General features: G+C 44.8%; 105 protein-coding genes and 4 pseudogenes (2 of these 109 only partly in view). 50 read left to right on the top strand and 59 right to left on the bottom strand.

What is annotated here, in order from left to right; all coding sequences use genetic code 11:
• The 7 genes from E2K93_RS09350 to E2K93_RS09320 all read right to left on the bottom strand — a co-directional run.
• Positions 1–466, bottom strand: the 5' portion of a protein-coding gene (locus E2K93_RS09350) for an SDR family NAD(P)-dependent oxidoreductase (protein ID WP_135438842.1). Its footprint begins 377 nt before the window's first position; the window shows 466 of its 843 coding nt (coding positions 1–466); the start codon lies at positions 464–466; its stop codon lies beyond the left edge, outside the window.
• A gap of 9 nt (positions 467–475) precedes the next feature.
• On the bottom strand, positions 476–784 hold the full coding sequence (locus tag E2K93_RS09345; protein ID WP_135438841.1) for an REDY-like protein HapK: 309 nt from the start codon (positions 782–784) through the stop codon (positions 476–478).
• Between the two features lie 171 nt (positions 785–955).
• The gene (locus E2K93_RS09340; RefSeq protein ID WP_135438840.1) at positions 956–1,309 is read right to left on the bottom strand and encodes a hypothetical protein; all 354 of its coding nucleotides are present in this window, start codon (positions 1,307–1,309) and stop codon (positions 956–958) included.
• 26 nt (positions 1,310–1,335) lie between these two features.
• Positions 1,336–2,526 carry a class I SAM-dependent methyltransferase gene (locus E2K93_RS09335; RefSeq protein WP_189637737.1) on the bottom strand — a complete coding sequence of 397 codons (1,191 nt, stop codon included), beginning with the start codon at positions 2,524–2,526 and terminating at the stop codon, positions 1,336–1,338.
• Positions 2,519–3,256 (bottom strand): hypothetical protein, encoded by a 738-nt coding sequence (locus tag E2K93_RS09330; RefSeq protein ID WP_135438838.1) that lies wholly within the window; start codon positions 3,254–3,256, stop codon positions 2,519–2,521. Before E2K93_RS09330 ends, E2K93_RS09335 begins: the two co-directional genes overlap by 8 nt.
• A gap of 244 nt (positions 3,257–3,500) precedes the next feature.
• Entirely contained in the window at positions 3,501–4,406 is a 906-nt protein-coding gene (locus E2K93_RS09325) for a DUF1838 family protein (protein ID WP_135438837.1), read from the bottom strand.
• Between the two features lie 333 nt (positions 4,407–4,739).
• Positions 4,740–5,432, bottom strand: coding sequence for a hypothetical protein (locus E2K93_RS09320; RefSeq protein WP_135438836.1), 693 nt, complete (start codon positions 5,430–5,432; stop codon positions 4,740–4,742).
• 236 nt (positions 5,433–5,668) lie between these two features.
• On the opposite strand from E2K93_RS09320, the gene E2K93_RS09315 reads away from it, so the two are divergent.
• Genes E2K93_RS09315 through E2K93_RS09305 form a run of 3 tightly spaced genes read left to right on the top strand, consistent with a single transcriptional unit; the run spans position 5,669 to position 8,744 of the window.
• Positions 5,669–5,989, top strand: coding sequence for a YciI family protein (locus E2K93_RS09315; protein WP_135438835.1), 321 nt, complete (start codon positions 5,669–5,671; stop codon positions 5,987–5,989).
• 52 nt (positions 5,990–6,041) lie between these two features.
• Positions 6,042–7,292, top strand: a complete 1,251-nt coding sequence (locus E2K93_RS09310; protein WP_135438834.1) for an MFS transporter — start codon at positions 6,042–6,044, stop codon at positions 7,290–7,292.
• 60 nt (positions 7,293–7,352) lie between these two features.
• Positions 7,353–8,744 carry a flavin monoamine oxidase family protein gene (locus E2K93_RS09305; RefSeq protein WP_135438833.1) on the top strand — a complete coding sequence of 464 codons (1,392 nt, stop codon included), beginning with the start codon at positions 7,353–7,355 and terminating at the stop codon, positions 8,742–8,744.
• A gap of 50 nt (positions 8,745–8,794) precedes the next feature.
• Here E2K93_RS09305 and E2K93_RS09300 read toward each other — a convergent pair whose 3' ends face one another.
• From E2K93_RS09300 to E2K93_RS09280, 5 genes are all read right to left on the bottom strand, one after another.
• A complete protein-coding gene (locus tag E2K93_RS09300; protein WP_135438832.1) occupies positions 8,795–10,201 on the bottom strand; it encodes an aldehyde dehydrogenase family protein in 1,407 nt (468 codons plus the stop codon).
• A 1-nt stretch (position 10,202) separates the two neighbouring features.
• Positions 10,203–11,246: a nitrilase-related carbon-nitrogen hydrolase gene (locus E2K93_RS09295; protein ID WP_135438831.1), complete on the bottom strand. Its 1,044-nt coding sequence runs from the start codon at positions 11,244–11,246 to the stop codon at positions 10,203–10,205.
• A 25-nt stretch (positions 11,247–11,271) separates the two neighbouring features.
• Positions 11,272–11,580, bottom strand: a complete 309-nt coding sequence (locus E2K93_RS09290; protein WP_135438830.1) for a DUF1330 domain-containing protein — start codon at positions 11,578–11,580, stop codon at positions 11,272–11,274.
• A gap of 144 nt (positions 11,581–11,724) precedes the next feature.
• Entirely contained in the window at positions 11,725–12,159 is a 435-nt protein-coding gene (locus E2K93_RS09285) for a PaaI family thioesterase (RefSeq protein ID WP_228445247.1), read from the bottom strand.
• Positions 12,160–12,182: 23 nt separating this feature from the next.
• Positions 12,183–12,959, bottom strand: coding sequence for an enoyl-CoA hydratase/isomerase family protein (locus E2K93_RS09280; protein ID WP_228445246.1), 777 nt, complete (start codon positions 12,957–12,959; stop codon positions 12,183–12,185).
• 184 nt (positions 12,960–13,143) lie between these two features.
• Between E2K93_RS09280 and E2K93_RS09275 the strand changes: the two genes are divergently transcribed.
• The 7 genes and pseudogenes from E2K93_RS09275 (at position 13,144) to E2K93_RS09245 (ending at position 20,103) form a co-directional block, all read left to right on the top strand.
• Entirely contained in the window at positions 13,144–14,415 is a 1,272-nt protein-coding gene (locus E2K93_RS09275) for a 3-isopropylmalate dehydratase large subunit (protein ID WP_135438828.1), read from the top strand.
• Between the two features lie 22 nt (positions 14,416–14,437).
• Entirely contained in the window at positions 14,438–14,971 is a 534-nt protein-coding gene (locus tag E2K93_RS09270) for a 3-isopropylmalate dehydratase (RefSeq protein WP_135438827.1), read from the top strand.
• Positions 14,972–14,973: 2 nt separating this feature from the next.
• Positions 14,974–15,870 carry an isocitrate lyase/PEP mutase family protein gene (locus E2K93_RS09265; protein WP_228445244.1) on the top strand — a complete coding sequence of 299 codons (897 nt, stop codon included), beginning with the start codon at positions 14,974–14,976 and terminating at the stop codon, positions 15,868–15,870.
• Positions 15,871–15,873: 3 nt separating this feature from the next.
• Positions 15,874–16,779, top strand: a complete 906-nt coding sequence (locus E2K93_RS09260; protein ID WP_135438826.1) for a VOC family protein — start codon at positions 15,874–15,876, stop codon at positions 16,777–16,779.
• A gap of 80 nt (positions 16,780–16,859) precedes the next feature.
• Positions 16,860–17,336, top strand: a complete 477-nt coding sequence (locus E2K93_RS09255) for a DM13 domain-containing protein (protein WP_135438825.1) — start codon at positions 16,860–16,862, stop codon at positions 17,334–17,336.
• Between the two features lie 153 nt (positions 17,337–17,489).
• On the top strand, positions 17,490–19,679 hold the full coding sequence (locus E2K93_RS09250; RefSeq protein WP_135438824.1) for an OsmC domain/YcaO domain-containing protein: 2,190 nt from the start codon (positions 17,490–17,492) through the stop codon (positions 19,677–19,679).
• 133 nt (positions 19,680–19,812) lie between these two features.
• A pseudogene (locus E2K93_RS09245) lies at positions 19,813–20,103 on the top strand (putative quinol monooxygenase).
• Positions 20,104–20,113: 10 nt separating this feature from the next.
• On the opposite strand, the gene E2K93_RS09240 reads toward E2K93_RS09245, so the two are convergent.
• From E2K93_RS09240 to E2K93_RS09220, 5 genes are all read right to left on the bottom strand, one after another.
• Positions 20,114–21,277, bottom strand: a complete 1,164-nt coding sequence (locus tag E2K93_RS09240; protein ID WP_135438823.1) for a CaiB/BaiF CoA transferase family protein — start codon at positions 21,275–21,277, stop codon at positions 20,114–20,116.
• A gap of 31 nt (positions 21,278–21,308) precedes the next feature.
• Positions 21,309–22,661 (bottom strand): amidase, encoded by a 1,353-nt coding sequence (locus E2K93_RS09235; RefSeq protein ID WP_135438822.1) that lies wholly within the window; start codon positions 22,659–22,661, stop codon positions 21,309–21,311.
• 32 nt (positions 22,662–22,693) lie between these two features.
• Positions 22,694–24,100: a phenylacetate--CoA ligase family protein gene (locus E2K93_RS09230; protein WP_135438821.1), complete on the bottom strand. Its 1,407-nt coding sequence runs from the start codon at positions 24,098–24,100 to the stop codon at positions 22,694–22,696.
• Between the two features lie 66 nt (positions 24,101–24,166).
• The gene (locus tag E2K93_RS09225) at positions 24,167–25,573 is read right to left on the bottom strand and encodes an MmgE/PrpD family protein (protein WP_135438820.1); all 1,407 of its coding nucleotides are present in this window, start codon (positions 25,571–25,573) and stop codon (positions 24,167–24,169) included.
• A gap of 3 nt (positions 25,574–25,576) precedes the next feature.
• A complete protein-coding gene (locus tag E2K93_RS09220; protein ID WP_135438819.1) occupies positions 25,577–26,917 on the bottom strand; it encodes an MmgE/PrpD family protein in 1,341 nt (446 codons plus the stop codon).
• A 116-nt stretch (positions 26,918–27,033) separates the two neighbouring features.
• Here E2K93_RS09220 and E2K93_RS09215 point away from each other — a divergent pair, with 116 nt between their 5' ends.
• Positions 27,034–27,774 carry a GntR family transcriptional regulator gene (locus E2K93_RS09215; protein WP_135438818.1) on the top strand — a complete coding sequence of 247 codons (741 nt, stop codon included), beginning with the start codon at positions 27,034–27,036 and terminating at the stop codon, positions 27,772–27,774.
• A gap of 103 nt (positions 27,775–27,877) precedes the next feature.
• A complete protein-coding gene (locus E2K93_RS09210) occupies positions 27,878–28,585 on the top strand; it encodes a Crp/Fnr family transcriptional regulator (protein WP_135438817.1) in 708 nt (235 codons plus the stop codon).
• Positions 28,586–28,686: 101 nt separating this feature from the next.
• Here the strand turns inward: E2K93_RS09210 and E2K93_RS09205 are convergent, their stop codons facing one another.
• Together E2K93_RS09205 and E2K93_RS09200 are read right to left on the bottom strand one after the other, a co-directional pair.
• A complete protein-coding gene (locus E2K93_RS09205) occupies positions 28,687–31,539 on the bottom strand; it encodes a choice-of-anchor D domain-containing protein (RefSeq protein WP_135438816.1) in 2,853 nt (950 codons plus the stop codon).
• 139 nt (positions 31,540–31,678) lie between these two features.
• On the bottom strand, positions 31,679–32,602 hold the full coding sequence (locus E2K93_RS09200) for a LysR family transcriptional regulator (protein ID WP_135438815.1): 924 nt from the start codon (positions 32,600–32,602) through the stop codon (positions 31,679–31,681).
• A gap of 109 nt (positions 32,603–32,711) precedes the next feature.
• On the opposite strand from E2K93_RS09200, the gene E2K93_RS09195 reads away from it, so the two are divergent.
• The 7 genes from E2K93_RS09195 (at position 32,712) to E2K93_RS09165 (ending at position 43,850) form a co-directional block, all read left to right on the top strand.
• Positions 32,712–34,169, top strand: a complete 1,458-nt coding sequence (locus E2K93_RS09195; protein WP_135438814.1) for an NAD-dependent succinate-semialdehyde dehydrogenase — start codon at positions 32,712–32,714, stop codon at positions 34,167–34,169.
• Complete coding sequence (gabT, locus tag E2K93_RS09190; protein WP_135438813.1) at positions 34,166–35,455, top strand: 4-aminobutyrate--2-oxoglutarate transaminase; 1,290 nt, start codon at positions 34,166–34,168, stop codon at positions 35,453–35,455. Before E2K93_RS09195 ends, gabT begins: the two co-directional genes overlap by 4 nt.
• A gap of 43 nt (positions 35,456–35,498) precedes the next feature.
• Entirely contained in the window at positions 35,499–37,355 is a 1,857-nt protein-coding gene (locus E2K93_RS09185) for a PLP-dependent aminotransferase family protein (RefSeq protein ID WP_228445242.1), read from the top strand.
• A 132-nt stretch (positions 37,356–37,487) separates the two neighbouring features.
• Positions 37,488–38,342 (top strand): carbon-nitrogen hydrolase family protein, encoded by an 855-nt coding sequence (locus E2K93_RS09180; protein WP_135438812.1) that lies wholly within the window; start codon positions 37,488–37,490, stop codon positions 38,340–38,342.
• Between the two features lie 121 nt (positions 38,343–38,463).
• Positions 38,464–40,944 carry a TonB-dependent receptor gene (locus E2K93_RS09175; protein ID WP_135438811.1) on the top strand — a complete coding sequence of 827 codons (2,481 nt, stop codon included), beginning with the start codon at positions 38,464–38,466 and terminating at the stop codon, positions 40,942–40,944.
• Positions 40,945–41,031: 87 nt separating this feature from the next.
• On the top strand, positions 41,032–42,630 hold the full coding sequence (locus E2K93_RS09170) for a tetratricopeptide repeat-containing sulfotransferase family protein (RefSeq protein ID WP_135438810.1): 1,599 nt from the start codon (positions 41,032–41,034) through the stop codon (positions 42,628–42,630).
• Positions 42,631–42,647: 17 nt separating this feature from the next.
• On the top strand, positions 42,648–43,850 hold the full coding sequence (locus E2K93_RS09165; protein ID WP_189637736.1) for an MFS transporter: 1,203 nt from the start codon (positions 42,648–42,650) through the stop codon (positions 43,848–43,850).
• Positions 43,851–44,032: 182 nt separating this feature from the next.
• Here E2K93_RS09165 and E2K93_RS09160 read toward each other — a convergent pair whose 3' ends face one another.
• Together E2K93_RS09160 and E2K93_RS09155 are read right to left on the bottom strand one after the other, a co-directional pair.
• Entirely contained in the window at positions 44,033–44,680 is a 648-nt protein-coding gene (locus E2K93_RS09160; protein ID WP_135438809.1) for a glutathione S-transferase family protein, read from the bottom strand.
• A gap of 11 nt (positions 44,681–44,691) precedes the next feature.
• Positions 44,692–45,366, bottom strand: a complete 675-nt coding sequence (locus tag E2K93_RS09155) for a hypothetical protein (protein ID WP_135438808.1) — start codon at positions 45,364–45,366, stop codon at positions 44,692–44,694.
• Positions 45,367–45,626: 260 nt separating this feature from the next.
• On the opposite strand from E2K93_RS09155, the gene E2K93_RS09150 reads away from it, so the two are divergent.
• Both E2K93_RS09150 and E2K93_RS09145 read left to right on the top strand, forming a co-directional pair.
• Complete coding sequence (locus tag E2K93_RS09150) at positions 45,627–46,394, top strand: GntR family transcriptional regulator (RefSeq protein ID WP_135438807.1); 768 nt, start codon at positions 45,627–45,629, stop codon at positions 46,392–46,394.
• A 211-nt stretch (positions 46,395–46,605) separates the two neighbouring features.
• Positions 46,606–47,925, top strand: coding sequence for a ferric reductase-like transmembrane domain-containing protein (locus E2K93_RS09145; RefSeq protein ID WP_135438806.1), 1,320 nt, complete (start codon positions 46,606–46,608; stop codon positions 47,923–47,925).
• Positions 47,926–47,929: 4 nt separating this feature from the next.
• Here the strand turns inward: E2K93_RS09145 and E2K93_RS09140 are convergent, their stop codons facing one another.
• Genes E2K93_RS09140 through E2K93_RS09130 form a run of 3 tightly spaced genes read right to left on the bottom strand, consistent with a single transcriptional unit; the run spans position 47,930 to position 50,883 of the window.
• Entirely contained in the window at positions 47,930–48,631 is a 702-nt protein-coding gene (locus E2K93_RS09140; protein WP_135438805.1) for a hypothetical protein, read from the bottom strand.
• Between the two features lie 15 nt (positions 48,632–48,646).
• The gene (locus E2K93_RS09135; protein WP_135438804.1) at positions 48,647–49,144 is read right to left on the bottom strand and encodes a VOC family protein; all 498 of its coding nucleotides are present in this window, start codon (positions 49,142–49,144) and stop codon (positions 48,647–48,649) included.
• Positions 49,132–50,883: a carbon-nitrogen hydrolase family protein gene (locus tag E2K93_RS09130; protein WP_135438803.1), complete on the bottom strand. Its 1,752-nt coding sequence runs from the start codon at positions 50,881–50,883 to the stop codon at positions 49,132–49,134. The genes E2K93_RS09135 and E2K93_RS09130 overlap by 13 nt, the downstream gene beginning before the upstream one ends.
• A gap of 128 nt (positions 50,884–51,011) precedes the next feature.
• Between E2K93_RS09130 and E2K93_RS09125 the strand changes: the two genes are divergently transcribed.
• From E2K93_RS09125 to E2K93_RS09100, 6 genes are read left to right on the top strand one after another with little or no spacing between them, the layout of a single operon-like run.
• Positions 51,012–51,896 (top strand): NAD-dependent epimerase/dehydratase family protein, encoded by an 885-nt coding sequence (locus E2K93_RS09125; RefSeq protein ID WP_228445240.1) that lies wholly within the window; start codon positions 51,012–51,014, stop codon positions 51,894–51,896.
• A 31-nt stretch (positions 51,897–51,927) separates the two neighbouring features.
• A complete protein-coding gene (locus E2K93_RS09120) occupies positions 51,928–52,725 on the top strand; it encodes an SDR family NAD(P)-dependent oxidoreductase (protein ID WP_135438801.1) in 798 nt (265 codons plus the stop codon).
• Positions 52,726–52,734: 9 nt separating this feature from the next.
• On the top strand, positions 52,735–53,556 hold the full coding sequence (locus E2K93_RS09115; protein WP_135438800.1) for a hypothetical protein: 822 nt from the start codon (positions 52,735–52,737) through the stop codon (positions 53,554–53,556).
• A 13-nt stretch (positions 53,557–53,569) separates the two neighbouring features.
• Complete coding sequence (locus E2K93_RS09110) at positions 53,570–54,904, top strand: MFS transporter (protein WP_135438799.1); 1,335 nt, start codon at positions 53,570–53,572, stop codon at positions 54,902–54,904.
• On the top strand, positions 54,904–55,746 hold the full coding sequence (locus tag E2K93_RS09105; protein ID WP_135438798.1) for a hypothetical protein: 843 nt from the start codon (positions 54,904–54,906) through the stop codon (positions 55,744–55,746). The genes E2K93_RS09110 and E2K93_RS09105 overlap by 1 nt, the downstream gene beginning before the upstream one ends.
• Positions 55,739–56,455: an alpha/beta hydrolase gene (locus tag E2K93_RS09100; RefSeq protein WP_135438797.1), complete on the top strand. Its 717-nt coding sequence runs from the start codon at positions 55,739–55,741 to the stop codon at positions 56,453–56,455. Before E2K93_RS09105 ends, E2K93_RS09100 begins: the two co-directional genes overlap by 8 nt.
• Before the next feature lie 78 nt (positions 56,456–56,533).
• Here the strand turns inward: E2K93_RS09100 and E2K93_RS09095 are convergent, their stop codons facing one another.
• Positions 56,534–57,370 carry an SDR family oxidoreductase gene (locus E2K93_RS09095; RefSeq protein ID WP_135438796.1) on the bottom strand — a complete coding sequence of 279 codons (837 nt, stop codon included), beginning with the start codon at positions 57,368–57,370 and terminating at the stop codon, positions 56,534–56,536.
• Between the two features lie 104 nt (positions 57,371–57,474).
• Here E2K93_RS09095 and E2K93_RS09090 point away from each other — a divergent pair, with 104 nt between their 5' ends.
• Positions 57,475–58,251 carry an arylmalonate decarboxylase gene (locus E2K93_RS09090; protein ID WP_135438795.1) on the top strand — a complete coding sequence of 259 codons (777 nt, stop codon included), beginning with the start codon at positions 57,475–57,477 and terminating at the stop codon, positions 58,249–58,251.
• 9 nt (positions 58,252–58,260) lie between these two features.
• On the top strand, positions 58,261–59,118 hold the full coding sequence (locus E2K93_RS09085) for an isocitrate lyase/PEP mutase family protein (RefSeq protein WP_228445239.1): 858 nt from the start codon (positions 58,261–58,263) through the stop codon (positions 59,116–59,118).
• A 57-nt stretch (positions 59,119–59,175) separates the two neighbouring features.
• Here the strand turns inward: E2K93_RS09085 and E2K93_RS09080 are convergent, their stop codons facing one another.
• From E2K93_RS09080 to E2K93_RS08985, 20 genes and pseudogenes are all read right to left on the bottom strand, one after another.
• Entirely contained in the window at positions 59,176–59,691 is a 516-nt protein-coding gene (locus tag E2K93_RS09080; RefSeq protein ID WP_135438793.1) for a hypothetical protein, read from the bottom strand.
• Positions 59,692–59,853: 162 nt separating this feature from the next.
• Positions 59,854–60,537, bottom strand: coding sequence for a hypothetical protein (locus E2K93_RS09075; RefSeq protein WP_135438792.1), 684 nt, complete (start codon positions 60,535–60,537; stop codon positions 59,854–59,856).
• A 131-nt stretch (positions 60,538–60,668) separates the two neighbouring features.
• A pseudogene (locus E2K93_RS09070) lies at positions 60,669–61,874 on the bottom strand (MFS transporter); the annotation flags it as partial.
• A gap of 20 nt (positions 61,875–61,894) precedes the next feature.
• Complete coding sequence (gene leuD / locus E2K93_RS09065; protein WP_135438790.1) at positions 61,895–62,533, bottom strand: 3-isopropylmalate dehydratase small subunit; 639 nt, start codon at positions 62,531–62,533, stop codon at positions 61,895–61,897.
• A complete protein-coding gene (leuC, locus tag E2K93_RS09060; RefSeq protein ID WP_135438789.1) occupies positions 62,533–63,993 on the bottom strand; it encodes a 3-isopropylmalate dehydratase large subunit in 1,461 nt (486 codons plus the stop codon). Before leuC ends, leuD begins: the two co-directional genes overlap by 1 nt.
• Positions 63,994–64,014: 21 nt before the next feature.
• Positions 64,015–64,932, bottom strand: coding sequence for a hydroxymethylglutaryl-CoA lyase (locus tag E2K93_RS09055; protein ID WP_135438788.1), 918 nt, complete (start codon positions 64,930–64,932; stop codon positions 64,015–64,017).
• Entirely contained in the window at positions 64,932–66,131 is a 1,200-nt protein-coding gene (locus E2K93_RS09050) for a CaiB/BaiF CoA transferase family protein (RefSeq protein WP_135438787.1), read from the bottom strand. Before E2K93_RS09050 ends, E2K93_RS09055 begins: the two co-directional genes overlap by 1 nt.
• A 191-nt stretch (positions 66,132–66,322) precedes the next feature.
• Positions 66,323–67,318, bottom strand: coding sequence for a hypothetical protein (locus E2K93_RS09045; RefSeq protein WP_189637735.1), 996 nt, complete (start codon positions 67,316–67,318; stop codon positions 66,323–66,325).
• Positions 67,319–67,471: 153 nt separating this feature from the next.
• Positions 67,472–68,248, bottom strand: a complete 777-nt coding sequence (locus E2K93_RS09040; RefSeq protein ID WP_135438786.1) for an Asp/Glu racemase — start codon at positions 68,246–68,248, stop codon at positions 67,472–67,474.
• A gap of 9 nt (positions 68,249–68,257) precedes the next feature.
• Positions 68,258–68,656 carry a TonB-dependent receptor gene (locus E2K93_RS09035; protein WP_135438785.1) on the bottom strand — a complete coding sequence of 133 codons (399 nt, stop codon included), beginning with the start codon at positions 68,654–68,656 and terminating at the stop codon, positions 68,258–68,260.
• A gap of 193 nt (positions 68,657–68,849) precedes the next feature.
• Positions 68,850–69,776: a hypothetical protein gene (locus tag E2K93_RS09030; RefSeq protein ID WP_135438784.1), complete on the bottom strand. Its 927-nt coding sequence runs from the start codon at positions 69,774–69,776 to the stop codon at positions 68,850–68,852.
• An 83-nt stretch (positions 69,777–69,859) separates the two neighbouring features.
• Positions 69,860–72,505 carry a TonB-dependent receptor gene (locus E2K93_RS09025; protein ID WP_135438783.1) on the bottom strand — a complete coding sequence of 882 codons (2,646 nt, stop codon included), beginning with the start codon at positions 72,503–72,505 and terminating at the stop codon, positions 69,860–69,862.
• Positions 72,506–72,906: 401 nt separating this feature from the next.
• Positions 72,907–74,124, bottom strand: coding sequence for an FAD-dependent oxidoreductase (locus tag E2K93_RS09020; RefSeq protein WP_135438782.1), 1,218 nt, complete (start codon positions 74,122–74,124; stop codon positions 72,907–72,909).
• A 31-nt stretch (positions 74,125–74,155) separates the two neighbouring features.
• Positions 74,156–74,746 carry an isochorismatase family protein gene (locus E2K93_RS09015; protein WP_135438781.1) on the bottom strand — a complete coding sequence of 197 codons (591 nt, stop codon included), beginning with the start codon at positions 74,744–74,746 and terminating at the stop codon, positions 74,156–74,158.
• Positions 74,747–74,749: 3 nt separating this feature from the next.
• Positions 74,750–75,541, bottom strand: a complete 792-nt coding sequence (locus E2K93_RS09010) for an alpha/beta fold hydrolase (RefSeq protein WP_135438780.1) — start codon at positions 75,539–75,541, stop codon at positions 74,750–74,752.
• On the bottom strand, positions 75,542–76,978 hold the full coding sequence (locus tag E2K93_RS09005; RefSeq protein ID WP_135438779.1) for an aldehyde dehydrogenase family protein: 1,437 nt from the start codon (positions 76,976–76,978) through the stop codon (positions 75,542–75,544). It lies immediately after the preceding gene.
• Positions 76,978–78,411: an aldehyde dehydrogenase family protein gene (locus E2K93_RS09000; RefSeq protein ID WP_189637734.1), complete on the bottom strand. Its 1,434-nt coding sequence runs from the start codon at positions 78,409–78,411 to the stop codon at positions 76,978–76,980. The genes E2K93_RS09005 and E2K93_RS09000 overlap by 1 nt, the downstream gene beginning before the upstream one ends.
• A gap of 56 nt (positions 78,412–78,467) precedes the next feature.
• On the bottom strand, positions 78,468–79,739 hold the full coding sequence (locus E2K93_RS08995; protein WP_135438777.1) for an acyl-CoA dehydrogenase family protein: 1,272 nt from the start codon (positions 79,737–79,739) through the stop codon (positions 78,468–78,470).
• 35 nt (positions 79,740–79,774) lie between these two features.
• On the bottom strand, positions 79,775–80,509 hold the full coding sequence (locus E2K93_RS08990) for a hypothetical protein (protein ID WP_228445238.1): 735 nt from the start codon (positions 80,507–80,509) through the stop codon (positions 79,775–79,777).
• A gap of 50 nt (positions 80,510–80,559) precedes the next feature.
• Entirely contained in the window at positions 80,560–82,221 is a 1,662-nt protein-coding gene (locus E2K93_RS08985; RefSeq protein ID WP_135438776.1) for a carbon-nitrogen hydrolase family protein, read from the bottom strand.
• A 249-nt stretch (positions 82,222–82,470) separates the two neighbouring features.
• On the opposite strand from E2K93_RS08985, the gene E2K93_RS08980 reads away from it, so the two are divergent.
• Together E2K93_RS08980 and E2K93_RS08975 are read left to right on the top strand one after the other, a co-directional pair.
• Positions 82,471–83,172 (top strand): hypothetical protein, encoded by a 702-nt coding sequence (locus tag E2K93_RS08980; RefSeq protein WP_135438775.1) that lies wholly within the window; start codon positions 82,471–82,473, stop codon positions 83,170–83,172.
• A gap of 9 nt (positions 83,173–83,181) precedes the next feature.
• On the top strand, positions 83,182–84,519 hold the full coding sequence (locus tag E2K93_RS08975; protein WP_135438774.1) for an MFS transporter: 1,338 nt from the start codon (positions 83,182–83,184) through the stop codon (positions 84,517–84,519).
• 115 nt (positions 84,520–84,634) lie between these two features.
• On the opposite strand, the gene E2K93_RS08970 is transcribed toward E2K93_RS08975, so the two are convergent.
• On the bottom strand, positions 84,635–85,438 hold the full coding sequence (locus E2K93_RS08970; protein ID WP_135438773.1) for an SDR family NAD(P)-dependent oxidoreductase: 804 nt from the start codon (positions 85,436–85,438) through the stop codon (positions 84,635–84,637).
• Between the two features lie 130 nt (positions 85,439–85,568).
• Here E2K93_RS08970 and E2K93_RS08965 point away from each other — a divergent pair, with 130 nt between their 5' ends.
• Positions 85,569–86,165 carry a hypothetical protein gene (locus tag E2K93_RS08965; protein WP_135438772.1) on the top strand — a complete coding sequence of 199 codons (597 nt, stop codon included), beginning with the start codon at positions 85,569–85,571 and terminating at the stop codon, positions 86,163–86,165.
• Positions 86,166–86,207: 42 nt separating this feature from the next.
• On the opposite strand, the gene E2K93_RS08960 is transcribed toward E2K93_RS08965, so the two are convergent.
• Together E2K93_RS08960 and E2K93_RS08955 are read right to left on the bottom strand one after the other, a co-directional pair.
• Positions 86,208–86,909: a hypothetical protein gene (locus E2K93_RS08960; protein WP_135438771.1), complete on the bottom strand. Its 702-nt coding sequence runs from the start codon at positions 86,907–86,909 to the stop codon at positions 86,208–86,210.
• Between the two features lie 62 nt (positions 86,910–86,971).
• Positions 86,972–88,192 (bottom strand): aromatic ring-hydroxylating oxygenase subunit alpha, encoded by a 1,221-nt coding sequence (locus E2K93_RS08955; RefSeq protein ID WP_135438770.1) that lies wholly within the window; start codon positions 88,190–88,192, stop codon positions 86,972–86,974.
• A 277-nt stretch (positions 88,193–88,469) separates the two neighbouring features.
• Between E2K93_RS08955 and E2K93_RS17785 the strand changes: the two are divergent.
• The 6 genes and pseudogenes from E2K93_RS17785 to E2K93_RS08935 all read left to right on the top strand — a co-directional run.
• A pseudogene (locus tag E2K93_RS17785) lies at positions 88,470–88,643 on the top strand (rubredoxin); the annotation flags it as partial.
• Between the two features lie 69 nt (positions 88,644–88,712).
• A pseudogene (locus tag E2K93_RS17780) lies at positions 88,713–88,868 on the top strand (rubredoxin); the annotation flags it as partial.
• Entirely contained in the window at positions 88,857–90,113 is a 1,257-nt protein-coding gene (locus E2K93_RS08950) for an FAD-dependent oxidoreductase (protein WP_228445589.1), read from the top strand. The pseudogene E2K93_RS17780 and the gene E2K93_RS08950, both read left to right, overlap by 12 nt.
• Positions 90,114–90,233: 120 nt before the next feature.
• Positions 90,234–91,214: a hypothetical protein gene (locus tag E2K93_RS08945; RefSeq protein WP_135438768.1), complete on the top strand. Its 981-nt coding sequence runs from the start codon at positions 90,234–90,236 to the stop codon at positions 91,212–91,214.
• Between the two features lie 16 nt (positions 91,215–91,230).
• Positions 91,231–91,728, top strand: a complete 498-nt coding sequence (locus E2K93_RS08940; protein ID WP_135438767.1) for a flavin reductase family protein — start codon at positions 91,231–91,233, stop codon at positions 91,726–91,728.
• A 167-nt stretch (positions 91,729–91,895) separates the two neighbouring features.
• The gene (locus E2K93_RS08935) at positions 91,896–92,333 is read left to right on the top strand and encodes a DUF2141 domain-containing protein (RefSeq protein ID WP_135438766.1); all 438 of its coding nucleotides are present in this window, start codon (positions 91,896–91,898) and stop codon (positions 92,331–92,333) included.
• Between the two features lie 59 nt (positions 92,334–92,392).
• On the opposite strand, the gene E2K93_RS08930 is transcribed toward E2K93_RS08935, so the two are convergent.
• From E2K93_RS08930 to E2K93_RS08920, 3 genes are read right to left on the bottom strand one after another with little or no spacing between them, the layout of a single operon-like run.
• Entirely contained in the window at positions 92,393–93,316 is a 924-nt protein-coding gene (locus E2K93_RS08930; RefSeq protein ID WP_135438765.1) for a polysaccharide deacetylase family protein, read from the bottom strand.
• Entirely contained in the window at positions 93,316–94,287 is a 972-nt protein-coding gene (locus E2K93_RS08925; RefSeq protein ID WP_135438764.1) for a polysaccharide deacetylase family protein, read from the bottom strand. Before E2K93_RS08925 ends, E2K93_RS08930 begins: the two co-directional genes overlap by 1 nt.
• Positions 94,288–94,295: 8 nt before the next feature.
• Positions 94,296–94,967: an isochorismatase family protein gene (locus tag E2K93_RS08920; protein ID WP_135438763.1), complete on the bottom strand. Its 672-nt coding sequence runs from the start codon at positions 94,965–94,967 to the stop codon at positions 94,296–94,298.
• A 175-nt stretch (positions 94,968–95,142) separates the two neighbouring features.
• Here E2K93_RS08920 and E2K93_RS08915 point away from each other — a divergent pair, with 175 nt between their 5' ends.
• From E2K93_RS08915 to E2K93_RS08895, 5 genes are all read left to right on the top strand, one after another.
• Positions 95,143–96,324 (top strand): acyl-CoA dehydrogenase, encoded by a 1,182-nt coding sequence (locus E2K93_RS08915; protein WP_267128047.1) that lies wholly within the window; start codon positions 95,143–95,145, stop codon positions 96,322–96,324.
• Between the two features lie 149 nt (positions 96,325–96,473).
• Positions 96,474–97,313 carry a hypothetical protein gene (locus E2K93_RS08910; RefSeq protein ID WP_135438762.1) on the top strand — a complete coding sequence of 280 codons (840 nt, stop codon included), beginning with the start codon at positions 96,474–96,476 and terminating at the stop codon, positions 97,311–97,313.
• 75 nt (positions 97,314–97,388) lie between these two features.
• Positions 97,389–97,673, top strand: coding sequence for a hypothetical protein (locus E2K93_RS08905; RefSeq protein WP_135438761.1), 285 nt, complete (start codon positions 97,389–97,391; stop codon positions 97,671–97,673).
• Positions 97,674–98,057: 384 nt separating this feature from the next.
• Entirely contained in the window at positions 98,058–98,855 is a 798-nt protein-coding gene (locus E2K93_RS08900) for an outer membrane beta-barrel protein (RefSeq protein ID WP_135438760.1), read from the top strand.
• A gap of 14 nt (positions 98,856–98,869) precedes the next feature.
• Positions 98,870–99,688, top strand: a complete 819-nt coding sequence (locus E2K93_RS08895; RefSeq protein WP_135438759.1) for a hypothetical protein — start codon at positions 98,870–98,872, stop codon at positions 99,686–99,688.
• A 23-nt stretch (positions 99,689–99,711) separates the two neighbouring features.
• On the opposite strand, the gene hpt is transcribed toward E2K93_RS08895, so the two are convergent.
• A complete protein-coding gene (gene hpt, locus E2K93_RS08890) occupies positions 99,712–100,242 on the bottom strand; it encodes a hypoxanthine phosphoribosyltransferase (RefSeq protein ID WP_135438758.1) in 531 nt (176 codons plus the stop codon).
• A 146-nt stretch (positions 100,243–100,388) separates the two neighbouring features.
• Between hpt and E2K93_RS08885 the strand changes: the two genes are divergently transcribed.
• From E2K93_RS08885 to E2K93_RS08860, 5 genes are all read left to right on the top strand, one after another.
• Complete coding sequence (locus tag E2K93_RS08885) at positions 100,389–101,786, top strand: sodium/proline symporter (RefSeq protein ID WP_135438757.1); 1,398 nt, start codon at positions 100,389–100,391, stop codon at positions 101,784–101,786.
• Between the two features lie 136 nt (positions 101,787–101,922).
• Positions 101,923–102,690: a peptidylprolyl isomerase gene (locus tag E2K93_RS08880; RefSeq protein ID WP_135438756.1), complete on the top strand. Its 768-nt coding sequence runs from the start codon at positions 101,923–101,925 to the stop codon at positions 102,688–102,690.
• Between the two features lie 98 nt (positions 102,691–102,788).
• Positions 102,789–103,094, top strand: a complete 306-nt coding sequence (locus E2K93_RS08875) for a hypothetical protein (RefSeq protein ID WP_228445237.1) — start codon at positions 102,789–102,791, stop codon at positions 103,092–103,094.
• Positions 103,095–103,307: 213 nt separating this feature from the next.
• Positions 103,308–103,517, top strand: coding sequence for a hypothetical protein (locus tag E2K93_RS08865; RefSeq protein WP_135438754.1), 210 nt, complete (start codon positions 103,308–103,310; stop codon positions 103,515–103,517).
• 137 nt (positions 103,518–103,654) lie between these two features.
• On the top strand, positions 103,655–104,944 hold the full coding sequence (locus tag E2K93_RS08860; RefSeq protein ID WP_135438753.1) for a DUF945 family protein: 1,290 nt from the start codon (positions 103,655–103,657) through the stop codon (positions 104,942–104,944).
• A 164-nt stretch (positions 104,945–105,108) separates the two neighbouring features.
• On the opposite strand, the gene E2K93_RS08855 is transcribed toward E2K93_RS08860, so the two are convergent.
• The 3 genes from E2K93_RS08855 to hppD are packed head-to-tail and all read right to left on the bottom strand — an operon-like array spanning position 105,109 to position 107,756.
• Complete coding sequence (locus E2K93_RS08855; protein WP_135438752.1) at positions 105,109–106,116, bottom strand: fumarylacetoacetate hydrolase family protein; 1,008 nt, start codon at positions 106,114–106,116, stop codon at positions 105,109–105,111.
• On the bottom strand, positions 106,116–106,661 hold the full coding sequence (locus E2K93_RS08850) for a VOC family protein (protein ID WP_135438751.1): 546 nt from the start codon (positions 106,659–106,661) through the stop codon (positions 106,116–106,118). The genes E2K93_RS08855 and E2K93_RS08850 overlap by 1 nt, the downstream gene beginning before the upstream one ends.
• A 9-nt stretch (positions 106,662–106,670) precedes the next feature.
• Positions 106,671–107,756 (bottom strand): 4-hydroxyphenylpyruvate dioxygenase, encoded by a 1,086-nt coding sequence (gene hppD / locus E2K93_RS08845; protein WP_135438750.1) that lies wholly within the window; start codon positions 107,754–107,756, stop codon positions 106,671–106,673.
• 133 nt (positions 107,757–107,889) lie between these two features.
• Between hppD and E2K93_RS08840 the strand changes: the two genes are divergently transcribed.
• Together E2K93_RS08840 and E2K93_RS08835 are read left to right on the top strand one after the other, a co-directional pair.
• Positions 107,890–108,339, top strand: a complete 450-nt coding sequence (locus tag E2K93_RS08840; protein ID WP_135438749.1) for a MarR family winged helix-turn-helix transcriptional regulator — start codon at positions 107,890–107,892, stop codon at positions 108,337–108,339.
• A 284-nt stretch (positions 108,340–108,623) separates the two neighbouring features.
• Complete coding sequence (locus E2K93_RS08835) at positions 108,624–109,280, top strand: hypothetical protein (protein WP_135438748.1); 657 nt, start codon at positions 108,624–108,626, stop codon at positions 109,278–109,280.
• Positions 109,281–109,373: 93 nt separating this feature from the next.
• Here the strand turns inward: E2K93_RS08835 and E2K93_RS08830 are convergent, their stop codons facing one another.
• The 4 genes from E2K93_RS08830 to E2K93_RS08815 form a co-directional block, all read right to left on the bottom strand.
• Positions 109,374–111,929 carry a DUF748 domain-containing protein gene (locus E2K93_RS08830; RefSeq protein ID WP_135438747.1) on the bottom strand — a complete coding sequence of 852 codons (2,556 nt, stop codon included), beginning with the start codon at positions 111,927–111,929 and terminating at the stop codon, positions 109,374–109,376.
• A gap of 101 nt (positions 111,930–112,030) precedes the next feature.
• Positions 112,031–112,774: a HesA/MoeB/ThiF family protein gene (locus E2K93_RS08825; protein ID WP_135438746.1), complete on the bottom strand. Its 744-nt coding sequence runs from the start codon at positions 112,772–112,774 to the stop codon at positions 112,031–112,033.
• A gap of 36 nt (positions 112,775–112,810) precedes the next feature.
• Positions 112,811–114,376, bottom strand: coding sequence for a bifunctional hydroxymethylpyrimidine kinase/phosphomethylpyrimidine kinase (thiD, locus tag E2K93_RS08820; RefSeq protein WP_135438745.1), 1,566 nt, complete (start codon positions 114,374–114,376; stop codon positions 112,811–112,813).
• Between the two features lie 173 nt (positions 114,377–114,549).
• Positions 114,550–115,343, bottom strand: partial view of a mechanosensitive ion channel family protein gene (locus tag E2K93_RS08815; RefSeq protein WP_189637733.1) — the 3' portion only. The gene runs 904 nt beyond the window's last position; the window shows 794 of its 1,698 coding nt (coding positions 905–1,698); its start codon lies off the right edge, out of view — the gene reads right to left on this strand; the stop codon is at positions 114,550–114,552.

Here is a 115,343-nt window from a genome sequence, read left to right as displayed (position 1 = left end):
CGCCTCGCCCTTGTTGAACCATTTGCTCCGCGGCGTATTTAATGCCAAGAAAGGTGCCGCGTAAATTGACGTTTAACACTGAATCCCATTCGGCAACATCCATTTCTAAAATGGGCTTCATTAAATAACCAATACCGGCATTGTTAACCCAGATATCAAGACTGCCATAGGTATCAACGGCAAATTGCGCCGCCGCTCGAACTTCGTCAGCATTTAAGACATTACAGTTAAACGCTTGTGCGTCACCGCCAGCGTCTTCAATTTCGCGAACTATTTGCTGCATTTCCGAGCTACTGCCGATGGCTGACTCTGGCATGTGGTCACCTTCAGCATGACCGATATCAGTAATGATCACCTTGCAGCCTTCTTTGGCCAAACGTTTCGCCATCGCTTCGCCTAAACCTTTATGACGACCCGCCCCGGTAATAACCGCAACTTTACCGCGTAATTCAGGATATTGAGACATACCTGCTCCTTACAGCTTAGATGTCATAATAAACATAGGTTGATCGGCAAAGCTTTGAAATTCAGCGGCGACTTTTTGCATAATCTCAGTGCTGACATCTTTACCGAATTGTTCCATATCGTTGATTTTCAGAATCTCGATATATTGATAAGGTGGCGTTTCTTCACTCATCAACAACCCTTCACTGCGCAAAACCTCAAAACTGTCTACCGAAGGCAAACCACCTGCGGTTGGTAAATCTGTTTCTTTCGCCCATTGCTGATAATCAGCTTCGCTGACGCCATTTTGTAAGTTAAAAAGCACTACGATTGTTGTCATGGTTTTTCCACCTTTTTATAATTTGTACGGACATATTACGCAGACCTTGCTTTGCTTGTAATTGACATTTGCCAATCTAACCCCGCGGAGCTGCATTTACTTGCCGAATAATTCGCCTGTTACGGCCATAAAAAAGGCCGCTATTGCGACCTTTATTAACCTTTACAACATTTACCGCGTGAGCTTTTGTTGCACTGTTTCCACATCGTCATCATCAGCGAGCATTTCTTCTTTATCCTGCTGCATGATTCTCAAAATGCGGGCGAGATATTCTTGCGTGGCAATGCTGCGTTTGGCGACTTCGTCTTTATCTGGATTAAACGCTTCAATTTCTTGACGAGATAACACGCCTTTTTGCTCAAGCAAGCACTCCAATGTTGCCATGCGCTCACGCACCACATTAAGCTCCATGGCTAAACTCATTGCCACAGATAACACCTGCTCTGTTTGCTTCTCTGCCAAAAAATATGGGCGTTTACCTTTTGCTTTAGCCCCTGCCAAAGCGATTTTATCTATATCTGTCATGATCTTTGCTTCCCCAATATTTTTCGCTATTTTTTCCACAGGCCAAATGCGTTCCAAACCGGCGCGCGTCCATAGTCTTCACCGCTGTCGCCTTTTTCACGTTTGCCAAATATTTTTTCATCCACCAGAGAAACCACCCCGGTTTGAAATAAATCATCGCCATTAAAGCCGGCATCGGTGACCACCTGTTTTAAATCGGCATCATGCATTGGCCCCCAATACGGTTCGTTATTAAAATAAGTATCCCAATCACGAATAAACTGCTCATATGCACCCATTCCAGCATATTGCGGCTGCTCAAGGTGCAAAGTTAAACCACCCGGTTTCAATAATCGATTAATGGTTTTGAAGATTGCAGGCATGGCGCGATCGGATGTTTCATGCCAAAACATAGCGGTGGTGATCAAATCAAAGGATTGATCGTCATATTGCGGTAAATCTTCGGCATTGGCCTGAACAAAGCTGATGTTATCAACGCCAAGGGCTTTGGCCCGCGCATGGGCGTAACGCAAACTTGGACGGGCAACATCAATGGCTATAACCTCGGCATCTGGAAATGCTTGCGCCAAAGGCACCGCATTGTGACCAATGGTACAACCAATATCTAATATCCGTTTTGGTTTAAAATCTGGGAAGTTGTCCGCTAGATATTTTCCAACGCCTTGACCGCCGCCATCACTTAAGGCACCAAGCAAACCTGCGGTGGTGACAAACAAGCCTAAATCGTAACTGGCCGCGACGGTAACGTCATTGGCAAAGTACTCGGTGTAATAGCAGCCTGGCTGACAATGAATATCAACCGAGCCAACGTTATCAGGAATTTGCACACTGTCATCAAGTTGCAAGGTATCGGCACCGTTATTGTAATGCTCTACTTTATCGACGATATCTTCTATTTGTCGCAGTACTTGTGCACGGCCAGCTTGTTGGCGCATTTCCATGGTATTACGACGTAACGCACTCCACATCTGAAAATAGCCATTATTCATCATCGCCTTACGTACTTGATGACGATCCTCTGGTGGCTTGCCGGTTTGTTCAACAATGTCTGGCAATACCTGTTTGTCATAGGCGACTTTCACCCCTGGCAAGACTTGCCCGCCTAAATGCACGTTTAAGTGGGTTAGAAAATTAAGACGTGATACTTCATCATGATTGCCTTTGGCGAACAGCTCGTGTTGCTCGAGAGCCGTCCAGGACGGTAATGGTTTAGTCATTATTTAACCCTCCCTCAATTATTTGATACTCGATAAGTTCATAGTGCGTCATCATATAGCCGTCAACGCCAGCCTTTAGAAATAAGAAGTCATCATCAGCTGTACACCATAAATTGTACGGCGGATGTTCTTCCGGTAGATTGCCGGCCGTATCAACCACTTGAAAGTGATGCGCATTAAAGGTACCCGCTTTGACCGTCAGTTGCTCTTCGCCAACATAGCGAATACCAAAACCGGTCTTAAACAATAATGGTCCGGTTGCACCACGATGATCTGGCGATGTTAAAAATAAATCCGGAAAAAAGGTTTTGCCTGGACCTTGCGACAAGTCATATATTTTCATCAACAAGGCATCGCCGACAATCGGATGCGCTTGCAACCACTTAACCGGTGCCTCGATATCAACTTTTTGGCTAATGCGACCATCACGCTGATTGTGGCTTTCGCATTCAACATAGTCTTTACCAAAACGTATCCAACCAGAGCCTTCGTAACGATCACCAACCGATAAGCGTACACTGCAATCGATTGGACTCGAGTCAGCATTCATCGCTAAAACCACATCGCGAATCACATTAGGTTGATCATCGATTTCACAGTGCGCTTGCAATACCTTTACACCATCACTTTGGTTAGTAATGGTAAAGTATTCTCGACCACGTTCTTGATCCATGCGCTCAGGCTTTTTACTGGTATAGGCTATCGTGCCCCTAATGGTTCTATGTTTCATTATTATTCCTGTCTTTGCTGCTTACCTGCTTGAACGGCAATTCAAGCTTTCGCACTATATGCAATCATAGTGGCGTTTACGCCGCCGTGTTTCGATGATTTTTGTCAATTTGCACCAGCCAAGCTTGATAACCACGATAATGCTTGATGTAGATCAATACTAGATTAATTATAGTTTCTCTAAAAAATTCAGAACGTTAAAACAAAAAAGGCCGCTTAAAGCGACCTTTTCGATATCAATGTTACTAGTGTCTAGGCGTTGTGAATTTTGCGCCTTCTACATCGTCTTTATAGGTAGACCAACTGGTCTCATTGGCTCGCTCATCATCAACTGGCGGCGGGGTTTTGTATAACGGTGCCACGTCATTAATGTATTTCTTCATGGTCTCGCCCATGTCGTCAAAGTCATCGACTTTATGACCACCGGCATGGATATAAATACTACCTTCACGACCAGACATCATCATCCACGGTAGCCAGTCTGAGATACGTACCCAACCAACAAACACTTTTGCGGTACGGGTATCAGCGCTGGTCAAAGACTCGACATCACCGGAAAAATTAAACATTTCGGTAGCATGATACACACCGCCAACCTGTTTCTGATAATCACCACCTAACACATTGTGGTAGAACAGTGGCACAGGGAATGTCATCCACCAATTGCCTTGACGCATTTCGCCAGCAAATTTACTGGTCCATGGATACGGCTTACCGTTTTCATCGCGAGGAAAGCGTACTTTCTGATTCACTGGATCATTGGTTACTTGGATAACGTCTAATTCTTCGTCGGTCCAAGGGTTAGTCCATTTTTGCAGAGGCTCGCCGGTTTTCGGATCGGTATATAACAAGATTTCACGTGTCACCAGTTTATAACTTTCACCACGTTTGCCACCATCTACCGTGGTACAGGTACGAACATTCATGCCCTCTACGTTAAATAGGTGCTTGTCTTTTTCGCCCATACGACGCGAAAACGCCTTTCCTTTCCACCAGTAAATCACTGGTTCGGCATCTTGTGTCGAACACATAATTTTGCGCATTGCCTGGTTAGCACCTTCCGGTGTGTTTAGGTCAATGGCATCGGCAGCATTACCTGTGCCAGCGAACAATGTCGCCAATAAACCAGCTACTAACAATTTAGTTTTCATAGCGTTACCCCTGTTTGGAATTTGACCCAGATTGACTGATAAAACGACTTAACGCTTTGAGATTTGTCAATTTCCATTGTTGTCTTTGTATTGTTGTTGTCTGGCTAAGTTAGCGCAGTCAATGTCCACAGGGCAAGCATTAAAATCGAATACGAATGTCCGCAGGCTGATCTCATCAAGCGGCACAACAGCTTGCCATGACAGCTGTTGTGCTGGATTAAACTCAGTATTTTGGCGCTGTATATTGATTGCTTAAGACGTATTGAAAAAAAGCCCGCAAACTGCAGAGTTAGCGGGCATAAAGGTTTCTGAAAGAGAAACGAACCAAGAATTCTATAACGGTTTTACTGCGCCGAAGAATGCGACCGTAAGGATGCCTATCCAGTACACATACGCTAAGCGGCGACCAAAGCGAATCGATTTTAATAGCTGATTTTCCACGTCATCGTTATCACCTTCTTCATCTAAGCGACGGAACATTATTGTCCATTCGCGCATAATAAAGCGTAACAACAAGCCGATGACTAGAAGCCATGAGAAAATAAAGATTTTGATCGAAAACCACTTTTGCCCTTCGGCGCCAGCAAATGGGCCATAACCTAACATTGAAGCGACGGAGGCTATCATCAGCGCCGGAATCACCAGATATCTAATGGCTTCGTCAAACTTGGTCAGCTTTATACCTAAATCGGTTTCCCTGTGATAGTAAGCGCTCCAACAAAGTGCCAACCATCCGGCAAAGAATAACCAGGTAATCGTCAAGAAACTGCCACCGTAAGGTTGTACGCCCCACAAGTGCCCCATATGCAGGCCGAGCGGCAGTAATAGTATGATACCTGTACGGGCAAGAATATCGATTTTGTACGCCGTTTGCATATGTCGACGACGTTCTTCCATCGCCAACTTACGATTTACGACATGGTAAGACGTTTGAAAGACGCCCCATTCACCGCCAAGCCAATACACCATAGCGACGATATGTAGCCAACGCAAAATGGGTAGTTCATACATTTCAATAAATGACATTCTTGCCTCTTAACTCGTGTTTAAAGTTATTTTTCTATTACGTTAGGGGCAGTTAAAATTGCACACATTAACAAATGTCAAATTGCCATTATCAAACTGATAAATCGACAATCTAACCCGTACACTTTGATATTTATCAAATCCTTCAAACAATTTAACAAAATAAGCCGTTAACAATTAAGCAATTTTTGCTAGTCTGAATTTCAACCAGTTGTAACAACTTAAAGAATTTTTGCATGTTAGTCAGCTTTATTTGTCGAGATAAAAACAATCAACATAGCCAACAACAAAGACAGCAAAAGCTTACAGCGCATTTAAAATGGGTTGAACAACATATGGACATCATTCGAGTGGCAGGTCCGTTATTGCATAACGATAGCCAAGATTATCAAGGCTCTTTTTATATTTTAGAAGCCGATTCACTCGACAGTGCATGGCAAGTGTTTATTAGCGATCCATACTATCAAGCGCAAATTTGGCAGTCAGTGACTCACCAAGAGTATAAAGCGTACGCTGGTACATGGGTTGGCGGTAAAAACTGGCCTGGCAGCAGCTAAATACAATGAACAATAAACGCTGCGACAACACAGAATAGAAGTAGGAATCACTATGCAATCTCAAACCGCAATCATAGAGCCTAATTCAGGCAGTAAAGTACTGCACTGGACCATGGTAATCATCGCCATGTGTTGCTTATTAATTTCCAATGGCATGGTGTTAACCGGCTTGACGGCATTTGACAGTGCAATGCTAGCCGAGTTTTCTGATTGGAGCCGAGGCGATTTAAAAATGCGTGGCTTAATCACCTTAGCATTAACCGGTTTATTAGCCCCTTTTATCGGTATTCTCATTGATCGCATAGGCGTTAAAGTGTTGATGATGTTCGGTGCCGTGGTGCTCGGCGCATCTTATTATGCTTACGGCATGATCACCGACATCAGTCACATGTATTACATCCACGCTGCGTTCGCCGTGGTGCTGGTTGCTTGCGGGTTAAACGTCGCAGTGATCTTAGTGTCGAATTGGTTTGTTACCATGCGCGGTACGGCAATTGGCATTGCGGTTATGGGTACCTCTCTTGGCGGGGCGATACTGGCGCCATTATTTGGCAGTTGGATCAGCGAAGGTATGTCGTGGCGCGACGCCTTTCAAATGGCTTCGGCGATACCGGCGGTATTATTTTTAATCGCTTTATTTCTTGTTAAAAACCGTCCAGCAGACTGCAATAAAAAACCGATGGGCTACGAAACACTCAAAGACAGCTCGGATGCTGATGTTTCTAGTCAAGGTATGGAATACATAGACGCCATTAAAACCAAATCATTTTGGGCGATAGCGCTGATCGCTATGTTCACCTTTTATACCTTACTCGGCCTGCAAGCAAACTTAGTATTGCACTTACAAGATCTCGGTTTTGAAATTCAGTCGGCGGCGGCTGGTCTAGCCATGCTATTTACGCCGGCTCTGATAGGTAAGTTTTTATTTGGGTTAATTGCCGATAAAGTCAAAGGCAAACGGGTTCTGTATGGCAATTTAGGTTTGATGCTACTTGGGCTAATAGCGTTGTATTTTGCTGGTAAAGACACGGTATTGTGGACGGTTGCCATTATCGGTTTTGCATGGGGTGGGTTCTACACCTTATTGCAACTCAATGCGGTAAATAACTTTGGTCTAAAAGCATCAGGTAAGCTGTTAGGCACGATCACCGTATTGGACGCATTAGGCGGTGGCTTAGGTATCTTTTTGACCGGTAAATTCTTCGATATGTATGGCAGCTATCAAAATGCCTTTATGGTATTCATCGTATTGGTGGTGATATCGCTCGGCCTAATTGGCTTTATAAAGAAACACGTCGATTAATCAACACAAAGGCTTCTCAGGAAGCCTTTTTTATCGATAACAATAACGAGGCGCTGCGTTATGCAAAGACGACAATTTATAAAAGGTATCGCCGCTTTAGCTGCAAGCTATCATTTGCCCTTGTATGCAAACAATCCTCATTATCCTGTGATTATCATCGGTGCTGGACTGTCAGGTCTAAATGCCGCGCTACAATGCCAACAAGCAGGCATCGATTACTTGCTACTGGAAGCGGCAAAAGATGTTGGTGGCCGTATAAAGACCTTATCGCATTTACCTGGTAAGCCCGAAGTTGGCGGCCTACAAATAGGCACTGGTTATGGCTACACTCGTTATTTAATCGATCAACTCGGTTTGACATTACAACCACCAATGCAATTTGAGCGTGGCCAGGCACTGATCATTGATAAGCAGCTTCTCAGTGTCGATCAATGGCCATCGCATAACCGCAATAAACTTCATGCGTCAGAAAAGAATTTGCATCCAGGCAGATTACTGAGTCACTACCTTGAGCAACATCCGGCACTTGATTTGGCTAATTGGAGCCATGTTGATAACGCTAAATACGACATCCCATTGCGCCAATATTTGCAACAACATGGCGCATCAAAGCAAGCGATACAACTGATTGAGCACAACTTTAATGGGTTAAGCATTGCCGAACATTCAACGCTGCAATTGGTGCGCAATCAACAAAGCCGCAAACTCAGCGCTCCGGGGTTTTCACTGGTCAAAGGTGGCAACCAAACTTTGCCACAAGCGATGAACAAAGCGCTGAAGACACCGGCATTAACCGAGCAACAGATCACTGAGATAGATAGCCAAGCAAACGGATATCGGATCAAATGCAACAACGGTAATCAATTTAGTTGTCAGCAACTGATTGTTACCGTGCCATTTGCCGCGCTGCGAAACATAGCGATTAACTCGACAATATCCAAGCAAAAGCGTCACGCCATTGATACCCTAAATTACACACCAATCAGCCAAGTTTTGCTAAAACCAAGCCAACCATTTTGGCTAGATGACGGACTGCCGGCCAGCCATTGGAGCAACAGTTTAGTGGAACGCGTATTTGCGCTTAAGGACAACAAAGGCCAAATCGTTAACTTGCTATGTTGGATAAATGGCAAAAATGCACTGGCAATCGATCAATTGGATGAGTCGCAATGCGCTAAATTAATACTCGCTGAAATGGCGATGATCAGACCCGCTAGTCAAGGCAAGTTGCAGTATTTAGCACGTCATTCATGGGCGAATAACCCACTGCAAGGTGGTGCCTATGCCTATTTTAAAGCCGGTCAAGTGCATAACCTGCGCGCTACTTTAGGGCACAGTGAAGGCAATGTGCATTTTGCTGGTGAGCATACCCAACCAGAATTGCCGGGCATGGAAGCGGCATTGGTATCTGCCATGCACGCAGTGGATAAAGTTAAACAGACCTTAACCTAACCACGGCTGCTAGGGCAGTATTTAACAACTAGTGGCGATGTAATAACCGCTTAAAACCACCAAGGCGATGCCACACCAGTGTTTTCAATGTAGGCTTTCTTGCGTATAAAGCGGCGAATCGATTCCGCCCCCATGCGCGAACCACCAAGCCCTGACAGTTTAAACGATTGTTTCTCTGCTTCATGTACCAACGCCGTTAAAGAAGCGTCATTAATGCTTATCGCACCAGCCTGTAATTGCTCAGCAATTGCCTGGGCTTTCGCGCTATCTTGTGAAAACACCGCCGCAGATAAACCATAATCAGAGTCATTGGCTAGGGCTATTGCCTGATCATTACTAGCAACTTTCACCACCGCTAATGTCGCGGCAAAAGTCTCCTTAGTGAGAATGTCCATGTCCATGGTCACATTGGTCAAAATCGTTGGCTGACAATAATCACCGCCACCGAGGTTTACCACTTCGCCGCCGGTAATGCAGTTGGCACCTTTGGCGATAGCATCAGATAGTTGATGCTTAACCAATTCAACCTGACTTGCGGCGATAATCGGACCTATCTGACCTTGCTTGATATCTGGGTAATTATGTTGCAAACCAGCGGTTAACTGCGATAGTCGCTGCACAAAGGCATCATATATATCCGCATGCACATAAGCTCGCTCAATCGACATACAGCTTTGCCCGGCATTGACCATAGAGCCCCAACAAATCGCTTTTGCGGCGGTTTCAATATTGGCATCATCGCAGACAATCGCAGGGTCTTTGCCGCCAAGTTCGAGAAACGCCGGAATAAAACGTTTGGCGCAGTGCTCGGCGACCAAGCGCCCGGTTTTGACACTGCCCGTAAAGCAAATGGTGTCGGCGACATCGCACACTGCTGCGCCAGTTTTGCCATCGCCGGTGACAATGCGAAACACTTGGCTTAGCTGCTGACATTGTTGCAATGCCTTGGCTAACGGTTGACTGAATCGCGACGTCACTTCGCTTGGTTTTAATATAACCGCACTGCCAGCTAACAAGGCGGGAATGGCATCAACCAAAGACAGTAATAACGGAAAGTTCCAAGGGCTAATCACGCCAACCAATGGATAGGGTAAATAGCCTTGGGATATCTGTAAAAATGGAATTTGCCCGGCTGTAGTGGCGTTTATATTCAACAACTGAGGCGCTTGTTGACACCACCTTTCAATAGCACTGATGGTGACATCTAATTCTAGAACCGACTCTTGATAACGACCGGTATCTTGGCAAAGCTCAGTAATGATCGCCTGTTTTTGCTGTGCCAGAGCCTCGGCAAACATGCGCAGCTCGGCAATACGTTTATCAAGACCGATAGTAAACCAGCGCGACTGCTGTTGTTTTAGGGTTGCTGCAACGTCGGCGACTTGCGCAGCGTCCATGCAGTGCAGTTGAAAATCCAGCTGTCCGGTTCTTGGGTTGCGAATAGAAAGCAGCGTCATGTTATTCGCCCTTGATCACATCGTTATTTTTCAATTGTGCGATGGTTGATTGTAAGGTTTGTATAAAATGACTGCGATCGACCGATTTGGTTTGTTGCTGATCATCGAGCATGCTATTGGCTGGGTAGACAGAGTTGTTGTACATAGGCGCGAACAACTCATTGCGCTGGCGTGCCAGTACATTGGCCATTGCTGGTTTTTGTCGATAACGTCGCAGAGCGTCTATATTGATTTCGGCATTTGCAACCATTGACTCACCAAATCCTGCCTCAGCCAAAACTCGACCTTTAAAATCAACAATTTTTGATAAACCATCGGTGGACTCAGCGGGAAAATCGATACCCTCGATACCCGCGGAATTACTGGATACCACATAGGCTAAATTTTCAATTGCTCGCGCGCGTTTGGCGATGTCTTTTGGAGTCAGTTCATTAGCACCTATTTCCGACGAGCTGTGCAGCAGCACTTCTGCACCATGCATTGCCAAACAACGGGCAATTTCAGGATAAAGGATTTCTTCCGACGCAACCGCCGCCAATCGACCTAATGGGCTTTCCAATACCGGATACAAACCTTGATAGCCATAAATATCCAAATACTTATCAAGCACATCATGAGGCGTAGGTGCGAACATCGACACCAAACGACGATAACGCAGAGCGCAGTCGCCATTGGGGGTGATAATAAACGAGGTTTGAAAGTACAAATCCGCAAAATGGGGATCGACTTCATAGGCATTGCCGCTCAAATAGACTTGGTTGTCGCTGGCAATGTTGCCCAGCATGTCATATTCGGCGCCATTGATGGCGATGGCACCCTTTTGCTGCCATTGGGCAATGCTTTCTCCCATAGGAAAACCGGTCATAAAGTATTCTGGCAACACCACCAATTTAACGTCGGGACCAATAAAACCCTTGCTACCACGCACATGTTTACCAACCCGCTCAATGTTGCTATGCATCTGTTGTCGTGCATCATCAGGGTTAAGTTTATTAATGGCGTAGCATCGAGTTTGCAGTGCCAGTGCCGTATACGCATTCGTCATGATTAAGTTACTCCAAAATCCTTTGTTAAAGACCGTTTGTTAGGATGACGTTAAATTCGCCACAGCCCTGACGTAGTTGTTTTGCCTGCTGATATTGCGCACTGTGCCAAAACGTTTTTGCGGCATCTACATCAGGCCATTTTGATACCACAATCGAACCTAACTCACTCGCTTCAAGCGCCATAAAACCGGCCTTCTCTAATAAGTCTGCGTTACTATCCATAACCAGATATTCGCCACCAAATTGACGAACTAATTCAGGAACCAGCTGAGTATATTGAGAAAATGTCGGCCAATCAGTGACCTTGGCATGGATAATCAAATAGGCGCTCATCTACCTTGTCTCTTTCATTGTTGTGATACGGAAAAATAAAAAGGGCTTGCTTTAATCTAGCAAACCCTAATATGAAAAACAGTTGAAAAGCTAGACGATTTAGGCCTTTTTGACGTTTGGCAATTGAGCTCAAATAGCCAGCCTCTATACCGATATGATTTTCCAGATTCCCGAGGCCGTCATCACCTCTCGGTTGCTGACAATGCTGCCCTCTGCGAATATTACCGATTTAGTTTGTCGCACAATCCTGCCTTGGCCATAGAGAATATCACCGGCTTTAGCCGCGGCGAGAAAATTGCTGTTAAGATTAATTGTCGCAAATTTGAGATCGTGACCAACCACATCACCGATAGCGCGATAAATGACATAGTCCATAAAGCTTAAAATAACCCCACCATGAACCACGCCTTCAGGATTTAGATGACGACCATCAATGGGCAAGGCACGGATATTATCTGCCGCGTCATCAGCTACGTATTGATAAAAAGGTCCGATATGATCAGAGAACCCATCGCCGTGCCCGGCAACCACGAAACGCTGCTGAAAATCGGTGGGCTTTAGCGACAACATAGTAGACATAATCGAACTCTTATAACCCGATATTAACGAAATTTAGCTGCACGTTTTTGTAAAAAGGCTTGTGCACCTTCTTCAAAATCAGCACCAGAAAACGCCCCATCAAATAGCGCCCTGATTTGTTGTTGGCGGTGTTGGTCATCCGCAACAAAGGCAATGGTTTGTTTCATACCAGAGATTGAATAGCCGCTGACTTGCGTCAGTTGTTCGGCAAGCTGCTGGGCGCTTTCAAGTAAATCATCAACGCTAACCATTGCGGTTAACATGCCCCACTCTAATGCGGTTTGCGCGCTAATGGTTTTGCCTAGATAAAGCAATTCTTTTGCTCGTGCCATGCCCAAGGTATTGACGACTCTGCGGGTATCTTCAATGGAATAAAGTAGACCGAGTTTGGACGGTGTAATGGCAAATTTTGCATGCTCTGCCGCGATGCGGAAATCGCAGGCTAAGGCGATGCCCATGCCGCCGCCCATACACACGCCATTTATCAGGGCAATGGTTGGTGCTGATAGGGTTTGCAGTGCCATCTGCGCTTGCTGCACAATCGCATTGTTGTCCTGCATGCGTTGTTCATCAGTAATGATATCGGTTAATTCATTAATATCCGCACCAGCACAAAAAGCCTTTTCACCGGCCGCTTTAATCAGTACCACACGCGGCTTGATTTCATTGTCGAGCTGTTGGCAGTAATCGTACAGTTGCTGCCACATCGCTTGGCTTAGAGCGTTATATTTATCAGCCCTATCAATGATGATGTTTGCAATCTGATGCCCATTTATCTGGGTGAGTTCTAGTTTGACCATTGACATTTATCATTAAAATTATTGAAGAAAGCGAGTACAGTATTTGTCATACCGTTATATCATTTATATGTTGGTAGTGCATTTTTGATTTAAGCACACAAGGCTTAAGAAGTATATGTTGATGACCTAAGCAATTGATAATCAGCAATTATGCCAACATAAGTCAAATTACTCAGGATGTGAAATGAGCACACCAGGACAAACCCTGGCACAAAAAATCATTGCCAAAGCCAGTGGCAAAGCACAAGTAACTGAAGGTGAAATCGTCACCTGTCAGCTCGACATGGTGCTGATGCACGATTCATCGGGGCCGCGACGGGTAAAGTCGCGTCTTGAAGAGCTAGGTGCCAAGGTTTTTGATCCAAGCAAAGTTGTATTGGTTAGCGACCATTTTGTCCCGGCTACCGATCCAGAAAGTGCTGAGATTCTCGCGTTAACCCGACGTTGGGCAAATGATAATCAGATTGCCCATTTTTATGACATGCAAGGTATCTGTCATGTCATGCTGCCACAACAAGGGCATTTAAAGCCGGGCATGTTTTTAGTTGGCGGTGATTCACATTCGCCAACCGGTGGCGCCTTTGGCACGTTTATGGTGGGTATTGGTGCGACAGAAATGACCGGCGCACTCGCTACAGGTGAAATTTGGATAAAAGTACCGCAAACCATTCGCATAAATTTTGATGGTGAGTTGCCTACAGGTTGCAGCGCAAAAGATATTATGCTGTTTCTTTGTAAAAAATTGGGCATGAACAACAATTATAAAGTGATTGAATTTGGCGGTTCAACCATTGCTAATATGTCTATGTATGAGCGCATGGTGTTGTGCAATATGTCCGCCGAATTAGGTGGTAAAACCGGCATTATCGAAGCAGATAGCACCACTTTAGATTGGATTCGCAATACTGGACAAGACATAAATGACACACAGCTAGACTGGAAATCAGACCCTGATTGTCAATATCAAGCGGTATATGACTTTGATGCCACAGAGCTGACCCCGCAAGTTGCTGCACCCCATAGCCCGGAAAATACTCACCCTGTCGCAGATATTGAAAAAGTACAAATTCATCAGGCTTATATTGGCGCTTGCACCGGCGCAAAATTGTCTGATTTACATATGGCGGCAAACGTTTTAAAAGGCCATAAAGTTGCTCCAGGTACACGATTATTGATTGCCCCAGCATCGGTGAAAACCACTGAAATGGCGGCAAAAGACGGCACCTTGGCCATTCTTACCGAAGCAGGCGCCATCATGCTACCTACCGGCTGTGGCGCCTGTGCCGGTATGGGTGCAGGAGCCATTGCCAATGGCGAGAACTGTATCTCATCAACATCGCGAAATTTTAAAGGTCGCATGGGTTCACCAGATTCAAACGTCTATTTAGGCTCTCCTTACACGGTAGCAGCCAGCGCCATTGCCGGCACCATTGCCGACCCTCGCGATTATCTGTAAGGCTAAGCGACAGGAAAACAAGATGAATAATGAATTAACAGGACACGCTTGGGTTTACGGCGACAATATTGATACCGATTTGTTAGCTCCAGGTGCCTATATGAAAGCGCCACTCAGTGAACTGGCCGCGCATTGCCTCGAAGCCATTGACGCCGACTTTGCCAGTCAGGTAAAAGCTGGCGACGTGGTCATCGGCGGTGACGCATTTGGTATTGGTTCCTCTCGAGAGCAAGCCGCACAAGCCTTAGTTGAATTAGGTGTATCGGCGGTGGTTGCCAAATCATTTGCCCGTATTTTTTACCGCAATGCCCTGAACCTAGGGTTGCCTGTACTGTTTTGCCCGGAACTGGCGAATATCGAAAAAGGCCAGCAAGTCAGTGTTGATCCAGTGCAGGGCTTAGTGAAAAACCTGACGACCGGTGAATCTTTTCAATGTGAGCCTATCCCGGCAGAGTTGATGGTGATCGTCAATGCTGGTGGCTTAATGCCCTATCTGAAGAACAAATTTGCGCAACAGAAAAACAGCGATAGTGAAACACAAGAATCGGAGAGCTAGCCGTGCACGCAAGCAAATTAAGAAAACATATTGACGATAAACGCATTCTAATCGCCCCGGGTGGTTATGATGCGCTAAGTGCGTCATTGATTGAGCAAGGTGGTTTTGACGCCATGTATTTATCTGGTGCGTCAATCGCTTACACCCGATTTGGTCGTCCCGATATTGGCCTAGTATCGATGAGCGAAGTAGCGGATGTTATCTCGCAAATTCGCGAACGAACCGATTTGCCAATGATAGTCGATGCCGATACCGGCTTTGGTAATGCCATAAACGTGCAACGCACGGTGAAGTTATTTGAACGCAACGGTGCGTCAGGTATTCAGCTAGAAGATCAGCAAATGCCGAAACGTTGCGGTCATCTTAAGGGTAAAAGCTTGGTATCGTTGCAAGAAATGGTCGGCAAAATTAAAGCGGCCATTGATGCCAGACAAAATCCAGATACTCTGATCATCGCCCGCACTGACGCCATAGCCGTCGAAGGGTTTGCCAAAGCAGTTGAGCGTGCTCAAGCCTACGCCCAAGCCGGTGCCGATATGTTATTTATTGAGGCGCCTGAAAGCATTGAACAAATGCATGAAATTAATCGTATTTTCAAAGATAAGGTGCCTTTGCTAGCGAACATGGTTGAAGGTGGTTCAACGCCGATCGAAAAAGCCGAAGATTTAGAAAATATGGGTTACTCGTTAGTGATTTTCCCAGGCGCAATGGTGCGTGCTTATACCTTTATGGCGCAGGAATTTTTGGCCTCAATTAAAACCAACGGCAATACCAATATGTATCGCGATAGAATGCTCGATTTAGCCGGTTTAAATCAATTGCTCGGTACCAATGACATTCTAAAAAATGGTCAAAAGTATCAAGCGAGCATCGAAGCCGAAGCGATCAGTAACAAGTAATTTATGAGTGATAGCAATACAAAATCCCGCAGACAACTAGGCCCAGTACTGGGCGCGACTTTAACTTGCCAAGATATCGATAAGGTCAGCCAAGCTTATATTCAACAGTTAGATTTTACCCTTGTTGAAGAGTCGACGGTCAGTGAACAATTAGCCAGTTTTTGGCAAGCCGAAAACCTCGTCGGTAATCGCCTGCACATACTCAAAGCGGCTAACGGTGATGCTTGGTTGCGTTTGCTTGAAGATAAAAATGCCAAAGCCAATCAGCCGTTAAAAACCCACGGTTGGATGAGCTTAGAAACCAACGTTGGTGACGTTGACGCCATCGCCAAACAATTACAATCAGACTTTGAGGTGATTGGTGCACCGGCTTATTTACAAGTCAGCGATGCCATCAAAGCAATGCAAGTGATTGGTCCCGCTGGTGAAGTAAGTTATTTGACTCAAGTGGAACGTGAGGTGCCGCCGTTTGAATTACCGATGACCAAAGCCAGCTCTGGCAGTTTATTTATCCCCGTATTGTCGACACCAAATCGAGAACAATCATTGGCTTTTTATGAGGCCTTGCATCAAGCGGATCAAGGGTTAAAGTTCCCCACCAAAGTGACGGTGTTAAACAACGCTTGGGGCAAACCGATAGACCATCAATATGATGTCGCCACGCTGCAACTTGCTGGCAAAACCTTATTTGAAATTGACCAAGTTGTTGATGCTGCTCCTATCATCACTAATACCGGTGGTTTACCCAGTGGTATCGCCATGATCAGCATTCAGGTTAATAACATTGAGGCCATCGCCGATAGGTTAAAACAGACCATAACCCCAATCGATAGCCACTACCTTGGTCGCTGTCGTGGTATTTTTGCTACTGGTGCTGCGGGTGAGTTAATCGAACTGTTGGCCAATTAAATATTTACATTGCTTGCAATAATTTTTGCAACCGTTCGGTCTATATAGGCTCATCAAAATCAGTGAATGTAATATTTAATATGAAAACGAGAAAAATTGCCCTATTAGCCGCCAGTCATTTGTTTGTTGCCTTTATCGGCTTTGCAATTGGTATATACGCCTTGCCTATCTTAACCGCACCATCGGCACCAGATTATCAACAAGTAAGCCAAGCTGCAGCCAAGGCTATTTTCGAAACAGAGTTTGACCGTCAACGCAGCGGCAGTGACCTTTTTCATTGGGGAGAAGGCAAAGTGAGCATTAATCAAAGCAGCATTGCCTTTGTTGGCGAGCTTGCTCCTGGGCCAGATTACAAAGTCTACTTATCACCAACCTATGTCGAAGACGAACAACAGTTTTTAGCCAATAAAGCGGCAATGATCCAAGTCGGTGAGGTTAAAACCTTTGATAACTTTTTAGTTAACCTGCCGGCAGGAACCGCCATAGATGACTTTAATACCGTGGTCGTGTGGTGCGAATCATTTTCCGAATTTATCACCTCTGGCCAATATCAATAACACCAATGTTGGGCCATTGAATATACGTTAGCGGCATAAGTTATTGCCGCTTTTTTACAATAAAACCAAGACTAATCCGCTAAAAACAACGATAATTAGCGCACTTAAACACATACAGCCCGTTTCTGCGGCAATCAAGTGCGGTAAATATCCATGGAAATCAAAGTTAATTTTCTCGACAACTTAAAAGTTGAAGCCAAATTCGACGACTTTAGTGTCGTTGCTGATCAGCCAATTCGCTATAAAGGCGACGGTTCGGCACCTAGTCCTTTTGACTATTTCCTCGCTTCTTCTGCTTTGTGTGCCGCCTATTTCGTCAAGGTGTACTGTAAGTCTCGAGATATTCCAACCGACAATATCCGCATCGCACAAAACAACATTGTTGATCCGGAAAACCGTTACAACCAGATATTCCAGATTCAGGTTGAACTGCCAGACAACATCTCTGATAAAGACCGCCAAGGTATCTTGCGTTCGATTGATCGCTGTACCGTTAAAAAGGTTATTCAAACCGGACCTGAGTTTAAAATCGAACAAGTAGACAGTCTTGATGACGACGCTCAGGCGATGATCATGGGACAACCTGAAGGTGATAGCAGCACCTTTATTTTGGGTAAAGACCTGCCACTTGAGCAAACCATCAATGATATGACCAACATTCTCGAAGATTTGGGCATGAAAATTGAAGTCTCATCGTGGCGCAATATTGTGCCAAATGTTTGGTCTTTACATATCCGCGATGCGGCATCATTTATGTGTTTTACCAACGGTAAAGGCGCCAGCAAAGAAAGCGCGTTATGTTCGGCTCTAGGTGAGTTTATCGAACGTCTGAACTGTAACTTTTTCTATAATGATCAGTTCTTTGGTGAAGATATAGCAGACAGTGAGTTCGTTCACTATCCCAATGAAAAATGGTTTAAGCCCGGTGCCAACGACGAACTCCCACAAGGTATTCTTGATGATTACACCCGCGCTATTTACAACCCAGATGGTGAGTTGCAAGGTTCACACCTAATCGATACCAACTCAGGTAATGTCGAGCGTGGCATCGTTTCGATTCCATACACCCGTCATAGCGACGGCGAAACCGTATATATACCGTCAAACTTGATTGAAAACCTGTTTCTCAGTAACGGTATGAGTGCCGGTAACAACCTGTTTGAAGCGAAAGTGCAGTGCTTATCAGAAATATTTGAGCGCGCGGTTAAGCGACAAATCATTGAACAAGAAATTGTCTTACCGGACGTACCGCATGAAGTGCTGGAAAAATACCCTGAGATTCTTGCCGGTATTGACGCGCTTGAAAAACAAGGCTTTCCAATTGTCGTTAAAGATGCATCGTTAGGCGGGCAATTCCCGGTCATGTGTGTGACCTTAATGAATCCACGAACCGGCGGTGTTTTCGCATCGTTTGGCGCGCACCCGAGCTTTGAAGTAGCGCTTGAACGTAGTTTAACCGAATTACTACAAGGCCGCAGTTTTGAAGGCCTCAACGACGTGCAAAAGCCAACCTTTAATTCGATGGCAGTGCAAGAACCAGAAAATTTTGTAGAACACTTTATCGACTCAACCGGTGTTATTTCTTGGCGTTTCTTTAGTGCTGCAAACGACTACGAATTTGTTGAGTGGGACTTCTCTGGCAGTAATGAACAAGAATGTAATGCGTTGTTTGCCATTCTAGACGACATGGGTAAAGAAGCGTATGTTGCCGAGTACACCGATATCGGTATCGCCTGTCGCATTCTAGTACCTGATTATTCTGAGATTTACCCAGTAGAAGATCTGGTGTGGGACAACACCAATAAAGCCCTACAATACCGTGCAGATATCCTTAACATCCACAGCCTTAGCGACGATGAATTAGCCGATTTAGTGCAACGCTTAGAAGACAGCCAGTTAGATAACTACATTGATATCATCACCTTGATTGGCGTTGAATTTGACGACAGTACCGCATGGGGTCAATTAACCATTATTGAGCTTAAGATCTTGCTTTATTTGGCATTGGGAGCCATTGAAGAAGCACAAGAGCTGATAGGTGAGTTCTTACAATACAATGATAATTCGTTGGCTGGGCGCAGCCACTTTTATCAGGCGATGCAAGTGACATTGGAAGTGGCATTAAATGATGATCTTGATTTTGAGGACTATCAAGTCGCGTTCACCCGTATGTACACTGAAGAGGTCATGAGCAACGTCATTGGTAGCATTAATGGCGACATTAGATTTTATGGTTTAACGCCTACCAGTATCAAACTGGAAGGCATCGAAAAACACCTAAAACTCATTGAAAGCTATAAGAAATTGCATAAAGCCAGAGCTTTAATCGCGGCCAACAAATAGCCAATTATCGCTCATCAATCTGTGCTGGCCTGTTAGCAAACGCTGACAGGCCTAGCATAGCAACAACAGCTATGTGACAAGCCAATTAGCATCTATACTTACCTGCATTCAATCTGTTTGTAGGAATCTATTCATGGCAAACCTTACCATAGTCGCCAACATCATCGCCAAAGCTGACCGTGTTGACTTGGTCAAAGCCGAGTTATTAAAGCTTATCGATGTGACTCGCGCCGAAGCCGGCTGCTTACAGTACGACTTGCATCAAGATAATGACAATCCGCAGCATTTTATGTTCTTTGAGAACTGGCAGAATCGCGAGTTATGACAAACTCATATGAGCGCACCACACTTAGCCGCGTATCTGGTCGCCGTTGATGGCGCGGTAGAGTCGTTTATTGTCAGTGAAATGAGCAAAATAGACTAAACCCTGTGGTTTAGGCTTTATTTGTCGAGGCATTACCTAAGGTTGGCGCCAAACTGTGGTATTCAATCGGTGTGGCTGAGAACTTCACTGGATTGGCGACTTGAGGTACTTTACCTGCGGTTGGGTGCTCCAATTCAAACAACATTTGTCGATGTTGAATTTGTGGATTTTCAAATACTCTATCTAGGGTATTAATTGGTCCACAAGGTACATGTGCCGCTGACAAATGCTCAAGCCAATAATCAATATCATGGCATAAGAATAACGCCTCTAATTTATTGATTAATACATCTCGGTTCGCTACGCGCTGATCGTTGCTCGCATAATCACTGTCCTCTGCCAGTTCTGGCGCGCCAAGTATCTGGCAACATTTTTTAAACTGCCTATCATTGCCGACCGCCAGCATAATGTGACCATTTTTTACTTTCATAGCCTGATAAGGCACGATATTCGGATGTGCGGTACCCAATCGCTTCGGTACATCACCACCAATAAGGTAGTTACTGGCTTGATTTGCCAGCCAGGCAACCTGAGTATCCAGTAAGGCTAAATCAATATGCTGACCCTCACCGGTTTGGTTTTTATGATGCAGAGCCGCTAAAATACCAGACACCGCATACATTCCGGTCATCAAATCAGCGACCGCTACGCCTACCTTTTGTGGCCCACCACCTGGCAGTTGATCTTGCTCGCCGGTAATACTCATTAAGCCACCCATGGCTTGAATCATGGCGTCATAACCCGCCTTGTTGGCATAAGGTCCGGTTTGACCAAAACCGGTAATCGAACAATAGATAATACCCGGATTAAGTTGTGCTAATGCATCATAATCAAGGCCGTATTTCTTCAGGCCACCGACCTTGTAATTCTCAACAACGATATCCGCATCTAGCACCATCTGTTTGATTTGCGCTTGCCCTTGTTCGCTGGTGATATCAATGGCAAAAGACTGCTTACCACGATTGGCAGCAACATAATAAGCGGATTCCTGAGTATCAGTGCCATCACTATTTTGTACATAAGGAGGCCCCCAATGACGAGTGTCGTCACCACTTACTGGGCGTTCAATTTTGTAGACTTCAGCACCATAGTCGGCCAACACTTGCGTCGCCCAAGGGCCGGCAAGAATGCGACTTAAATCCAGTACTTTGATTCCGGTTAATGGACCTGCCATAAAGTCTCCAGAGGTTTACCTTACTATCAGATTAAATAAATGCGCTTATCGCGCTAGGAATGTCGCAGCTAAAACCGGTGCTTTGTTGCCAGCGCTCGGCAATGGCTAGAATTTGCAGATCACTGCCACTCGGGCCAACCAGTTGCATACCTGCCGGTAATGGTCTGTCGCTGATCATAGGCATAGACAATGCCGGTAACCCTGCCATATTGGCAAAGCCGGTAAGGTCGGCCTGATTAGCCGGAACGTCTGCGTTCATCGCAAATGCCCGTTGCGGTGCCGTTGGCATTAACAACATATCGCCGTCGTTAAACAACTGATTCGCCATCACCACGGCGGCCTCAATGGTTTGTTCGGCGCGCATCACATCCATCGGCGTTTTACCGTCGATGTAACGCAGCAAATTACGTAAGTAGGGTGAAAACAAATCGGGGCTATCCTGCCACGCCTGCTGATGAGTTAAGCGCATATCCGCTTCGCAAATGATCAAACCTGCACGACGAGCGGCAGAGAAGTCATAACCACTAAAATCAACACTTTTAAGGCGACAACCCATTTGGGCAAATGTATCGATATTGCGTTCAAAATCATCGATAACGTCGCTATCAACAGAAAATACCGACAAATCCTTTGGTATCAATATGGTCGGCAATTGCTCATTAGGTGCGGCATAATTAATGCTTAGCGACTGCGCCGATTGCACATCATGTCCTTGCATCAAGGTAAATGCCAAAGTTAAATCTCGTGCACTTCGTGCCAAAGGGCCAATGTTATCAAGACTGCGACCACAAGGCACACTGCCTCGATTAGAGATAGCGCCTTTACTGCCTTTAAAGCCAAATACGCCACAATAAGATGCCGGAATACGTACCGAGCCCATGGTATCGGTGCCTAGAGCGAGCGCAGTCATACCTGCTGCAACAGCCGCACCACTGCCACCGGATGAGCCGCCAGGGGTTAACTCAATATTATGAGGGTTATAACAATTGCCAAAGTGAGCATTATGATTACTGGCTCCTAATGCCCCTTCATGCATGTTTAATTTACCAATAAAGCTGGCACCGGCTGCGCGCAATTTTGCGACACTAAAGGCATCTTCATGGGGTCGATTGTGACGCAATATTTCTAGGCCTGCGGTGGTATTAAAACCATCGACATCAATATTATCTTTGACGGCAATAGCGACACCATGCAGCGCTGAGTCATTGTCTTTGATGACCTGATTAGAGTCATCAAGACTGATAAATGCGTTAACTAACGGATTGATTTTTTCATTAAACGACAACTGCATAGCAAAGAGCTCATTAGCACTGATTTCGCCCTGCTCAATCATGCTTATTTGTGATGTTAAATCACTGAATAACAGCTTGCCGTCTAGTTTCATGTTAAATCCGTGTGTTTCGCTTGCCTTGCAAATTAATCAAAACGCTTATCGATCAGGCGAATTGGTTTTTGTCTAACATCCACTTGGGTTAATGGCGTTAATTCACCTTCACCGAACATTTCGACTTGGACGGCAATACCAATTTTCTGTTTCAATAGGGTTTTATACTCAGATAAAATGGCGTCTCGTTGAGCGCCTTGAGCAGAGACCTCTACTTTGACAATCATCTCGTCTCGGCCGCTATCATCACGCACTGCGACACAGATAAACTCCCCGAGAAAGTCGTCTCGTTCATCCATCATTGGACCAACACCCTGAGGGTAAATATTGATGCCGCGCAGTTTTACCATATTATCGCTTCTTCCCATAAAACCACGAATGCGCTTAAACGGCAAACCAAGTTCACTGTCACCAGCAACCACTTCGGTCAAATCATAGGTATTAAAGCGAATGATTGGGTAGACATCGTCTTTATACAAACAAGTGACCACCATATTGCCTTTGTCACCGTCTTTTACCGGGCTATTATCTTCTGGGTCTAACAGCTCTAAGAAGTGCGCGTCCTCCCAAACATACATACCATTATGGTCGGGGCCTTCGGCGGCAATACAACCGGTATCACCAACACCATACCAATCAAACATTTGCGGGTTACCCCAAGCTTTGGCGATGGAGTCTCGGGATTCCATACCAAAGTGACCAATGATCATATCGATGTTGATGTCCTTGCCCGGCTGCAAGCCTTCTTCTTGTGCAACATCGGCTAAACGCTTGATGTAATCGACAAAACCAACCAGTACATTAACATCAAAGGTTTTCATCAGATTAACTTGCTGTGCTGAGCGTGTTTCAACACCGGTGCCGGCACTTAAAAACATCGAATTGGTATAGTGGGTAACGGCTTCACGAATGTAGTGACCACCGTTAATCATGCCGTGACCATAACAACTCTGAATGGTTGAGGCTGCCGGCAAGCCCATAAAACGATAGGAACGGCCAACAAGTAGGGACTGCACTTCGCGACTTTTTGGACCAAACAATAACGGTTGTGGTGTGCCTGTGGTACCACTGGTGGTATGGAACACAATGGGTGGGCGTTGTTGTTTAGGAATATCATCGAGACCGTGGAAATCGCCGATTGGTGGATATTGTTCAACGCTGTCCATAATGTCTGTTTTAGAAATTAACGGCAGCTTTTCAATATCATCTAGTGACTGAATATCCGCCGGTGTTACCCCAGCTTTGCCCCAAACACGCTGATAAAACGGGATCTGCCAAGCACGTTCAATTACTTGCATAAATCGCTGGTTTTGCAATTGCTTTAGCTCGGCTTGACTCATGCCCTGAAAGCGACTGATCAAGTCATCGCCAATCGGGTAATCTTCAAGAAGGTTGTTTACATCAAAACACTCTAGATAGGTTGGAAAACTGCTCATCATTAATACTCGCTCATCTCGGCTCTTGTCTCTGACAACCTTATGGTATTGTCGCTGTCAGGCCGCTGCTTAAATAGGAGAAACCATTTGTTTTATTAGGGTGTTAATATTCTGGATTTGCTCCAAAGCGTCTATGCTATTTATCAATTTATCGGTATGCTCGACGCTAAAAGCGACACTGGCGCTGGCACACGCGGCGCGAAATTTGTCAATCTGCATGGCCTTGCTCATCGGCCGAGCCGGATTACCCAGTATCGCTGGCATATCGATTGCCAACTGACGCCCATCGGTCAATGTCACCTCAACCGATATCGGCGCTAGGGCATTAGGATCAGTGCAATCATTGACTCGGGTGGTGAATTTTTTCGCCAACGACAAACGTTGCTTATCGAGCAAACACTTATCGTCAAAATCTTCGACGGTAACGTTACCGGTTAATAATGCGGTTGCGCCAATATAGCCATTACACAATTTTGCGTAACTTACATCCATATCGGGTTTTACTGGGCGGCCAACAAGTCGGTTAATCAATGGCGTGGCGTGCACCACTACCGATTCAATATCCGCCGCGCTAAAGCCATGTTCTGCCTGTAAACTTTGTAGTGCATCGACGGTACCGTGACCGGCACGGCCGGTCGGAAACGGTTTATGACTGACCTCCTCGATTTGATATTGGTGAGCTAATTTTTGATAAAAGCCTTGTAAATCATAGTCATCTTCAAATAAACGATAATAACCAAAAGGGCCTTCAAGAATATCATGTGGACCTGAAAAGCCAGCGCGCGCCATATCCACCGCCATGACCGCGTTTTGTGAATTGAATCCAATTTGCATCGCCAACATCGGCGAGCCTTCAACGTGAGATTGCATGGTGCCACTGATTTGGCTGTAGGCAATCCCCAATGCATTTTTAAGTTCAATGCCTTTGATGCCTAGCATGGTACAAATACCGGCGGTTGAGCCTAAACAGCCACATACCGATGGCCGGAAAAATTTCAATCCCGAGGTTACCGCCCCGCCGATTAATGTTGCGACATCAACCGCGACGATGACTCCATGAATAAGGTCTTTGCCAGACAAGCCTTCGCGTTGACCATAAGCGGTCAAGGCAGACAAAATGGTTGCCATTGGGTGAACAACGGCGCCTTCGTGAACACAATCCCATTCTTGATTATGAATTTGAAAACCATTTAATAACGCCGCCGAACTTGCCGGCAGCCATTCCCCCGTCACCCACACTTGTGCTTGTTTACCCTGCCCCCACAAATTAGCCGCGGCTTTCACCTCATTAACCCTTTCAACTCGTGAGCCACTGATACCGACACCAATGGAGTCAAAAATAAATATTTTCGCCGCATCGATGGCAGATTGTGGCAATGAGCTGTATTCACTGCGTTCAATATATTCAATCAACGCATCGATTGCTGGCGGTTGTGTTGCCGATGGGGTTGGTGATGGGGTTGGTGATTGTGTCATTGTTTAATCCAGTAATTTGCTCAAGGCGGTAATGTCATTGTGTTGTTGCCACTGCATGGCGACGATATGCTCAATACGTTGCTGGTCTATGCCTGCGGCAGCAAACAGCATCTGCGCTTTATCACAAAATTGTTGTTCGCTTAACGGCGTTTCCGGATCCCCTAACGTATCTTGACGATAACCACTGAGCTGGATACCGGATTTCAGTGTGATCTGACAGCGAGCACCATAATGTTGTGGATAATCCGCTTCAATAGTCGGCGACACATCGACGCTGATTTTCTCACGCAATGTGCCAATGTCGGCACGTTGATAAACCTTGGCACTGTAATGCTCTAGCTTAGGTTCACCAAAAACAAGTATCGCCGCCAGCGCATGCTGAATGGAAAATTTTGCCGAGACATCACTGTCTATGTGCAAGCGATCACAAAACAGTTTCGCATCCTGATAGGTTTCAACGCGCACCGAGTCGATATCTTCGACGTCTATAGGCTGCTGTGCGTTGTCGAGTGCGTGGTTAAAGGCATCAATCGCCGGATGGGCATGGCGACATGCCGGCCACGGTTTAAAGCTAACATCATAGATAAGCCAGTTATCGTGCTTGGCGACAAATGCTTGTGGGTTTGCGTCGTCGCTTAACGCATTAAAGATACCCAGCTCACCTTCTAAAATAGTTTTCGGCCCGGTCAACCCATGACTGGCCATTATCGCCGCATTAACACCACTTTTCGCCGCTTCGCTGTTATGCCATTGCTTGCTCATCACATTTTCATGACGCATTTGCCACAAGCCACCGGTACGAGAACCGGCATTACCTATGGCACTCACCGTTTGCTCAGCATCCAAACCAAGAATGGCCGCTGCCGCGGTTGCCGCACCTAATGCGGCACAGGTTGAGGTGTTATGAAAATACTTATAATGACTGCGACCAATAGACTGGCCCATACGTATGGTCACTTCGTAGCCCTTGATCACCGCATCTAAGAAGCATTGCATGCTCACGTGCTGTTGTTCCGCAAGAGCCAATGCCGCCGGAATCACGACTGGACCTGGGTGTAAAATCGAACTGCGATGAATATCATCCATTTCCATAACATTACCGATGGCAGCATTAAATGCCAACGCGGTTTGTAAATCGCAACAGCGATTAAACACGGCGCTAACAGAGCCAGGACCTGCCTGCTCAACAAGCTTGGCATACACCAAACCTTGTGCGCTTTTGGCGCCAACCGCGGCGCAGGCCAAATAGTCAACCACATGCTTGGCAGCACGCTGCCTATCGGCATCGGTGACAGACATTTGCCAAATATCAATTATGAGCTGCTCTGTTAAAGATTGTTTCATCGTTTGTTGTTATAACCTTGAGTAGTCGAACAAATTTGTCCGTACCAATTTACTTCCTAAGATATCGTCTATTTCCAGAAATAGGCAAGTAACAAACTCAAGCAAGCAGGTAACAAATGACTAATATCAATTTGTCACAGCCAAAATATCGACAAATAGGTGAGCAACTGCAGCAGCAGATTTGCGCTGGTCGCTATCATATTGGCGTATTGTTGCCGACCGAAAAGCAATTATGTGAGACCTATCAAATCTCGCGCCACACCGCTCGCGAAGCATTGCGCTATGTGGAACAGTTAGGCTTGGTCGAAAAGCGTCAAGGCTCAGGCACTCGCGTGATCAGTAATGAGCTGCCAGAGAAAGCCAGTCAGCATGTAAACTCTGTTGAAGACTTACTGTCATTTGGCAACAATACCCGCTTTGAAATCATCCAAGCAAAGTATTTGCCATTAACCTCTGACATTGCCAATCAGCTTAATCAAGCGATGCCCGGTGTGTATTTGCATATCACTGGCCTGCGCTGGAGCTCAGATAGTCAGCAACCGCTGTGCTACTCGACCTTATATTTGCGCGTTGACAAGCCGAGCGACAAACAAAACATTGCCAAAGACCAAGCAATTTATGCACTAATTGAGGCGGTAAAACCTGAGCATATCGGGTCAATTGAACAGCATATTAGTGCCACCAGTTTAGACAATGATATGGCGCACATCCTCGATTGCCGCACCGGCTTACCGGCATTGCAAATAAGCCGTCGATATCAGCACCAAAATGAACAAGCGATTATCTTAATTGCCACCAGTTTTTATCCACAACAACGATTTGTGCACTCCAGTGTACTTTATCCCAGTAAAGACTAGTTTTTGCATACGAAAACACTGGCGTTGTCCAATTTTCGAGTGTAAATTAACCGCTAAGTGTTAGTGCCATATGCACAATAATAACCAATAAGTAGTAGATGTTATGAGCCTAGATATTAGTAAAATTTCAATTCGCAACGCCTTATCAAGTTGCTTTGGTAGTGCTATCGACACCTTAAGCGGTGGCGATGAATTCGTGAAACTTATTTCCGAAAAAGCGGAAGAAGTAACGGTTTCTGCAGAAAACTATTTGATTAAAGAAGGCAAGCAAGCCGACTACGTGTATATCCCAACGTCCGGCACCGTCATGCTTGAGCGTACCGCGTCCAACGGTGCTCGCCAGGTTTACGCATTTTTGTTTACCGGTAATATTCTTGGTTTATCTACCGCCAGCATTGATAGTTATAATTTTAGTGCCAAAGCATTGACTGATTTAAGCGCGATTAAAATTCGCCGCAAAGACTTAGAAACCTATTTTGATGCCCATCATGATGTGGCGAAGAAATTCCATAATCGCACAGAAATGGTTCTTGCTGGCATGTTAGATCATTTATTTGTTATGGGTCAGCGCACCGCACATCAGCGTTTAGCACACTTTTTATTGGACATGGAAAAACGCCTGTTTTGCCATAAAGGCCAGTATCATTTACCGATGAGTCGTCAAGATATCGCCGATTATCTTGGTATGACCGTATCGACGGCCTGTCGTGGTTTCACTAAGTTGAAAAAGAAAGATTGGATTAACATAAACAGTAACTCGCTGATCACGATTGTTGATCACGATGCGATAACCGATTATATCCGCAATTAAGTTTAATCCTTTGGCGCCGTTATGAAGAGCCCTTCATTGACCCTATATGAACAAAAAGGGGCTGAGTATTGCTACTCAGCCCCTTTGTTTTTGGTTAACGATTAAGGCGTTGGACAAGCATTACTGATGTTGGCAAACACATCATTAATGGTGCTTATAAAACCAATTCCACCACCATCGGTTAACTGAGTGATAATCACCTCAGGTAAAATAATACTGGTATGGCCGCCATAACCAGACATCACCGGCACCTGCGTGGCACTGCCACAAGCACTCATATCGGTAGCAGCACCGACGTGGTAGCGCCAAAAGCCATTGTCATAGTTGAAGTTAGATAACTGTGCATACAATCCTTTGCTCGCACCCGATAGCACTTCATTGACCATGGTGGCATCCAATAATCCACTGGTCACCGCGTCATCACGCAAGAATTGTGAGAAACGCACCACATCATTGAGCGTCACCGACAAGCCGTAACCACCCCATGCGTCCATGGTATCTGAGGTACGTTGTATACCCTTGATGTAATCACTTAAACCGATCGCTTCATAGACCGGCACCAACACATCGTTAAATGCCTCGGCCGAACCACCAAGTTGGTTATTGGCGTATTTCGCTGCCGCATAGCTCACCAGTTCAGTGTCTGTGGTGTGATAGACATGATAAGTTCCTGGCGCCACTTTGTTTGGCCATCCGGTACATGAGAATGCCGCTCGTTGACTACGAGTTGTTGGGTCAAAAAAGCCGGCAACGATGGCAGAGCTGCCTTCATCGACTTCGTAATTGGCTGAGGTGTAATTACCGGTCGCCATGTCCAATGCATGTTCAACCGTTACGCCATTCCAACGACTGTCATTTTGACATTCTGGTACTAAGTCTTTAATCAATTGACTCTTAAAGCCTGGGTATTGTTTTTCCAGTGCCGCGACCACTAAAAAGGCATGCATTGATTTAGTGAATGAATAAATACCGATGGTTTTATCCATGCAATATGGATGGGTACCATAACGCGTGCCACAGCCATCAACATAACTGGTGCCATTAACCAAGATACTGTAACCATTTAGGTCGGCAGCATCGATGGCATAACCATAGTTACTTAAATCAACACCTGGAAAGTCTAGTGCCAAATCGGCAAGTGGTTTGGTTGGGATCCATGCAGCTTCTTCAGCATTTCGTCTGGCAATAACCTCACTGGCATTGGCAACACTGTGCTTGTTATAGCTAGCCGATAAGGTGCCATAGAACTCAAAGCCGTAGAAAATACAAGTTTCAGCGACGTTTTGAACATGCACATTGGACATTGAACCGTCGTCTTTAAATAAAAATGTTGCCAGACCATTATGCTCACAATTGCTGTTATTTTGCTTAATGGTGTATGGGAATGCAGCACGAGAATAACCGTTATCAGATGCTTCATCCCAAACCGCACCAACACCAGCACTGATAGACCAAGCACCATTACCAACAAAGCTATGACCGCGATCAACCGGAATCAAGCGATTGCCATCTTGCACAAATTCGTAATCAAAACCAGGCCACTGACTGTAACCGCTTGGTAAGTCGCCGGTCACACCATAGTTTTTGCTAAAGACCGGGGTGCCAGTGATCACCAAGTTACCGCTAAAGGTATTGGCTGGGGTATTGTATTTGGTCGCAACAAACGCAGATGTTGAGAAGGTTTGGTCTGTGCTGCCCATCAAATAGGCATACGTTGCCTCATCACGAGGTACGCCGCCAGGGATAGGCTCAATAGAAATGTTGTCAAAATAACAATCATCTGAATTAATATTACCACTGGCTCTTAAACGTAAGGTCAATGTGGTGTTATCGAAGCTGCCATTTGATGCCGCAACATTATAAATACTGCTGTCATCTTGGCCATTTTCTAACATGCCAACGGTCACCCAACTGCCACTGCCTTGTGCTTCAGCAATACAGGTATCACCTTCCTCAAGTGAAGAGGCAACCATTTCTAAAGACACCACCACATCGGTTTTGTTGGCGGTGGATACGGCGATAGTCGCTTGCGCGGTTTTCGCGAGGTTTAACATATTAGATCCGGATTTACTGACCACACCACTGTCGCCATCGCCTGCGATGCTCCAGCCATCTGCAGCCGATTCAAAATCTTCACTAAACAGTGGGCCACTGCTGCTACCCGGATCAAAACCGGTTCCGCTGACACTGACCTGACTGGTTGGCTCTGAACTGTCGTTTGATGGAATTGACAATGTCGCCATACTTGCTTGCGCCACGGTCGGTGTAAAAGCAAGGGTTATGGTACATCCACTGCCGGCAGAGACCTGACTATTAGAACAATTATCACTGCTGACATTAAATGGTGACGATAACGTGGAAACGCTACCAATAACCAAATTGGCATCACCTAGATTATTGACCGTCAGCACGCTAGATACGGTTTCGCCAAGGTCAACATTACCAAAGGTGCTGTTTCCAGAAACCTCAATTTCTGGTTGTGGATCTGGGGTTTGTGGGTCGCCTGAGATGACAATGTTGTCAAATAGGCAATAGTCTTTGGTGCTGTTGTTGTCGGCTCTCACGCGAACCACCAAGTCACTATTATTATCTATCCCTGATGGGCTAGCGACGATAGTTTGACTGGCGGTTGTGGTGGTGCCAACGGTGGTAAATGAATTGCCGGCATCCAGTGATAATTCGGATATGCAGCTATCGCCCGACTCAAGCCCTTGCGAGGCATGGTCAACACTAATCTGTACATTACTAAAACCACTAGCAGACACCGTTTGCGTCATGGCTTTGGCGCGTGATAATTGCGCCTGATTGTTAACATTTTTGGCTTTTCCTAAGCCTGATACCGTCCATCCCGTTAGGTTTCCGTCATTAAAATCATCGGAAAAAATAGTTTGTGCTTGAGCCGAAGCGGACATCGCCAACAACACCGCACCGGTAAAACGTATAAAAGGTTTCATTGTTGATACTCTTGTTTATTGTTATTAATCAGAGCATTTGCAGTACTGCAGGCAAACGAAACTGATACCAGGATCAATTCACCTTATACAGAACAAAAAATAAACAATAGAGCCAGTTTAGTTAACTTTATCGTACCAGTTAGCATCGGCAATAGGTTTCAGCGACGTCTTTAATAAGCTGGATTTTATGGGGTTCTCGAGCGGCTTTTCGGGTCACCAACGACAAGTCAAATTGATAATTTAAGCTGTCTTCGAACAACAATTTTATGTCGCCATTGGCCAGTTCATTGGCAATGGTTTGTTTCGGTAAAAAGCCGAGATAGCGGCCAGAAAGCAGCATTGCTTTGCGAGCATCAAATTGATAGGCACGGGCAGTAAAGTTCAAGTTTTGCAGGACCTGCTTACCTTGTTTGTTTATTTCAATACCAGGATGAATCGCAGGGTATTGCTGCAGCAGGTGCGGTTCAATCTTGCCTTGCTCAGCGTTAAATAAAGGGTGTCCTTTACCGCAACATAAATAGATAGGTTCACGACTAAATGGGTGATAATCAAAGTTGTCAATTTGTTGATAACCGGGAAATATCCCCGCATGAACTTTGTCATTAAGCAGTTTCTTTTCGATACTGGCAATTGGCTCTTGATCAACCACCAAGTGCAGTTTCGGCGCAACGTCATTAATCGCACCAATCATTTGTGCCAGTACTCGTTGCTTATTATCGTCTAACTGATCAGCGCATAAGATAACCAACTCACCAGCGTAGTCACCTTCAAGCCCACTGACCAACAATGAAAAGTCATTAAGCGATTCAAACAACGCTAAGGTCGCTCGATAAACCGCTTGACCGGCATCGGTTAAGGCAAAACCACCGCGGCCACGTAAGCATAAGGTCAGCTTCATTCGAGTTTCTAGACTCGACATATGTATGCTGATGGTTGACCGAGTAATGCCCAAGACCGGTTCAGCCGCAGCAAATCCACCACTTTCAACGACCGCTTTAAAAATTCGTAATAGGCGAATGTCATATTCGCTGATAGGCTTGGGAATAGCGAAACTTTTGCTCATCCATATGCACCGATTTAATGTTTGATGATTGTCAAACTAATGATTGAATGTTTTATATTTAACATGATTAGTTTTTGTACTTCAATAACTAAAACACGTGGAGGTACACATGCTCAGTTTAACTAACCCTTCTTTATTAAAGCCTGGCTCATATATTGACGGCAACTGGCACCAAGACAATCAACACTTGGGCGTTAGAAACCCAGTCAATGGTGAATTGGTGCATACTATTGCTAATTCAAATGCACAAGATGTTGTCACCGCAGTCGAGGCCGCCAAAAAGGCACAAAAAGCGTGGCAACAAATGCCGGCAGCCAATCGCGCACAATTGATGCGCAAATGGTACGACTTAATGATGCAAAACCAACACGATTTGGGCGTCATTCTTACCGCCGAACAAGGCAAACCTCTGGCGGAAGCAAAAGGCGAAATAGCCTATGGTGCCGCCTTTATTGATTGGTTTAGTGAAGAAGCCAAACGCGTCTACGGTGATACCATTCCTGCGCCCGCAGGCGACAAACGTATTGTTGTTATCAAGCAACCTGTCGGCGTTGTCGCGGCCATTACCCCATGGAATTTTCCAAACGCAATGATTGCCCGCAAAGCAGCGGCGGCACTTGCTGCCGGTTGTACCTTTGTGGTTCGTCCCGCGACACAAACACCGCTATCAGCGCTTGCAATGGCCGAGCTTGCTGAGCAAGCCGGCATCCCTAAAGGTGTGTTTAATGTGGTGGTCGGCGATAACGCCAGAGCCATGGGACAAGTACTGACCACTCATCCAGATATTGCTAAGTTTACCTTTACCGGCTCCACCGCGGTTGGTAAGTCATTGATCAGTCAATGCGCATCGACGGTTAAAAAAGTTTCGATGGAACTCGGTGGTAATGCGCCATTTATCGTCTTTGATGATGCCGATATCGACGCTGCGGTACAAGGTGCGATCGCCTCAAAATACCGTAATGCGGGACAAACTTGTGTCTGTACCAATCGAATTTTTGTGCACAGCAACATTGCTGAACAATTCAGTGAAAAATTTATTGCTGCGGTTAACCAATTAACCGTAGGTGACGGTATGCAAGACGATGTGCAAATTGGCCCAATGATATCTAAACAAGCGGTCGATGATGTTGATGCTTTGGTGCAACAATCCATTGCAGAAGGTGCGCAGTTAGCCTTGGGTGGTGAGCGTCACCCCTATGGTGACCGTTATTACAAACCAACGGTTATGACTCAAGTTGGCAATCAAATGGCGATTGCCTGTAACGAAATATTTGGCCCGGTAACACCTATCATAACTTTTGATGATGAGCAGCAGGTGATTGCCATGGCGAACGACACAGAATACGGTCTAGCCGCATACTTTTATAGTCGCGACATTGGCCGTATTTGGCGCGTCGCCGAAGCGCTCGAGTATGGCATGGTAGGCATCAATGAAGGTCTTATTTCCAATGCCGCAGCGCCATTTGGCGGCGTTAAACAATCGGGCAATGGCCGTGAAGGGTCGATGTATGGTCTCGATGATTATCTTGAAATCAAATATTTGTGTATGGGTGGTATCGATAGATGAGTAAGCTAAGCAATCAACAATGGCAAGATAGAAAGCAAGCAAGCATTGCCCGCGGTCAAGGTAACGTTTACCCGGTCTATGTCGACCGTGCATTAAACAGCGAAGTGTGGGATGTTGAAGGCAATCGTTATATCGACTTTGGTACCGGCATCGCGGTGTGTAATACCGGCCACAGCCACCCTAAGGTCGTTGCCGCGGTAAGTGAGCAATTAAGTCGTTTTAGCCACAGCTGCGTCATGGTTAATCCCTACCCAGAGGCCATTGCGCTCGCTGAAAAGTTGTGTGAAATCGCCCCAGGCGATAGTGATAAAAAAGCCATATTCGTTACCACCGGCGCTGAGGCTGTGGAAAACTGTATCAAAATTGCTCGTGCTCATACAGGTCGTCGCGGCGTCATCGCCTTTAATGGCGGGTTTCATGGTCGCACCAATTTAGCCATGGGATTGACTGGTAAAATTGCGCCATACAAGAATTTATTTGGCCCGTTTCCAGGCGATATTTATCATGCGCCATTCCCAATTGATTGCCATCAGGTCACGGTTGAAGAGTCTCTAAACGCCCTTAACAATCTATTTAAAGTCGCTATAGCGCCAAGTGATACCGCGGCGATTATCGTCGAGCCGGTGCAAGGCGAAGGTGGCTTCTATCAAGCTCCGGCACAATTTTTACAGGCATTACGCGATTTGTGCGATCAACATGGCATTGTGTTGATTGCCGATGAAATACAAACCGGCTTTGGTCGCACTGGGGCAATGTTCAGTTGCCAACATGCCGCTGTTGAGCCCGATTTAATCACCATGGCAAAAGGCATCGCCGGTGGCTTTCCTATTGCCGCTGTTATTGGCAAGTCAGCAATAATGGATGCGCCATTACCCGGCGGTTTGGGCGGCACCTACGCGGCTTCGCCAATAGGTTGTAGCGCCGCATTAGCGGTATTAGATGTTATCGCCGAAGAAAATCTGGTAGAGCGCGCCAACTTTATTGGCGATACCTTTAATGAACACTTGAGCTTGTTGCAACAACAATACCCACAGTTGATTTTGCAAGTACGCAATCAAGGCGCAATGATCGCTATCGAGTTAATTAAAAACGGTGATGCCAAGCAAGCCAATGTTGAATTAACGCAAAAGATTATTGCCCATGCAGCACAGCACGGTTTGATCCTGCTCGCCTGTGGATTCTATGGCAATGTGATTCGATTTTTACCGGCATTAACCATCAGCAATGAAATTATGAATGAAGGCCTAAATGATTTTGTACGCCTGTTTCATAAACTTGCAAGCTAGGTGGACATTGAGTTAAGTTATTATTTAATAAAGAAATAATGTGATGTCTAGCTTCTCAATGCTTAATCGACTAATACATATCGACGCCAGTTTACCCGAATCGCTGCAAACACAGATTCGGCAAAAACTGGTGGAAGGTATATTAGTTGGCGCTATCGCCCCAGGCAGTAAGCTACCATCAAGCCGAAAACTCGCGAGTCAACTCAATGTATCGCGTAATACCGTAGTATTGGTTTATCAAGCGCTTATCGCCGAAGGCTACATTGAGTCAAAAGAGCGCAGCGGCATTTTTGTTAGCGAGGCGATAACCCAAGGCAAAGTGGAGCAATCGCCAAGCGAAAAACGTTTTAATGGCACCAACAGTTCGAACAAACATCGCTTTAAAGGCGCGATTGCCACCACCAACGCAACATCCTGCCCGGCAGATTGGCGCAACTATCGTTTTCCATTTATCGACGGTAAATACGATTCATCATTGATGCCAATAAAAGAATGGCGTGAAGCCAATGCGAAAGCCAATGCCAGTAGCGAAATACAAGCTTGGGGCAAATTACAGGGCACAGAAGATGACCCCATGCTGCTCGATCAAATTCGCACCAAACTGCTACCACGCCGTGGCATTCAAGCCAGTACCGATGAAATATTGATCACCGTTGGTACGCAACAAGCGCTACATTTAATCTGTCAGTTATTTGTGAATAACGAAGTTCAGGTCGCCGTTGAAGAACCTGGTTACCCGGAAATGCGTGAGTTATTGCAACACAGTGGGGCGAAAATTCAGTTACAAGCGCTAGATGATAAAGGCATTATCGTCGATGACAAGTTAGATCAGTGCGACATTATTTACACCACACCAAGTCACCAAACCCCGACCAGTATCACCATGCCAATGGATCGACGAGACGAGCTACTGAGCAAAGCCCAGCAACAAGATTTATTGATTATTGAAGATGATTTTGAATTTGAGAGTAATTTTTTAGGTCAACCACACCCGGCATTACGCAGCCTAGATAAAGACAATCGAGTGGTTTACATCTCATGTCTGTCAAAGGTCATCGCCTCTGGTGTGCAGCTTGGTTTTATCGTTGCCGATCCTAGCGTCATTACCGAGCTTAAGAAAATACGTAAACTGATGTTACGCAATCCACCCTTGAACAATCAGCGTTCAGTAGCTTACTTTTTGTCGATGGGCTATTACGACGCCTATATGATGCATTTGCATCAAGTATTTTTTGAGCGTTGGCTGACCCTGCGAGAAGCATTAAACATCTACCTTCCTGATTGTATCAATACTGGACCTATCCAAGGGGGTACCGCTTATTGGATTACAGGGCCAAAACAATTAGACGGTGAATATTTACGCCAAAAGGCGGTCGAACACGGCATCTTAATCGAGCCTGTAAAGCGCTATTTTGCCGGTACGTCATATCCGAGCAATTGCTTTCGCATGGGTATCACCAGTATTGCTAACGATCGCATACGTGAAGGCGTAGAAAAACTTGCTGACTTAATTCACCAACTGACCCAAGAGCATGAAGAAACCTTATCTAGCGCCAAAGGTAAATTACTCACTGATGATGAATTACAGCATGTTCTGCCCGGCTCAATCCTTGAGTGCCAAATGGTCTATGGCGTGCCTTGCACCATAGAGCTTAAAGAAAATGGCGTGATGTTAGGTCGCACCGGCGGCAACGATAATGAAGTCGATAGTGGCCGTTGGTGGATCCATAACGGCATGTACTACCGAAAATGGAATTTATGGGGTTATGGTGAGATGAAAGGCTTTTATGTGATCATGGACGGTGATGAAATGAAGTGGTTCGATCAAAATTATTGTTTTGTACGCCAACTGGACTATTGCCGCGAACACCCCGCCACAACCCACCTTGCAAGATCTTGATAGCGGTGCCAATTCACTTGCCAGCAAACTGGCACCATAAATAACATCAATCTGGTACTAACCAATATTCAAGCAATCCTTTAGCTTAAAAATCATCCAATCAATCTATACGACCCATAAGAGGCGAATTTCATGAGTCATTTTGCCATTGCCGGTTTACAACTGCGTTTACCCGAGCAAGACAACCTGCCATTGATAACCAGCAAAATTAAAGAAACCAAACGTCGGTTTCCTTGGGTTGACATGATAGTGTTCAGTGAATTGGCCACCTTTGGTACAGATAAAGCCCATGCTGAGCCGCTCCCCTCTAAAACAGAACAATTTTATTGTCAGTTAGCAAAAGAGCTTAACGTTTGGTTAATACCGGGCAGTCATTACGAACAACTTGATGAGCAAATATACAATACCGCCAGCGTTATCAATAACCAGGGTGAAGTCATTGAAAGATATAGAAAAATATATCCTTTTTACCCATATGAAAGCGATGTGGCAGCGGGCTCAGAATGTGTCGTCTTTGATGTACCTGGTGGCCGTATTGGGGTGGCGATTTGTTATGACCTGTGGTTCGGTGAAGTGGCACGCAGCATGGCTTGCCAAGGTGCAGAAGTGCTGGTTTACCCAACACTAACTGGCACCATTGACCGACCAGTAGAGCTGGCAATGGCGCAAGCAACGGCAGCCAGTAACCAAGCCTATGTATTTTCCATTAACGCTGCGAGTGACACGGGTAATGGTCAATCGATTGTGGTTGGCCCAGATGGTGGAGTGGTATATCAAGCCACGGCCGACAGCGAAATTATCCCTATCGAGATTGATTTTAACCAAGTACGCCATAATCGCGAGCGTGGCTTGCACGGCCTTGGACAAGTATTAAAAAGCTTTAGAGACAACTCGGTTGAATTCCCTATCTATCAAGATAAAGCAATTAAAAACAAAGAATTAAATAAACTTGGCGCACTGGAAGTGCCAACCAAAAAAACTAAGTAATGATTTAAATTAGCGAGCCTCTGAACTGGACCTATTATATCTCTTGAACTGGTACTAAGAGATAGTGGTTGACTGGTCTACTCTCAAAACAGGCGAAAAAAACAACAATACGGAGCCCACTATGACAAGAGTAACCTTTAATCGATCGAGTATTGCCTCGGCTATCAGCACAGCGCTGTTAGTCAGCATGCCAGCGATGAGCTATGCCGAAGAGCAAGCCAGCGCAGAGACTGATGAGGCACAAATCGAACGTATTCAGGTAACGGCTACTCACCGCCTGGTTGCACAAGAAGAATTGCCTTTTAATATTTCCTCGGTATTAGGCAGCGACATCGAACGCAACAATATCGTCGACAACACCGAATTACTGCGTAACGTCGCTGGTATCACCATCATTGACCGCGGTCACCGTAACGGCGCACTTGCCAACTCTATGGTTGTTCGTGGTATCAATGTTGATAATGGCGTAGCCGGTGCCAACGTAGGTTTATCTACCGCACCAACCGTTGCCACTTATGTCGATAGCACACCTGTATTTGCTAACTTCTTACTGAAAGATTTACAACGTGTGGAAGTATTGCGTGGCCCACAAGGTACGCTATACGGCTCTGGTGCCTTAGGTGGTACCGTGCGTTACATCATGAATCGTCCTGATGCGGATTTAACCGAAGGTAGTTTCAAATTTGATATCGGCCAAACAGACGGTTCAGATGGCGAAAACATGGCATTTGACGGTATGTTCAATATGCCTATCACCGACAAGTCTGCGGTACGTATTGTGTTGAGCCATATTGATAATGACGGGGTTATTGATCACCCATTATTGTATAAGCTCGACGACAATGGCATCCCAATGGTCGAAGCTGATGATGGCAGCTGTGCGAGTCCTCGCGACAGTGGTTTAACTGCCGACGAAATCGTTTATAACGGTGCTTGTTATGAAAGCAAAGACGATGTTGATACCGTAGAAATCACTTACGTTAAGGTTGCTTTTGGTTGGGAAGTTACTGATAACGTTAACTTACTTTTGACACATCATTACCAAGAAGATGAAATCGGCGGTCGCCGTGCGGTCACTCGTGGTGCAGATTATCTTGGCAACGAATACGGTGAATACGATAACGGTTCAACCTTACTTGAGCCTTCTGAACGCGATATGTCATTGACCAGTTTAGAACTAAGCGCAGATCTCGGTTTTGCCACATTGACATCAAACACCTCGTTTTATGAACATGACGGTAACGGCTGGCGTGATAACACAGGCTTGTGGGTATCTGGCGGTCGTGACTGGTACAACGCCTGGTATCGCGGTAACCCAAGACCTGCATCACATGTTGAAGCGGGTTTTGATGAGGAAGCATTGGTTCAAGAATTACGCCTCGTTTCAAATAATGATGGCAACGACAAGATTGATTGGATCCTTGGTGTTTACTATATGGACCAAGATCGCGAAACCAATAACTTCTCACACTTACGTGGTTTAGAAGAATACGGTGTTGCCTGTAATGAATTGCCGGATGATGCACCATGTTGGTCTTGGTGGGTCGGTGCGCCAACAGATAAGGATTTCACCTATATTCGTAAAGAAACCTTTGAAGATTTGGCGATATACGGTGAGCTTACCTATCATCTAACCGATGACTTGCACTTGACTGCTGGCGCGCGTTGGTTTGATAACAGCCTGGAAAATGAAACGGCGATTAATGCTTATTATGGTCAACCTCGCGAGATTCCTTTTGAAGACTTTCCAGATCAGGATGAAGATGATGTATTGCTGAAGTTTAACTTGGCTTACGACATTAGCGATACCTTGATGACTTACGCAACCTACTCTGAAGGTTTCCGTCGCGGTGGCTCAAATGCAATTCCGACCGACGGTCCATTTGCAGAGCTTAATCCAGAGACAGTTGAGACCTTTGAAAAAGATACCGTGAAAAACTATGAGCTTGGTTTAAAAGGCTTTGGTGATTGGTACTCTTTCTCAGCTGATATTTATTTTGTTGATTGGGAAGATCCGCAGCTAAATACCGGTACCGCCTGGTGGGCATTCTTTATGGCACAAAATGGTGAATCAGCAGAAACCAAAGGTTTTGAAGCTGAATTCAACATTGCTGTATCGCAAAACCTTAACATGCACTTTGGTTACTCTTACACCGATGCCGAGCTTAGCGATGATGTTATTCAACCGCAAACCGGTGGCATAGTGGCAGAGTCAGGCGCAAGTTTACCGGGCGTAGCTGAGAATGTATTTTCAGCCAGCTTGAATCACACCATGCAATTAACCGATGAAATTGAGATGTTGTCTAATATCTCCGCTTACTATCAGTCAGATACAACCAACCATATTTCAGAAACCAGCACGATTTACGATGAGTTCGATAGTTTCACTATCTTTAACGCATCAGTGCAGTTCCTAATGGATAATTGGGGTTTGACTGTATACGCGAAAAATATCGGCAATGAAGAAGGGGTTACCGCAAGTTACCCAGATGCTTACTTATCTACCGATACAGGCGCATTTGAAAACTACTACGGTAATAACCAAAAAGAATATATAGCCACACCTCGCACTATCGGTGCGGCAATTTCCTATAAATTCTAACTCCCTGCAAATAATGGAGCCATGGCAAACGTCATGGTTCCATTGTTTGTATTCTGTCGCTATGATAAAGCAAAAAGAAATGCTTAAATGAGTCAATTCAGCTTAAAACAACAACGGCTAAATCAAGGTGTTGAATACCTTAAAAACAAACAATTACAACAAGCTATCGCTGTTAGCCGGTCGTTAAATCACGACTATCCCGATTGCGCCAACAGTTGGTATTTTACCAATCAAGTCGCCCTAGCTAGCGGTAACCTCAATGTCGCTTTGACTAGTTTAGACAAAGCTTGTGCACTCAATAACAACCCTAACTGGCAATTGCAATTAGCCAAGCTTGCACTGCAAGGTCAACAATATGCCAAGGCCAAAAAGCTGGTGCAACAACTGAGTTCGCAGACCTTAAGCGCCAATCAAGATAATCAATTAGCGCTGCTGCTGAGCCAACTCGATTCACCAAAGCTCGCCATTCAACATTACCAATCGGCAATCAATAAAGATGCCAGCAATCATCAACATTATTACAGTCTCGGTGCGGTGCAACGCCATCAAGGCGACTTGGTTGACGCCGAACGCAGCTTAACGAAAGCCATCGAATTAAACCCACGAGATGTTGACGCCCATTGTTTGCGGGTGGACTTGCGCAAGCAAACCAAGCAAGGCAATTACATAGAACAATTGCACAGCCTTGTTGACCAATCATTGTCAGCTAAGGATACGGTGCAAGTGCAGTTTGCGTTAGCAAAAAGCTACGAAGATTTGCAGCAATATGAGCACGCCTTTAAGCATCTTGATAAAGGTTGCCAGCTGCGCCGAAAACACCTTAATTACGACATAAATCAAGACACTAAGATAATTGATAGCATTAAAGAGACATTTGATGCCAATTGGCTGCAACAACATGGTTCGACACCAGTAGACAATAATTCATTGGCACCTGTGTTTATCATCGGCATGCCTAGAGTCGGTTCAACCATGGTGGATCAGCTATTAGCAATGTCGCAACAGATTCAGCCACTTGGAGAATTAAATCATTTTTCCAGTGTGTTATCACAACTTACCCGACAGCTGAAAAAACCGATTAATAGCGCACAACAATTTGTACGTTGCGCCAGTGAGGTAGACTTTGCTCAGCTTGGTCAGCGCTATAGCCAATCAGTACAGCAACAGTTTTCGGAAAAACTCGTTGATAAGCGCATGTTTAGCGATAAGTTACCACTAAATTATTTGTATGTTGGCTTAATTAAAGCCGCCATTCCTAATGCCAAGTTTATCCATGTTCAACGCGATCCTATGGATACCTGTTATGCGGTTTACAAGACCTTGTTTCAGCAGGTTTATCCATTTTCCTATGAGCAAACCGAGTTGGCACAATACTACGTTGCCTATCGCCAGTTGATGCAACATTGGCAACAACTTTGCGGCGACAGCATTTATCAGTTGCAATATGAAGACTTGGTTGCCGATCCACAACAACAAGGCAAAGCCTTGTACCAGTTCTTACAATTGCAGTGGCATGACAACTACGCCAACATTGAAAACTCATCGACTCATGTGACCACCGCCAGTGCCAGTCAAGTGCGTCAATCCATTCACAATAAATCAGTCAATAAATGGCGTCACTATCAGCAGCAACTCCAGCCTATGCAGAACATTCTGCAGCAAGCTGACTTGCTTGATAGCGAATAAACAATGGAACAAACCACATGACGGCAACATCAACCAGTAATGAGAATCCCATGAACAAAAGCTATAAATTGGCACCAAATTCAGCTATCGCCCGGGTTTGTTTAGCCTTTTTGGCAACCGCAGGGATATTCTACGTCAATATTATGCCTGCCCTTGTGAACGGCTTAAAAGAAGGTTTGATGTTTACCAATCAGCAAGCCGGGTTTGTCAGTAGTGCCAATTTATATGGTGCGGCTATTGGCTCGTTTGCTGCGGTATTAATGATCAAAAAAATCAATTGGCGTCGCTGGTCTTATGGCTTACTCATGTCGTTATTAGTGATTGATTTGCTATGTGTTTATATTGAGTCGGCAAGCGTTATGATCGCGGTTCGCGGTTTGCATGGTATCACCGGCGGTCTGTTGGTTGGTATCGGCTTTTGTATTATGTCGCGAACCACCGAGTCCGATAAAACCTTCGGTTATCTGTTATTTATTCAATGGGGTTTGGGTGGCTTAGGCATTATGTTTTTACCGGCCATGGTACCGGTATACGGCACAGGTATTTTATTTATCTCATTGATTGCCTTTACCTTAGTAACACTGCTCATGCTGCCTTTCTTACCGTCTTATCCGGTGTCGAAAGAGTCGAGCTCAGCTGCCAAAAGCAAAGTATTAACGTTGCCATTAATGCTCACTCTCGCGGCAATATTTTTATTTCAAGCGGCTAATATGGGCTTATTTGCCTATGTCATAGGATTAGGTAAAGCAGAAGGTCTTAGCCTTGACTTTATGAGCCCGGCGCTTGCTATGGCGAGCTGGATTGCTCTGCTTGGTTCGTTCTTAGTGATCATCATAGGGACTAAGTTTGGCCGCTCGTTACCTATTTTATTATCGGTTATGCTCACCGCCATCTGTACTTGGTTATTGCACTACAGTGAAGTGGAAAGTATCTACCTGATCACCAATGTCGTTATTGGCATCACCTGGGCATTTGCCTTGTCCTATCTATTTGGCTTGTGTTCTGAATTCGATAAAGCGGGACAAATGGCGGCATTAGGTGGTTTCGCTTCAAAAATGGGTTTGGCTTCTGGCCCTATGGTCGCTGCCATGTTGTTAGGTGACGACCATTACGGCTTGGTTATTAATATTTCTGCCATGGCCTTGGTAGCTTGCGCGCTTATTGCCATGCAACCAGCAATAACCATCGACAAACGCATTTCAAGGGGTCAGAACAGTTGAAAATGCGCCTTTTCAAGGGGTCAGAACAGTTGAAATGGTGCCTGCTATTGGCCTAGAAAATGGCTAACAAAAATAGCTAAGAAAAATAGCCAAGAAAAATAGCCAAGAAAAAAGGCCGAACCCTATACTGGAGTTCGGCCTTTTTCCTATTGGGAGAAGGTTATATTCGTGGTTATTGCAACTTATGAGGCCTGTTTACTGGCGGCAACAAAGCCTTTAAATGCGCGATTCATCTCGTCAATACCTAAAGCCACATCGGCGTCTTTTTGCACCCATTGCCACCAAGCATTGAGATTATCGTAATCAGCCAATAAATTTTTAATATTAAATAATTTGGGCGTCTCTAGAGTAAAAAACATTGTCGTTGCCAAGGCGATATCAGCAATATTCACTGACCGATTTAGATCTTGCCCGGCTAGCAGTCGGTCACCTTTATTAAGCTCCGCTTTTATTGCCGCGACCTCGTCGTCAATATTTAGCTCAAGCGATAACAACACCGCGCGAAACATGGGAAACAGCGATGGACCAAGGTGTAAGTCTGCATAGCGGCCAATTTGACTCATTTGCGCAACGCTAAATGCATCATCACTGCTAAGTGACACCTCGGGATACACCTGTTCAAGGTACTGCATTATGGTCCAAGACTCCGCCAGATGACGGCCATCATCAAGCTCTAAGACCGGAATTTTACCCAATGGATATTTGTTGAGAAACTCAGGAGTTCGCAGTGCTGGCTCCGGTGCGCAAATGTCGATAGGCAACGATTTTTTGCGAATTTGAATGCGCACACGAGTAGAATAGGGAGAAAAGTCAGAGCTTAATAATCGCATAAGATATCCTTTTAAGGCGTGATTAAATGCATGCCGAGAGCGGCGTTCACTAATAGGCCTACCCAAATAAGGTAGACAAAGGGACGAACTTTAGCCAAAGATTTCTGTAACCGGCCATCAACATCAGGATTTGGGCCGTCTTTCATCATTTCCATAAAAGCCGGAATAAAAGGTTTTAGCATCACTCGAATACCCAAACCACAGGCGACTAACGCGGCAAAGAACAGTAATTTCCAAGCAATATATCCCGCCTGAATATATTGTGGCGATTGAGCTAGCCAATGTTCAGCACACACCGCCAGACAAACTAAAATCACCGCTATGCGGAAATTAAAATCAAACTTAGTTAACGGCTGCACAAACGCTTTGCCGTGACCAAAGTGAATCGCTAACACCATGGCCAACCATAGCGCGCATATCAGCCATACCAATACCAGAGCCCATAACGGCATTTGAATTAACCCAGAAGAATAAGCCATTTGCATGCCCGGACCGAGGATAAGCGCCATGCAGATACGCGGTCCTTGATCAACGCCCATCATAATAGTCAACGCGGTACTGCGCTGCTGTGACGTCAGGCCTTGTTTAGCGACAAAACGCGATGCATAAAAGGTGCCGAGATCGCCACCGAGCCAATAGACAAACAAAAGTAGATGTAAAAGCTTAAAAACCAGATATTCAGTCATTCAATTTTCCAAAAGGGTAAACCTATTCCCTTTGTGTTACGTAAACCATGAAGGCTCTTAATGGCCTTTAACTGACATTAAAACAGACTAGAGAACAGGGATAAATGACATAAATCATCTTGATTAATGTTGCATTTGTAATGTGATTATATCATTATGCGTTTATATTCCCTCGTACATAAAATCGACAGAAATTCAGCGCTTAACGGGCCTGATTCGATTTCTGTTGCGCTAATAACGAATTAAGAAGATATATCAATATGACATTTGAAGAGTTACTAAGTGATCCTCGCTTAGGTCAGGCCTTGAAGTCGGATGTACCTACCCCGCTGTATCATCAGGTATATCTGTTCTTGAAAGAAAAAATCCATTTGGGTGAAATCCCATTTGGCGAAAAAATGCCGACCGAACATCAGCTATCAGAAGCATTTTCAGTTTCACGAATCACCGCAAAACGCGCCATGGATGAGCTCGCCGAGGAAGGATATATCTCACGTCGTCGCGGTAAAGGATCGCATGTTATCTACAAACACCGTGCAGAGCAGCTTAAAGCGCCACTGTCTGGTTTATTAGAAAACTTGAAAACCCTTGGCCAAGAAACCGAAGTTCGTTCAATCACCTTCCAAAAGGCGGTACCACCGTTGGATATCCAAGAGCGATTTGGTATTGGTCCTGATGAAGAACTGATTCAATCTGTGCGGGTACGTATGAGTGATGGCCAACCATTTGGTTATTACGTCAGTTGGACCCGTGACATCGGTGAACTATATAGCGAACAGTCATTGTACAACTCATCGCGCATGGAAATATTCCGCAAAGCCGGTATCCAACTTGATAAGGTGCAACAATCGGTTACCGCTACGTTATCGAATATGGACACCGCATTAGTCTTGGAAATCCCAACAGGGCGACCACTTTTGTTGTTAGATCGCTCCATGTATGACGCCGATGGCAAGTTGTTCGATCATTTATATGCCATATATCGACCGGATAAATACCAGTTCGATATGGAATTCTCAATGAAGTAATAACACATTACTTGCCACAAAAGGTCAACATCAGGTTGGCCTTTTTTATTTCTGCTTTGACGCTATAGCGCTAATTTTCAACATTCCCTTTATCTTGACGATTGCCTGTTCGCCGCGAGTGAAACACTGACTTGCTCTGCTGCCGGTTACTATCTAGGCTTTACTTAGCCATGTTCATTGTTTACTAGTACGGTATTGTCATTGAGGGGATATGAAAAGAATAGACATCGCCTATTGGCTGATAATCATCAGCTTTACCTTACTTTGGCTGACCAGCGAATTCCCTTTCGATGCGCCAATGACGGTAAGAATATTTAAGCACGCCTATATGCAATACACCGGGGTGATGGCAACACTATTGATGAGTGTAGTCACCATCATGAGTTTACGGATACCAACCATCAACCATTGCTTAGATGGTTTGGACAAAGTTTATCGGCTGCACAAATGGCTCGGTATCAGTGCTTTAGTGTTTGCCGTATTGCATTGGTTTGGTGATGGCATTGCGCCCTTACTTGCTAAGTCGGGGTTATTTGCGGTTATTGAAACCAAGCAAATGGCGCGAATTCATGGCGATCATCTGTTTTCTCAGGAGCTACGAGATAGCGCGAAAACAATCGGCGAAATTGGCGTCTATGTTGTAATCCTATTTGTCAGCATCGCATTAATGGATAAGATTCCTTATCACCTATTTAAAAAGACCCATAAATGGATTTCGGTGATCTATCTGCTTTTGGTTTTTCACTCCGTCATTTTGACAAAGGAAGACTACTGGTTAAGCGCATTTGGCCTTGGCTATGGACTGATTATGCTGCTCGGTTCATTGGCCGCGATCGCCGCACTGCTCGGTAAAATCGGCGCCAGCAAAAAAACCGCCGGCAAAATCATCAAACTCACCCCATATGATGATGTGGGCGTAATTGAAGCGACCATCGAGATGCAACCTGGTTGGCCTGGTCATATTGCTGGGCAATTTGCCTTTCTCACCTCCAATAATCATGAAGGTGCGCATCCCTATACGATTTCCTCAGATTGGTGTGCTGAGCGTAGGCAATTAGTGTTCACCATTAAAGCGCTTGGCGACTGGACCAATCAACTGCGCGGCTGGTTAAAACTGGATATGCCGGTCGTTGTTGAAGGCCCCTATGGCGATTTCAACTTTAACGACAAATGTACGCGGCAAATTTGGATTGGCGCAGGCATCGGCATTACCCCATTTATCGCCAAAATGCGCGACCGCCTGCACTCCCCTGACACCAAACCTATCGATTTGTTTGTTTGCGCGTCTGATGAAAATGCACGAATACAACGTAAACTTGAGCTACTGGCTAAAAAGGCCAATGTATCCATTCATTGGTATATCCAAGAAAAGCTAAGCGCCGAAAAAATACGGCAACTGGTGCCTGAATGGCACCACGCCAGTGTGTGGTTTTGTGGTCCAGCGCCATTTGGTGAGAGCGTCAAAAATGACATGCGTAAAGCCGGCATGAAACGCGCCGACTTTCATCAGGAATTATTCCAATTTCGTTAGTGAGTTAAGCGGATACCGCAGCTTTGCACAAAGTCACCTGCCACAGTTTTTGTGGTGCTTGTTGCCATTGATAAAAATCCAATTGGCCATGTTCATTAAGATAAAATTGCGCACTGTCTTCTTGGTAATGCTCACTAATAAACTGGAATTTACGACCGCGCCCATTCACCCCTTTGGCTTTACTGGTGCGCATATCAAAACTTGGTTTTAGTTTATCGTTATAGCCACTTTCGGGACGAATATCTGGGATCAGTACTTGCCGCTTAGCCTGACCTCGCAACTTACAATCGATTAGCATCTGGCCACTGAAGATGCGCAACAATGGAAAGATGACCAAGTCAGGGTCGTGCCCTTGCTGCTTAAATATATCTCCTGGATGACTCTGGCTTACTTGCCAATTGCCGTCTTTATCGATTTTATATTGGGCGATAATTTCCGGGTTATCACCTTCTTGATAGCTTAGATCGATGGTTTGTGTGCTCTTGGTGATATGGCAACTCACCGCCAGTAACACCTTATATTGACGGGAATAACGCACACTACGAATAATTTGCATGTCGCCATTTTCAAGAATTTGCCAAGGCTCTTGTAAATCCGTACTTTGATGATTGAGTGTATAGTCGTAACAGCCCTGATCCTTTACCTTAAAATGGGTCTGTTGAATCCGGGTTAACGGCACATATTTATCCAATAAGCTGATATCCATCAACACTCTCCTTTGTTACTGCGTTGCTGTTACTTCAATCAATTCAAGATAATGGCCGTCGATGCTATGCGGATCGAGGTATACCATTTTCTTGACGCCCATATCGACAATGCCATCAGGGGTGACATAACCGGGCGTGATGCCTTGCGTTGCGAGTATTGCCATACAGGCATCAATATCCGCCACTTGCCAAGCTAAGTGGTTTATACCGCCGCCACCGCTGTTGGCATTCGCCAACAAACTGGTAAACGGCTCAGCCAAGGCCTGAATTAATTCCACTTGAGTACCTTTTAGGTCCAAAAAGGCAAATCGTGTTGCAGCATCGTGCTGCGAAAAGTCGGGAAAAACCGTGATATCTTGATCATCTATGCCATATATTCGCTTAAACGTGGCAATGCTCGATTGCAAATCTTCGACGATATAACCGACATGCGCGAGACCAATCAATTGCTCCGCTAACACTTGACCAAGTACGGATTGCCCAGTTTCAGACGACTTGATTACTGCTCGCATAGTGATGCCTCCTTGACCTTGGGCAGCGATTCTGCCTTTTTCATTAAGGTGTCGCTGAGTTGCCAAGGTCGCTGACTAAGTAGGTCGGTATCCGCTGACATTAGCTTGTTGGTGGCCGCATTAGGGTAGATAAAACCGCTGGTCAACTCGCTGTTTTGACGGGTGACAATAGGGTAATTAATATGACCATCAAACTGACGCTTCTGCCACGTACTCATTAAGGTAAAGTCATACGGTAAGGCAGCAATAAGTCCGGCAACGGTATGTCTTGAGGTTTGTGATTGCAGCTGGTTATCACGGGAACAGGCTATCACATTGATACGATTTTCGGCGGAACGACTGAGCAAGCCGTAATCCGCTTCCCAGGCTTGTTGAATGTCGATTGGGCAAACAATAGCATGGGCGCCTTTTAGCGCCGCGACTTTGGCTAATTCAGGGTAACAAACATCATCTCCAGTCAATAACGCGACATTTCCCCATGGCAGCCGACATATCTTTAACTCATCGGCCAACTCACTCCATGCCAAGCGATTGCAGTGATGTAATTGTCTTTGGCTAAAACGTATGCCCGAATCATCAATTAACACCGCTTTGTGTTGCTTGAAGTGGACAATGGATGTCACTAAATATTGCTCCGGTTTTAAGCTTGCGGCAATTTCGCGAACCAATACATCACTGAGTTTGCCTGCGGTTGCTAAGTCATTTGCGCCCGCAGCGTAGGCTTGTTTTAAAAAGCACAGCTCAGGCAATACGATCAACTGCTCATTAAGGTCACGAATACGACGCTTTAGCTGACTGATGCCGAGCAGAGGATCGATTGTCTTGTCGTCAACTTGCAGTAACCCAACACTGACTTGTTTATCTCCGCCTTGGCAATATTCGGCCAAGGCTGGTTTGGCGATATCTTGATACAACTCAGGTCGACGATTATTAAACACCTGACTTTTGTCGGCGCGCTGCATACTGCGGGCTGAATGCAAATCGACGTCAGCGTAAATAAAACCCGGCTCGTTGTATGGCGCTTTGGCGAGGACACGGCCATCAGGTGCAACTATCTGACTTTCCCCTGCACCATACAAGTATTGTTTAGGAATGTTTGTCGCATGTGCTACTTCTTCAAGAATTTGCTCAGGAATTAACGCACCAGTTTTGTTTGCCGCGACCAAATACACGCCATTTTCAACGGCTCGTGCAGGGACATGCAACGCCGCCTCATCGAGAGCAAAGGAATTTAATGAATCACAAAATAGCTGTGCACCGCGAATGGCTAAACCTCTTGGGGTTTCACAGGTTACTCCATCTCGACAAGGAAACATCGCCAAATTACCGTACTCACTGACCACAATAGGCGAAAGCTGATCGGCTCGTTTAAAGAAGGTGTTTTCGTGCCCCATAAGGGTTTGTTTATCAGCGGTCGCCAGTATTTGGCCATTTTTATCGAACATGACTGAGGTTACGGTAATGTCAGGATGCTGGCGCCGTAAACTGACATTGATGACAATAAAGCTGTTATATTGTGCTGCTTTTTTGGCAATGCTTTGTAAGAACTCACCATCGATATCTAGCGCTAATTGCCAGGCATGCGCTTGGTCTTGATACCAAGACAAGGCATTACAAAATTCTGGTAACACCATCAAATCAGGTTGGCATACAGCTGCCTTATCTATCATTTGCAAGCATGTTTGAAGATTGTCTTCGACGTCCAAAGTGCTGGCAAATTGCAACGCCGCAACGCGCATATTCTGCTCCAAAGATTTAAATTATGAGATTTAATCAGTCAATTAAATGACATATGTTTATAACAAAGTTTGACACATTGTTATAATGTTAATACATTAGGTCTTATTAAGTCATCTTAAAACAAAGTTTGAGCAAAATGAAAGTATTAATTTTAGGGCTTGGTCATGTTGGCAAAGCCGTCGCACAAAAGTTAAAACAAAAAGGTGTGACCATTGTTGGCACCACAACCACGCCAGAAAAAGTCGCTGAGCTTGAAACCTTGGTCGACGAAGTTCATGTATTAAAAGGCGAAGAGACCGACAAAGTCATCGCTGCAGCGCAAGGTTGTGATTTAATTGTTGCTACCGTAGCTCCGAATGTGCGCAAAACGCGAACCATAGAAGAACGTGAAACTCATTACCATCAAGCATTAGAATTAAGCTGTCAAAGCGCTGCACAGGCATGCCCTAGAGTCATATTCCTGTCGAGTTTTTCTGTCTATGGCGATGGTGGCGACGATTCAGCGCCAATTTCTGAAACCACGCCAACGTCAAATCACCAAGAACCCAGCTCTAAATACTATCAAAAAGCCGAGCAACAAGTGTTGTCAGCGGATGCTGGTTGTGTGTTGCGCTTCCCTGATATGTATGGCGCCCCTGGCGATTTAGACTTTGCTCAGCGGGTGAATATGGCGATTGAATATTTTGGTGGCAAAGCCATTTTTGGTGCCGACGCCCCACTTTACGCGATTCATTTCAATGATGTGGTTGATGCTGTATGTCATGTCATCGACAACCAGCTCACCGGCATCTTCAACGTTTGTGATAATGCCCATGTTCCTTATACCAACCAACAAGTATTTGATGCGATTTGCGACGCCAATGGTTGGACTCGCCTCGAGTTTTTAAATCAGATCAAAGCGCCGAATCGTAAGATCAGCGCCGATAAGATTTACGCCACGGGTTATACCGTCAAGCATCAAGACCCTAATCGAGACGTTGTTGAAAACAATCAGCAACAAGCCAGCGCCTAACAACCAATGAGCAGTCGCTAAGGAATTGATTATGGCAACAATAGTAATTACCGGTTCAACCAAAGGTATTGGCAAAGGCTTAGCTCAAGAGTTTTTCAATCAAGGCCACCAAGTGGTCGTTTCTGGCCGCAACCAAGATGACGCAAACCAATGCGCCAACGATATCGGCAAGGGTAGTGACAAAGTCATCGCTGTTGCCTGCGACACCACAGACAAAGCTCAGGTAGAGCAGCTATGGCAAGCCGCAACAGACCGCTTTGGCGCGGTTGATATTTGGATAAACAATGCCGGTTTAGCGCGCACTGTTTGGTCTATTCTCGACACACCAGATGATGAAGTTAACACCATGGTGACCACCAATATGTTAGGCACCATCAACTGCTGCAAAGTGGTTGCTAACGGCATGAAGCAACAAGGTGGCGGCAAGATTTTCAATATGCTGGGCGGTGGTTCAGATGGCGAGTACTTCCCCGGTATGGGCATATATGGCACCACCAAACGAGGTCTCGACTACTTTACCAATGCGCTTAGCAAAGAGCTGAAAGATGATCACATTTTGGTTGGCAAAATACGACCAGGCATGATCATCACCGAAGGGGTTATTCGCGAGGCAAAAGCCGATTGGGATAACTTCCAAAAGCGCCGTAAGTTCGCCAATGTGTTGTGTGACAAAGTGGAAACGGTGGCGCCGTTTTTAGTGACTAACATTCTTAACTTTAATAAAACCGGCAAAAAAATTGCCTGGTTAAACCCTCGAAAAATGACTCTGCGTTTACTTGGCTCTTTGCTGAAAAAGCCAAAAGATAAATTCGCCGAGTTTGGTTTATAGGACATATCAATGACAACAGCTAATAAAGAAACCAAAACCTTAGATGAGTTTTTAGCGGAAAATCCTAATGTCGATGTCAGTAAATACTGGGAGCGTTGTTGGGGCATCTTGAGCGAACTCAAAGCAAAAATAGCCAAGCGCTTTGCCGATATCGAACAGCATCCAAGTACCTTTGACCGCGAGTACTACACCTCACCTAATGGCGAGTTTGAAGGTTCCTACAAGGCATGGTCTGGCGAGGGCGTCGAATGGTTGGTGAACTCATGGATCGGTAACCGCAAGGCGTCGATTCTCGACATGAATACCACCGCTTTTCTCGGTCAAGAAACCGATGTGCCGCACTTAGTGATTGTCTTTGGTACGGTGCCGCACTTGTTTTGTTACTGCGATTACACACCACGTAAAAACCTACTAACCAACGTCGATTATCTCGATAAATACTATGGTGGTGACGTTAATGACTGGTATATGAAATTGCGTTCTAACGAGAACTTTCACTGGTCGGTAAGTCACGGTCCATACATGCGTGCCCTAGTTAATCCAGCAACGCAAAGCTTAATGGGCGAGTTAAATCACGACAACATCGATATTTTAGAAGCGTATCTGCACGAAATGGTTGACCGCTGGCTGGCTTGGCTAGATAACGCCGAACCGGTGCCTGAAAATGAGCGTGCCGAGCTGCAACGTAATGACCATATTATTCGCGAAATGGGCTACGCCCGCGATCCAATGAATAAGTTGGCCGCGAATGTGTTTGGTGCCGATGAAGTAGACAACATGATTGAACTGCGCATGGGCCGTCAGCAAATGCTGGCCAACAAGAAATACTGATTGAGGTAAGTTTATGGCTGGCATTCGCTTTTTAGGGGTAAATTTGGCCGATGGCGTAAAACGTCATCACCTAATTGCTTATTTTATAGCCGTGCTGATTTCCTCCGGATACGCTGGAGCGATGTCAATCTTGCAACCTGGGTTGTTGCAAGTTATTGGCATTGATTATAAATCACAGGCGCAAATCACCGGCATGCTTGGTGCCCTGCAAGAAGTGATTTTTATCATTATGCTGGCCATTTATGGTGTCTTTGCTGATCGCATTGGTCGCCGTTATGTATATACCTTTGGTTTGTTAACCACTGCCATTGGCTTTGCGCTATATGGCACTTCCACCTCGATTACAGAATTGATTGTCTATCGCGTTATCGTTGCCTTTGGTAGCGGTGCCATGGTGGGCATGATGGTCACCGTTATTGCAGACTACGCCAACAATGAAAGTCGAGGTAAGGCCAATGGCTTGCAAGGTGTGGTAGCAACCTTTGGCGCTTTTATACCCCCCATTCTCGCGACGTTACCCAATACCTTTGTGCAATCGGGTTACAGCGAAGCTGCTGCCCAACAAGCGACTTTCGCCATCGCCGGTTGTATGGGCGTTATCGGTGCCATCGTCGTGTTCTTCGGATTATCGAAAGTGGCCGGCACCGTCGTTCGTGCCAGTAATGAAAGCCTATCAAAACAATTAAAACTTGGTGCAGCAGAAGCGAAAGCGCCAAAAGTGGCATTAAGTTATGGCGCTGCGTTTATCTCTCGCGGCGATCTTGCGGTAACCGGTGCCTTTATGGGCTTGTGGTTAGTGCAATTTGGCACCGCTAATATGAACTTAAGTGCAAGTGAAGCAATGAACACCTTAGCGGTACCGGCAATTATGATGGTGGTGCTCGGCGCGCTTATCGGCTCGTTATTAATGGGCTGGGTAAGTGACAAAATATCGCGTGTTCGCGCAGTAACATGTGCGTCTGGCTTAGCCGCGGTTATTTACTGTGCGATGTTTTTTGTGAGCGATCCAACCCAGTCGTGGGTACTCGGTTTATTACTGGTTATGGGTATTGCTGAGATCAGTGCCTTTGTCTCGTCTCAAGCATTGGTCGGCGAGAGTGCACCTGCGAAGCGCCGCGGTGCGGTTATAGGATTTTTCGGCGTTGCCGGTGCGGTTGGCATTTTATTCGCAACCGCAGGTGGTGGTGCCTTATTTGCTGAATATGGTCCGTCGACACCGTTTGTGGTGTTTGGCCTATTCAATTTCATTGTCTTTTTATGGAGCTGGAAAGTGAACCCTGCGTCGAATGATGACACATCCTCCTCGCTAGCCAGTCAACAAGAATTAATTTCCCAAGGAGAGTCGTAATGTCTGCCCAACAAAAACCATTTGTCACAGAAGAGTTTGCCCGCCATATAGATAGCGGTCACAAAATGGACACCTCAGAGACCTACAATCAGGTCTTGGCCTTAAGAGATGAAATCTGGCAATACATATCAACTGAGCTCAATTTTAGCGAAGACTTGGGCTGCCAGGACATTCATAATTTTAATGATTTGCAAGGCAACCACCTAGGTCGAATGCGCAATTTTACCGGCGACAACGATAACCCGGTCGATTGGGTGATTCATTCAGACATCGGTCAACCACAAAATACCTTTACCAACATACATTTAACCTTTTGGATGAAAGGTAATACCGATGTGCCACATTTGGGTATGGCATTTGGTACCTTACCTGAGGCATTTTATTACGTCGATATGATGCCTCGTTATGAGTTAGTTACTCACCCTGAGCATGTCGAAAAATATTATGACGCCATTAACGATGTTGCTATGGCGCATCAAAATGAATTATTTGAACATGGTGTTAAGCCATTCAATGCGGCGATGCCATTTATTCGTGCCAGCCTAAGTCCGTGCGCCGTTGCCGGTGTTGGTCCTCTGTCATTTTTTGAAAATAACGCGAAACAGAAAATTTGGGCGGTAGTGAAACATTGGCTTGAATTAGTTAAAAATGCGCAGCAAGATGATGATCAAATGCAATGTCAAAAACGTCGCCAACGAGATTACGATCAGCGTCGTTCAATTGTCTACCTTGACCCTGCCAATCCGATCGCAGAGCGTTTGGTCGGTAAACAGGCAGCGGATCGACTGATTCGCATTCTCGCCGGTGAAGAACGAAACGGTAAACCGTATAACCGTGATTAAAAAAATACTTAAATGGACGGTGGTGTTGCTCGTTGTGGTGGTTGGTTCAACCGCCGCCTGGATGAGCATCCCATTTCCTTATCAACAACAACAAACAACCGACGCCCTGGTTTCTAACGATCAGGTCGAAGTTAATCAACATGACTTTATTGAGTTTGTCCCTAAACAGGGTGCCTCAAAAGGTCTAATTGTTTACCCCGGCGGCAAAACCACAGCTGAAACGTTTGCACCACTTGCACAACAATTTGCTTCTCATGGAATTTATGTCGCAATAATGCCCATGCCTTTAAACACTGCGTTTTTGGGTATCGATAAAGCAAATATCGCTATCGAGCAGCGGTCAGATATTTCAACTTGGTATGTCGCCGGGCATTCATTAGGTGGGGTTGCTGCAGCAGAGTACGCCAAATCAGCGGAGCAAAGTATTGCCGGTTTGATCTTGTGGGCTTCATATCCTGGAAGTGATATTAGCGGCTTGCAATTACCGGTTATTAGTATCAGTGCTGAAAAGGATTTGCAGACCACACCCGAAAAGATTGCGCTGAACAAAGCTAAGATGCCAAACAGCGCCATTTATGAAGAAATCAGCAATGGCAACCATTGGCATTTTGCTCATTATCAAGATGCGATGACGGAACAACAAGGCTTGCTAACTCGACAGCAACAACAGCAAAAAGTGGTCGAACTGAGCCTGCAATTTATGCTCTAAATATCACTTATCGCAAACACGTTAACTGGGGTCAGGTTGTCAAACATCTGACCCTTTTTTACGCTCATCTATTGATGATTACCAAGCGAAAGGCTTGCTGTCTTGAAACAATTCCCCTGTTGGGCCATCGTGTTCTAAGGTGGCCAACCACACCGGTGTTTCGGCAGCTTGCTTTGGCAACAATGGTGCCTCAGGTCCGCCCAAATCGGTTTTGACCCACGCCATGGCAACGGCATTAATTTTTATGTCCGGGTATTCCCCCAATTCCATCGATAGAATCTTAGTCATTGAATTTAATGCTGTTTTTGACATGCGATAGGCCAATGTCATGCCCATGGTCATGGCTGAAAAGCTGGCCAATTGACTGGATATATTAACAATACGACCATGTTGTTGGCGTTTCATCACCGTCAGCGCCGCCTGGGTTAATGCCAATGGCCCATAGACATTGGTCGCAATAGTTTGTTCTACCAACTCCATCGCCACCTCACAACCGGGCACCCACTGATCAATGGCAATACCGGCATTATTAATCAGCACGTCCAAGCGACCATATTGCTCAGCAATAGCGCTGATCAAATCAGAACACTGTTTAGCATCGGTGACATCAAGCACTTTAGCGACAACCGTCAATCCTTGCGCCTGCAATTTTCGTGTTTCTTGCTGCAGTTTTTGTTGATCACGGCCGGTCATCACCACCGTCATACCAAGCGCTGCTAACTTGCTTGCAATCGCTAAACCAATACCGCGATTAGCGCCTGTTACTAAGGCGATTTTACTTTCCATGCCATTTTCTATTTCACTATCTATTTCACTACCTATTTCACTAGCCACGCCACTATCCCGTTGTTGAATTTTCACTTGCTCAGCCGCTTTTGATGCTTGGTTGCCATTTGCCAGTTCGCCTAACCGCAATAGCCTTTATTTTATCGACTGAATATATTACATTAATGTTATATCTTTATAACAAATATAATCCAAGAGTTGCAATCAGACTTGGCTGAAAAAGGAAAAATATCATGTCTTTAGATTATTATGGTTATCGCAAAAAATTTGCTCTGTTGGTGCCAAGCACGAATACCGCAGTCGAGGTGGAATACAACAAAATGAAACCGGAAGGCGTGGTATTAGCAACACGTGGCTGTGTTATTCCTGCATTCAAGGTAACCAATGAAGACGAGTTTGTTGGCATGGTTAAAGCAATAGGCGATGCCACCGCACAGGGCTTACGTGATGCCCTAACCTGTCGTCCTGATCACGTCATTTTTGGCTATTCTGCCGAGACCTTTTGGGACGGCAAAGAACGTTCGGATCGTGAATTTGCCAAATATAATGATATCGCCAAACAAGAAGGACATTGTCAAATTACCTTTGGTGCACAGGCGATCATGGACGCGCTAAAGTGCTATCCCGGGGTTAAACGCATTGGTGTGGTAACGCCCTATATGCCGGTAGGCGATAACATGGTTGTCAAATTTTTAGGTGACATTGGCTATGATGTGGTGCGTATTGCTGGTCATAGTTCGCCAGGTCCGGTAGAAATTGCCCATGAAAGCTTTGGCAAAACCCGTCAACTGGTAAAAGACGTTGATGGAGATGATGTTGATTTGATCTTACAAGCCGGTACCAATTTATATTTCGTCGAGCTGGCAGCACAACTTGAAAAAGAATTAGGCAAGCCAGTATTGGCCATTAACGCGCTAACGTTTTGGCATGCACTGCGCTCAAATGGTATTCCGGATAAAATCTATGGCTTCGGCTCATTGCTCGAAGAGCACACCTCAATCCCACAATAGATAACCATTATGGCAACCTTAAAACAACGGTTACAACAACCGGGTGTTATTAAAGCGCCCGGTGTATTTGATGGTCTTTCATGTCGACTGGTTAAAAATGCAGGCTTTGATGTTGGTTTTGTCTCTGGCGCTGGTATTGCATTTTCACGCTTTGGTGTTGCCGATATCGGCTTGGTCACCATCAAGGAAGTGACCGATACCATCAGTGCGATCAGAGAATATAATGACTTACCTTTGATAGTCGACATCGATACGGGTTTTGGCAACGCCATCAATACGCAACGTACGGTAAAGATGTTAGAAACAGCCGGTGCCAATGCGATGCAAATGGAAGATCAGGTGATGCCAAAACGTTGTGGCCATATGCAAGGCAAAGACGTGGTGGCAACGAGCGAAATGGTGGGCAAAATAAAAGCCTTTGTTGATGCCAGAGCCAGTGATGACACATTACTTGTTGCCAGAACCGATGCGCTTGCCGTTAATGGTTTTGATGATGCCATGCACAGAGCGGCGCAGTACATTGACGCAGGTGCTGATATTTTGTTTGTTGAAGCGCCGCAAAGTTATGAACAAATGCAGATAATCGGTCAAGAGTTCGGTGATAAAGTGCCATTAGTGCATAACTTAGTCGAAGGTGGCAACAGCCCAATCGATAACGCGGATATGATGCAATCGCTAAATTATAAAATCGCCTTGTACCCTATTGCTCTGCTTAATGGTTTTATTCCTAAAGCCGAACATGTGCTGAGCCACATTCAACAAACCGGTGATACTCAAAGTTATCAACAACCACTATGGGATCTGCAGCAGATAAACGATTTACTGGGGGCTGGCGATATGTTGGCGCAAGCAGAAAAGTACAAATAACTGGTTAACTGAATTTACAAGATAAAGGTCAGCACTTGCTGACCTTTTTCGTTATATCTATTGCGCGAAACGATGACTTTCTTCAATCGAACAATTCGCTACTTCCTGTGGCTGATTAATACGTGAAGTCAGCCAACACTCATCATAGATAGAACAATAACACAGTTCGATTTCGACGGTTTTATCCGCTTTTAAAAATAACTTGGCGTTATCTCCGTTGTATTTTACCGGATTAATAATTTGCTGCGGCGATAGAATTTTATTGCCGAAATGTGACTGAGTAAAATGACTGAAGTCGCTAATATCATGCCAGTGCTTAATAATTTCACCGTTATGTTTGACCACAGCGTAATTAATTAATGCCGGACCATTACCACTGTTAGTGACACCGTAACTGAAATTATTGCCACCATAGCTGCGAAAAATTTCCACTCTCGGCCACATAGAAGCTCGGGCATAAGAGCGGTCAATATAGGCTGAATAAATAGCCACGACAGCGGTGATCAAGCTGATCATAAGTGCCGATAAGGCAATAATCATTTCAGGTTTTTGATACCAAGAACTGTTTTCCATTTTATTATCCTGCGCAGCGACGTTAATCATATCGTTAAGTTAAACTGTACAATTAATCAGCAGACAATTTCAAATCATTTGCTCTGAAAGCTCTTGGAAAAGCCTCAACTTGTGCCCGCACCTTATGCGATCAACTATCGCCATTTCACTACCATAAAAAGCCTAATTGGCGTGCACCATATTGGCTGCGACTTGGTCTTTAGCAAAGTAATTCACTGTCGCCAGTAATGAAGCAATAAAAATCACTTCGGCTAGATTGCCCAACACAAAACCATATTGTGAAGTAGCTGATGCAGCATTAATAACAAAAATGCACAGCGCTCCAGCGAACATCCATGGCCAGTTGGCTTTTTTCCAAACCACCGCAGCCCAAATGATGGCAAATAAATTCGTGCCTATGGTTGCCAGCGGCGGAATTTTTGATACAGAGACAAAGCGTTCCATCTCACCGACAGGTGATGTTAGTAGCTTACTGGTCAGTTCAAGCTGTAAAATCTCATGTAAAATGCCGTAGCTTAGAGCGCAAACCGTGACGATAATAAAAAGCGCCTTACACCACAGTTTGTCGGCTCCTTTATAGCCGGCATGCTGCAGCATTTTATAAGTAAATAGTGATAGAAACGGCAGAATAAGCGAGTGTGCATACCAACGCATTTGGTTGGCAAATTGTAGGCTTTCATCGGCGCCATAGATACTCGATAGCATCACCATAGAATTGTCGTATAGCACGCCACATAGCAGCAATCGCAACCACCAAATACTAAAACCATTACTATGAATTTTGCTGCTTAGTATCAGCAAAGCCAAATGACAAACAATAAAAAATATAAAAATTGCAGTCAGCATAATCTTCTCTCTTTTGTTATCTATATGCCGTAACGTTTAAGCGTTCTGGCTTAAACCATTATCTCTTAAGCCAAGCAGGATGTGCTAATTTGCTGTTTAGCGTTTTTTGTTGGTGTACGACGCCCTGCTCGTTAGTCAACCGCGGACTCCGCTGGCTTGTGGGCTTGCGGTTGTTTCTCACCGTGCATCAGCTCTTTCAATGGCCAAGCCAGATAGCAAATGCCGATGGCAATGCCGGCAACCCAAGCGAACGTAAAACCTGACAGGCTCAATAAAGAACCGGCTAGCAATGGACCAACGACACGTCCCCATGCGCCCATAGCACCTGCCGCGCCCATAATTCGGCCTCGATACTGAACTTCGGTACGTTGCGAAATAAGCGAGTTCATAAGTGGCATACACATGCTGGCACCAGATATTGTGGTAAAGAAACTTGCCACCATAAAAAATTGCGTGGTCGAGAAACTGGCCATACAAAAACCTAGGGTTAGTAACGCGACACCAAACGTCAACACCGGGATTTCACCAAACTTTTTGGCAAGCACTGCGATTAGCTTCGCTTGTAACGCCGCCATCACCAAGCCTTGGATACCAAACACGATGCCAATTTGTTTAGGACCCCAGTTTAATAGCTCGCCGGTCCATAGTGGGAATAAGTAACTGACCGTAGTGATTACCATTGAATGCAGTAAAAATTGCAAGACTAACCAACGATTGCCGCTTTGTTTGAGGATGTTATAGCTTGACGTTTTGCCAATCGCATCGCGAATTTCTTTATGCTCTTGGCGTTGTTTTTTATCCAAAGATTCAGTCAAAAATATCGCCGCAAATATCGCCGCCATCAGCGACATGCCGCCGGCAACCATGCAAGGCAGAAGAAAGTTAATCTCATCTCCGGCTAGAACACCACCTAAAAATGGACCAACAACCATGCCCAAGCCAAACGCGGCGCCGACCAAGCCCATAGACTTAGCGCGATTTTCTGGTGTCGACAAATCGGCAACCATAGCACCCGCGACACCATAGATTCCAGCAACACAACCCGCCAGGATACGAGCGATATAGACCATGGTCAGGGTTTCCGCATTGGCCAACAATACGTAAGAAGCTGCGGTAACCAATAAACAAAACATGATCACTGGCTTGCGACCAATTTTGTCGCTTAATTTACCCCATAAGGTGCCAACCAAGCCGGCAAAAACCGAATAGATAGCGATGATCATGGCAATATCAAAATTGCTGGCACCAAGCTTAGGAGCCAAAAAAGGTAAGATAGGGATAACGATACCAAAGCCAATCAAGTCAATGAATACTGTCAGAAATAGAATCGGCATGGTATTGGTTTCGTCCTTTTAGACTAACGATTAAAAAAGTAAGGGTGACGCTGCTTATGGCGTTGTTCAAACGCCTTTATGTTGTCAGCCTGCTGTAAGGTCAATGCAATATTATCAAGGCCATTCAACAACTTAAAGCGTCTACTAGGTTCTATACAAAAATGAATCAGCTTGTGATTAAAACGTAATTGCTTATGCTCTAAGTCGACTTCCATCAACACGCTTTTAGCTTGTTTGGTTAACGCAAATAATCTATCCATGACTGGCTTTTCTAAGGTAATGGCTAACACACCATTGTTAAAACAGTTATTAAAGAATATATCGGCAAATGATTGCGCAATGATCACTTTAAAGCCCATATCACGGATGCCCCAAACCGCATGTTCGCGAGAACTGCCGCAGCCAAAGTTTTCACCGCCAAGTAAAATACTGGCCGCTAAAAACTTACTCTGGTTTAATTCAAAATCAGGGTTTAAGCGCCGCGTTGATACATCTATATCTACATCGCCGTGATCAAGATAACGCCAATCATCAAACGCCCAATCTCCATAACCAGTTTTGCTGATGCATTTTAGGTATTGTTTAGGCATTATTGCATCGGTATCAACGTTGGCTCGGTCGATAGCGGCGACAATACCGGTATGCGTTTTAAAAGCTTGCATCAGGCGATAACCTCTTGCTTGGTAGTGGAATTTTGTTGATCGGCAAGTGAGATATTGCGCACATCAACAAAGTGACCGTAAATTGCAGCAGCGGCAGCCATAGCCGGTGACACCAAATGTGTGCGCCCTCCTTGACCTTGTCGACCTTCAAAATTTCGATTCGAGGTAGAGGCGCAGCGCTCGCCTGGTTCAAGCTTATCTGGGTTCATGGCATTGCACATAGAGCAACCGGCGAAACGCCATTCAAATCCAGATGCAATAATGATTTGATCAAGGCCTTCTCGTTCGGCTTGCTCTTTAACTAAGCCTGAACCTGGCACCACCATGGCACGAGTTATTGAGCTTGCAATCTTGCGACCTTTTAATACCTTGGCGACTTGTCGTATATCTTCAATTCGGCCATTGGTGCAACTGCCAATAAACACTTGATCAATTGCCAACTGTTCTAGTGACTGCCCTGACGTCACGCCCATATAGTGTTGTGCTGTTTGCCATTCATGTTGCTGTACTGCATCTTTGCCTTCGCCAGCGTCTGGTATTGGTGCATTGACCGCAATCACCTGATCCGGCTTGGTACCCCAAGTGACTTGCGGCACAATATCGCTCGCATCAATATCGAGTTCTTGGTCAAATTTGGCATTGTCATCAGATTGTAAGGTTTGCCAAAATCGCAATGCTTGCTGCCATTGCTCACCTTGCGGCGCAAAAGGTTTGTCTTTCAGATAGTTAGCGGTAACGTCATCAAACGCCACCATGCCTGAGCGGGCACCGGCTTCGATGGTCATATTACATAAAGTTAAGCGCCCTTCCATCGATAAGTCCTGTACCGCACTGCCTGCGTATTCAATCGCATAGCCGCTGCCACCGGCACTGCCAAGCTGGCCGATAATATACAAAATCATGTCTTTTGCGGTCACCCCAAACGCTAACTTACCGTTGACATTGACACGCATATTTTTGCATTTTTTCTGCATCAGCGTTTGCGTTGCCAGCACATGCTCAACCTCAGATGTACCAACGCCTTGGGCAAGGGCAGCAAACGCACCATGAGTAGACGAATGTGAATCACCGCATACCACGGTCATTCCTGGCAGCGTAGCGCCTTGCTCTGGGCCTACCACGTGGACGATACCTTGACGCTTATCTGCTAATGCAAATTGATTTATGCCATGGCTTTTACAGTTACTGTCGAGGGTTTGAACTTGTTGCTTGGCAATGGCATCGCTAAAGCCGTTTAGCCCCAAGTGTCTGTCTTGGGTAGGCACTTGGTGATCCGGTGTCGCTAAAATACTATCCACTCGCCATACATCGCGTTGATATTGGCGCAAGCCGTCGAATGCCTGTGGCGAGGTGATTTCATGAATGATATGACGATCGATATAAATCAGGCCGTTGCCATCGTCATCAATATCGACCAAATGCATTTCCCACAATTTATCGTAAAGCGTTTTACCTGTCACAACGAAACCCTGTAATTATTGTTAAATAAGCGCGTTGCCTTTTGCTAACTGCAACTTGCGCCAAGCATCGGCTCGGCCACCGATTTGTTGTTCAACCCAAAGGCCAACTTTATCGCTCAGCGCCATCAGTTTCTGCAGATCAATATTTGTTTGATAACCCATTTGCTCGAGCATCATCACCACATCTTCAGTGGCAACATTACCCGTCGCGCCTGGCGCAAACGGACATCCTCCAAGGCCGCCTAGTGAGGCATCAAATTTACGCACCCCCACTTGCAGAGCCGCATAGACATTGGCAATCCCCATCGCCCGTGTATCATGAAAATGACACGCTAACTTATCGATATCTACCACTTGGCTTACTTGCTTGATAAGCGTCGCAACTTGCTCTGGATTCGCTGCCCCTATGGTATCAGCGAGAATAATTTCTTTAGCGCCGGCTTCATCTAGAGCACGGGCAATGTCGATAACACGCTGCGGCTCGGTTTTCCCTTCAAATGGGCAATGCCAAGACACCGCAACGCAACAAATAACATCAATGTTATCGTCTTTACCTTGGGCAATAATGCTCATCGCTTGTTGCATGCCTTGCATGACACTCATGCGCACGTTTTTCTGGTTCATGGTTTCCGTAGCACATACCACCATCATCACCGCTTTAGCCCCCGCCGCTTTTGCGAGTTGATAACCTTTGGCATTAGGAATAAGCGCCTGATAATGACAATTGCCAGCGGGCAGTTGTTGATAAATGTCGTTGATACCAGCCATTGCCGGTACCGCTTTAGGCGAAACAAAACTGCCCACCTCAATACTCGGAAGGCCAGCATTAACTAAATCGGCAATAATCTCGCTACGCTGTTCTGGCGTTAAAATTTGCGCTTGATTTTGCAAGCCATCACGGGGGCCCACATCAGTAATACGTACAAACCTCGACGCCATTATTTAACGATTCCTTGATCACGCAGTTTATCAATCTCTTCTGCTGACAAATTCAATAAATCACCAAGTACCTGATCGGTATGTTGACCAATATGCGGCGCAGCGCTGAAGCTGTCTTCGTTAGTACGCGACATCTTGATCGGATTACCCGGCGCCTTTGTGGCTTTGCCATCGGGATGAAAAATATCTACCACCATTTTACGATGCCGCACTTGGGAGTCATTGAGCACATCGGAGAATTTATTTACCGGTGCGCATGGGATGCGCGCCGCTTCCAATTTGTCTAACCAATATCGGTTGGTGTTGGTCGCAAAGATTTCTGCTAACGTCGCGTCGATAAACTGTTTATCGGCAAAGCGACCTGGTTGGCCGTCGTATTTGGCATCATCAAATTGCGCGACATTGACCACCGGCTTAAGGTTTTGCCAAAAATTATCGGTGATCACCGCCAAAATTATGTGACCATCTTGGGTCGGATAAGAATTGTAAGGCACATGAACAAAGTGGCCATTGCCAATTGGGAATGGGTCGTCTCCAGAAATCATGTGCATCGTTGCCATATAGTTCAGCATCGACACCTGACAATCCAGCATAGAGATATCGACATGCTGGCCTTTGCCTGACTTATAACGCTCTACAACAGCGCCTAAAATGCCCATAACGGCAAACATGCCACCACCCAAATCACCAATAGGAATACCGGCTCGTATCGGTGTTTTTGGATCGGTTCCGGTAATCGACATACCGCCACCAAACGCTTGTGCCACCTGATCAAATGCCGGACGCTTATGGCCTGGACCATCAGAGCCAAACCCGGTTACCGCGCAGGTAATAATGCTCGGGTTATGTTGGCTTAGAGTATCGTAATCAATGCCGAGTCGCTCAGGTACTCCGGGGCCAAAGTTATTGATAACCACATCAACTTCAGCAACTAATTTATAAAATAGCTGCTTACCTTCATCGCTTTTTAAATCGATGGCGACCGAGCGCTTATTACGATTTAAAGTAATAAAATAAGCACCGAAGCCATCAACCGAGTTGTTTGGATCCGAGGCCAGAAGCTTGCGCGTACCTTCACCCTGCAAAGGTTCTACTTTAATGGTATCTGCACCCATATCAGACAAAATCATCGAACCATAAGGGCCCGATAACATATGGGTTAAATCGATAATTTTTAAGCCAGCAAGTGGTTTATTCATGATGACGTTTACTCCTTTGCCACCGCAATTGGCTGCCGCTGAAGTTGGCTTTGCCAATACTGTTAGTCACTTTGTTATATCATTATAACAAATAGTGCCAATATTATAGGATGAATGCAAGCAAAACACCGCTGGCAATAGGCAAAAAGCAACTATCAAAAGAGCAAAGGGACTCAGTGTAATTGGCTCACTTACGCGGACGTTTTTTGTTTGGCTTCAGGCGCAGGCTTTGTCGGTTTGCGGGCAAATGGATAGATCATTGCAGCGAGTACGATGGCAACCAAAATGAGAATAAACGGTATGCGCACAACTTCTTGTATCGCGGTTAAGTCGTGTCGATAAAAGAAAATAACGATGGCAATATACAATAGCGTTAGCAAGCGAATGGTTGAACGTTGTAAGCCTAGTCCGTAAATTCCGGTCACCATAAACATGGTAGCAAAACCAAAGGCAAACATCGGCCAAATATTATGGTACACCGACAACCAAGCGACGATAGCACCGTGGATCAAGACAAAGGTTTCCAGCAATACAGTCCAATTGCGGTTTTGATGATATCGGGTATAAATTAAACAGCCCTGCACCATAATCATAATGGCATAAAAGGTGCCCAACATATGACCGGCGTTAATCTCTATAGGGTGGAACCAAAAGGTGTAAACGATAGCCCAAGAAAAATAGTAGCCATGATATTCTTTAACCAGATACCTAACGTGATTAATCCAGCCTATCGATTTGCCAAAAATTAAGCCTCGGCGTTGATTCTCTAATACCAAGACTAAAGACAGTAGAATAATCACCGCGAACTGACCTGAGAACACATGGGTATCTTGCGCCAATCCATCGTAAAATAGTTTGGTTTGTACAACGTGCCAAATGATGAAAAACAAGTTACCAAATAAGGCTATGTAGTTGTGGCGTTGTAGACCGTTAGAATATTGAATTTCACCACGTTGTTTTTTACACTTGCCATCCCAAATCAACCACCAGAAAAACACTTGATGAGCAACAAAACTACCCCAAGCAGATAAGCGAGTTATAAAATCAGCATCAGGTAGTTTCCAGAAATACCAAGTTGGGCCTTGGTCGGGAATAAAATCAATGTGCGCACTATACGGTCCCATAAGCCAAATAAAGGCCATGATCAGCGCGGATAAAATAATTAATACATTGATAGTGCGTGGCATACTGTTTCATTCCATAAAAAGGTTAATTGGGTATACGCTTTTACACACTATCCAGATTAACCTTTTGGCGAAAAAATACCAATCAATTAGCAGCCTAATATACTGAAATAATTAGTACTTTTGATATCGATCCGATAGTTTGCTGATAGCCCGTTAAAACTCTTCCAAAAGACGGCCTTTACCGGTTATTTTATCATTCACACCACAGGCACGAAGTGCATGCCAAACCGTTGCTACATTTATCGGCAATAACGGCTTACCTAAGATATGCTCGTAGGTCGGAAATAAATCAACGGTCGACAAATTGGTGCCGCATTGCACAATGGCATCGACACTATCGTGATCAACTTCATGAATGGCATTAACCACGTCTTGGATTTTAGTTTCGGCAATGGCGGTTGCCGACGGACGATTTAAGCCTTTGACTTTATGAACCTCAAATCCGATATCGGAGAAAAACCGAATCACATTTTCATCGCCAACTTCTGGATACGGGGTGATAACAGAGATCTTCTTGGCACCAAATAGCTCTAGGGCATCTTTGGTTGCACCAGCACCTGTGGTCAAGCCTAGATCACCAATCTGATCTTTAATTTCATTTTCAAATTCGATGTTGCCCTCAAGGCCACCCCAAAACGTTTCTGCCGACATACCCAGCATAATATGATTGACTTGGGCACTGAGTACATTGCGAATCGAACTCGGTATTTCTCCACGCATAATTTCTAAAAAGCGTTCAAATACCTGATTTTCATTTTCACCGGTTTTGCTGACTTCATCCGCCCAATTTCTTAATTCAATATAAAAGCGTGATGGATGCCACGTAACACCATCAAGACAAAATTTTTGTAAATCATACTCAACGCCGGTATTGGTAGACGGAATGATGACGCCAATTTGGGCGCGACGAGCAATTTGATAATTATCCATTGTATTTCCTTAATTCGCGGCGGTTATCGCAAGCTGTGGCTGCTTTTTCAGCATGATGATCATCATCACAATGGATGCCATGATTAACAGTGCCGCTACGCCCATAGTGATACCTGCGATAGCTGGGTGCATTAACATGCCGTACATACTGCCCATACCAACAACCATCAAAATTGTGCCGAGTTGATGCAAAACAAACTGACTGACAGCCAACTTTGAGCTGCTGCCATCGAGCCACAATTTGTGGATACAGGCGTAAAAGAATGACATTACAAAACCCAGCATCAATAAGTGTGCGTGGGTAACATGCTGACTGTGGTTTTGGTTGGCGGCCATATACAGACCAAATGCCACACCAATCAGTACATAAATTAATGCATGCATCACATAAGCGGTTGCGAGTTTCATGGTATCCCCTTTTTTACTTTTTATTGTGTATTGAGCATCGCCTATCAGCAATGACATATAGCACTTATATTTACCGCCTTTGCAACCTGCTTGCCGTCATCCCGCACTTGAAGCGGGATCTCGTGGATATCGATAAGACCTTATAGGTACAAAAAAGGGTTGGAATTCCAACCCTTGATGTTCATTGAATTAGTTACTGCAATTTTGCCGATTTACCGGTGTCTGGGTTAACCGGTGTTTTCCAAAGGAAAATAAAAATACCGATAAACAACGCCAAGACAATTGCCCACTTACCCATTTGGTTCGGGTCAATCCAAAATTCTTTGTACCAGCCCCAGTATGTGGTGATTTCCCAGTTATACCAAGCGACACCAGCGGCACCGATGGCATAACGAATCATCAGGCCAACTTCATTTTGCTTACTTTGCTTATACAACAAATACACCGACCAAATAAAAATCGCCGCCGATAAAGCATAGGTTGCTGGATGATATGTACCAGCGATGCGCGGGTCTAAAATTCCGATCATCAATACATACATAAACCAGTTAACAAAGACATATTCGGTGGCAGCAATCCGTGAGGTTTGCGGCTTTAACCCAGGTGTCGGCTTACCTAGCCCTTCGCGCATGCCACATTGCTTGCGTATCCACATTAACATGCGACATCGCATGTCTTTTTGGAACATCGTCATCATCAGCATAAACACTAAAAATATCGATGATATCTCTAAAATATTATGTGAGCCGAGCAAGACAGGTGTGCCTTCGGCATCTTTAACCATAGGAATAGAGTTGGCGTGTTCAAAGAAATCCAGCCCCATTTCTACCCACGAGTCCCATACTAACATGGCACCGAGAAAGCCCATTAACGAGCCTTTTACTTCGTCTTTGCGAAGTCCCCAGAAAATTAATGCAATACCTATGCAGCCAATCGCGAAGGTCATGCCATACTTCCAGGTTTCAGAATTTGGAATCGCGTAAATCATCGAGACAACATACATATGAGAAATCGGTTTTTGCAAGGTAACGAAAAAATATACCAGCAGCGCCATAAAAACCGTGTTAGCGCGAATGCTACTTTTAGAAGTCGCTGGATTTGAGATAGCCTCTGTCGACATACTCACTCCCTAATACTTAAATGGGTTGGAAAGAAAAGGGATAGCCTAACGGTTATCCCTTACAGTTCGTTATAGTCAACCTATTAAAAACTAATACTAGCGCGAACACCAGCAGTTCTAGGTTGCGGAAGGTTGAATGAAATCATTGAAGGAACGCTTTGACCATCCGGGAAGAAACCGTAGTTAACGTTTCTCAGTGCCGATTTGATCTTGTCATCATCAAAGACATTTTCAACATAAGCGATCACTGACCAGTTATCGCCTTCCAGGCCAATGTTAACATCCCACTCATCATATTCAGGCAGGTACGCGTGGTTACCCGCATCAACATAACGCTTAGAACGATATTGACCAAACACTTCACCAAACAGGTTCAACTCACCAATTTCAGTATTGTATTTAATACTGGTGGTTGCTGAATGTTCAGCAGATAGTGGTAGGCGATTGTCAGAATAATCACCTTCGATGTTGCCAGCCAATGCCATATCGACAGTCGATAAGCGGGCGCCAGTATCACTGGCCGCGATTACTTCTGCGACATTGAAATCATCGTATTTAGCATCTGAATATAGGTAACCAAGTGACCATGTCCAGTTGTCATTGATGATCCAAGTAGACTCTAGCTCAACACCTGTTACCGATGTTTCACCAGCATTCAATATTGAGTTACCTGCCATACCCGTCATCGGATCGGTAATGGTAAATGGTACCTGCTGATCGGTGTAATCCCAGTAGAACGCGGCAAGTGATACCATGGCATTATTCTCTACAGAAAATGCTTTAGTACCAATCTCGTAAGCCCACATTGTTTCTGGCTTGTATTCACCTGTTGAGACATCACCATTACCATCTGTGGTAGAGATACCACCAGGCTTGAAGCCTTTGGCTGCTGATGCGTAGGTAAATACGGTGTCATTTACTTGCCAATCAAGTGAAAAGCGCGGAACAAATTCATCATCGCTTACACTGTTTTTATGGTTGTAGTTTGGATTTTCAACCATGGCACCAAACGGCGGTATAGTTGGATCGTAAATCATTGAAAAATCAATTTCGTGCGCCGTTAAGAAACCACGATCGTCCGATTGACCAGTGTAATCAATGGTCTCATCAATATAACGACCTTCAACAGTAAGATGAATATCTTCTGTAATAGCATACTTAATCAACGCGGCTACCGACCAATGCTCAGTGTCACGAGTCATAGGCGTGGTACGCGGATCGTCATGTGGCCCTGTATTAGCAGCGGTAATGAATGAGGTAAATGGATTTTGTTGGAACATAGCCAATAGCGTTGGCACATGAACACCTTCTCGCATCCACCATTGTGAGTTGAACGCGGTGTCCATCGACTCATCCCAATAAAGTGCTGACACTACCCAAGATAGGGAGTCATCACCACCAATCAGTTTGAATTCCTGACTTAGCTGATCAACTTCATATTCAGTCCAAGAATCTGCCTGCATACCGTATTGAGTAAACGGTGGCGAAAACGGTGGCATACCAACAGGATCTGAAATGAGTGAGAAGTTCGTTAAATCGAAATCTTCGACAACAGAGGTGTCGTTATTGGTAAAACCTGTGCTTGAGATAAAAGTGATGTCATCACTGATGTCCCAATCAACAATCAAAGATGCACGGGTATTTTCGACATCGGTACCCGCAAAGTCTTTACCGGTTCGAGGATCAGGTGATTGATCAATATCACTCTCGTTACCTTCAACTTTACCAACGTAAAATGGACGACATGCGGCGTACATGCCTTCAGGAATACCCATTTGGCTTAAGAAACCAGCAAAGCTATCCCAGTATGGCATCGCCATAGAACAATCGGTTCCTGGAATATATGGCAACATTTCGGCACCTTCAGCCAAAACACCCGTTCCCATAAAATTAGTCGCTAGGTCTTGGAAGCCACCTGGAAGAAGCGTGTGTTTTACACCAACGGCACGTGGACCGTATTCTTCATCTGAGTATTCACCACGAAAATACGCTGACCAATCGTTACCGACATAATACAAGCCAAGCGCAGCGCCGGCAGATTCACCGTCGCCAAGCTCGCCGCCGGTATTCGGGTTTTCATAGTAACCGTCGGTGGTCCAGCTTGATACTTTAAGTGATGCAGCAAAGTTTTCTGTCAAACCACCTTCAATGCGAATCGACCCTTCATAGGTTTCGTTCTCATCCCAGTTGACATCAATTTTGGTACCAAACTCAAATGATGGTTTTTTGGTTACATAGTTAATGGCACCAGCGAATGCACTACGACCGTAGTTCACCGATTGTGGTCCTTTAACGACTTCAACCTGTTGTAAATCAAGTAAGCGCATGTTGGCGGTCATACCACCACCAGCTAGTGTCATCGACTCGGAGGAAACGTCAATTCCATCGACCAAGATTGCAACATTTGGACGACCACGTTCGGTTGTCAAACCGCGAATTGCAGGACGGGTATCGTTTGGTGCGGCACCAATGTCAAAACTAACACTAGAAATATACTTCGATACATCTTCAGTATTGGAAATGCCTTTTTTGCTAATTTCTTCAGCATTTAATACCGAGATGGATAGTGGAATCTTTTCAATGGTTTCTTCAAGCTGACGCGTTGTTACAGTAATACGCTCAATATCAGCTTCATCTACTGTCGCATCAGTTTCAGCATCTGCTGCATAACTTCCTTGCGCCAGAAGTATCGAAGAAATCAACAAAGACAACTTAGTTTTCTTGTTCATATTCAACCCCAGAAACGGCTCTTATCGTTGTTATATTTTGCCTGCTTGCGACGACTGTCTACCTTTCGCATGCGCTAACAAACATTCTTATGATGCCTGAATTTTATTGTTGTTAAATCGCTCAGCTATTGTTGTTTTTGTACGCTGATGCAATTCCAAATTACCCAGAAATTAACTAGATTGCAATAAATTCTGTACATAATTGTTATAATGTTAAGTCAATGTTGCAAAGGGAAGAGAAACGACATAAAAAAAGTGACATTTGTCACTTTTAATGGGTTAAAAATCGAACGACACATTAGATAAAGAATAAGAAAGGAATATCAAATAGATACGACAAAACGCCAGGTTATAAGCCCGGCGTAATTTGTTACATTTACAGTGACGAAATACGGTGATGTTTACTCGACCAGTAAGGACTCTCGCACACAATTTATCATTGCTCGTTCCATAATAAAGGCTTTGGCTTTATCTGGATCGGCTGCGGTTTCCATAAACATCTTTTGCCTTTTCGCCTGCTCATCTGGGTCAGTTGACTCCATCATTTTCTTATTGGCGATGGTATGGTTTTGCACAAACTCAACCGCTAAATCTTTGCGTTGGCGGTCATAATGGGCGAAATGCTGTAGATGATCACTGTTATTTTCAATGATATCTATTAACTTGCTCGCCAAATTAAAGGCGTCATGTAAACCACCGTTCATGCCCATGCCGCCTAATGGATTATTTATATGGCAAGCATCACCTACCAGCACCACTCGGCCACGATAATAGGTTTCTGCAACCCGCTGATGGACGTTGTACAAAGTGCGATGACCAATGTCGAAATCGCCTTCTTTGTCGTATAAGTGATGCAAACGCTGTTGGATATATTCATCCGTCAGATATTTATCGGTATCGGTCTCTTGTGGATCGGTTGGCCACAATACCCGCCAAATTTTCTCGGTACGCAAAATAACGCACCATTCGTCGGGGTCAGAGACATAATTTACATAAGATAGGTTGTCGAACACCTCTTCAAACGGAAAACTGGTACTGGCAACAAGAAACTTTTCATCATAAGTAAAGCCACCATAATTAATCTTTGCGGCTTTACGCACATTACTGGATGCACCATCACAGCCGAGTAAGAAACTACCATGTACAGTCACCTCCCCAGTCGGTGTGTTAACAATGGCAGTGACGCCATCGTCATCTTGCTCAAAGTCGACGACTTCGTGCTCAAATAGCACCTCAACATGGGCATATTGCTGCAAATGACGACCAATAATATGCGTCAATTCGTATTGCTCAAGCTGCAAGCGAAATGGGAACTTGGTTTCATCGCTAATAAGACTCATGTCAAATTCAGCGACTTCATTGGTTTTACGGTCTCGATATTGATAGCGGTCTACGATCAACCCCATATCAATCATCTCTTGCGCAACACCTAACTCATCCAGCATTTCTAACGACGGCGGATGAAAGGTTGAGGCACGTAAATCTATTGGTAAACTGTGATGTTTTTCTAACATGATCACCGGAATGTTTTTTTTCGCCAAGGCTAACGCCAATACCGAACCTGCCGGGCCTGCGCCGGCAATAATGACTGGCTGAATGGAACTATTTGCTTGAGCCATACTACTGCTCCTGTTTATCTAATATATTAATCTAATTACTAATTTTATTGATGATGTGTTCAACACTAACCACATCAGCATATTTGGCGTTCATATCAAAAAGATTGGCCTGGTGTGCGTCTGAATTACGATCACCGACCGCTTCACGTGCCACTGTCACCTTATAATTGTGTTGCAAACCATCAACCACGGTTGCGCGAACACAGCCACTGGTGGTTAATCCGGTCACCACAATTGAGTCCGCAGCCACGGCCAATAACTGTTGCGCTAAATCGGTTTGAAAAAAGCCACTGGCCCAACGTTTTTCAATGACGGCTTCGTCAGCAGTCGGCGTCAAACGCTGGTCGACCTGTACCCATTTTGACTCTGGAGTGAGCAAATCAAGATCGTTTATCTTGTCACGAAACACCCGAGCTTGAGATTCATTGTGAAAAACCACGGTGGTAAAAAACACCGGCAGATTTGCGGCTCGAAATGCCGCTAATAACTGTTGATTCGCGGCGACAACATCCGGGCAATGACTGCCCAAGGGGCATTCAGGGTCGGTAAAGCCGTTAATCATATCGACCAATATCAACGCGGGTCTGTCGCCTAAACCTAAGCTGTTTTTATGTAAATCCATGCTCTAGTGTCCAATAAATTTTTTGATAATATTTGCCACCTTGTCAGGGTGGGTTTCACAAACATAGGTGTTGGTATCGCCGATATCGATACGTTGTCCTTGCGCCAGTAACGCCAACGCCTCAGCTAAATACGGCCTTAACACATCATGCTTTCCGGCAAACACTAGGCTTGGGCAGGTGATTAACTTGGTTTTATTAGCACAATCATAATCGGCTACCGCTTGATACGCTGCCCGATAGCATTCACCTAACGCCAGTGCTAAGCGGTATTCACGCTGGCTAATGTTGATATCTAAACCGTCGGCTTTAGCGCGAATTTTCTGCCATATTTGTTTGGCAAAGTCACCTTCGCTGTCGACTTTCGGCAAGGCCACAAGGTCAGGTAATTTGTTGCGCATGGCATCGGGCAATACCGTCGGCCCACTCAATATCAGTTTTTTAACTCTGCACTGCTGTGTAGCCGCTATTTCAGTGGCCACGGTAGCGCCAGTATGATGGCCAAAAAGATAAAACTCATCGACCGATAGACTGTTAATGACCGCCATAACAGCATCTGCGTAATTGCCAATACTATGCTGCTCTAACGCCATCGAAGCACTGTCACCAAAGCCCGGAAAATCTGGCGCGATAACGGTAAAATTTTCGCTTAAATGCGGCATAATCGCTTCATACATCGCACCGCTACTCGGCGCTTGATGCAGCATCAGCAAGCGTGGTTTGCGGTTATCTAATGAGCCACATATACGATAGTGAATTTGACCTAAGGCACTGTCAGCAAAACCACGGCGAATCATCTATAACGTCTCGTTTACTTCAATGCTGACCCATTTCACATCGGTAAATTCTTGCGTTGAATACGCGCCACCACTGCGGCCAACACCGCTTAATTTACTGCCACCAATTGGCGCCAAAGCGTTACTTTGAAATGAGTGCATACCAACGTGCACTGAACCTGCGTCAATACCGCGCACCGCTTGCATCGCCCAGCTTATATTTTTCGTTAACACGCAGGCGGATAATCCAAATTGAGAATCGTTGGCAAGGGCAATCGCGTGTTGCAAACTGTCGGCCTTAACCACATTGGTCAATGGCCCAAATGACTCATCACACCATGCCGATGAGGTGCTGGCGGTATCAAGTAATACCGTTGGCGCATAGACTAAGCCGTCAATAATATAGCCACCGGTCAATAAACTTGCGCCTTGGCTTAACGCCTCATCTACGTGCTGTTGAATTTTTTCTACCGCTTTGCGGTTAATCAATGGCCCGTAAACCGTGCTCTCGTCACGTAAATCACCAACCTTAAGTTGCTCCGCGGCGTGCTTTAATGCATCAATAAACGGCTGGTAAATATCTTGATGTACTACGACCCGAGAATTGGCCATGCAAATTTGTCCAGCATGGGTAAAAATACCCTGGGCAACAATATTGGCAGCCTTAACGGGATCAACATCAGCAAGCACTAATGCGGCACTTTTGCCGCCAAGCTCTAACTGCGCTTTAACCATGCGCTTCATCGCCACCGCACCGATGTGCTGTCCGGTGCCCGTCGAACCGGTTAAGGCAATACAATTTACATCTTGATGCTCTACCAACGGCGCACCGCATTCTGCACCAAACCCAGTAACGACATGCACCGCTTGTCGGGGAATGCCCGCTTCGAGCAGTATTTTTGCAAACTCTATGGCAATCACCGGCGTTTCTTCTGAAGGTTTGATCACCACAGCATTGCCAGCGGCCAGTGGAAACGCCGCCATTTTAGTTAATAACGCCAATGGCGCGTTATAAGGTGAGACCACAGCCACAACGCCCAATGGGTGGCGCATGACCATGGATATTCGCTCAGGATTATCGTTAGGAAAGGTGTCGCCATACAAGCGACGCGCTTCGCCTGCGGCGGTGCGCAGTAAATCAACGGTATACAGAATTTCATTACGGGCTTTACTGATTGCACTGCCACTCTCATCGATGACAATATCAAGTAAGCGTTGCATGCCCTGTTCGGCGACAATGTCGGCGGCTCGTAACAGCGCAGCCTCACGCTCTTTAGGTGCTAGAGATGACCATATTTGATAACCTTGTTTTGCCTCTGCTACGGCTTTTTCGACATCACTGGCACTGGCGCGAGCGACTTTTGCAAACACCTGCTCTGTCGCCGGGTTAAGCACCTCAAAATATTCGCCGTTATCCGGGGCAATGTCGTTACCGCTAATAAATAATTCAGTTTGCATTACGCCACTCCAATCACTCGAGTACCACGAAAGAACTCAAATGTTTCTTTAGTGCCTTCATCACCAACCCCAGATTTGCCCCATGCAGCACGGGGTAAATCTGGGTGCAGTGAAAATAAGCTCACCTTATTGATTTTAACGACTCCGGCAACCAATTTACGCGCCACCGCCCAGGCTTGCTGTTGCTCGCCAAACACATAGGCCGCCAGGCCATAGTCGGTTTGATTGGCCAACTCAATGGCTTCAGCGTCTGAGTCAAACCCATGTACCGTTGCCACGGGACCAAAAATCTCTTCTAGGGTTTGCTCACCGCGTAAACCATCTATCAGCGTCGGCGGATAATACCAACCAGCTAATACTGGCAATTGGGTAGCTTGAATTAAGGTGCCACCTAATGCTTGGTAATCGGCAACGCGCTGGCTCACGTGTTGCAAATGACCTTTGTGCACCAATGGCCCCATTTGCGTTTCACTATCTAAGGCATTACCCATTTTGATGTTGGCAAAGCGTTGTTGTACTTTCGCTAACAATGACGCTTTTACTCGGTTATCGACGACTAAGCGACCAAGGGCACGACACCATTGTGCATTCATTGTGGTTAAGCCGGTGACTATATTGTCGGCGGCGATATCAAGATCAGCACTAGCCAACACCACTAACGCGTTATTACCACCAAGCTCAAGTTGTGCAGGCTTGATTTGCTCGCCGCACACTCGACCAACACCAGCACCGCCTTGCGCGCCTCCGGTGAACGAGACAGCGGCGGTACGTGTATCGGTTACGACTTTGCCACCGACATGACTGCCACCTAATAGCATTTGAAACGTACCATCAGGTAGCTTGGCTTGTGCGATTGCCTCGGCGATAAATTGTGCCGAGGCCGCAGCCCACTCTGACGGCTTGAATATAACCGGGCAGCCGGCAGCCAGCGCACTAGCCAATTTATGACAAGCGATGCCTGATGGCGCATTCCATGGCGCAATAATCGCCGCAACACCAAGCGGTAATCGTTCAACTAAAATATCCCCTGACGCGCCACTAACATATTGTTCACTGTCTAGCGTTCGCAACATCAAAGCGGCATGGCTGAACGCTAACGAGCAGACTTTGGCAAACTGTTCGGTAAGCGCCAAAACCACACCCGTTTGTATCGCGTCGGCCTGCGCTATGGCAGTGGTTTTTGCCGTCATGTTATCGGCGATAGCTTGCAAATAGTCAGCACGCTGTTGGTAACTTAATTGCGACCAAAGACCTTGTTTGAAATTATCACTGGCAACCGCCATTGCCTGTTCAACTTGCCTGTCTGTGGCAGCATATTGCTTAGCTAAGTATTCTCCAGTACTGGCGTGATGCAGGTCAAACGCTAAGGTGTCACTGGCATCAACCCAATGATCAGCAATGTAATGTTGTTGTTTAGGTAATTGAAAACTCAAAACAGCATTCCTTTTTACAACCGATATACTCATTTAGAAACCATACATCAGGCTTTTTAACCTTTATTGACGCCAAACTGATTCTGCTCGGCACCGTCCACTTCCATTTGTGCCGCCATTAAACGACCACGTTCTGCTGGAAATGCTTGTACCAAGGCCATCGCCATATCACGCAGACCGCGCGCACTTGGATTAGAGAAGCCGGTACCTGTTGTACCAGTACATTTAAGGGCATTTACCGCTACCTTAAATCCGTATTCTGAGACCTGGCCCTTACATAACCGCCAGCGTTTGACGACTTCGGCTTTTGGCAGGATTTCTTGCTCTGCGCTTTCTAATTGCAATTGACGTCGCAACCACAGCACCGCCGTTTCTAGATCGCACATCATTTCGCCAATCAACTGTTGATGCATAGGAGACGAGGCAATGCATTTGTCGCTATCGCCAAACTTGGCTTTGGTCAATGTCGCCAACGTGGTGTTGTATATCGCAAAAGCCTGCCCTAAATAGACGGCGATGCCAGCAAGTTGATTACCAACAAAACTGCCACGACTCATTTGCATACAGCGCACAAACGCCGATGGCACTGTTAATGCGTCGTCATCGGCAACAAAAACGTCCTCTAAAATAAGGCCATGGGTCGCCGTACCGCGCATGCCGATGGCATCCCATTTCTGCCGTTCACTAACACCTTTGGCATCACGATCAACAAAGAAGGTCGATAAGCCACTGGCATCATCAACACCATCAATGCCAACCGTCACTAAGTAACGGTCGGCTACGCCCGTCGCACAACCAAATGACTTCACGCCATTTAATCGGTAACCGCCATCAACCTTAGTCGCTTTTGTGGAAATGGTAATCGCGGCTTTTTCTGACTTCACCGACTCACTCGCGAAATTCGCTAACCATTTACCATCACGGCCCATGGTATGCAGTACTTTTTCGGCAAAGGCTTTGACCACCGGTGCTTCATCATCGTTAAATAAACCGTTATCAATGGCCTCTAAAGCCAATAAACCGCGAGATGCCGATGAGCAGTGGAAGAAATAGGTCAATGCCGTTGATGGACAAACGCTGCCGATGGCAAACGTTGCCGCTGCCAAATCGCGTAATCCACCACCAAGACCACCGTATTGTTTAGGAATGATTAGCCCTAACAACCCAGCTTCAGATAATGTTTTAATATGGTCAGTGCAAAATTGACCGTCACGGTCGACATCCGCCGAGGCCGCTTTGATAGCCGTTAAAACCGACTCAACTTTAGCCGCTCGATCACGTTCAGCCGCGGTCATGTCTTCGACAAAATATTCGCCTGTATACTTCATGCTAAATTCCTTATTTATCCAGTTGTCTGCTGCCCTTAGGCATCAGCACCCTTCAACAAACCGCGTAATTTGCTTACCGCATCACCACCAATTAAACCTTCAATACGGTCCCACACAGGGTCAATTGCAGGATCAAAGATGGCGGCTCTATTGGCCATATCTCGTTGTTGTAATTCAGCCACAGATTGAGTCACTTCAACACCTGACTCATGCAGGCTGTACCAATGATTGAGGTAGCTGTCTAAAAACGGCGTCAATTGCGAAAAGCCCTTTTCATCCGCGCGATGCACTAACATCCAAGGTGACATAATGGCGCGTTGACGTGGTGAAATGTGTGCCTTGGTGATACCTTCCATGGCTTCCGCTTCATCAAATGTTGCCGTTAATGGCAAAAACACTTGGTTCATATAATCAATATTGGCGCCTAAATCTAAGCGTGGCGTTAAATCCAAGTGAAAGGCAAAGTGATCGCCGGCTTTAACCGAATCTAAAGTGAAGTGCGGAATGGCGTTATCTTTAGCGGAAAAACCATATAGCATATGCGAATCGAGCATGATTTGCGGTACAACGATAGAACAGGTAACCAGCTTTTCTAAGCCACCACCGGTAAACACTCGTACATGGCCAACCTCACCTTGAGCCATAGGCGCATGCGACGTTAAGGTCATATAAGGGCCACCATCGGCACCATGAACTTCACTCATGCCAAAATGGCTAACTATCTTGTCTACGGTATCGTTCGATAATTGTGCAGGTAATGATAATGTCATAATTGTTCCTAAAAATTCTTGTCTTGGTTGTCGCGATTCATCATTCGATATTAATCGAGCATTGCGGACATTAACCGCCATGGGCGGTTGTCGATTAAATGCGTACGATGAGATACCACTTTGTTTGCTGCCGCCTGTGGATGAACTTGCGCACAAATTGGCGACTGGTTTCCACGAACCACCTGACATTGGCTAAGTAAACCGTCAAATTGACGCTCTTGCCACGGTGTCATGATGGTAAAATCTTTTTGCAATGAGCAAATCAAACTGTCTTCACAGGCCGTGCTTGCTGCTAATACATTGACGCGATTTTCCGATGCGCGTTCAATGATGCCGGTCACACCTTGCCATGCCTCTTGTTGCTGCAATGACGCAAACACCAATTGCACGCCTTGCATCGCAACCAAACGGAAGGTTTCTGGGTATATTGCATCGTCCTCTACGATCACCGCAAGGCTACCGTATGGGCTATGAAAAACCTTAAATTCATCCGCAGGTATCGACCAATCGTGGCGCTTGCTGGCATGCACTTGCCCTTGGCGGTGCACCACACCTTGTTGACTGACGATCACCCCTTGGTGCTGATAACCATTGCCGTGTTTTGCGACAATACTTAAACCAATATAAACATCCGCAGGACATATCTGTTGCAAAGCAAGCAGCAACTGCTCACTTTCTTGGGCCAACATATCAGGCTGGCTACCACTCTCACACCAAAACAGTTCAGGCAAGGCAATCAATTTATTACCGTTGTTGATTAGTTGCTGGGTTTGCTGAATCACTTCAGCGATTGAGTCGCTGGCAACGATAGCAGCATCAACATCAATGGCGCCGCCAAACTCTGGTAACGTCTGCGTTTGTGGGTCATTGCCTAATATTGCGTAAAGCTCGTTGCGACGATTGGCAAAAATATCGCTGCCATCTGGGCGACTTTTATCATCCGCCTGGCTTGGCTCGATGTCTGCCCAAATAACCTCTTCGCCTTTACCCGCGAGTGCTAAAACGGTGCCATCTGGGGCGACAATTTGTGAATCTCCGGCGCCAGACAAAAACTCTACCGGGATATTAATGCCTTGTGAGACCGGCTCTAGCATTTCTTCAGGAATTAGCGGACCGACTTTGTTTGCGGCGACAACGAATACTTTATTTTCTGCAGCGCGCACCGGAATGTGCAGCGTGCCTTCATCGATGGCAAATGAATTGAGAGAATTACAAAGGATTTGTGCACCTCGCAGTGCTAAACAGCGTGGCGTTTCATTAATTACGCCATCCATACAAGAGTACATCGCCAGACGACCAATATCGGTATCCACTATAGGGCCTTGTTGCTCGGCGATATCGAGAAAGTCATTTTCGTGGCCGATTAGAACCTGCTTGTTATTCTCTGCCACTAACTCGCCATCAGGGGTAAATAACAAACTCGTACCGGTTGCACGGTTACCCTGTCTGCGTACGGTGCAATTAATGACAACATAAGCGCCAACCTGTTTTGCAGCTTGAGCAATTGCTTGGCTAAACTCACCATCAATATCGACAGATACCTGATAGCAATGATCTTGATTGTCGTACCAAGAATTGTGGTTTGCAAACTCAGGCAAAACGATTAAATCCGGTGAACACTTGCCTGCTTCATGGATCATACGAACACTATTGGCAAGATTTGCAGCGACATCGTTTGTAACGGCGTATTGTGCAGCAGCAACTCTAATCATGGAAACCTCATATAAAAATCAATAGCTTATTTATTATGGTTTGATGCTATTAATGTTTAAACCCCGACCAATTCGTGTAATTGGGGGTGTAAAAATAAACTCTATTGACTTAAAGTATTAACATTATATCTTTTAGTCAATGGCAAATGCCTGACAAAATGACATATGTTCATAACATTTGCTGATCCGAGTGTTATGGTAACTACGTAAGCTGATAAAAATAATAATCTAAATCGCGTTGGAGTAATTATGTATAAGTACAGCGTTTCCCTGGCTTTGTTTGACTACATTCCCGTTATATTGTCGGCTACCGGCTTATATTTCGTGGTTAAAACCATTGCTAGCGACTCATTTAAATACAGTAAATTGACCGCTATTTCAGCGTGTTTGATCGTTGCTTCAGGCTTATCTAAAGCAAGCTGGAAACTGATCATCGCCACCAGTGGTGTCGATATCGCCTTGTTAAATAATGCCCTGTTTGTGTTAATGACACCGGGTTTTATTTTATTAACGTTTTGCTTATGGGCATTTCGCCGCCAATTCGCCAACAACCCCGTCAAACAAACCGCCTGGCGCTGCCCAGCCAGTATCATTATGCTATTTGCCATAATTTCCGTGTATCTGGCGTTTGCATTTCCAGAAAAACGCCTGTGGTTTTTAGTGTTATTGCTGCCACTGACCTTGGCTAACTGTGTATTTAGTTTCCACGCCATCCGTCACAGTATGAAAACCGGCAGCGCATTTGCCGCCCTGTTATTCTTGCTCAATATTGTTGGCATTTTTGTTATGTCAGGATTGGCACAAACGGGTGATCAAAGTGAAGCCATGCAGTGGATTGAAGAAATGGTTAATGCAGCAACACAAGGGGCTCTTGCCCTGGCTGGCTATCTGTTATGGCAGGCAAGCGAAAACAGCCCAACCGAATCACTCGCCGCAAGCGCAAACAGTTAAGGACGTATCATGACAACAAAAGCAAAGAAATACTTGGGCATTACCACCCATGAAGGAGTAAGCGGTTGGAACATGACGACGTTTTATGTCACCTGTGTTGCCACCATTTTGCTAGGCACCTTTATTAACGCCTTTCAACCGTACTTGTATACCGAGATCATGAACATTGATAGATCGGAACACGGCGCGGTAACCGGTACGTTAAATTTTTGGGGTGAAATAGCGATCATTGCCACCGTCGGATTATGGGGCGCCTTGTCGGATAAGATCGGTCGTAAATTAATTATGTCGATCGGCTTTACGCTAATCGCTATCGCCTTGTACCTATATCCGCACGCTGACTCAGTGGGTCAGCTAGTCTTGTATCGTTGTATCTATGGCGTCGGTATTGCCGGTGCGACGTGTATGATTGTCACCCTAGTGGCTGATTACGCCAAAGACGAAAGTCGCGGTAAAGCAGCAGGTCTGCAAGGTATGTGTAATGGCCTTGGTGCGGTGACCGCGCTTTTCGTTATTTTACGTTTGCCAGATATGTTCCAAGCTGATGGTATGTCACCGGTTGATGCGGGCATTACCACCTACAATATCACCGCGGCGTTGTCGTTTATTATTGCTATCGTCAGCTGGATCGGCTTGAAGTCACACGTTAAAAATGAAATGGCTCATACTGACAGCACCTTTGCCAAAGCAATGCAGGGTATTCGTGCGGCCAAAAATCAAGGGATTGCCCTAGCTTATGCCGCCTCGTTTGTGTCACGTGCTAACTTAACCATTGTTGGTGCTTTTATGACCTTATGGTTATCAAACTATGGTACAGCGGAAGCAGGCATGAACGCTTCTGAAGCTTTGAAAAAAGCAGGTATGATTGTCGCGTTAGCACAAGGTTGTGCGTTATTAGGCGCACCATTTTTTGGCATCTTAACGGACAAAATAAACCGAGTGACTGCGCTACTCATCGCCCTGTTTATCTCTTTTGTGGGATATACCTCGACTTATTTCATCACCGATCCATTTGGTGGTGCGATGATCGTTGTCGTGGTTATTATCGGTCTCAGTGAAATTGGCGGTATCATTACCTCGGGTGTCTTGATCGCCCAGCAAACCACCGAGAAAAATCGCGGTGCGGTAATTGGTATCTTTAACCTCAGTGGTGCGATTGGTATTTTAGTATCGAGTGTTATTGGTGGTTACCTATTTGACCACTGGGATCAATCCGGTCCATTCGTGTTTATTGGCTTATGTGCACTCGCAGTATTCATTTGGGGCTTAATGGTTAGAGGTAAAGTAAGCAAACAACTCAATGACCATAAAGAAGCGCTAACCACACCCGCTGATGCCGGCGCCTAATCGTTAATAGCGTTACGTCACCGATAAAAAAACTCGAGCTTAGGCTCGAGTTTTTTTATCAACATAAGATTATTGCCTACTGCTAGACACCAATGCTAACACCGTAACCTGCTCTTTATGCACCTTCGATATCAGCAAATAGATCGCGCTTGTTAAAACCTGCGGTTAGAAAGCGTTTAAAGGCTTTGCCACCGGTCAACCAAGCCACTTTGCTGCCAGTTTTGTTGGCTTTTAATACGCCATCGACCAACCAAGGAGTTACTGTTTCGACTTTGTCACCAAGGATATTGAAGATTTTCTTGGCCTTTTGCCACGCTTGAGAGCTGGTATCGTAGTCGCCTATCAGTAAATCCGTAACGACGATGCCTGGACTTAAGGTATTAACTTGAATATTGCTGCCTTTCACTTCTTTTTGCAGCGATTTATTTAGGTAGGTAACCGCACGTTTGGTCGCACCATAAGCTGCCATACCCGGCTGTGTTGCATCATTTGAGCCAAAACCTTCCATATTCCACAGTTGACCTGATCCTTGTGCTTGCATACCTTTTAAAGCGACGGAACTTGCTAGCACCACGCCAGCCAAATTGGTATTAACAATAGCCGTTAACTCCTGTGCTGATTGCTCTGCCAAAGGCTTACGTTGAATGCTCATACCGGCATTATTGATCCATACATCGACTTGACCAAATTGTGATTTGCCATGTTGCCACAGAGCTTGTAATTGCTCGGCATTGGTGACATCACAGGCCAAACCGGTCACCTTGTCACCACCATAGCTTTGTGCCAAGTCAGCGACAACCTCATCAACTTGCGCCTGATTACGACCACTGATCACAACCTTACAGTCTCTTTTAAGAAAATTTTCTGCAAGGCCTCGACCTATGCCACGGGTACTGCCGGTCACTACTACTGATTTCATTACATCCCCTTACTTGTGTGCAACGCGTTAATCGACAAATCTCAATTGTTTAGGTTGAGTCCGACCGCCTTTATGTATATTGTTATATCTTTAATACAAACAGAATAACATTACTGGTAATTGAATCAAGATGTCTGAAATTAAATTTGTTCCAGGAAGCGTCGGCCACACACTCATGCAGATGCGTGGTATCTGGCATGACTCTATCGAGTGCTTTGAGCTTGACGGCTCACCACTGGATGACGATACGCACGCCGGCAGCGGCACACCGGGCTCTTCGCCATTTGATAATCTGGTTTACATTGACTTTGATGGTGAGCATTTAACCCTTACCAACGTGCATTTTCGCGGTCGACCAATGGCGGCAAAAACCTTTACCGCCAAGTTAATAGAGGGTGTGTTGGTGTTTGACTCATTGGGCGAAGGTGCCTATGAAAACATTGGCATGAGCGGTGGGCCTGGCATTATTACTTTTAATGCGCGACAACTGAATGCAGCCACCGATGTCTATATGGAACCTGACTTTATCATTCTTACCGGAACAGGTCAGCGTGTGCGCCATACCGTGTTATATCGTGATGGACAAGCCACCCGCACGTTAACCGCGCATGGCCAGCGTTTATCACCAAGTTGCGAGCAACGTCACGCTCTCGACCCGCGAGGTGTGGATGGTCCTGTGCATGAACAGCCTTTCAAAGCCAATATCTGGCAGCACTTAACAGAGTAAGGTTTTAGCTATTCAATGTGAATCATTAACAGCATTGTTAGGCTATTCAGACTGATAGCCTGCAGCACGCGGTAAGCCAAACAAAATAGACGGTTTGGCTCTCGCTGCCAGCGTTTGCACCTCACTCCACGGCGATGGCATACGCATCGCCACGCTGCAAATCACCAAGGCTGTTGTTTGCCATCCAATAAATAACCAATAGTTTTGATAAACCGCTAAGAATATCAGAGACATGGTGAGATTAGGAATATGAGTTAACATCACCTTTTGTTGCTTAGATGCTGCCGTATCATGCTCAGGCGAGACATAGAGATCCCAAAACATATCCATAAATAACGCTTGCCAAAGGCTGATGAACAGATACGCTAGACACCACACCGCCCAGATACTGCTATCGATAAAAACCAGTGTTAATAACCATTGCGCAAAGTGCCATAAGGTCAGAAAGTACAAGCTAAACGATACGCCCCAAATTAAGCCAAACAAGATTTGCGACAATGGTTGACGTTGGCGTTGAAAGCACAAGGTTTTGCCTGACCAAAGCTTGCCATAGGCAAACAGAACAAAGCCGGTTATTAATAACGCTGTCAGCCACCAGACCGGGTCGGCTAACTGTTGAGGCGATGCTATTGCTTGGCGCAGTAGCACATCGATAACACCAGTGAGCCATGCCAGTAGCCAAAAACAGGCAAACACCGAAAACGCGATAAGCCAAGCGCGCTTGGCGTTATAAATGTTGTTCATATCGACTCATACTGATTGGGGTGAAAAAAACACCGATAAATCGGTGTTTTTTTATGGTTTGATTACACCACAAAACTGTCTTTGGAGTTTGCGGAATCGGTGGTCAGCTGTTCAACGTCTTTTTCAAATTCGTTTTTCGCCCCCTCACCTTTTATCGGCGCCACCGTTGGCATTTTTTCAAATACCCAGCCTTGCCCTTCTTGCTCGGCCTCGCGTCGCACTGGTGAGGCGATGGTGAGCACTTTTTTGCCTTTGTGCTTATCGCGTTCATCCATATCGATTTGCCAACCTTTCTCTTCAATAAGCTTACGTCGAGCCATTCTGAAGGTACTCATAAACTTGTCCGACTTAACCGATACTTCATTAGCTAAGGTTTCAGGTAAGTAATACGGGTTAGAATCTTCAACGATAGTCGCATCTTCATCCAAGATGGTCTTCAAACGTTTCATTGACCCTTTATCGAACATCTTTTGCTTAAAGAAGGTTCTAAACTGCCAAGCAAATGTGCGAGTAGTATGTTCGTCAACCGGGGTGTTGGCATCGAACATAACAATGTGCCAACCTTCCCGTAAATCAATTTTAATACGCACTATCATGCCCGGTAAGTGCCACTCGGGGTGAACACGGGTTTCTTGTTTGTCTTTACGAATAAAATTGCGCCAGCCTAAAAAGCCACCTTTTAATTGCGGTGGGAACATCACGTTAGTAGAACGAGCCCACCATTCGTGTTTCTCCACTTGATCAATGTAGTTATCTTCAGCGGTTGATGGATAACCAAACACCGGATGTACAAATGACGCATGAGCGATATCAATGCCATTTTCAACAACGCGAGATGCTTCGGCTTTCCAAGTAAATTCGGTTTTAAGACCGCGCCATTCAGGATTGTCGTACTCAGGAAGTGGTGGGATTGGGTAGCGCTTCTCTTCTTCTAAATCGCCCATAAACACCCAAATCATGCCGTATTTTTCTTCAACAGGATAGGCATCGACCTTAAAGCGAGGCGGTACTTTGAAGTCATCACCCTCTGATGGAATCTTCTCACACTTACCTTTACCGTTGTATTCCCAGCCATGATAAGGACAAACGACACAATCACGTTTCTTGTTAACCCAACCGCCGGATAACGAACCACCACGGTGCAAGCACACATCGGCAAGACATTTGACTTTGCCTTCTAAGTCTCTGAATAGTACCAGATTTTGCCCTAGTACCTTGGCCTTTACAGGTTTATCCAAAACTGTCTCTGACCACTCAGCGACGTACCACAAATTAGTTATCATTTCCCGATTCTCCTAGTCCCGAACACCGGTCATACCGGCTCGCTTCTTATTTGTTCTATTTGTTATACCGATATAGCAAAGAATAAGATTAATGTATTATGAAAAAAAGTTAATTTTTTACAAAAATCGATATATATCAATTCCTTCAAACTCTTGTATCGCTTGTCTTTCGTACTATTTAGCAATATGTTATTGTCAAACCATAGCATTAAGTATTATGTTATATCAATATAACATTTGTAACTTCACAATCATTTAAAGATAAAAGGATATTTTCATGACGCAGTATAAAGTATGGGAATGTCAGGTATGCGCCTGGATTTACGATGAAGCCAAAGGTTGGCCAGAAGATGGTATCGCACCAGGCACACGTTGGGAAGACATTCCCAATGATTGGTTATGCCCAGAGTGTGGCGTTGGCAAAGATGATTTCGATATGGTGGCTATCAGCCAATCAACCGTTGAAACAGAACCAAGGGTAGCGCCACCTGCCGATGCCAATGAAAGCAAAGAATACAGTATCTGGGAATGCCAAGTGTGTGCCTGGATTTATGACGAATCTAAAGGCTGGCCTGAAGACGGCATTGCCCCAGGAACTAAATGGCAAGACATACCAAGCGATTGGTTATGTCCAGAATGTGGTGTTGGCAAAGCTGACTTTGAGATGGTTGAAGTCAAACGAGTACAGGTTGCAACAAAGGTGCAAAGTTCAGAACCGGCTGAATATAAAGCAGAAAAACCAAGTGCACCTGTGCGCGTAGATAGCAGTCGTCAGCCGGTGGTTATTATTGGCTCAGGTTTGGCTGGTTATAACTTAGCGAAAGAGATTCGCAAATCAGACAAGCAAGTGCCAATCAGTGTTTTTACTGCCGACGACGGGGCATTTTATTCAAAGCCTATGTTATCAACTGGTTTTGCCAAAAATAAAACCGCCGCTGATTTAGCCAGTCACAGTGCCGAGCAAATGGCCGAGCAATACGACTTAGATGTTCATATTTATACTCGCATCAGTGCCATCGACAGTGACAATAAAACCATCACCTGTGACGATGACAAAGCCTATAACTATGGCAAGCTGGTGTTTGCCACAGGCGCGCGCTGCATTCAGGCACCTGTTAGCGGTAACGGCTTAAGCCATGTGTATTCGGTAAATGACTTACTCGATTACAATCGTTTTCGTACCTTAGCCAAATCGAAACGCAAGGTGCTTATTATTGGCGCCGGATTAATAGGCTGTGAGTATGCCAATGATTTGCTGCAAAGTGGCTTTGAGGTAAACGTTGTCGATGCTATGCCAACCGCGTTGGCTAACTTGTTACCCGAGCAGGCGTCACAATCGCTGGTTAACGCCATGACCGACGCAGGCGCAGCATTCCATTTTGACACCGTCGTTGAAACCATCAGCAAACAAGACAATGGTGTGCTCGCCACGCTGAGCAATGGCAATAGCATAGCCGCAGATATTGTCTTAAGCGCCATCGGTGTGCGTCCAAATTTAGGCCTAGCAACAACAACCGGTTTAGAGGTCAATCGTGGCATCAAAACCGACCGCCATATGCAAACGTCAGTTGCGGATATATACGCCGTAGGCGACTGTGCAGAAGTTGAAGGCCATGTGTTGTTTTACATTGCACCGCTGATGGCACAAGTTAAAGCCTTAGCGGCGACATTAACTGGCACACCAACTAAAGTGCACTATCCTGCCATGCCGGTGGCGATTAAAACCACGCTATTTCCTGTGGTGGTCAACCCACCGCAAGCCGGTGCCGATGGTCAATGGCATGACAAAATCAATAGCAACACAGGTGTGCAGTCACACTTTGTCGATGCTCAAGGTCAGCTACTCGGTTTTGCCTTAACCGGCGATCAAGTCAGTCAGCGTGCAGAACTGGAAACACAATGCCCAGCATTACTTAGTTAATATCAGATACAGAGGCCAGCAAATTGGTGGCCTTTTGCTTTTTCGCATTTATCACTTCGCGAGCAAATGATATAAACATAATACAAATGATAAAAATCGGTTTTAAAAAGAGTTACTTTCATGGCAGATAATAAACCAAGTAAATTTCAACAAGCCATTACCGGTGAATGGCACGGTCTCCCATCAGTATTTGATGTTGACGGCAGTCACACTGGCTTTAACAAAGTAAATCGCGCTTCAGTATTTGAAGGCGATCGCACAACCTATTGGATGGAAACCGACTTTCAAAACGTTGGCCCGCTGCGCAATCGTTTTGATACCGCTGGTGCTCGATTTGAATTTGGCGTTGTCGACAGCGATCAAGACCGTGTTTATTGTGGCCCTGACTTTATGGGCTCTGGTCGACCTTACGGCTTGTTGGTGGATTCAAACTATTACTCTCCAGGTTGGAACACAGATTTACGCACCGTTAACCTGATCTTGCCAGAGCATGGCCTGCAAGTGTATTCATCACAATTATTTGAAGCGGATACCTTGGTCGCGGTTTTTAATGGTTTGTATGTGGTGACCCAAGATCACGACACTAACCCGGACACTCAGAAATTTGTTGAAGACTTCTTAGAGCAAGAGAAGAAAAACGCGAAAAAGCCGTTTATCTTGCCGGTGAAACATGCCGGTCAATGGACAGGGTCGTTGGAAGTTTATGACGATCAACAAAATCAAGTCGGCACCACCGATGTGGTTATCGACTATACCCCGACCTCGTTACGCGAAGCTAATGTGACGGTCACCATGACCGGTGCAATCGAGCGCACATTTAGCTACAAACGTTCTCGAGTAGACAGCGTGCACACGTTCGAAGGTCCGGATGTGTTTGGTAACGCCCGTGCTTATGGTCGTTACTTATGGAGTACCCAGCATTTTTATGGTGAAGCGTTCAAATTGAAGAGTCGCGACACCCTTATAGATGAGAACTATACTCTATGCAGTGTATGGCAGTTCTATAAGTCCAATAAGGAAAAATACACAACATTTGGTGTATTGCAATGGCAACAAGGCGACAACGTACTTGGCGCCCGTTACATTCAGGAAAATAGCTAACCGCTAAGGAGCAGCCATGACTGAACCCGGCATAGATCCTAAGTTATTCCGCAACGCCTTGGGTAAGTTTCCAACCGGCGTGACCATCATCACTAGCAAACACGGTGATGAACAAATTGGCATGACCATCAGCAGCTTCAATTCAGTATCGCTTAACCCGCCGCTGATATTATGGAGCATCGACAAGAGTGCACGTTCGTTGCCCGCTTTTACCGACAGCAAAAACTTTGCCGTCCATGTATTGGCTGATGACCAGCAAGAATTATCCAACTTATTTGCACGCCAAGGCGCCGACAAATTTGCTGCCGCCAGCATTGAAACAGGTATTGCTGACGTACCACTTTTAACCGAGTACTGCGCTCGTTTTCAATGTGAAGTTGAACATCAATACGACGGTGGTGATCACATCATTATTGTCGGTAGAGTATTAGACTTTGATGTTGACGAAGACAAAGATCCATTGGTCTTTCATTCGGGCCGATATGCGCAACTGGTTAAAGCAGAACTGGTTTAAGCAAGCCAATATAAATGTTCACAATAATTGGCTTACTGTCTTAGGTAAGCCTTTTTTTTGCGATAAAATTTGAGGTTATCGTTAATAAGATCAAGAAATTAGCACCTTAATGATCTATTGTTATAACAACAACGTAAAAATATCAAAATACGCTATGGAGCCCGCAGATGAAAAAGATTACAACACTCCTTTTGGCAGGTCTTTTTGCCATACCTGCAAGCGCTGCAACCCTCGACATTGAAGTCCACGGTGTGCAGTCAGAAAAAGGCAGTTTGGTTATCAATGTCTATGACAATAAAAAAACCTGGATGGAAGAAGATCAGCAAGATATTTTCAAACAGCATATTGTGCCGCTAAAAGGTGCGCTAAAAGACGGCGTACTAGCCACCGAGATTGATATTCCTGAAGGTGAATATGCCCTGCACATTTATCAAGATTGGGACGACAACAAAGAAATGGATTCAAATTGGATAGGTATCCCGAAAGAACCGGTCGCGACCTCTAATAATGCCAAAGGCTCTATGGGACCACCGAGCTACAAGGATGCCAAGTTTAAAGTCGACGCCACAGGCGCTAAGCAAGTGGTTAACATCGTCGAAATTTAACCGTTTCAAGGGGTCAGAACAGTTGAAATTTCAACTGTTCTGACCCCTTGAAGTTTTTGTTATTGCTGTTCGATATACTGATTAAGAATATCGCCGGCATGAGCAAACCATACATCTTCTCGACGGGTAAGCTTTTGCAATAACGCCTCTAATTTAGCGATACGATGTGGTTGGCCCATTAACCATGGATGGATTTGAATCGATAAAATACGACCACCTTGCTGGTTAGCCTCTCGGGTCAGCATATTGGTGGAGTCGATGATTTGTTCTAACCATGAATCTTCCGAGTGAAGATTATTGACCAAGATAAATTGGTCACTAAGCTCCGTTGATAATGGCATTGACCATAAATCGCCGTTGGCGGTTTTAAATCGATACGGCATATCATCGTTAACCCAATCACAATGATATTCAACACCGTTTGCGTGCAGCAATTCAGGGGTATTCTCACTTTGATTTTTCGCCGGTGATAACCAACCTCGTATCGCTTGACCACTCAGTTCACGCAACGTGCTAAGCGACTTTTCCACCAATTCAGCTTCAGCGCTCTTATCTTGACCACCATAATGCAAGCTGTCCATATTCCAACCATGACAAATGATTTCATCACCATGTTCACAGATGGTTTCTAACAAATAGGGATTGTTTTGCGCCAATTCAGCGTTCATCGCAAACGTCGGTTTAATGTTGTACGCATCAAACGCTTTGAGCAAACGATAAATACCAACGCGGTTACCGTAATCACGTAAGCTGTAATGACGTAAATCAGGATAGGGCATGGTCATGCCACCTGGTACTTTAAACGGGACACCCTTTTGGTCTAATGGAAAATGCTGCAGGCCAACATTGACCCAAACCGCTAAATTTTTACCTTGTGGCCATTCAATCGCTTTGCGTTCACTGAGCATACTCCAGTCATAACGATCATGGTCCATACCGTAGCTGCGTTGAGGGTATTGTAAATAGTCTTTATCTAATGCCATTATCGCTCTCCCGCAGATTTCACAGAGTGCCTAAGGCCAGCAATACGAGCATCGATATCTTGCTTGGCCAACTCAAAATAATGCTCGCGATAATACTCGGCAATTTCTCTGCCTGTTGCCAACCAAACATCATCATGTGAAGTAATGTATTCAAGCGCCTCTTCAAACGCCTTTATCCGATGCGGGCAACTGATTTGGTAGTTGTGGGTTGGGATACACATCACGGTGCCTGATTCCGCACCTTCTGCGTATAAGCGGTCAAAATTATCTTTAAGCATCTGCCCATAACGGCGTGGTTCAATCTTGTTGACGACAAAGGCAATGGTGTCGTTCATTTCTAATGAATACGGGACAGAGACAAAACGCTTACCACTGCGGGTATGAATCGGCGTTGGTTGATCATCGTGAAATAAATCACAGGTGTATATACCGCCCTCATCACCAAACAGCTCGGTACCAACTTCAGCAAATAAGTCGATGGTGTTATCAGAATGAGACAGCGCTGGTGCCAAATAACCGGCACATTGTTGACCGGTATGCTTGTGTATGGTTTCCATCGAGTCTTTGATCATGTCGCGTTCTTGTTGTTCGCTCATGCCATAGGTGTAGCGGGTGTTGTAAATACCGTGCGAGAAAAATTCCCAATCACGTTCTTTACACATCTCAATGATTTCGGGGTGATGGTCACACAACGCAGTTGATAACGAAATCGAACCGCGGATGCCGTATTTTTCCAATAGCTTCATTTGTCGCACATGGCCAACACGGTTACCGTAATCACGAATAGAGTAACCAGCAACCGCAGGGTTAGGTTGCGGCCATGCAGCGCGATGGGGGTTGATTGGCGGATTTAACTCATAAAACTCAATATTAGGTGCCACCCAAAAGGCAATCTTAGCACCATTAGGCCACGTAATTTTTGGCCTACCTTCATAAGGCCAATAATCATAATATCCTGGGTTCGGCTTCATCGCTGCTCCTAGCCTTGCTGTTGAGATGCCAACCAGGTTAATACGTCATCAACCTCTTCAACATCAGCATATTTAAGTAATAAGTCAGTTAGGTTAGCGTAATGGAAGCTTTCGTGTTTGTCAGCAACACATTGCTCCGGCACGATAGTTCGGTAACCTCGAGATAGGCTATCAACAGCTGTGGCACGGATACAACCAGACGTTGAACCGCCCGTTAGAATCACGGTATCAACCTGATGCCAAACCAATAAAGACTGCAGTTGCGTTTCGAAAAATGCCGATGGCATCTTCTTCAAATAGATGACATCTTTGTCTTTATCAATATTCAAGCGATCATCAAACTCACTGCGACGAGAATCAAACTTTATGTTTTGCAGCGAATCCTCAGTGTTGGTGCGAGTGCCCCAAATACCTGCATCTTCACCAGAGTCCATATAAGCAACATGCGTCCAGACCACGGGCCAACCTAGACGACGAAATTCTTCCGCCAGTTTATTAACATAATGCAACTGATTTGGGTCGGTTTCATATGCGGTTTTAAACTCATCAACACAGGTATACGCCTTTTGCGGATCGATGTTAACAAGTACGGCTTTATTACCAAAACCAAACTTCTTACGAGCAGGGTTGGCTTTTATTTCCAAATAGATTTCTTTTGCTGTTTTTGTCGTCGTTTCCATTTATAGTACCACCATGAATATCGGCAAATTTGATATTTGACATATTCTTATAACATTTGCCTTGTTAAGCTTGCAATCATTATTGATGAGTCGCAGTTACAACACAAACAGCGGTATTTTGAATTTAGACATTTGTCAATTTCCATAACAATAGGCCGCTAGCAGGAGAGAAAACGTGAGCGAAATACAATCTAATTGGGAAGACATTTTATTACTAGATGACCAATTAACAGAAGACGAGCGCATGATACGAGACATGGCTCGTGATTTCTGTCAAAACGAACTACAGCCTGGCATTTTAATGGCCAACCGCAACGAGGAATTCGACCCTAAGATCATGCGTCAATTTGGCGAACTTGGTTTATTGGGTGCCACCATCGACGGTTATGGCTGTCCTGGCGTATCCTATGTTTCTTACGGTTTGGTGGCACGTGAAGTTGAACGTGTCGACTCAGGTTACCGCAGTGCCATGAGTGTGCAGTCGTCTCTTGTTATGCACCCTATTTATACCTGGGGTAGCGAGGCACAAAAAGAAAAGTATTTACCAAAACTTGCCACCGGTGAGTGGATTGGCTGTTTCGGCCTAACAGAACCTGATGCCGGTTCTGATCCCGCCGGCATGAAAACCCGTGCTAAAAAAGTTGATGGTGGTTATAGCCTGACCGGCAGCAAAATGTGGATCACCAATTCACCTATCGCCGATGTGTTTGTGGTTTGGGCGAAATCTGCAGCCCACGATAATCAAATTTGTGGTTTTGTTCTTGAGAAAGGCATGCCTGGTTTAAGCGCACCAAAAATTGAAGGCAAAATGTCGCTTAAAGCGTCGATTACCGGTGAGATTGTGATGGACAATGTATTTGTTCCTGAAGAAAACATGTTTCCTGAAGTGCGCGGCTTAAAAGGTCCATTCAGTTGTTTGAACATGGCCCGTTACGGTATTTCATGGGGTGCTATGGGTGCCGCTGAAGACTGTTGGCATCGTGCTCGCCAGTACGGCTTAGATCGCCAACAATTTGGCAAGCCGTTAGCGCAAACGCAATTATTTCAAAAGAAACTTGCCGATATGCAAACTGAAATCACCTTAGGCTTGCAAGCGTCATTACGGGTTGGTCGTTTGATTGATGAGAAGCGCTTTAAACCTGCAATGATTTCTCTGGTTAAACGCAACAACTGTGGCAAAGCCTTAGACATTGCTCGCATTGCCCGAGACATGCACGGTGGTAATGGTATTGCCGATGAATTCCACGTTATTCGTCATATGATTAATTTGGAAACCGTTAATACTTACGAAGGTACGCATGATATTCACGCGCTAATCTTAGGTCGTGATCAAACCGGTTTACAGGCATTTTTCTAACGGTAAAGCGATCCTCTGATATGCAAAAACGCAGGCCAAGCCCTGCGTTTTTTATTTATAACAAATCTACTTAACAGCTCAATATAAATTCTATATAGTTGATATTTAAAGAAATAAACAACTTTAATCTTTTACAATGGATGTTGATAATGCCTCGTAAGCCCAAATTTCCCCTAAGCTATTCACATTTGCTGGCCGCACTAGTCTGCTGCACAATGGTCGCCTGCGGCGGTGACCGCGCTAACAAAAATTCACAAGAGCTCAATCTATCTTCTAAAGTCACTCTTGAGGTTGAATTTAAGTTTATACAAACTGAATTGGATGCAGCAACTGAGCAGAAAACGGCTACGTCATTACAAATTAACTTGTTTATGGAAGATGAAACCAACACTCGAATTCGCGTCGGCCCTGCCGATGAATTGAACTTGACCCTAAATGATACAGACTATAATTTGCGGGGATATTACGTTGAGGATTCAAGCATAGTCTTTGGTTCGTCCCCAGGATTCTATGAACTTGAGATAGCCGACATAGATAATGTTTCATCGGCAAAAATCAGTTTTATTTATAATGGTGTTGAACGCAGTGCCGAATATCAGCTTCCTGCTCAATTAGATGTCTACAACCACGCCACAGATATCGTTGAGTTTAATCCTTTTGTAAATGATATTTCTTATCAATGGTCGCAAGGAAAGCCTAATGAGATCAGCGCTGGCCGTCAGATATCATACGAAAATGGCCAATACTGCTCGGCTGATTTTGCCGATACTATTACGGATAACTATTCCAGTTATACCATAGAGCCACGGTTATTTAGTGGTGATTGTCGTAGTCCAACTCCTGGCGAAACAAGAATCATCAGAACCGTAGCGAATTTAGCTCAAAAGGAGCAACTTAAAGCGGTCGAAGAAAACTTTTCAGATCTTGAATTCACATATCAAAGCCTCTACACCTGGGATATAGAGACAACCCACGTGGCTATCGAGTAACGATTTAAAGTTCTTTGGGTTATCTCGCAATTAGCACATATACTGAGGATTACTGTCCATAATTAAGTAAATACTATGACTAAAGGTTTATTGCGCAGTATTTCGCTGATCACTCTAATCGTACTTTGTAGTGCTTGTATTTCTATCCAGAAAAAATACGAGGCGAATGTCACGCCTGAATTAGATAATAATCTCGACGAAGATAACTACCACCCAGACAGAGAAAACGACGACTATGTTATTGCTATGGGGAGTTGCAAGGGTCTGGAAAATTCAAGCTATTGCGAAAAGCTAAAGCAACAAAAAGAAGACAATAAAAAACAACTACAGGAAAGCTTAGATAAGCATACCAAACAATAATCAATTGACATTTTATAGACAAATAAACGCAAGCGACCGCTTGCGTTTTTTATTAAGGAAACCGGCTCGGCAAATCAATCCCCAGTGATTTGCCGATGGAGGCAAGCAATGCCTACTCCCTTGCCGTAAACATGTGAAGTTTAAATGATTTAACCGACTCTACTGAAAGTGTCGTTAGCAATTGGTTAATACTCAGTGTTAAATCAGTTTCTATTGTAAGGAGCTGGTAAGAAAAATATGTCAAAAATCGTTAAATTGATTATGACTGCTACAAAACTGCTACAAAAGTAATTAAGAAAACACCCATATATCATTGAAATATATATTGTTTATCTGGTATAACCAGTATTCGAATTGGATTCTAATAAAGATAAAAAGGAATTTATGAACACTAAGTACGCCTATTTAGCAGCATGCTTGACGATTTTCGCGAATCAAGCACACTCAGCTCAAGATAATCCATACCACCATGAAATCGAGCTGGGCAACATCTCTACCACCGACGATATTTCTGGCGGCTTTTTCTATGGTAACTATACCTACTATTTCGATGCTGTAGAGCAAAATGGCCCTTATCGTTTGAATGGCTTTTTGGCACAATCAAGCGAACTTAGCGCCCGTACCATCGATGGTGACAACCACGGTTTGTCCGGTCGCTGGGTTATCGATGATCAGTGGTATATTGGCGGCGGTATCTTTTTACCTGATAATGACTTCCTAGGCGACACTTACACCATTAGCGGCGGCTATTTTATTAATGCTTACACCGAAGCCTACGCCAGTTATTCCTATCGAGAAGGCGAAGATGATTTTAGCGACAGCGAACAAGACAATTTAAGTATTGGAATTCGAACTCTTTTACCTGTTGCTAACAGTGCCGGCGTCTATCTCTCTGCCAGTTACGAATATAGCGAGCTAGAGGTGTCAAACAGAGAAAGTGGGCTTGGCGACTTCAGCTTTGACGATGACTGGTGGCGCTTTAATGCTGAGTGGTTTTTGAATAAGCGCTGGAGTATCGGTGGCTTTTATACTTTGCGTGATGGTGATGATTTCTATGGCGTTAAAACCGACTATACCTGGCGCATTACGGATTCATTCTCATTATATACGGGACTGACAAATTATATTGAGCCAGATGCAGATGATTTGCTATTGAATCTTGCGATTAACTGGCGCTTTTAGAAAACAATATACTGATGAAAAAAACAGATAAAACACTTCGTTACCTTACATTTATTGCGACCTCTTTATTACTTATGGCATGTGTAGAGGAAAGTGAGCCAGACAAAGATATCTCCAATATAAGTTCCGATGCAAAGCTAGAACTAAAAGTATCCATGAACCATGCGATCAATGACATCTATAATGATTTACTAACAGATGGCGAGATCGTCGGTAAGGAATTGATTACCGAAAAAAGCTTACATGTTTATATTGAGTTGCTTGATATAAACAATGCAATTATCGAAGTTACTGAGTCAGACGTTTTCACTATAACCCTTAATGATAAGGTTTATGATTTGGCCGATTACTTTCAAGAAGGCAACGATGCTTTGTTTGCTAGCCCTGGTTACTATGAGTTTTTTGTTAATGATCCAGAAGTGATTTCATCAGTCAATATTAAACTAAGTCATAACGGTAATCGTTCGGCAACCTTTGATGTGCCAGCTCCTCTGGAGGTATACAATCACTCAAAAGACGATGAAGAATTTAATATCTTTACCGATAATGTCCACCTGCAATGGAATCAAGGGCAACCGACATTAATTGAAGGCGAGAGAGGCCTGACCTATAGCGATGGAAGCTGCAAGGCCGATTTCAAACAGAATATACCAGAAAACTACACTGAGATAATTATTGAGCCTGGGGATTTTTCAAGCGGATGCTCTGGTGGAAGCGATAACACCAATTTTATTGTTGACCTTAAACACACGGAAGAACTTGAGCCTAAGGTGGATAACTTCGACAAACTGTCTTTTCAATTTGAAACACTTTACCATTGGCAGGATTGGTAACGCCTAATGTGCCGTAAGGAAACCTACTCTAACGGCACCACTTTACCGATGTATGGTAGGTGACGATATTTTTGCGCGTAGTCTATGCCTACGCCAACGACAAATTCGTCGGGAATATCAAACCCTACCCACTTCACATCAACAGCCACTTCACGGCGCGATGGTTTATCAAGCAAAGTACAAATGTTTATCGATTTAGGGTCGCGTAAATTGAGAATTTGTACCACCTTGCTTAAGGTATTACCGGTATCGATAATATCTTCAATAAGCAGTACATCTTTACCAGCAATATCGCCATCGAGATCTTTTAAGATATGCACATCACGGGAGCTTTCCATGCTGTTGCCATAACTTGATGCGGTCATAAAGTCGACTTCGTGATTAACGCTAATTTTGCGGGCTAAGTCGGCCATAAACACAAACGATCCACGCAATAGACCAACCATAACCAAATGCTCACTGCCCTGGTAATGCTCACTGATTTCTTTGCCTAAACGGCTAACTCGATCAGCAACGTCTTGTTCAGATATCATGATATCGATTTTGTGCTTCATAAATTATCTCTATTTCGCGCCATATTAACCAATAACTATAGCCAAGATGGTGAGATTTGCTGTGTCACTTAGACTTGCCTATTGTCAGTGCATTTAAACAATATACTTGTTATTCTGCTCCTATAAATAACAACAATAATAACCACATGGATTACACCTCTACCGTCCTTGCGACCCTCATCATATATAAGCTTGTGCTGATAGGCATTGGCTTTTGGGCCAACAAAAAAACCGATAGCACTGAAGACTATTTTATTGGCGGCCGTGGTCTCGGTCCATGGGTAGCCGCGGTAAGCTCAGCCGCCAGTGCCTCCTCAGCTTGGACATTGCTCGGCATGAGTGGCGCGGCTTACGCCATGGGCTTGTCGGCTATTTGGATCGTTCCGGCGGTTGTCTGTGGTTATATGTTTAATTGGATGTGGTTAGCACCACGTTTGCAAAAGAAAGCACAACAACAACGCTCAGTGACGCTAACCGAATTATTGGCCAGTGATGGCAAAGGCATGCAAAAGCCGATTATGTGGCTGTGCTCGTTATGTATCGTATTTGCCTTTACCTTTTATATCGCTGCGCAATTTCAGGCCGCAGGCAATACCTTTGCCTCTACTTTTGACGTGTCGATGCAAAACAGCGTGTTTTTGGGTACGGCGATCATTGTCATATATACCTTGCTGGGCGGGTTTTGGGCGGTATCTGTTACCGATACCCTGCAAGGTCTGCTGATGGCGGCAGCGGGCTTGGTGTTGCCAATTGCTGGTTTAATTGCCGTCGGAGGTCCCAGTGAATTATGGCTGCAAATGCAAAGCGCGTTTAACGACGTTCAACTAAGCTGGACAGGGCAACATCAAGGTCTGATTGGTCTGGCGTTCATCTTTGGCTTATTGGCTATTGGCTTAGGTAATCCAGGTCAACCGCATGTGGTTAATCGTATGATGGCGATCCGTGATGAAAAATCGGTTCAGCAAGCAAAAATGATTGCCATTGCGTGGTCGGCTATTGTTATCACCGGTATGTTAATTGTCGGTTGGTGTGCAAAAGTGTTGTTAGAGCCGTTAGCCAATAATGAACAAGCCCTGTTAGACGTCACAAATTTGCTGTTTCCACCGGTTGTTGCCGGCATTATTATTGCCGCTATTTTGTCGGCGGTGATGTCGACAGCTGACAGCCAGTTACTGGTTTCGGCGTCTGCAGTATCCTACGACATGGGCAATAACAAGACACAGAAAAATAGCTTACTGATCTCTCGTATTACCGTGGTTGTGATGTCGCTTATCTCGATGTTTATTGCGCTTTATGCCCCAGAAGATATCTTTTCTCGAGTACTATTTGCTTGGAATGCACTGGGCGCCGCTTTTGGTCCACTATTAATTGTTAAAGTGATGAGCAAATCCGTTGATGGCAAATACGCCTTTATGGCTATCGCCAGCGGTTTCTTTATTGCCGTCGGCTTAAGTTTTTTACCGTCAGCACCGGGCGATTATATCGAGCGCATCATACCGTTTGTCGTGGCATTCATCTTTGCTTGGCTCGGGAGAAATCGCTAAATCATCGGTTTTATCACCGCTATTGGCGGCTAATCTGCTAAAAGCGTAACCAGTTTGTAACCAAACCTTGATTTGTTGCAACAATTCGTTAAGCTTGCGCGACTATACCAATAACTCAAAATCATAAGCACTAATAATGAAAAATTTAATCGCATTTTTAGGTAAGGCAGCATTATGCTCGGCCCTATTAACCTCGGCAGCCCAAGCTACAACCGTTCTATTTAAAACTTCAATGGGTGACTTTGAAGTTGAACTATTGGACGAACATACACCGAAAACCGTAGAAAACTTCTTAGCATACGTGGAAAACGGCAGCTATAACAACGTGCTATTTCACCGTAGCATAAGAGGTTTTATCGCCCAAAGTGGTGGCTTCAACTACGATTTTGACGAACACGAAGTCAGTGAAATCACATCACTGCCGACGGTTATTAACGAACCTGTGTTTTCAAATGTTCGCGGCACCATCGCGATGGCAAAAGTTGGTGGTGAACCTAACAGTGCAACCAGTGAATGGTTTTTTAACGTTGGCGCCAACGCAAGTAACCTAGATTTCCAAAACGGTGGTTTCACAGTATTCGGTGTGGTAACAGAACCTGGTATGGAAATTATCGATGCCATCAATGATTTACCAATTTATAACCTAGGCTCTTCAGCATTTAGCGAAACACCAATTCAGCATGAACCTGCTGAAGGTGAAGAGCTGACAGGTGATCACTTGGTTGTGGTCGAATCAGTAACCGTGATCAATTCTGAACCAAACACGATTGATGAATTGCCATTGCCTAGCCGAAATACCGGTGAAAAAGAGGGTGATGATGACGACTCTTCATCTGGTGGCGGTAGTTCAAGCTGGTTATTGGCTTTAGCTGGTTTAGCATTAACAGCACGTCGGAATAAGTAATCTCAACCTAGATGAAACTCAGGGTATTTATTTTTAAAGCGCCTGTACGGGCGCTTAAAATAAAGCGAAGGCGCAGTGTTTATCGTTTCAAACGACAAATGCTTACCCTGAAGCTTGCTCTTGCTCAAGAAAAGCAAGAAACACGCGAAATGCTCACGATTTACGGTAAATATACCCGCAAACAAGCCAGCAAAGAAGAAATGCATTTGGCCAATCAACAGTTTCTCGACCTGATTAAGGGTTTAGGTATTGGTGTCGTTGCTGTATTACCGTTCGCCCCGATTACCATCCCTGTGATGATCAAAGTCAGCCGTATGGTTGGCGTAGAAATCCTACCAAGTTCGTTTGCCGAACAAAAAAAAATCACTAACTCATCTGAAAAAGCGAATACATCAAAACGCTAAAAACTAAAATCCGGCATGTCATTGGCCATCATTTTTATTCACCTGCTAAATTGTCTTTTATTATCTAGCTAACTTGGTTGTTTTATTACCGCAGAGGGTATTAATATGGTTATAGCAATCGTAAATACTCTCCATCGCTTGAGGTGGCGTTTAAAATCACCAATGTGTTTAATTGCCCAAAGCTGAGGTATTCCATTATCAAGAGGTATCTGAATGAAGCTAATAATGCGCACTGAATTCGACGACTTACGTTTAAATGAAAACCACGCCTACGATGTCGACTCAAATGGCGATAAGCAAATCGTAAAAATATACTGTGATGAAAAACTGATCGCCAAAAAAGTAACGCAAAAAAAATCGATTCGCTATTTTGGCGTTAAAGAATACCAAGACTACCTTAGTGAAGAGTACATCTGCGAATAAGCTAGGATGCGTTAGTCGAATCCCAAGCCACTGAAAATAGGAAACAAAGCCGTTTATCAGTGACGAAAAGTAACTGAATTAATGTAAACACCGTGATAAGGTGTTAGCTTAAAATCATTTATTATAAGGATGGATTCATGAAATTGCGCTACCCTGTCGTTGCCGTAGCAGCAGGTTTATTGGTTGCCCCATATTTTACAGGCAAAATAGTCGAACAAGAATTCAATAGCATTTATGAGCAAATGTCTGCCTCAATGCCATACCAAATTAAGGTTGATAATTATCAACGAGGCTGGTTTTCTTCGACTGCTGATGTATCGGTCACCATAGAGCAAGATATCCCGGATATGGTGCAACCGTTAACCATGACATTTGTTGCCAAACACGATATCCAACATGGTCCAATCTTAACACAATCCAGCATCGCTTTAGGTCTGGCTGATATTGCAAACAGCTTTGATTTTGAGCATAACATGCCAGAAAATGCCGACATCACCCACGATTTTAGCAAAGACAAAATACATTACTCGACCCAAATAAGCTTTACCGGTGGCATGAATTCGGTGATGGAAACCGAGCAAATTAACGTCACCACGCCAGACGCAACCATTGCCATTTTACCATTGCAACTGCAAGCTGACCTTAGCCGTGATGGCGCCTTGGTCTTTGATGGTAACTGGCTTGGTATGACGGTTACCGCCGCAGATGTTGAAGTATTACGCCTTGGTAAAATGGATCTGGTCGGTGATCAGCAAGTGGTTCGCGGCGATATTTTTGCCAATACCGCGGTTATGGTCGGTGATACCAAAGTAAATTTAGCTAAGATGAATTTTATTGATGAGGTGACCGGCCAAAGCGTCAACATTTCTGATATCGAGATTATATCCAACAGCCAAGACAAAGAAGGCATGATGTATGCCGATGCCAAAATGACGGCGAAAACTATCGATGCGATGGGGGTTAAGTTAAGCGACTTTAATTACACCGCTAGCATTAATAAAGTCGATTTGGACGTTTATGCCGAACTGCAAAAGCTGCTAGTCAGTGGCAGCTCAACAGAAGATCCTGCGCGATTTGCGATGGAAGTTCAGGCATTGATTCCAAAATTTTTCGAGTCATCGCCGGAAATAAAAATCAATAATCTTGGCGTCAAAACCGAGCAAGGTGATATCGCCAGCAAAATGGATATTACCATTGATGAAAGCAAAGTAGACGCCAACAACCCGATGTCATTGATTATGGCTCTCGATGCCAAAGCCGATGGCAGTGCCCCTATCGAGTTTTTTGAACAACTTGGTATGGGTGAAAACATTGAGGCGCTGATCATGCAAAACATGTTGGTGCAAGACCAAGAGAAAGTGAAGTTTGATTTCAGCTTTAATAATGGTCAGGCTCTAATTAACGGAATGCCAATGCCGCTTGGCTAACCTTATTTTTGCTTAAACCAAATAAAGAAAACCGCAGCCTAATCAATGTAGGCTGCGGTTTTTTAATGGGACGCTTTATTATTTTTATTTTATGTTTTTTCTATATTAGCGCTGATGTCTGTTATTACTCGTCAGACAGTTAACTTCCCCGAATTTTTTAGCAATTAAGCTTTTACAACATTCTGATTGATTTGACCAAAGATAGACTGGCCATCGTTGTTGAACATTTCAATTTGAATGTTATCACCAAAGCTCATAAATGGTGTCGTTGGTGCACCGTTCTCAATGGTTTCAATCATGCGGATTTCAGCGATACAGCTATAACCAACACCACCTTGAGCAACTGGCTTACCTGGGCCACCTTCCATCTTGTTAGAGACAGTGCCTGAACCAATCACGGTACCCGCTTCTAATGGACGAGTACGAGCCGCATGGGCAATCAATTGACCAAAATGGAACGTCATGTCAATGCCCGCATTCGGGTTACCAAATAGCTCGTTGTTGTACTTAGAACACAATGGCAGGTGTAATACACCAGCTTGCCATGCATCACCCAACATATCTGGTGTTACACATACCGGGCTGAATGCGCTCGATGGTTTAGACTGGAAGAAACCAAAACCTTTGGCAAGTTCACCTGGAATCAAACCACGAAGTGATACGTCATTAACGATCATGATAAGTTTGATGTGCTGCAGTGCATCATCAGCGCTAACACCCATAGGTACATCGTTGGTGATAACCGCAATTTCGGCCTCAAAGTCGATACCGAAACCTTCGTCTTTTGGCATAACGATGTTTTCACGTGGTGCTAAGAAGCTGTCTGAACCACCTTGATACATTAGTGGGTCGGTCCAGAAGCTTGCCGGCATTTCGGCGTTACGAGCGCGACGTACCAGCTCAACGTGGTTTACATAAGCGCTACCATCAGCCCATTGATAAGCACGTGGAAGCGGAGATTCACAGTCGCTTTGCTCAAAGGTTTGGCCTTCAACGTCACCGTTTTCAAGCTGTGTGAATAAGGCTTCAAGTTTAGCTTCAACATCCGCCCAGTTATCGATAGCAAATTGCATCGTAGGTGCAATCGCTTCAGCTGAAACCATTTTTGTAAGTGCGGTGTTTACCACGACTAGGGCGCCATCGCGACCTGCTTTAAGACTTGCTAATTTCATTATTTCTCACCTGGAAAATCTTCGCCACTGTGCAACCATGCTGCATGCTGAGGTGCGCGCTTAGTTTCAGCCCACTCATCTAGCATATCGACAGATACACGCTTTAATTCTGCTAACATACCCGGCTTCGCCGTTTGTGCGGCAAGCTCAATACGATGACCGTTTGGATCAAAAAAGTATATCGATTCAAAAATAGTATGGTTTACTGGTCCTAGTACATCCAAACCAGCTTGTTCAAGCTTGGCTTTTTGCTCTAGCAACTCATCCATAGATTCTACTTCAAAGGCAATATGCTGCACCCATTCAGGCGTATTCTGGTCACGGTCCATTTTTGGCGAATTTGGTAATTCAAAAAACGCCAAGACATTGCCCATGCCAGCATCCAAAAATACGTGCATATATGGATCTGGTGCTTTGGTTGATGGAACTTCGTTCTCAGCGATAGCCAATTGAAAATCCATACCCAGTAAATCGCGGTAGAATGCTACCGTTTCTTTAGCATCGTTACAACGATAAGCTACATGATGAATACGCTTGATAGCCATAAATACCTCTTAAGCCGTTTCTTTGTCGCCGATTACGCCACGCTCTAACTGATCACGTTCGATAGATTCAAATAGCGCTTTAAAGTTACCTTCACCGAAACCATCGTCTTCTTTACGTTGGATGAATTCGAAGAATACTGGGCCCAATACGGTATCAGAGAAGATTTGTAGTAATAGACGAGGCTTTTCACCATTGGTTGTGCCATCAAGCAAAATACCACGAGTTTGCAATTCTTCTACTGGCTCGCCGTGACCTGGTAAACGTTCTTCAAGCATTGCGTAGTAAGTCGACGGTGGCGCCGTCATAAACTTAATACCTTGTGCTTTTAGACGATCCCAACAAGCAATAATGTCGTCACATGCAAAAGCAATATGCTGGATACCTTCACCGTTGTACTTCATTAGGAACTCTTCGATTTGACCACCGCCACCGGCAGCTTCTTCGTTTAGAGGGATACGAATTTTACCATCTGGTGCTGTCATTGCTTTTGATAAAAGACCGGTGTACTCACCTTTGATATCGAAGTAACGAATTTCACGGAAGTTAAATAAGTCTTCGTAGTAGCTCGCCCAGTAGTCCATGCGGCCACGGTATACGTTATGAGTTAGGTGATCTAAGGTGTGGAAACCACAACCTTCAGGATGACGGTCAACACCTTCAATCCAGTCAAAGTCGATGTCATAAATGGTATTGGTACCTTGATAACGGTCAACTAAATATAACGTTGCTCCGCCGATACCTTTGATTGCAGGTAAACGCAATTCCATAGGACCGGTTTCAACATGAACGGGTTGAGCACCTTTTTTCAAACAATTCTCGTATGCAAACGCGGCATTTTTAACGCGAAACGCTAAACCACATGCTGACGGACCATGTTCTTGTGCGTAATAGTCGGCGTGACTTTTCTTTTCGTAGTTAGCGATAAAGTTGATATCGCCTTGACGCCATAACTGGACGTCTTTTGATTTATGATTAGCTACGTGAGTAAAACCCATGCTGTGAAATACTGGTTCTAAAATACCTTTTTCTGGTGCGGTGAATTCTACAAATTCAAAACCATCTAAGCCCATTGGGTTTTCAAATAAATCAGCCATGCTAACTCTCCATCTCTTGTTTGGAATATCGTCTGCGCTCTGGTAAGTGCGACAATATCGTATTATTCTATTATTAGTTTCAATTGAAACTATTTTAATCGTTAACAGAGCTTTGCTCAAACCGAGTTACAATATGTTTGATTCCGACAATGGCACCATATCTTTACAGGATTTTTTGCCCTATCGATTAGCGACCTTAGCCAATCGAATTTCCCAGTCTTTGGCCAATAAATATCAAAGCCAATTTGGCATTAGTGTTAGTGAGTGGCGAGTAATCGCAGTGCTTGGAGAAAAGCGCCAAGCAAGTGCGGTGGAGATCACCCAAACAATTGCCATGGATAAAGTTGCAGTGTCGAGAACAGTGAAAAAACTCATTGAAAAACATACAGTTAAAAAGATATCTAGCGAACTTGATAACCGTTTGTTTTACTTGCAATTAACGCAAAAAGGCAAACAATTGTATGATGAATTGGTGCCGTTAGCCTACCAACATCAGCAATTGGCACTGCAAGAATTTAGCGCCGAAGAAAAAATATTATTGGCCAAGATGTTGGATAAACTGGATCACAGTAACGCCACTTAACGCCATTGCTTTGCTTGATCTAGCAACGCACCGTAAACTATTGAGTACACATGATATTCTGCTTAGTGACGCATTAAACTTAAAAGTCGGTAGATTGAGTCATTACAACAGCACAAATGGTTAGCTGTAATCTGAGCAAAACCCCGCTGTCTCAGGGCTACAAATGCCATCGTTGAGCATCGCTAGCGTGCGGACTTCAGCCCTCGCTATTCGCGATTTGAGCTAAACCATCTAAACTATTTGCAACTGACATAGAGATTTTCGCTGAAATAAGTTGAACAGGTATGTTGAGCTCATCTTCTAAAGACTCCAAACAAAGCATAATCAAGCGCGGCATATTCCACACCTTAATACAGGTTATGGTGGTGTTTATCGTCGCGATGATAATACGTGTCGATATTATGCTGTTTGGTTCGAATATTAATGAAGACTCATTGACTGAAATAACACAACAAACATTGCTGTTACTTGTGATTTGTTGCTTTCTTTCTATCTCCTTATTTACCCAACAACATCGACATTTTCATGTGCTGCTTGCTGGCTTTTTCGCATGCATGTTAATTCGTGAATTAGATGCTTATTTTGATCAATTAATTCGTCATGGTTTCTGGTTTTATATCGTTCTATTCGTTGCCTTAGGGTCTATAGCCTATGCTTGGCAAGCAAAGCAAGACAATATCAAAGCGCTGACGAATTTGATAAATCATAATTGTTTTTACAGCTTTTGTACTGCGCTGGTGATCATTCTGGTTTTTTCTAGGCTATTTGGCATGGGAGATTTATGGCAAGAATTAATGGGTGATAATTACGTGCGACAGGTCAAAAATAGTTTTGAAGAAGGCATAGAATTACTTGGCTATTCATTATTGTTTTACAATACCGTGGTCTATACCGCAGACATCCATATTCATCAAAGAAACCTGGCGTTTTCACACAAGTAACCGCGACAATAGCTACTTTAAAATCTGCAAGCAACCGTTTATCTCAATTCGCACCGCATTTTAATATACTGATTAAAGTATATTTGTACCCTGTTAATTAAACTTAAACGTCAGTCCAACCACGCCTTTTTCAACGATTTTTGTACGACACGGTATCAATCGCTCATCTGAAATTTGATATTGTTCAATCATCGCGTCAATAAATAATTCACCACGAAGTTGGCCTACTTTGCGCAATTCTCTCGCTTGCGCTTTGTCTTCAGAGTTACCAATCACAACAGGACAAATGGTTAGGTGCAGCTCTTCTTTACTTTGCATTAGCTCGGCTAAAGGCTGGATAAACTCATTTTGTGTTGGCCGCAATTCTGTCTGTCCTGTTTCATAGGGCAAGTCATTGACCGATACTTTAAATAGGCTGCCGGATGCGAGCATGGCAACATTGACCACACTGGCGTAGGGCACTAACGCTTGCAAAAGATAGGTTTTCGCCCCCTCTTTAATCGCTTTCGTGGTCACCAATGAAATAAAGCCACTCAAACCAAAGTTTGGATCATCAATGCGCCCTGCCAGGGGTACGTCAACATTTACATTGCCGTGTTCATCGCTCAATTGCGAAATAACCACATTGATGGGCATTGTCGATACCGAGCCCGATTGTTTGTTGTTTTGCAATTCACTGATTTCAATGCCATTAATACGGGTGTCGACATCGCCTTTTATAACGTCGTTATTAATGGCAAATTGAAAATCTGCATAGAGCAAACCTTGCTTAATTGCATACCCCGTAGCATCGACAACATAAGGCGTATATCGCTTCAAATCGATGGCTTTAAGTTGGCCTTTTGCTTCTAAATCACGCTCATCCGCAAATGGATACAAGGCACCGTCAATATCGATACGTGCGCGTTTACCAATGCGACCTTTAAGACTAAATTTAGCTTTTTCGCTATCGCTTTCATCGCTGGCTCTGTCAACATTGCTTAGGCTTAATTGCTCAATGGTGACATGTTGTTCAAATGTCTCCGACAATGAATGATCGTACAAGGTTATCACTGGCTCACCGGTAAGGTTAAAGCGATCAACATGTATCGATACGTCATGCTCTTGTGCTGCGTTTGCTGTCGGTTTTTGTTTAGCTGCGTTATTTGCCTGTTGGCCGTCTTCATCCGGGACATCGCCCGCTGCAGCTTGCTCTTCGTCACTGGCAAATAGGTCGACAAAGTTGGCGATGGCATTGTCTTTATTCTTATAAAAAATGACGTGTTTGGCATCAATATCTATGCCACCAATGACCAGCTCATCATTTGCTAAACTGAATTTGTCTAATGACAATTGGTTAAACTCAAGTAAGGGTTCTATGGTCTTGTCTTTGTTCAGCTCGATCAATGGCATCGCAAAAACCTGTGAGAAAATCCCTGTTTGTAAGGTCATTTTATCCATCGCCACTGTCGGCGATTGAGAATTTTCGGTCTGACTTATATCAATGCCAAGCAATGTTGCCGCATCAAGATGCAATACCAAGGCTTTCGGTTCATTATTTAACGCAAGTTGATGCCAATCGAGACGTTCGCTGTCGATATTCACTGTTGTATCGAGCTGTAATGGCTGGTTTTGCTGATCTAGGCTAACCTGGCTCTCTGTCGCTGTTAGCTGGATTTTACTAAATTTAATTTGCGAATCGGCATTATCTGAACGCAGCACTCCACTAACCAAACCATTTTTGATGACCACGTCCGTTTGCTCAATATCGATTTTGGTTGCGCTCAATGCATCACTTTTCATCTCAAACTGACTGTTACTGAGGTCAAGTTGAAATTGCTCAAAGCTTATTTCCAATTCACTGCTATCAGCGCCTGTAGCAGCCTTTAATAAGCCATCGCTAATGCGTAAATCACTTTGTCCGCTAGCAATGCTTAAACCTTGTTGCGAATATGACACATTGGCCGTTGCATCAAAATCAATATGGCCTTGAATTAACGGCAAATTAATTTCACTAAACTCATTGAGGTCGGCAACATTTAATTGACCTTTAAGCTTTTTCAGATTGATTTTGATCTGATCATTGTCACTGTTAAGGGCGCCAGCCACAGATAAGCTATTCTGCATATAGTTTAGTACGGCGCTGAGTTTGGCTTTATAGCCTTGCTCACCATATGACACATCATTGGCGCCAAAATCATTGATAGTAACGGGTTTTTTATCATCGGAAAACAATAGCTTACCTGAGGCGCTGACATCATCAATAACCAATAAAGGTAATGATGATTGTTCCGAATTGTCACCGCTGTCTTGGTCATTGGTCCGTTGCTCAAGCAACTCAAGAAATTTCGGGTTATCAAAATAGAACGAACCAATATGTAGATGATCGAAGTGCAGCTCTTTATCGGTCAATGCATGTGAATTTAAATCAACACTCAATTGCTCAACGCTTAGCATGATTTGGTTTTTATAATCGAGCTGTAATTCTTCGACTGTCAGTGACAAATCAAATGGTGATATACGAGCCGATTTATAATCAATAGATGCATTCATATCGGCCAATTGGCGATTAGCGAAATGCTTGATGAGAGGGTCACTAGCGAGCCATAAAACCAACCATAGCCCGGCAAATACTGCGAATTTAATTAATAACTTACTCGAGCGTTTCATCACTTTCTCATCTAACTACGATAACATTTAGTATGTATTGAATTTGGCATTTGAATCCACAGCGTTTTGGCACCACTCGACGTCGATATATTACCTAGCCCTTAACCACACACCGGGCAATTATCTTTTTTGGGTAAGCTAAACTGCTGAAACTGCATGGTAAAGGCATCAAATAACAATAATCGACCAATATTGTCTTGTTTGCCGAGTAACAAACGTAATGTTTCAATCGCTTGCATGCTGCCCATTACCCCTAACAGCGGCCCCATGACCCCCATAGTAGCGCAGTTAAGTTGTTGTTCATCAAGATCAGGATGCAAACAATGGTAGCAAGGCGATTTAGCAAGACTAAAATCAAAACTGGTGAGTTGTCCTGAACCTCGAATTGCCGCCGCACTGACTAATTTAACCTTAGCTTTAACGCTACAAGCGTTGATGTATTGTCGAGTTTTCGCGCTATCGGTACAATCCAATACAACATCAACGCCAGCCAAAATGGTGGTTAAATCAACATCAAAAATTGATTCCTTTAAGGTATTGATTTGGCAATGTGGATTGAGGCTTTCTAGCTGCTGTTGCGCGACCTCTACCTTAGCTTCACCCAAATCAAAATCACTGTACAGTATCTGTCGCTGCAGATTGGTGATCTCAATATCGTCATGGTCAATCAAGGTTAATTGACCAATACCTGCGGTTGCCAGATATTGACTGGCAGGACAACCCAAGCCGCCCATGCCAACAATGAGTACATGCGCGTTTTTAAAGGCAAGCTGACCAGCTTCACCTATCTCATCCACCATGATATGACGGCTATAACGCATATACTCTTTATCAGTTAAGCTCATTTTGGACTCACTTGTTATCTACTCTATCTGTCCATGCTAGATATGACGACCTAGTATCCGCTGCAATTGTTCTATAACGTGCTCAGGCTGATCTGCTTCGCGAAGTGTCGCTGCAACCGCGATAGCATTAACGCCTAACTCAGTAATATTCGCGGTGCTTTTTGCACTGACGCCGACTTGCGCCTGTAACATGGCTACCAAGGTAATTTGCTGCGCATCATTATTGAGTGTAACCAATTCGCGTAATCTTTTCAGCTCTGCATCGATATTAGTTATATCATTGATTTCTTTATTAAACATCTCGTCTAAAAGCAAATAAGATGGCTGGTATTGCTGTGCTTGCAGAAGGTCATAATAGCCCTTGCCACTTAGCCCTAAACATAAGCCAGCCTCTTGTATGGCAGCAAGATCAAGGTTATCTAAATCGCTGACCTTAAGGTGTACACCATAGGCGTGATGCTTTATTGCCAGTTGCCAGTGATCATCTATAAACATATTAGCTTGATATTGTTGCGCCAGCGCTAACGCCGCAATCAGCGCATCTTCTCGTTCTTGCTCGTCGGCATTATTGGCGTGATAGCGAATGGTCTTTATACCCATTTTTAGCAAGCGCTCACACCATTCTAAGCAGTCAACATGTGGATACAATGCAAGTTGTTCACTGCTTAAGGTGGTAAATCCAGTGGCGTAATGTGTGTTATTGTCGGCAAATTCATGATGCCAATCGAGCTCATCAGCAAGCTCTGAGCCTGATACCAAAACTTGCGGGAAATCCGTGGCTTTATTTGGCCATGTGCCCTGCCATATCGGGCCGCCATTATCGTGCTGTTTGTTAACGTGGCATTGCGCTTTTAAGCCTTGATTGACGTAGGCTTTTGCTATGGTAAAGGCATCTCGCAACAAGTAGTCTTGTGCTAACAATGTGGCAATAGCACTGGCAAAGGTACAACCAACGCCATGGCTGCGTGACGTTTCGATGCGGTCGCTTGCCAACCAATAATGATGTTCCCCGTCGGTACAATAATCGACAGCTTTCTCAAGATCGATATCAATATGCCCGCCTTTAATGATCACCGCACCAACGCCAAGATCAAGCAAACTGTTGGCGGCAGTGCGCATACAATCCCAGCTGAATACATACACGCCGGTTAGTTTTTGCAGCTCTTGGTTGTTGGGTGTGACCACATCTACCAATGGCAATAACCATTTTTTAATCGCTGGTACAATGTCATCTTCGGTTAAGTCGTCACCGCTAACTGAGATTGCGATGGGATCGTAAACCACTCGAGGTGCGCTATCCCATGTCTGCTTAAACTGATTGATTTGGTTAGCGACTAATTCCACCTGTTGTGGATTGGCAAGCATACCTATCTTAATAACCTGAGCGGTTTTATCAGCAGCCAAGGCGGCAAACTGGGCCAGTAAAATAGCATCGCTAACCGGATTTATACTCGCAACCGCTTGCGAATTTTGCGCCGTAACAGCGGTGATGATGGTGCATGCCTCACTACCGAGGTTATGCATGGTTTTTAGATCAGCTTGAATACCAGCACCACCGGTAGGATCGCTACCAGAAACACTCCAAACAATGGATGGGTTCATATTGATTTCTCGTACTACATTTTGAATTTTTATTAGCGTCAGTGGTTAGCATTTATGGCTACTAACGATTGCATTGTAGCGGCTAACTTGCCTGTAAAACCAGTATCTAAAGTGCTTTCGAGAAATTATTTAGCCGCAACGGTCATGTCGGATTTGCTTGAGAGTCACGAGTACTAGCTGTCTTTACCAATACCAATATTATCAAAGCGTTGTTTCACCGCCTCAGATATAGACCACTTTGCTTCATCAATATCATCCGAACTTACCCAAAAACGCGCGATATATTTAACTTCAGACTCGCCAAGCTCATACACTCGGGCATGCTTATCGCGGTCTTGTTCAACCACCTTATTTTGATTCAATTCATCGTCAATGGCGCTAAGTATCGCTTTTGAATCCGATGCAAATGGCGCGGTAAAAAACAAGTCCATACGCACATGCGGTTGTGAGGTGATGTTTTGAATTATATCTTTCCAAATGGTGTTATTAGGCACCGTTAAATGATGGTTTGCGGAAGTAAAAATGGTCGTTGTCACTAAGGTCATTTCTTTCACCCGCCCTTCAAGACCGGCAACGCGAATTTTATCGCCAACATCATAGGGACGATAAATAAGTATCATCAAACCCGACGCGAAATTGGCTAAGGTTTCTTGCAGAGCGAAACCTATAACAAACCCCATAATACCTAAACCGGCTAATAGTGGCCCTATTTGCACACCGAGTTGCGCCAGCGCATAGATGATACCGAGTAATATAATTAACCGTCCAGAACTGACAATTAAAAAGCTACGCGCCAATTCAGACATATCCGGGCGACTGCGATGCAAACTGATACTGACAATACGGCGTACCAATTTCGACAGCAAATAAGCGACCACAAAAATACCAATTAAGGTAATCGCGCTGCCAATTAAACTCGGCGCTTGTCGGCGCATCCATTTTTTGAAATCAAGCCACCATTCGGTCA

The sequence above is a fragment of the Thalassotalea sp. HSM 43 genome, from assembly GCF_004752005.1.
In the GTDB taxonomy this organism is placed as follows: Bacteria; Pseudomonadota; Gammaproteobacteria; order Enterobacterales; family Alteromonadaceae; genus Thalassotalea_A.
Note: the sequence above shows the minus strand (reverse complement) of the source record. Positions and strands in the feature narration are given on the sequence as shown.

Coding starts and splice junctions, on each gene's coding strand:
- E2K93_RS08965 (WP_135438772.1), top strand. CDS start 85,569: ATGTCTGAAATTAAATTTGTTCCAGGAAGCGTCGGCCACACACTCATG.
- E2K93_RS08980 (WP_135438775.1), top strand. CDS start 82,471: ATGTATAAGTACAGCGTTTCCCTGGCTTTGTTTGACTACATTCCCGTT.
- E2K93_RS08950 (WP_228445589.1), top strand. CDS start 88,857: ATGGTTGAAGTCAAACGAGTACAGGTTGCAACAAAGGTGCAAAGTTCA.
- E2K93_RS09315 (WP_135438835.1), top strand. CDS start 5,669: ATGTTAGTCAGCTTTATTTGTCGAGATAAAAACAATCAACATAGCCAA.
- E2K93_RS08935 (WP_135438766.1), top strand. CDS start 91,896: ATGAAAAAGATTACAACACTCCTTTTGGCAGGTCTTTTTGCCATACCT.
- gabT (WP_135438813.1), top strand. CDS start 34,166: ATGAGTAAGCTAAGCAATCAACAATGGCAAGATAGAAAGCAAGCAAGC.
- E2K93_RS08860 (WP_135438753.1), top strand. CDS start 103,655: ATGAAATTGCGCTACCCTGTCGTTGCCGTAGCAGCAGGTTTATTGGTT.
- E2K93_RS08835 (WP_135438748.1), top strand. CDS start 108,624: ATGTTGAGCTCATCTTCTAAAGACTCCAAACAAAGCATAATCAAGCGC.
- E2K93_RS09215 (WP_135438818.1), top strand. CDS start 27,034: ATGACTAATATCAATTTGTCACAGCCAAAATATCGACAAATAGGTGAG.
- E2K93_RS09250 (WP_135438824.1), top strand. CDS start 17,490: ATGGAAATCAAAGTTAATTTTCTCGACAACTTAAAAGTTGAAGCCAAA.
- E2K93_RS09090 (WP_135438795.1), top strand. CDS start 57,475: ATGTCTTTAGATTATTATGGTTATCGCAAAAAATTTGCTCTGTTGGTG.
- E2K93_RS08880 (WP_135438756.1), top strand. CDS start 101,923: ATGAAAAATTTAATCGCATTTTTAGGTAAGGCAGCATTATGCTCGGCC.
- E2K93_RS08895 (WP_135438759.1), top strand. CDS start 98,870: ATGAAAAAAACAGATAAAACACTTCGTTACCTTACATTTATTGCGACC.
- E2K93_RS09155 (WP_135438808.1), bottom strand. CDS start 45,366: ATGACTGAATATCTGGTTTTTAAGCTTTTACATCTACTTTTGTTTGTC.
- E2K93_RS09330 (WP_135438838.1), bottom strand. CDS start 3,256: ATGAAACATAGAACCATTAGGGGCACGATAGCCTATACCAGTAAAAAG.
- E2K93_RS09335 (WP_189637737.1), bottom strand. CDS start 2,526: ATGACTAAACCATTACCGTCCTGGACGGCTCTCGAGCAACACGAGCTG.
- E2K93_RS09110 (WP_135438799.1), top strand. CDS start 53,570: ATGGCTGGCATTCGCTTTTTAGGGGTAAATTTGGCCGATGGCGTAAAA.
- E2K93_RS09015 (WP_135438781.1), bottom strand. CDS start 74,746: ATGGATTTACATAAAAACAGCTTAGGTTTAGGCGACAGACCCGCGTTG.
- E2K93_RS09035 (WP_135438785.1), bottom strand. CDS start 68,656: ATGAAACTCGCAACCGCTTATGTGATGCATGCATTAATTTATGTACTG.
- E2K93_RS09280 (WP_228445246.1), bottom strand. CDS start 12,959: ATGGTCAAACTAGAACTCACCCAGATAAATGGGCATCAGATTGCAAAC.
- E2K93_RS09020 (WP_135438782.1), bottom strand. CDS start 74,124: ATGGCTCAAGCAAATAGTTCCATTCAGCCAGTCATTATTGCCGGCGCA.
- E2K93_RS08925 (WP_135438764.1), bottom strand. CDS start 94,287: ATGAAGCCGAACCCAGGATATTATGATTATTGGCCTTATGAAGGTAGG.
- E2K93_RS09310 (WP_135438834.1), top strand. CDS start 6,042: ATGCAATCTCAAACCGCAATCATAGAGCCTAATTCAGGCAGTAAAGTA.
- E2K93_RS09120 (WP_135438801.1), top strand. CDS start 51,928: ATGGCAACAATAGTAATTACCGGTTCAACCAAAGGTATTGGCAAAGGC.
- E2K93_RS08985 (WP_135438776.1), bottom strand. CDS start 82,221: ATGATTAGAGTTGCTGCTGCACAATACGCCGTTACAAACGATGTCGCT.
- E2K93_RS08945 (WP_135438768.1), top strand. CDS start 90,234: ATGGCAGATAATAAACCAAGTAAATTTCAACAAGCCATTACCGGTGAA.
- E2K93_RS09260 (WP_135438826.1), top strand. CDS start 15,874: ATGAGTGATAGCAATACAAAATCCCGCAGACAACTAGGCCCAGTACTG.
- E2K93_RS08970 (WP_135438773.1), bottom strand. CDS start 85,438: ATGAAATCAGTAGTAGTGACCGGCAGTACCCGTGGCATAGGTCGAGGC.
- E2K93_RS09285 (WP_228445247.1), bottom strand. CDS start 12,159: ATGTCTACTATGTTGTCGCTAAAGCCCACCGATTTTCAGCAGCGTTTC.
- E2K93_RS09320 (WP_135438836.1), bottom strand. CDS start 5,432: ATGTCATTTATTGAAATGTATGAACTACCCATTTTGCGTTGGCTACAT.
- E2K93_RS09240 (WP_135438823.1), bottom strand. CDS start 21,277: ATGGCAGGTCCATTAACCGGAATCAAAGTACTGGATTTAAGTCGCATT.
- E2K93_RS08995 (WP_135438777.1), bottom strand. CDS start 79,739: ATGAAGTATACAGGCGAATATTTTGTCGAAGACATGACCGCGGCTGAA.
- E2K93_RS09080 (WP_135438793.1), bottom strand. CDS start 59,691: ATGGAAAACAGTTCTTGGTATCAAAAACCTGAAATGATTATTGCCTTA.
- E2K93_RS09225 (WP_135438820.1), bottom strand. CDS start 25,573: ATGACACAATCACCAACCCCATCACCAACCCCATCGGCAACACAACCG.
- E2K93_RS09165 (WP_189637736.1), top strand. CDS start 42,648: ATGACGGCAACATCAACCAGTAATGAGAATCCCATGAACAAAAGCTAT.
- E2K93_RS09145 (WP_135438806.1), top strand. CDS start 46,606: ATGAAAAGAATAGACATCGCCTATTGGCTGATAATCATCAGCTTTACC.
- thiD (WP_135438745.1), bottom strand. CDS start 114,376: ATGAACCCATCCATTGTTTGGAGTGTTTCTGGTAGCGATCCTACCGGT.
- E2K93_RS08960 (WP_135438771.1), bottom strand. CDS start 86,909: ATGAACAACATTTATAACGCCAAGCGCGCTTGGCTTATCGCGTTTTCG.
- hppD (WP_135438750.1), bottom strand. CDS start 107,756: ATGGCTGATTTATTTGAAAACCCAATGGGCTTAGATGGTTTTGAATTT.
- E2K93_RS09195 (WP_135438814.1), top strand. CDS start 32,712: ATGCTCAGTTTAACTAACCCTTCTTTATTAAAGCCTGGCTCATATATT.
- E2K93_RS09300 (WP_135438832.1), bottom strand. CDS start 10,201: ATGACGCTGCTTTCTATTCGCAACCCAAGAACCGGACAGCTGGATTTT.
- E2K93_RS08920 (WP_135438763.1), bottom strand. CDS start 94,967: ATGGAAACGACGACAAAAACAGCAAAAGAAATCTATTTGGAAATAAAA.
- E2K93_RS09255 (WP_135438825.1), top strand. CDS start 16,860: ATGAAAACGAGAAAAATTGCCCTATTAGCCGCCAGTCATTTGTTTGTT.
- E2K93_RS08855 (WP_135438752.1), bottom strand. CDS start 106,116: ATGAAATTAGCAAGTCTTAAAGCAGGTCGCGATGGCGCCCTAGTCGTG.
- E2K93_RS09040 (WP_135438786.1), bottom strand. CDS start 68,248: ATGGATAATTATCAAATTGCTCGTCGCGCCCAAATTGGCGTCATCATT.
- E2K93_RS08975 (WP_135438774.1), top strand. CDS start 83,182: ATGACAACAAAAGCAAAGAAATACTTGGGCATTACCACCCATGAAGGA.
- E2K93_RS09345 (WP_135438841.1), bottom strand. CDS start 784: ATGACAACAATCGTAGTGCTTTTTAACTTACAAAATGGCGTCAGCGAA.
- E2K93_RS08830 (WP_135438747.1), bottom strand. CDS start 111,929: ATGAAACGCTCGAGTAAGTTATTAATTAAATTCGCAGTATTTGCCGGG.
- E2K93_RS08840 (WP_135438749.1), top strand. CDS start 107,890: ATGTTTGATTCCGACAATGGCACCATATCTTTACAGGATTTTTTGCCC.
- E2K93_RS09290 (WP_135438830.1), bottom strand. CDS start 11,580: ATGAGCGCCTATTTGATTATCCATGCCAAGGTCACTGATTGGCCGACA.
- E2K93_RS09160 (WP_135438809.1), bottom strand. CDS start 44,680: ATGCGATTATTAAGCTCTGACTTTTCTCCCTATTCTACTCGTGTGCGC.
- E2K93_RS09005 (WP_135438779.1), bottom strand. CDS start 76,978: ATGCAAACTGAATTATTTATTAGCGGTAACGACATTGCCCCGGATAAC.
- E2K93_RS09270 (WP_135438827.1), top strand. CDS start 14,438: ATGAATAATGAATTAACAGGACACGCTTGGGTTTACGGCGACAATATT.
- E2K93_RS09105 (WP_135438798.1), top strand. CDS start 54,904: ATGTCTGCCCAACAAAAACCATTTGTCACAGAAGAGTTTGCCCGCCAT.
- E2K93_RS09150 (WP_135438807.1), top strand. CDS start 45,627: ATGACATTTGAAGAGTTACTAAGTGATCCTCGCTTAGGTCAGGCCTTG.
- E2K93_RS08900 (WP_135438760.1), top strand. CDS start 98,058: ATGAACACTAAGTACGCCTATTTAGCAGCATGCTTGACGATTTTCGCG.
- E2K93_RS08910 (WP_135438762.1), top strand. CDS start 96,474: ATGCCTCGTAAGCCCAAATTTCCCCTAAGCTATTCACATTTGCTGGCC.
- E2K93_RS09140 (WP_135438805.1), bottom strand. CDS start 48,631: ATGGATATCAGCTTATTGGATAAATATGTGCCGTTAACCCGGATTCAA.
- E2K93_RS08940 (WP_135438767.1), top strand. CDS start 91,231: ATGACTGAACCCGGCATAGATCCTAAGTTATTCCGCAACGCCTTGGGT.
- E2K93_RS09170 (WP_135438810.1), top strand. CDS start 41,032: ATGAGTCAATTCAGCTTAAAACAACAACGGCTAAATCAAGGTGTTGAA.
- E2K93_RS09220 (WP_135438819.1), bottom strand. CDS start 26,917: ATGAAACAATCTTTAACAGAGCAGCTCATAATTGATATTTGGCAAATG.
- E2K93_RS08850 (WP_135438751.1), bottom strand. CDS start 106,661: ATGGCTATCAAGCGTATTCATCATGTAGCTTATCGTTGTAACGATGCT.
- E2K93_RS08905 (WP_135438761.1), top strand. CDS start 97,389: ATGACTAAAGGTTTATTGCGCAGTATTTCGCTGATCACTCTAATCGTA.
- E2K93_RS09075 (WP_135438792.1), bottom strand. CDS start 60,537: ATGCTGACTGCAATTTTTATATTTTTTATTGTTTGTCATTTGGCTTTG.
- E2K93_RS09305 (WP_135438833.1), top strand. CDS start 7,353: ATGCAAAGACGACAATTTATAAAAGGTATCGCCGCTTTAGCTGCAAGC.
- E2K93_RS09050 (WP_135438787.1), bottom strand. CDS start 66,131: ATGAATAAACCACTTGCTGGCTTAAAAATTATCGATTTAACCCATATG.
- E2K93_RS09185 (WP_228445242.1), top strand. CDS start 35,499: ATGTCTAGCTTCTCAATGCTTAATCGACTAATACATATCGACGCCAGT.
- E2K93_RS09175 (WP_135438811.1), top strand. CDS start 38,464: ATGACAAGAGTAACCTTTAATCGATCGAGTATTGCCTCGGCTATCAGC.
- E2K93_RS09340 (WP_135438840.1), bottom strand. CDS start 1,309: ATGACAGATATAGATAAAATCGCTTTGGCAGGGGCTAAAGCAAAAGGT.
- E2K93_RS09010 (WP_135438780.1), bottom strand. CDS start 75,541: ATGATTCGCCGTGGTTTTGCTGACAGTGCCTTAGGTCAAATTCACTAT.
- E2K93_RS09180 (WP_135438812.1), top strand. CDS start 37,488: ATGAGTCATTTTGCCATTGCCGGTTTACAACTGCGTTTACCCGAGCAA.
- E2K93_RS09025 (WP_135438783.1), bottom strand. CDS start 72,505: ATGAACAAGAAAACTAAGTTGTCTTTGTTGATTTCTTCGATACTTCTG.
- E2K93_RS09135 (WP_135438804.1), bottom strand. CDS start 49,144: ATGCGAGCAGTAATCAAGTCGTCTGAAACTGGGCAATCCGTACTTGGT.
- E2K93_RS09115 (WP_135438800.1), top strand. CDS start 52,735: ATGACAACAGCTAATAAAGAAACCAAAACCTTAGATGAGTTTTTAGCG.
- E2K93_RS09055 (WP_135438788.1), bottom strand. CDS start 64,932: ATGGCGTCGAGGTTTGTACGTATTACTGATGTGGGCCCCCGTGATGGC.
- E2K93_RS09210 (WP_135438817.1), top strand. CDS start 27,878: ATGAGCCTAGATATTAGTAAAATTTCAATTCGCAACGCCTTATCAAGT.
- hpt (WP_135438758.1), bottom strand. CDS start 100,242: ATGAAGCACAAAATCGATATCATGATATCTGAACAAGACGTTGCTGAT.
- E2K93_RS09045 (WP_189637735.1), bottom strand. CDS start 67,318: ATGCCACGCACTATCAATGTATTAATTATTTTATCCGCGCTGATCATG.
- E2K93_RS09325 (WP_135438837.1), bottom strand. CDS start 4,406: ATGAAAACTAAATTGTTAGTAGCTGGTTTATTGGCGACATTGTTCGCT.
- E2K93_RS09085 (WP_228445239.1), top strand. CDS start 58,261: ATGGCAACCTTAAAACAACGGTTACAACAACCGGGTGTTATTAAAGCG.
- E2K93_RS09275 (WP_135438828.1), top strand. CDS start 13,144: ATGAGCACACCAGGACAAACCCTGGCACAAAAAATCATTGCCAAAGCC.
- E2K93_RS08930 (WP_135438765.1), bottom strand. CDS start 93,316: ATGGCATTAGATAAAGACTATTTACAATACCCTCAACGCAGCTACGGT.
- E2K93_RS09235 (WP_135438822.1), bottom strand. CDS start 22,661: ATGAAACTAGACGGCAAGCTGTTATTCAGTGATTTAACATCACAAATA.
- E2K93_RS09230 (WP_135438821.1), bottom strand. CDS start 24,100: ATGATGAGCAGTTTTCCAACCTATCTAGAGTGTTTTGATGTAAACAAC.
- E2K93_RS08990 (WP_228445238.1), bottom strand. CDS start 80,509: ATGACATTATCATTACCTGCACAATTATCGAACGATACCGTAGACAAG.
- E2K93_RS08865 (WP_135438754.1), top strand. CDS start 103,308: ATGAAGCTAATAATGCGCACTGAATTCGACGACTTACGTTTAAATGAA.
- E2K93_RS09200 (WP_135438815.1), bottom strand. CDS start 32,602: ATGAGCAAAAGTTTCGCTATTCCCAAGCCTATCAGCGAATATGACATT.
- E2K93_RS09205 (WP_135438816.1), bottom strand. CDS start 31,539: ATGAAACCTTTTATACGTTTTACCGGTGCGGTGTTGTTGGCGATGTCC.
- E2K93_RS09130 (WP_135438803.1), bottom strand. CDS start 50,883: ATGCGCGTTGCGGCGTTGCAATTTGCCAGCACTTTGGACGTCGAAGAC.
- E2K93_RS08885 (WP_135438757.1), top strand. CDS start 100,389: ATGGATTACACCTCTACCGTCCTTGCGACCCTCATCATATATAAGCTT.
- E2K93_RS09030 (WP_135438784.1), bottom strand. CDS start 69,776: ATGTCGACAGAGGCTATCTCAAATCCAGCGACTTCTAAAAGTAGCATT.
- E2K93_RS08955 (WP_135438770.1), bottom strand. CDS start 88,192: ATGATAACTAATTTGTGGTACGTCGCTGAGTGGTCAGAGACAGTTTTG.
- E2K93_RS08825 (WP_135438746.1), bottom strand. CDS start 112,774: ATGAGCTTAACTGATAAAGAGTATATGCGTTATAGCCGTCATATCATG.
- E2K93_RS09295 (WP_135438831.1), bottom strand. CDS start 11,246: ATGACGAATGCGTATACGGCACTGGCACTGCAAACTCGATGCTACGCC.
- leuD (WP_135438790.1), bottom strand. CDS start 62,533: ATGCAAGCTTTTAAAACGCATACCGGTATTGTCGCCGCTATCGACCGA.
- E2K93_RS08875 (WP_228445237.1), top strand. CDS start 102,789: ATGCTTACCCTGAAGCTTGCTCTTGCTCAAGAAAAGCAAGAAACACGC.